This window comes from Arthrobacter sp. SD1074B (genome assembly GCF_056780195.1).
In genome coordinates this window covers 2785904-2899916 of sequence record NZ_JBRAZT010000001.1, presented here as the reverse complement: position 1 = coordinate 2899916, position 114013 = coordinate 2785904, and the positions used below count along the sequence as shown (strand labels likewise).

Annotated in this window: 103 protein-coding genes, 2 tRNA genes and 1 riboswitch (2 of these 106 cut by a window edge); of the genes, 65 read left to right on the top strand and 40 right to left on the bottom strand. The window is 68.3% G+C overall.

Annotated features, from left to right (window positions below; all coding sequences use genetic code 11):
* Together ACUYM2_RS13420 and ACUYM2_RS13415 are read left to right on the top strand one after the other, a co-directional pair.
* Positions 1-1347: the 3' portion of an ABC transporter permease gene (locus ACUYM2_RS13420; protein WP_481600502.1), read on the top strand. It extends 195 nt beyond the left edge of the window; 1347 of the gene's 1542 nt are visible here — the last part of the coding sequence; its start codon lies beyond the left edge, outside the window; it ends in the stop codon at positions 1345-1347.
* Positions 1344-2444 carry an ABC transporter permease gene (locus ACUYM2_RS13415; RefSeq protein WP_481600501.1) on the top strand — a complete coding sequence of 367 codons (1101 nt, stop codon included), beginning with the start codon at positions 1344-1346 and terminating at the stop codon, positions 2442-2444. The genes ACUYM2_RS13420 and ACUYM2_RS13415 overlap by 4 nt, the downstream gene beginning before the upstream one ends.
* 30 nt (positions 2445-2474) lie before the next feature.
* On the opposite strand, the gene ACUYM2_RS13410 is transcribed toward ACUYM2_RS13415, so the two are convergent.
* A complete protein-coding gene (locus ACUYM2_RS13410) occupies positions 2475-3104 on the bottom strand; it encodes a PH domain-containing protein (protein WP_481600500.1) in 630 nt (209 codons plus the stop codon).
* A 79-nt stretch (positions 3105-3183) separates the two neighbouring features.
* Between ACUYM2_RS13410 and ACUYM2_RS13405 the strand changes: the two genes are divergently transcribed.
* From ACUYM2_RS13405 to ACUYM2_RS13385, 5 genes are all read left to right on the top strand, one after another.
* Positions 3184-5022: an ABC transporter ATP-binding protein gene (locus ACUYM2_RS13405; protein WP_481600499.1), complete on the top strand. Its 1839-nt coding sequence runs from the start codon at positions 3184-3186 to the stop codon at positions 5020-5022.
* 280 nt (positions 5023-5302) lie between these two features.
* Entirely contained in the window at positions 5303-6943 is a 1641-nt protein-coding gene (locus ACUYM2_RS13400; RefSeq protein WP_481600498.1) for a peptide ABC transporter substrate-binding protein, read from the top strand.
* 213 nt (positions 6944-7156) lie between these two features.
* Positions 7157-8086 carry an ABC transporter permease gene (locus tag ACUYM2_RS13395; protein WP_481600497.1) on the top strand — a complete coding sequence of 310 codons (930 nt, stop codon included), beginning with the start codon at positions 7157-7159 and terminating at the stop codon, positions 8084-8086.
* Positions 8076-9068 carry an ABC transporter permease gene (locus ACUYM2_RS13390; RefSeq protein ID WP_481600496.1) on the top strand — a complete coding sequence of 331 codons (993 nt, stop codon included), beginning with the start codon at positions 8076-8078 and terminating at the stop codon, positions 9066-9068. The genes ACUYM2_RS13395 and ACUYM2_RS13390 overlap by 11 nt, the downstream gene beginning before the upstream one ends.
* Positions 9069-9079: 11 nt before the next feature.
* Complete coding sequence (locus ACUYM2_RS13385) at positions 9080-10801, top strand: ABC transporter ATP-binding protein (protein ID WP_481600495.1); 1722 nt, start codon at positions 9080-9082, stop codon at positions 10799-10801.
* 130 nt (positions 10802-10931) lie between these two features.
* On the opposite strand, the gene ACUYM2_RS13380 is transcribed toward ACUYM2_RS13385, so the two are convergent.
* Positions 10932-11768, bottom strand: coding sequence for an SGNH/GDSL hydrolase family protein (locus ACUYM2_RS13380; protein ID WP_481600494.1), 837 nt, complete (start codon positions 11766-11768; stop codon positions 10932-10934).
* A 270-nt stretch (positions 11769-12038) separates the two neighbouring features.
* On the opposite strand from ACUYM2_RS13380, the gene typA reads away from it, so the two are divergent.
* From typA to ACUYM2_RS13365, 3 genes are all read left to right on the top strand, one after another.
* Positions 12039-13967, top strand: coding sequence for a translational GTPase TypA (typA, locus tag ACUYM2_RS13375; protein WP_481600493.1), 1929 nt, complete (start codon positions 12039-12041; stop codon positions 13965-13967).
* Positions 13968-13994: 27 nt separating this feature from the next.
* A complete protein-coding gene (locus ACUYM2_RS13370; protein WP_481600492.1) occupies positions 13995-14378 on the top strand; it encodes a hypothetical protein in 384 nt (127 codons plus the stop codon).
* A gap of 192 nt (positions 14379-14570) precedes the next feature.
* Positions 14571-15380, top strand: a complete 810-nt coding sequence (locus ACUYM2_RS13365; protein ID WP_481600491.1) for a type IV toxin-antitoxin system AbiEi family antitoxin domain-containing protein — start codon at positions 14571-14573, stop codon at positions 15378-15380.
* A gap of 246 nt (positions 15381-15626) precedes the next feature.
* Here the strand turns inward: ACUYM2_RS13365 and ACUYM2_RS13360 are convergent, their stop codons facing one another.
* On the bottom strand, positions 15627-15878 hold the full coding sequence (locus ACUYM2_RS13360; protein WP_481600490.1) for a putative acetyltransferase: 252 nt from the start codon (positions 15876-15878) through the stop codon (positions 15627-15629).
* A gap of 152 nt (positions 15879-16030) precedes the next feature.
* On the opposite strand from ACUYM2_RS13360, the gene fdxA reads away from it, so the two are divergent.
* From fdxA to ACUYM2_RS13335, 5 genes are all read left to right on the top strand, one after another.
* Positions 16031-16357: a ferredoxin gene (gene fdxA / locus ACUYM2_RS13355; protein WP_056737938.1), complete on the top strand. Its 327-nt coding sequence runs from the start codon at positions 16031-16033 to the stop codon at positions 16355-16357.
* A gap of 12 nt (positions 16358-16369) precedes the next feature.
* On the top strand, positions 16370-17518 hold the full coding sequence (gene dapC / locus ACUYM2_RS13350) for a succinyldiaminopimelate transaminase (RefSeq protein WP_481600489.1): 1149 nt from the start codon (positions 16370-16372) through the stop codon (positions 17516-17518).
* Positions 17519-17749: 231 nt separating this feature from the next.
* Positions 17750-19033 carry a citrate synthase gene (locus ACUYM2_RS13345; RefSeq protein ID WP_481600488.1) on the top strand — a complete coding sequence of 428 codons (1284 nt, stop codon included), beginning with the start codon at positions 17750-17752 and terminating at the stop codon, positions 19031-19033.
* Positions 19034-19180: 147 nt separating this feature from the next.
* Entirely contained in the window at positions 19181-19819 is a 639-nt protein-coding gene (locus tag ACUYM2_RS13340) for a TetR/AcrR family transcriptional regulator (protein ID WP_481600487.1), read from the top strand.
* 59 nt (positions 19820-19878) lie between these two features.
* Entirely contained in the window at positions 19879-20490 is a 612-nt protein-coding gene (locus ACUYM2_RS13335) for a hypothetical protein (protein WP_481600486.1), read from the top strand.
* A 23-nt stretch (positions 20491-20513) separates the two neighbouring features.
* Here the strand turns inward: ACUYM2_RS13335 and ACUYM2_RS13330 are convergent, their stop codons facing one another.
* Both ACUYM2_RS13330 and dapD read right to left on the bottom strand, forming a co-directional pair.
* A complete protein-coding gene (locus ACUYM2_RS13330; protein WP_481600485.1) occupies positions 20514-21365 on the bottom strand; it encodes a hypothetical protein in 852 nt (283 codons plus the stop codon).
* A gap of 65 nt (positions 21366-21430) precedes the next feature.
* Complete coding sequence (gene dapD, locus ACUYM2_RS13325) at positions 21431-22441, bottom strand: 2,3,4,5-tetrahydropyridine-2,6-dicarboxylate N-succinyltransferase (protein WP_481600484.1); 1011 nt, start codon at positions 22439-22441, stop codon at positions 21431-21433.
* Positions 22442-22597: 156 nt separating this feature from the next.
* Between dapD and dapE the strand changes: the two genes are divergently transcribed.
* On the top strand, positions 22598-23722 hold the full coding sequence (gene dapE, locus ACUYM2_RS13320; protein WP_481600483.1) for a succinyl-diaminopimelate desuccinylase: 1125 nt from the start codon (positions 22598-22600) through the stop codon (positions 23720-23722).
* A 90-nt stretch (positions 23723-23812) separates the two neighbouring features.
* On the opposite strand, the gene ACUYM2_RS13315 is transcribed toward dapE, so the two are convergent.
* The 4 genes from ACUYM2_RS13315 to ACUYM2_RS13300 form a co-directional block, all read right to left on the bottom strand.
* A complete protein-coding gene (locus ACUYM2_RS13315; RefSeq protein WP_481600482.1) occupies positions 23813-24652 on the bottom strand; it encodes an amino acid ABC transporter permease in 840 nt (279 codons plus the stop codon).
* Positions 24649-25299 (bottom strand): amino acid ABC transporter permease, encoded by a 651-nt coding sequence (locus ACUYM2_RS13310; protein ID WP_481601497.1) that lies wholly within the window; start codon positions 25297-25299, stop codon positions 24649-24651. Before ACUYM2_RS13310 ends, ACUYM2_RS13315 begins: the two co-directional genes overlap by 4 nt.
* 89 nt (positions 25300-25388) lie before the next feature.
* Complete coding sequence (locus ACUYM2_RS13305; RefSeq protein WP_481600481.1) at positions 25389-26273, bottom strand: glutamate ABC transporter substrate-binding protein; 885 nt, start codon at positions 26271-26273, stop codon at positions 25389-25391.
* A 58-nt stretch (positions 26274-26331) separates the two neighbouring features.
* The gene (locus ACUYM2_RS13300; protein ID WP_481600480.1) at positions 26332-27087 is read right to left on the bottom strand and encodes an amino acid ABC transporter ATP-binding protein; all 756 of its coding nucleotides are present in this window, start codon (positions 27085-27087) and stop codon (positions 26332-26334) included.
* Between the two features lie 155 nt (positions 27088-27242).
* Between ACUYM2_RS13300 and ACUYM2_RS13295 the strand changes: the two genes are divergently transcribed.
* From ACUYM2_RS13295 to ACUYM2_RS13280, 4 genes are all read left to right on the top strand, one after another.
* Positions 27243-28142: an LOG family protein gene (locus ACUYM2_RS13295; RefSeq protein ID WP_481600479.1), complete on the top strand. Its 900-nt coding sequence runs from the start codon at positions 27243-27245 to the stop codon at positions 28140-28142.
* A 35-nt stretch (positions 28143-28177) separates the two neighbouring features.
* Positions 28178-28588 carry a DivIVA domain-containing protein gene (locus ACUYM2_RS13290; protein ID WP_481600478.1) on the top strand — a complete coding sequence of 137 codons (411 nt, stop codon included), beginning with the start codon at positions 28178-28180 and terminating at the stop codon, positions 28586-28588.
* A 32-nt stretch (positions 28589-28620) separates the two neighbouring features.
* Entirely contained in the window at positions 28621-29874 is a 1254-nt protein-coding gene (locus ACUYM2_RS13285; RefSeq protein ID WP_481601496.1) for a hypothetical protein, read from the top strand.
* 223 nt (positions 29875-30097) lie between these two features.
* On the top strand, positions 30098-30265 hold the full coding sequence (locus ACUYM2_RS13280; protein ID WP_079550332.1) for a DUF3117 domain-containing protein: 168 nt from the start codon (positions 30098-30100) through the stop codon (positions 30263-30265).
* 63 nt (positions 30266-30328) lie between these two features.
* Here ACUYM2_RS13280 and ACUYM2_RS13275 read toward each other — a convergent pair whose 3' ends face one another.
* On the bottom strand, positions 30329-30961 hold the full coding sequence (locus ACUYM2_RS13275; protein ID WP_481600477.1) for an O-methyltransferase: 633 nt from the start codon (positions 30959-30961) through the stop codon (positions 30329-30331).
* A gap of 235 nt (positions 30962-31196) precedes the next feature.
* Between ACUYM2_RS13275 and sigE the strand changes: the two genes are divergently transcribed.
* The 3 genes from sigE to ACUYM2_RS13260 all read left to right on the top strand — a co-directional run bounded on the left by sigE (position 31197) and on the right by ACUYM2_RS13260 (position 33473).
* Positions 31197-31832, top strand: coding sequence for an RNA polymerase sigma factor SigE (gene sigE, locus ACUYM2_RS13270; RefSeq protein ID WP_481600476.1), 636 nt, complete (start codon positions 31197-31199; stop codon positions 31830-31832).
* Positions 31833-31975: 143 nt separating this feature from the next.
* Positions 31976-32992 (top strand): hypothetical protein, encoded by a 1017-nt coding sequence (locus ACUYM2_RS13265; protein WP_481600475.1) that lies wholly within the window; start codon positions 31976-31978, stop codon positions 32990-32992.
* Between the two features lie 103 nt (positions 32993-33095).
* Complete coding sequence (locus tag ACUYM2_RS13260; protein ID WP_481600474.1) at positions 33096-33473, top strand: twin-arginine translocase TatA/TatE family subunit; 378 nt, start codon at positions 33096-33098, stop codon at positions 33471-33473.
* 42 nt (positions 33474-33515) lie between these two features.
* On the opposite strand, the gene ACUYM2_RS13255 is transcribed toward ACUYM2_RS13260, so the two are convergent.
* The 3 genes from ACUYM2_RS13255 to ACUYM2_RS13245 are packed head-to-tail and all read right to left on the bottom strand — an operon-like array spanning position 33516 to position 36670.
* Complete coding sequence (locus tag ACUYM2_RS13255; protein ID WP_481600473.1) at positions 33516-34667, bottom strand: Mrp/NBP35 family ATP-binding protein; 1152 nt, start codon at positions 34665-34667, stop codon at positions 33516-33518.
* A gap of 13 nt (positions 34668-34680) precedes the next feature.
* Positions 34681-35406 (bottom strand): DUF1003 domain-containing protein, encoded by a 726-nt coding sequence (locus ACUYM2_RS13250; protein WP_481600472.1) that lies wholly within the window; start codon positions 35404-35406, stop codon positions 34681-34683.
* The gene (locus tag ACUYM2_RS13245; RefSeq protein WP_479781137.1) at positions 35387-36670 is read right to left on the bottom strand and encodes a magnesium transporter MgtE N-terminal domain-containing protein; all 1284 of its coding nucleotides are present in this window, start codon (positions 36668-36670) and stop codon (positions 35387-35389) included. Before ACUYM2_RS13245 ends, ACUYM2_RS13250 begins: the two co-directional genes overlap by 20 nt.
* A gap of 77 nt (positions 36671-36747) precedes the next feature.
* Here ACUYM2_RS13245 and ACUYM2_RS13240 point away from each other — a divergent pair, with 77 nt between their 5' ends.
* Entirely contained in the window at positions 36748-37629 is an 882-nt protein-coding gene (locus ACUYM2_RS13240; RefSeq protein WP_481600471.1) for a YflT domain-containing protein, read from the top strand.
* A 61-nt stretch (positions 37630-37690) separates the two neighbouring features.
* Here ACUYM2_RS13240 and ACUYM2_RS13235 read toward each other — a convergent pair whose 3' ends face one another.
* From ACUYM2_RS13235 to ACUYM2_RS13225, 3 genes are all read right to left on the bottom strand, one after another.
* The gene (locus tag ACUYM2_RS13235) at positions 37691-38188 is read right to left on the bottom strand and encodes a DUF2975 domain-containing protein (RefSeq protein WP_481600470.1); all 498 of its coding nucleotides are present in this window, start codon (positions 38186-38188) and stop codon (positions 37691-37693) included.
* The gene (locus ACUYM2_RS13230) at positions 38188-38880 is read right to left on the bottom strand and encodes a hypothetical protein (protein ID WP_481600469.1); all 693 of its coding nucleotides are present in this window, start codon (positions 38878-38880) and stop codon (positions 38188-38190) included. The genes ACUYM2_RS13235 and ACUYM2_RS13230 overlap by 1 nt, the downstream gene beginning before the upstream one ends.
* A 218-nt stretch (positions 38881-39098) precedes the next feature.
* Positions 39099-40682, bottom strand: a complete 1584-nt coding sequence (locus ACUYM2_RS13225) for an aminopeptidase P family protein (protein WP_481600468.1) — start codon at positions 40680-40682, stop codon at positions 39099-39101.
* A 71-nt stretch (positions 40683-40753) separates the two neighbouring features.
* Here ACUYM2_RS13225 and ACUYM2_RS13220 point away from each other — a divergent pair, with 71 nt between their 5' ends.
* Together ACUYM2_RS13220 and ACUYM2_RS13215 are read left to right on the top strand one after the other, a co-directional pair.
* Entirely contained in the window at positions 40754-41599 is an 846-nt protein-coding gene (locus ACUYM2_RS13220) for a PHP domain-containing protein (protein WP_481600467.1), read from the top strand.
* 9 nt (positions 41600-41608) lie between these two features.
* Positions 41609-42217, top strand: coding sequence for a MarC family protein (locus tag ACUYM2_RS13215; RefSeq protein ID WP_481601495.1), 609 nt, complete (start codon positions 41609-41611; stop codon positions 42215-42217).
* Between the two features lie 67 nt (positions 42218-42284).
* Here ACUYM2_RS13215 and ACUYM2_RS13210 read toward each other — a convergent pair whose 3' ends face one another.
* From ACUYM2_RS13210 to ACUYM2_RS13200, 3 genes are all read right to left on the bottom strand, one after another.
* The gene (locus ACUYM2_RS13210; RefSeq protein ID WP_481600466.1) at positions 42285-43166 is read right to left on the bottom strand and encodes a DNA-methyltransferase; all 882 of its coding nucleotides are present in this window, start codon (positions 43164-43166) and stop codon (positions 42285-42287) included.
* 8 nt (positions 43167-43174) lie between these two features.
* On the bottom strand, positions 43175-44917 hold the full coding sequence (locus ACUYM2_RS13205) for a DEAD/DEAH box helicase (protein WP_481600465.1): 1743 nt from the start codon (positions 44915-44917) through the stop codon (positions 43175-43177).
* Positions 44918-45237: 320 nt separating this feature from the next.
* Complete coding sequence (locus ACUYM2_RS13200) at positions 45238-46722, bottom strand: RNB domain-containing ribonuclease (RefSeq protein WP_481600464.1); 1485 nt, start codon at positions 46720-46722, stop codon at positions 45238-45240.
* 40 nt (positions 46723-46762) lie between these two features.
* Here ACUYM2_RS13200 and ACUYM2_RS13195 point away from each other — a divergent pair, with 40 nt between their 5' ends.
* Entirely contained in the window at positions 46763-47434 is a 672-nt protein-coding gene (locus tag ACUYM2_RS13195) for a ferritin-like fold-containing protein (protein WP_481600463.1), read from the top strand.
* A gap of 9 nt (positions 47435-47443) precedes the next feature.
* On the opposite strand, the gene thiE is transcribed toward ACUYM2_RS13195, so the two are convergent.
* A complete protein-coding gene (gene thiE / locus ACUYM2_RS13190) occupies positions 47444-48172 on the bottom strand; it encodes a thiamine phosphate synthase (RefSeq protein ID WP_481600462.1) in 729 nt (242 codons plus the stop codon).
* Positions 48173-48198: 26 nt separating this feature from the next.
* A riboswitch (TPP riboswitch) is annotated at positions 48199-48318 on the top strand.
* Between thiE and thiO the strand changes: the two genes are divergently transcribed.
* The 6 genes from thiO to ACUYM2_RS13160 all read left to right on the top strand — a co-directional run bounded on the left by thiO (position 48310) and on the right by ACUYM2_RS13160 (position 53325).
* Positions 48310-49611, top strand: coding sequence for a glycine oxidase ThiO (gene thiO / locus ACUYM2_RS13185; protein WP_481600461.1), 1302 nt, complete (start codon positions 48310-48312; stop codon positions 49609-49611). Its footprint overlaps the riboswitch before it by 9 nt.
* Positions 49608-49844, top strand: coding sequence for a sulfur carrier protein ThiS (gene thiS / locus ACUYM2_RS13180; RefSeq protein WP_481600460.1), 237 nt, complete (start codon positions 49608-49610; stop codon positions 49842-49844). The genes thiO and thiS overlap by 4 nt, the downstream gene beginning before the upstream one ends.
* A gap of 5 nt (positions 49845-49849) precedes the next feature.
* Positions 49850-50659: a thiazole synthase gene (locus ACUYM2_RS13175; protein WP_481600459.1), complete on the top strand. Its 810-nt coding sequence runs from the start codon at positions 49850-49852 to the stop codon at positions 50657-50659.
* A gap of 187 nt (positions 50660-50846) precedes the next feature.
* Positions 50847-51128: a DUF3311 domain-containing protein gene (locus ACUYM2_RS13170; RefSeq protein ID WP_481600458.1), complete on the top strand. Its 282-nt coding sequence runs from the start codon at positions 50847-50849 to the stop codon at positions 51126-51128.
* Positions 51125-52819: a monocarboxylate uptake permease MctP gene (gene mctP / locus ACUYM2_RS13165; RefSeq protein WP_481600457.1), complete on the top strand. Its 1695-nt coding sequence runs from the start codon at positions 51125-51127 to the stop codon at positions 52817-52819. The genes ACUYM2_RS13170 and mctP overlap by 4 nt, the downstream gene beginning before the upstream one ends.
* 182 nt (positions 52820-53001) lie before the next feature.
* A complete protein-coding gene (locus ACUYM2_RS13160; RefSeq protein WP_481601494.1) occupies positions 53002-53325 on the top strand; it encodes a YciI family protein in 324 nt (107 codons plus the stop codon).
* Positions 53326-53463: 138 nt separating this feature from the next.
* Here ACUYM2_RS13160 and ACUYM2_RS13155 read toward each other — a convergent pair whose 3' ends face one another.
* From ACUYM2_RS13155 to ACUYM2_RS13145, 3 genes are all read right to left on the bottom strand, one after another.
* Entirely contained in the window at positions 53464-53766 is a 303-nt protein-coding gene (locus ACUYM2_RS13155) for a hypothetical protein (protein ID WP_481600456.1), read from the bottom strand.
* Positions 53767-53834: 68 nt separating this feature from the next.
* Complete coding sequence (locus ACUYM2_RS13150) at positions 53835-54059, bottom strand: DUF3107 domain-containing protein (RefSeq protein ID WP_307035058.1); 225 nt, start codon at positions 54057-54059, stop codon at positions 53835-53837.
* Positions 54060-54188: 129 nt separating this feature from the next.
* Complete coding sequence (locus tag ACUYM2_RS13145) at positions 54189-54935, bottom strand: TetR/AcrR family transcriptional regulator (protein ID WP_346959581.1); 747 nt, start codon at positions 54933-54935, stop codon at positions 54189-54191.
* A 6-nt stretch (positions 54936-54941) separates the two neighbouring features.
* On the opposite strand from ACUYM2_RS13145, the gene moeB reads away from it, so the two are divergent.
* Both moeB and ACUYM2_RS13135 read left to right on the top strand, forming a co-directional pair.
* A complete protein-coding gene (gene moeB / locus ACUYM2_RS13140; RefSeq protein WP_481600455.1) occupies positions 54942-56153 on the top strand; it encodes a molybdopterin-synthase adenylyltransferase MoeB in 1212 nt (403 codons plus the stop codon).
* 67 nt (positions 56154-56220) lie between these two features.
* On the top strand, positions 56221-57246 hold the full coding sequence (locus ACUYM2_RS13135; RefSeq protein ID WP_481600454.1) for an SDR family NAD(P)-dependent oxidoreductase: 1026 nt from the start codon (positions 56221-56223) through the stop codon (positions 57244-57246).
* Positions 57247-57264: 18 nt separating this feature from the next.
* Here the strand turns inward: ACUYM2_RS13135 and ACUYM2_RS13130 are convergent, their stop codons facing one another.
* On the bottom strand, positions 57265-58614 hold the full coding sequence (locus tag ACUYM2_RS13130; RefSeq protein ID WP_481600453.1) for a glutamyl-tRNA reductase: 1350 nt from the start codon (positions 58612-58614) through the stop codon (positions 57265-57267).
* A gap of 159 nt (positions 58615-58773) precedes the next feature.
* On the opposite strand from ACUYM2_RS13130, the gene hemE reads away from it, so the two are divergent.
* The 10 genes from hemE to hemL all read left to right on the top strand — a co-directional run bounded on the left by hemE (position 58774) and on the right by hemL (position 69767).
* A complete protein-coding gene (hemE, locus tag ACUYM2_RS13125) occupies positions 58774-59907 on the top strand; it encodes a uroporphyrinogen decarboxylase (RefSeq protein WP_481600452.1) in 1134 nt (377 codons plus the stop codon).
* A gap of 6 nt (positions 59908-59913) precedes the next feature.
* Entirely contained in the window at positions 59914-61404 is a 1491-nt protein-coding gene (gene hemG, locus ACUYM2_RS13120) for a protoporphyrinogen oxidase (RefSeq protein ID WP_481600451.1), read from the top strand.
* A 156-nt stretch (positions 61405-61560) separates the two neighbouring features.
* A complete protein-coding gene (locus ACUYM2_RS13115; protein ID WP_481600450.1) occupies positions 61561-62304 on the top strand; it encodes a hypothetical protein in 744 nt (247 codons plus the stop codon).
* A gap of 98 nt (positions 62305-62402) precedes the next feature.
* A complete protein-coding gene (gene hemQ / locus ACUYM2_RS13110; protein WP_481600449.1) occupies positions 62403-63119 on the top strand; it encodes a hydrogen peroxide-dependent heme synthase in 717 nt (238 codons plus the stop codon).
* Positions 63116-64381, top strand: coding sequence for a ferrochelatase (locus ACUYM2_RS13105; protein ID WP_481600448.1), 1266 nt, complete (start codon positions 63116-63118; stop codon positions 64379-64381). Before hemQ ends, ACUYM2_RS13105 begins: the two co-directional genes overlap by 4 nt.
* A complete protein-coding gene (gene hemC / locus ACUYM2_RS13100; RefSeq protein ID WP_481600447.1) occupies positions 64378-65376 on the top strand; it encodes a hydroxymethylbilane synthase in 999 nt (332 codons plus the stop codon). Before ACUYM2_RS13105 ends, hemC begins: the two co-directional genes overlap by 4 nt.
* Before the next feature lie 20 nt (positions 65377-65396).
* Positions 65397-66314 (top strand): uroporphyrinogen-III synthase, encoded by a 918-nt coding sequence (locus ACUYM2_RS13095; protein WP_481600446.1) that lies wholly within the window; start codon positions 65397-65399, stop codon positions 66312-66314.
* A complete protein-coding gene (gene hemB, locus ACUYM2_RS13090; RefSeq protein WP_481600445.1) occupies positions 66311-67294 on the top strand; it encodes a porphobilinogen synthase in 984 nt (327 codons plus the stop codon). The genes ACUYM2_RS13095 and hemB overlap by 4 nt, the downstream gene beginning before the upstream one ends.
* Positions 67291-68412, top strand: a complete 1122-nt coding sequence (locus ACUYM2_RS13085) for an LLM class flavin-dependent oxidoreductase (protein WP_481600444.1) — start codon at positions 67291-67293, stop codon at positions 68410-68412. Before hemB ends, ACUYM2_RS13085 begins: the two co-directional genes overlap by 4 nt.
* 23 nt (positions 68413-68435) lie before the next feature.
* The gene (gene hemL / locus ACUYM2_RS13080) at positions 68436-69767 is read left to right on the top strand and encodes a glutamate-1-semialdehyde 2,1-aminomutase (protein WP_481600443.1); all 1332 of its coding nucleotides are present in this window, start codon (positions 68436-68438) and stop codon (positions 69765-69767) included.
* Between the two features lie 95 nt (positions 69768-69862).
* Here the strand turns inward: hemL and ACUYM2_RS13075 are convergent, their stop codons facing one another.
* The 4 genes from ACUYM2_RS13075 to ACUYM2_RS13060 all read right to left on the bottom strand — a co-directional run bounded on the left by ACUYM2_RS13075 (position 69863) and on the right by ACUYM2_RS13060 (position 73516).
* Positions 69863-70705: a MetQ/NlpA family ABC transporter substrate-binding protein gene (locus ACUYM2_RS13075; RefSeq protein WP_481600442.1), complete on the bottom strand. Its 843-nt coding sequence runs from the start codon at positions 70703-70705 to the stop codon at positions 69863-69865.
* Between the two features lie 106 nt (positions 70706-70811).
* Complete coding sequence (locus ACUYM2_RS13070) at positions 70812-71483, bottom strand: methionine ABC transporter permease (RefSeq protein ID WP_481600441.1); 672 nt, start codon at positions 71481-71483, stop codon at positions 70812-70814.
* Positions 71483-72508, bottom strand: a complete 1026-nt coding sequence (locus ACUYM2_RS13065; RefSeq protein WP_481600440.1) for a methionine ABC transporter ATP-binding protein — start codon at positions 72506-72508, stop codon at positions 71483-71485. The genes ACUYM2_RS13070 and ACUYM2_RS13065 overlap by 1 nt, the downstream gene beginning before the upstream one ends.
* A gap of 297 nt (positions 72509-72805) precedes the next feature.
* Positions 72806-73516: an exonuclease domain-containing protein gene (locus tag ACUYM2_RS13060; protein WP_481600439.1), complete on the bottom strand. Its 711-nt coding sequence runs from the start codon at positions 73514-73516 to the stop codon at positions 72806-72808.
* Positions 73517-73612: 96 nt separating this feature from the next.
* Here ACUYM2_RS13060 and ACUYM2_RS13055 point away from each other — a divergent pair, with 96 nt between their 5' ends.
* From ACUYM2_RS13055 to ACUYM2_RS13045, 3 genes are all read left to right on the top strand, one after another.
* On the top strand, positions 73613-74029 hold the full coding sequence (locus ACUYM2_RS13055) for an MGMT family protein (protein WP_481600438.1): 417 nt from the start codon (positions 73613-73615) through the stop codon (positions 74027-74029).
* A gap of 62 nt (positions 74030-74091) precedes the next feature.
* On the top strand, positions 74092-77328 hold the full coding sequence (locus tag ACUYM2_RS13050) for an ATP-dependent helicase (RefSeq protein WP_481601493.1): 3237 nt from the start codon (positions 74092-74094) through the stop codon (positions 77326-77328).
* 104 nt (positions 77329-77432) lie between these two features.
* A complete protein-coding gene (locus ACUYM2_RS13045) occupies positions 77433-80900 on the top strand; it encodes an ATP-dependent helicase (protein WP_481601492.1) in 3468 nt (1155 codons plus the stop codon).
* Here ACUYM2_RS13045 and ACUYM2_RS13040 read toward each other — a convergent pair.
* Positions 80897-82189 (bottom strand): macrolide 2'-phosphotransferase, encoded by a 1293-nt coding sequence (locus ACUYM2_RS13040; protein ID WP_481600437.1) that lies wholly within the window; start codon positions 82187-82189, stop codon positions 80897-80899. The genes ACUYM2_RS13045 and ACUYM2_RS13040 overlap by 4 nt on opposite strands.
* A 283-nt stretch (positions 82190-82472) precedes the next feature.
* Here ACUYM2_RS13040 and nudC point away from each other — a divergent pair, with 283 nt between their 5' ends.
* From nudC to ACUYM2_RS13025, 3 genes are all read left to right on the top strand, one after another.
* The gene (gene nudC / locus ACUYM2_RS13035; protein WP_481600436.1) at positions 82473-83501 is read left to right on the top strand and encodes an NAD(+) diphosphatase; all 1029 of its coding nucleotides are present in this window, start codon (positions 82473-82475) and stop codon (positions 83499-83501) included.
* Between the two features lie 196 nt (positions 83502-83697).
* Positions 83698-85788, top strand: coding sequence for an ATP-dependent DNA helicase UvrD2 (locus ACUYM2_RS13030; RefSeq protein WP_481601491.1), 2091 nt, complete (start codon positions 83698-83700; stop codon positions 85786-85788).
* Positions 85788-86420: a M48 metallopeptidase family protein gene (locus tag ACUYM2_RS13025; protein WP_481600435.1), complete on the top strand. Its 633-nt coding sequence runs from the start codon at positions 85788-85790 to the stop codon at positions 86418-86420. The genes ACUYM2_RS13030 and ACUYM2_RS13025 overlap by 1 nt, the downstream gene beginning before the upstream one ends.
* A gap of 32 nt (positions 86421-86452) precedes the next feature.
* Here the strand turns inward: ACUYM2_RS13025 and ACUYM2_RS13020 are convergent, their stop codons facing one another.
* Positions 86453-87907, bottom strand: coding sequence for a zinc-dependent metalloprotease (locus ACUYM2_RS13020; protein WP_481600434.1), 1455 nt, complete (start codon positions 87905-87907; stop codon positions 86453-86455).
* 235 nt (positions 87908-88142) lie between these two features.
* Here ACUYM2_RS13020 and ACUYM2_RS13015 point away from each other — a divergent pair, with 235 nt between their 5' ends.
* From ACUYM2_RS13015 to ACUYM2_RS13005, 3 genes are all read left to right on the top strand, one after another.
* Positions 88143-89249, top strand: coding sequence for a YlbL family protein (locus ACUYM2_RS13015; protein WP_481600433.1), 1107 nt, complete (start codon positions 88143-88145; stop codon positions 89247-89249).
* A 127-nt stretch (positions 89250-89376) separates the two neighbouring features.
* Complete coding sequence (locus ACUYM2_RS13010) at positions 89377-92382, top strand: UPF0182 family membrane protein (protein ID WP_481600432.1); 3006 nt, start codon at positions 89377-89379, stop codon at positions 92380-92382.
* Positions 92383-92571: 189 nt separating this feature from the next.
* Positions 92572-92645 (top strand) — tRNA-Met (locus tag ACUYM2_RS13005).
* 69 nt (positions 92646-92714) lie between these two features.
* Here ACUYM2_RS13005 and ACUYM2_RS13000 read toward each other — a convergent pair.
* A complete protein-coding gene (locus ACUYM2_RS13000) occupies positions 92715-94268 on the bottom strand; it encodes an acyltransferase family protein (RefSeq protein ID WP_481600431.1) in 1554 nt (517 codons plus the stop codon).
* Between the two features lie 388 nt (positions 94269-94656).
* Here ACUYM2_RS13000 and ACUYM2_RS12995 point away from each other — a divergent pair.
* Positions 94657-94733, top strand: a tRNA-Met gene (locus tag ACUYM2_RS12995).
* 49 nt (positions 94734-94782) lie between these two features.
* On the opposite strand, the gene ACUYM2_RS12990 is transcribed toward ACUYM2_RS12995, so the two are convergent.
* The 3 genes from ACUYM2_RS12990 to ACUYM2_RS12980 all read right to left on the bottom strand — a co-directional run bounded on the left by ACUYM2_RS12990 (position 94783) and on the right by ACUYM2_RS12980 (position 99241).
* On the bottom strand, positions 94783-96207 hold the full coding sequence (locus ACUYM2_RS12990; protein ID WP_481600430.1) for a cryptochrome/photolyase family protein: 1425 nt from the start codon (positions 96205-96207) through the stop codon (positions 94783-94785).
* A gap of 81 nt (positions 96208-96288) precedes the next feature.
* Positions 96289-97077, bottom strand: coding sequence for a PspA/IM30 family protein (locus ACUYM2_RS12985; RefSeq protein WP_481600429.1), 789 nt, complete (start codon positions 97075-97077; stop codon positions 96289-96291).
* A gap of 115 nt (positions 97078-97192) precedes the next feature.
* The gene (locus ACUYM2_RS12980; protein WP_481600428.1) at positions 97193-99241 is read right to left on the bottom strand and encodes a TPM domain-containing protein; all 2049 of its coding nucleotides are present in this window, start codon (positions 99239-99241) and stop codon (positions 97193-97195) included.
* A gap of 307 nt (positions 99242-99548) precedes the next feature.
* On the opposite strand from ACUYM2_RS12980, the gene ACUYM2_RS12975 reads away from it, so the two are divergent.
* From ACUYM2_RS12975 to ACUYM2_RS12950, 6 genes are all read left to right on the top strand, one after another.
* Complete coding sequence (locus ACUYM2_RS12975) at positions 99549-101147, top strand: S1C family serine protease (RefSeq protein ID WP_481600427.1); 1599 nt, start codon at positions 99549-99551, stop codon at positions 101145-101147.
* A gap of 267 nt (positions 101148-101414) precedes the next feature.
* Positions 101415-102215 carry an electron transfer flavoprotein subunit beta/FixA family protein gene (locus ACUYM2_RS12970; protein WP_481601490.1) on the top strand — a complete coding sequence of 267 codons (801 nt, stop codon included), beginning with the start codon at positions 101415-101417 and terminating at the stop codon, positions 102213-102215.
* A gap of 14 nt (positions 102216-102229) precedes the next feature.
* Positions 102230-103189: an electron transfer flavoprotein subunit alpha/FixB family protein gene (locus ACUYM2_RS12965; RefSeq protein WP_481600426.1), complete on the top strand. Its 960-nt coding sequence runs from the start codon at positions 102230-102232 to the stop codon at positions 103187-103189.
* A 3-nt stretch (positions 103190-103192) separates the two neighbouring features.
* On the top strand, positions 103193-103972 hold the full coding sequence (locus tag ACUYM2_RS12960) for a PIG-L deacetylase family protein (RefSeq protein WP_481600425.1): 780 nt from the start codon (positions 103193-103195) through the stop codon (positions 103970-103972).
* 72 nt (positions 103973-104044) lie between these two features.
* Complete coding sequence (locus tag ACUYM2_RS12955; RefSeq protein WP_346959550.1) at positions 104045-104578, top strand: gluconokinase; 534 nt, start codon at positions 104045-104047, stop codon at positions 104576-104578.
* Between the two features lie 94 nt (positions 104579-104672).
* A complete protein-coding gene (locus ACUYM2_RS12950) occupies positions 104673-106067 on the top strand; it encodes a GntT/GntP/DsdX family permease (protein ID WP_481601489.1) in 1395 nt (464 codons plus the stop codon).
* Positions 106068-106138: 71 nt separating this feature from the next.
* Here the strand turns inward: ACUYM2_RS12950 and ACUYM2_RS12945 are convergent, their stop codons facing one another.
* The 4 genes from ACUYM2_RS12945 to ACUYM2_RS12930 form a co-directional block, all read right to left on the bottom strand.
* On the bottom strand, positions 106139-107011 hold the full coding sequence (locus tag ACUYM2_RS12945) for an anti-sigma factor (protein WP_481601488.1): 873 nt from the start codon (positions 107009-107011) through the stop codon (positions 106139-106141).
* A 10-nt stretch (positions 107012-107021) separates the two neighbouring features.
* Positions 107022-107627, bottom strand: coding sequence for an ECF RNA polymerase sigma factor SigK (gene sigK / locus ACUYM2_RS12940; protein WP_481600424.1), 606 nt, complete (start codon positions 107625-107627; stop codon positions 107022-107024).
* A 250-nt stretch (positions 107628-107877) separates the two neighbouring features.
* Positions 107878-108345 carry a tRNA (cytidine(34)-2'-O)-methyltransferase gene (locus ACUYM2_RS12935; RefSeq protein WP_481600423.1) on the bottom strand — a complete coding sequence of 156 codons (468 nt, stop codon included), beginning with the start codon at positions 108343-108345 and terminating at the stop codon, positions 107878-107880.
* A 28-nt stretch (positions 108346-108373) separates the two neighbouring features.
* On the bottom strand, positions 108374-109345 hold the full coding sequence (locus tag ACUYM2_RS12930) for a J domain-containing protein (protein ID WP_481600422.1): 972 nt from the start codon (positions 109343-109345) through the stop codon (positions 108374-108376).
* 125 nt (positions 109346-109470) lie between these two features.
* Here ACUYM2_RS12930 and ACUYM2_RS12925 point away from each other — a divergent pair, with 125 nt between their 5' ends.
* Together ACUYM2_RS12925 and ACUYM2_RS12920 are read left to right on the top strand one after the other, a co-directional pair.
* Positions 109471-110373 carry a diacylglycerol/lipid kinase family protein gene (locus ACUYM2_RS12925; protein WP_481600421.1) on the top strand — a complete coding sequence of 301 codons (903 nt, stop codon included), beginning with the start codon at positions 109471-109473 and terminating at the stop codon, positions 110371-110373.
* A gap of 17 nt (positions 110374-110390) precedes the next feature.
* On the top strand, positions 110391-111134 hold the full coding sequence (locus ACUYM2_RS12920) for a hypothetical protein (RefSeq protein WP_481600420.1): 744 nt from the start codon (positions 110391-110393) through the stop codon (positions 111132-111134).
* A 40-nt stretch (positions 111135-111174) separates the two neighbouring features.
* On the opposite strand, the gene ACUYM2_RS12915 is transcribed toward ACUYM2_RS12920, so the two are convergent.
* Complete coding sequence (locus ACUYM2_RS12915) at positions 111175-111585, bottom strand: hypothetical protein (protein WP_481600419.1); 411 nt, start codon at positions 111583-111585, stop codon at positions 111175-111177.
* 94 nt (positions 111586-111679) lie between these two features.
* Here ACUYM2_RS12915 and ACUYM2_RS12910 point away from each other — a divergent pair, with 94 nt between their 5' ends.
* Positions 111680-112384 carry a helix-turn-helix transcriptional regulator gene (locus ACUYM2_RS12910; RefSeq protein WP_481600418.1) on the top strand — a complete coding sequence of 235 codons (705 nt, stop codon included), beginning with the start codon at positions 111680-111682 and terminating at the stop codon, positions 112382-112384.
* Here the strand turns inward: ACUYM2_RS12910 and ACUYM2_RS12905 are convergent.
* Positions 112371-113246, bottom strand: a complete 876-nt coding sequence (locus ACUYM2_RS12905; RefSeq protein ID WP_481600417.1) for a DMT family transporter — start codon at positions 113244-113246, stop codon at positions 112371-112373. The two genes, ACUYM2_RS12910 and ACUYM2_RS12905, sit on opposite strands and share 14 nt — an antisense overlap.
* 117 nt (positions 113247-113363) lie before the next feature.
* On the opposite strand from ACUYM2_RS12905, the gene ACUYM2_RS12900 reads away from it, so the two are divergent.
* Positions 113364-114013, top strand: partial view of a cysteine desulfurase family protein gene (locus ACUYM2_RS12900; RefSeq protein WP_481600416.1) — the 5' portion only. The gene runs 580 nt beyond the window's last position; 650 of the gene's 1230 nt are visible here — the first part of the coding sequence; it begins with the start codon at positions 113364-113366; its stop codon lies off the right edge, out of view.

The following is a 114013-nucleotide window of genomic DNA, read 5'->3' as shown; positions in this document are numbered from 1 at the left end:
TACTTCAAGTGGCTCGGCGGTGCGGCCCAGTGCCTCATCCCGTTCGCCAACTCCTGCGACCTCGGCAAGAACATCGTCGGCCAGCCCGTCACCGACGCACTCGGCCACGCCCTCATCCAGACCCTGACCCTGGTCACCGGCGCCACGGTGCTGGCCATCCTGGTCGGCATCACGCTCGGGATCGTCACCGCCCTGCGCCAGTACAGCGCGCTGGATTACGGCGTGACGTTTATGGCGTTCCTGTTCTTCTCGTTGCCGATCTTCTGGGTCGCCGTCCTGCTCAAGGAGTACGGCGCCATCGGCTTCAACAACTTCCTGCGGAACCCTGAGATCCCGATACCGACCGCCATCGCCATCGGCCTTGTCTTTGGCGCGGTGCTCGCGGTGGCCGTGGGCGGAGAGCTCAAACGGCGCCTGCTCACCGGCGGCGTCGTATTCCTCTTTGTCACCGCCATCCTGGTCTACTTCTCCGCCACCGAATGGTTCAAGACCCCGGGTCTGGGACCGGTGATGATCGCCATCGCCGGCGTCGGCCTGGCCTTCGCCGTCACCCTGCTCACCGCCGGCCTGAAAAACCGCAAAGCCCTGCAGTCCGCGCTGATCAGCGTTGGCGTCGGCGTCGTGCTGTACTTCCTGGTCCAGCCCCTGCTGGACCAGGCCACCTTCCTGATGATCGTGCTGCTGGCTATCGCAGCCGTCCTCGTCGGCCTGGGCATCGGCTACCTGGTGGGCGGCTACGACCGCGGCCAGTCGATGCGTGCCGCGGCGATCACCTCGTTCCTGGTGGGCTTCCTGATCCTGTTGGACCGGTTCATGCAGGCATGGCCCACGTACTTCAACAACAGCCGGGTCCGCGGCCGCCCCATCGCCACCATCGGGGCGAACACCCCCAACATTGAAGGTGACTTCTGGGTGTTGGGCTTGGATTCCTTCACCCACCTGATCCTGCCGACCCTGGCCCTGATCCTGATCTCCCTGGCCAGCTACACGCGGTTCACCCGGGCCTCGATGCTGGAAATCATGAACATGGATTACATCCGGACTGCCCGGGCCAAGGGCCTGACGGAACGGACCGTGGTCATGCGCCACGCCTTCCGCAACGCACTGATCCCGATCGCCACCATCGTGGCCTTCGATATCGGCGGCCTGATCGGCGGCGCCGTCATCACCGAATCGGTCTTCTCCGTCCGTGGCATGGGCTTTCTCTTCCTGGACGGCATCCGGCACGTGGATCCTAACCCCGTCATGGGGGTCTTCCTGTGTGTCGCCATCACCGCCATGGCGTTCAACCTCATCGCGGACCTTGCCTACTCCGCACTTGATCCGCGCGTAAGGGTAAAAGCATGAGCCAGCCAAGCCAGCAAGACGAAATCATGGCCGAAGAGGCCGCACTGCAGCCCGCGCCCGCGGCCGGCGTCGAGCCCGTCCTCGAGGCGAAGGGCCTGAGCCAGGGCCAGATTGTCCGGAAGCGGTTCCTGGGCCACTCCGGCGCCATCGTTGGCCTGGTCGTGTTTGCCTTCATCTTCATCCTCGCGTTCACCTCCGTCGGCTACTGGGGCATCCCGGGCTGGTGGAAATACAATCACGAGCAGGTCGCGCCGCTGGTCAACGACGGCGCGCCGACCTCGTCGCTCTGGCCGCTGGCCTGGGGCGAACACCCCTTCGGTCAGGACCGGATTGGCCGGGACCTGTTCGCCATGACCATGCGCGGGGCGCAGCAGTCCATCACAGTGATGGTCGTTATCGGCCTGATTGCCGGCCTGATCGGCGTTGTAGTCGGTGCAGTATCGGGCTACTTCCGCGGCTGGGCCGAAGCCATCCTGATGCGGCTGACCGACGTCATCATCATCGTTCCGGCACTGCTGCTGGCAGCCGTGATGGCACAGATGGCCGGCCGTCGTGACTCAGGCAGTTGGTTCTCCGCCTTCGCCAGCACCAACGGCGTCCTGGCCCTCGGCATCTTTCTCGGCCTGATCAGCTGGGTGAGCCTGGCCCGCCTGATGCGCGGCGAGTTCCTGTCGCTGCGTGAGCGCGAGTTTGTCGACGCGGCCCGTATCTCCGGGGCCAGCAACGCCCGGATCATCTTCAAGCACATCCTGCCCAACGCGGTCGGCGTGCTGATCGTCAACGTCACGCTGACCATGTCCGCGGCGATCCTCACCGAGACAGCCCTGAGCTTCCTCGGCGTCGGCGTCAAGGCTCCGGATACCTCGCTGGGCCTGCTCATCTCGCAGAACCAGCAGGCCTTCTCCACCCGGCCCTGGCTGTTCTGGTTCCCCGGCCTGTTCATCGTGCTGATCTGCCTGAGCATCAACTTCATCGGCGACGGCCTGCGCGACGCGTTCGATCCGCGGCAGAAGAAGTTCAATGCCAAGAAGGTGCAGGAGGTCCGTGCCCCGGAGGCAGCTCCGGTGACCGCGTTCGACGGAGCCAAGGAGCAGTAGATGCGTAGCTCCTTCGCAGCCGGCGGCAAGCTACTGGGCGGCAACCGCCCAGTAGCTTGCCGCGAGCAGCAGCACGACGCCGGTGATCGGCGCCCAGCGAGGCGTGACGGTAGCCGCCGTCGCCTCGGCGTCGGCTGCGGCGAGGGCGCCGCTTTCAACCAGCTCCCGCCAGCGGGTCCGCACCAGGCGTGCGGCCTGGCCGGAGTCGGTGGTCTTGAGGTCGCCCGGCCGGACCGACTGTCCGGGCCCGTAACTGGTGTCCGGCAGCCCGCGCAGGTCCTCGGGGCGGGCATTGCGTCCGCCCCAGATGCCGGGGGCCGGCGCGGCCCACGCGGCGTAGCTCTTGTCCGCCGTCACGAGGGTGAGGGCGTAGCGGGTGTCCACATGTACCAGTGCCGCCCACGGCACCAGTACCGTGCGGAACGGGTTCTCCAGGGTGACCCCGCCGTCGTGCACCACGACGGAGGGCATCCAGAAGAGTTGCCAGCCCAGCAACGCGACCAGCAGCAACGGTGCCGTGGTGGGCAGCGCTGCGGGGCCGGCCGAGGCGACTGTGACCACCAGGCCGACGACCGCCACGGTCCAGGCCAGCCAGGCGAACCACTTATTGGTCCGGGCCTTGAAGATTTCAACGTTTCCGGCAGAGGGCACAGTGCTCATGCCCCCCATATTTCAGTATTCCGAGTTCCAGCACTAATCACCGGTGCGGCGGCGGCTCGGGTGGAAGGAAAAACCCATCATGACTGACTTCATCACCCTGGATCCGGCCCCGGCTCCCGCGCCCGGCAGAGGTGGCATGGTCCTGGAGGTCCGGGACCTCAGCGTCGACTTCGGGGTCGACAAAAAGTGGGTCCCCGCCGCTATCGGCCTGAACTACGAGGTGCGCGCCGGCGAGGTCCTGGCGATCGTGGGGGAGTCCGGCTCCGGCAAGAGCGCCAGCTCTATGGCGCTGCTGGGCCTGCTGCCAAGCAACAGCCGGGTCAGCGGCAGCGTGAAGCTCGCAGGCAAGGAACTGCTCGGCGGCAACGAGGCGAACATCCGCAACGTCCGCGGCAAAGACGTCGCGGTCATCTTCCAGGAGCCCATGACGGCCCTGAACCCGGTCTACACCGTGGGCGCGCAGATCGTGGAGACCATCCGGCTGCACAACGAGATCTCACCGGACCAGGCAAAAGAGCGTGCTCTTCGGATGCTCGAACTAGTGGAGCTGCCGGACCCGGAAAAGGCATTCAAGTCCTACCCGCACCAGCTCTCCGGCGGGCAGCGGCAGCGCGCCATGATCGCCCAGTCACTCTCCTGCGACCCGAAGCTGCTGATCGCGGACGAGCCCACCACCGCCCTCGACGTCACCGTCCAGGCCGAGATCCTCGATCTGATGCGCAACCTGCGCAACAAACTGGATAGCGCGATCGTGCTGATCACCCACGACATGGGCGTCGTCGCGGACCTTGCCGACCGGATCGCGGTCATGCGCCGGGGGCTGATCGTGGAGACGGGCACCGCGGAGGAGATTTTCCACAACCCGCAGCACGAGTACACCAAGGCGCTCCTCGCCGCCGTCCCGCACCTGGGCCAGGGCGGTGCGGCCATCGACGACGACGTCGATGTCACCGCCGCCCTCGCGGCCGCGGCGCACGCCGACATTGAGGCCCTTCCGCGCACAGAACTGCTCCGCCGGGAGCGCGAGAACGCCGCGGCGCTGGCCGCCGCCGCTGCTGTCGATGCGTCGGTGACGCCGCAGGGCGAGCCGGTGCTGGAACTCACCGACGTTGCCATCGAGTACCCCAAGCAGGGGCGGGTGCCGGCCTTCCGCGCCGTGGAGGGTGCAAGCCTCGCGATCTACCCGGGCCAGGTCGTCGGCCTGGTGGGCGAGTCCGGATCCGGAAAGACGACGATCGGCCGGGCCGCCGTCGGCCTGCTGCCCGTCGCCGCAGGCACCATGAAAGTCGTGGGACAGGACATCTCCGCCGCCAAGAAGAACGGCCGACAGCTGCACGAGATGCGCCGGCACGTCGGCATGGTCTTCCAGGACCCGTCATCCTCGCTGAACCCGCGGCTGCCGATCGGTGAAAGCATCGGCGAACCGATGTTCCTCGCAAAGGTGGCCAAGGGAGCCGAGCTCCAGTCGCGGATCGAGGCGCTGCTGGACCAGGTCGAGCTGCCGCGGGACTACCGCAACCGCTACCCGCACGAACTCTCCGGCGGCCAGAAGCAGCGCGTCGGCATTGCCCGGGCGCTTTCACTGAAGCCGAAGCTGATGGTGGCGGACGAGCCCACCTCCGCCCTCGACGTGTCCGTCCAGGCCAAGGTGCTCGAACTCTTCCAAAACCTGCAGAAGGAGCTAGGCTTCGCCTGCCTGTTCGTCACCCACGACCTGGCCGTGGTGGATGTCCTGGCCGACCGCATCTGCGTGATGCAGCGGGGCCGGATCGTCGAGCAGGGTACCCGCGATCAGATCCTCCGGAACCCGCAGGAACAGTACACCCAGCGGCTCCTGGCCGCCGTTCCGCTGCCGGATCCGGAGAAGCAGCGGGAACGGAGGGAGCTGCGCGCCCAGCTCCTCTCCGGCGCCAGCTAGGGGGCCGCTGCGGGAGTTTTCGGTTAACGACACCTAACCGGCACCGGGGTGGGGGCGTATGCTACCAGCCAGTAGTCCGTGACTTGAAATGCGTTGCAATTGACGCTAGCCGTCACACGACTGTCGAGTCACGGTTTGGCAACGGAGTTCCACCATTCGGACTTTTTGCGGTTAGGCTACTTCCATATGTAGGCCACGTCACAGGGATATCCCTGTGCCCGGGCCTGCCGGGAAGCACAAGTCTCTCCCGCACGAACTCCCACAACTCTTAGGAGGCGGAATGCGTTTTTCGCGCACTTCCAAAGCACTGGGCATGGTGGCGATCGCCGCTCTTGCCCTGACCGGTTGCGGCGGCGGCGGTTCCAACACCGCCGGCGGCAGCACCGGTGGCGACACCAGCAAGGTCATCATCGCCGACGGCTCGGAGCCGCAGCGCCCGCTGATGCCGGCCGACACCAACGAGGTTGGTGGCGGCAAGGTCATCGACATGATCTTCGCCGGCCTGGTCAGCTACGACCCCAGCGGCAAGCCCGTGAACGAAATGGCCGAGTCCATTGAGGGCAAGGACGGCCAGAACTTCACCATCAAGATCAAGAAGGACCAGAAGTTCACGAACGGCGAGGCCATCACCGCCAAGACCTTCGTCGATTCCTGGAACTTCGGTGCGGCAGCGAAGAATGCCCAGCTCAGCGGCGGCTTCTTCGAAAGCATCAAGGGTTACGACGAGGCCAGCGCAGAAGGCTCCAAGGTCGAGACCATGTCCGGCCTGAAGGTCGTCGACGACCAGACCTTCACCGTTGAACTGAAGCAGCCGGAGTCCGACTGGCCGCTGCGCCTCGGCTACACCGCCTTCGTGCCGGTTCCTTCCGGTGCACTGAAGGACCCGAAGGGCTTCGGCGAGAAGCCGGTCGGCAACGGCCCGTACAAGCTGGCCGACGGCGGCTGGCAGCACAACGTGCAGATCCAGCTGGTGCCGAACCCGGACTACAGCGGCCCGCGCAAGGCCAAGAACGCCGGCGTAACGTTCAAGATCTACCAGAACGACGACGCCGCGTACCAGGACCTGCTGTCCAACAACCTGGACATCTTGCAGACCATCCCCACGAGCGCCCTGAAAAACTTCAAGTCCGACCTGGGTGACCGCACCATCAACAAGCCGTACGCCGGTAACCAGACCATCGCGATCCCGGAATACCTGCCGGAGTGGAGCGGCGAGGCCGGCAAGCTCCGCCGCCAGGCCATCTCCATGGCCATCAACCGCGACGAAATCACCAAGGTCATCTTCAGCGGCGCCCGCCAGCCGGCCAAGGACTTCACCGCCCCGGTCCTGGACGGCTACAGCGACTCGATCCCGGGTTCCGAGAACCTGAAGTTCGACGCCGAAAAGGCCAAGGCCACCTGGGCCAAGGCTGACGCCATCAAGAAGTGGGACGCGAACAAGACCTTCACCATCGCCTACAACGCCGACAAGGGCGGCCACAAGGCGTGGGTCGAAGCTGTTGTGAACCAGCTCAAGAACACGCTGGGCATCAAGGTCGAAGGCAAGCCGTACGCCACCTTCAAGGAAGTCCGCAACGACGCCACCGCGGGCACCCTGACCGGCGCCATCCGCGCCGGTTGGCAGGCCGACTACCCGTCGCTCTACAACTTCCTCGGACCGATCTACAAGACCGGTGCCGGTTCCAACGATGCACGCTACGCCAACCCGACGTTCGACAAGGCCATCTCTGAAGGTCTTGCCGCTTCCTCGGTCAGCGAAGGCAACAAGGCCATGAACAAGGCACAGGAAATCCTGCTGACCGACCTTCCGGCCATCCCGCTGTGGTACCAGGTCGCCCAGGGTGGCTGGAGCGACAAGGTCACCAACGTTGACTACGGCTGGGACGGCGTTCCGCTGTACTACAACGTCACCGGCAAGTAACAACTAAACGACGGCGGGGGCTGCCAGATTGTGGCCTCCGCCGTTGTTTTGCTTCCACCCATTTCTAAGCACCGGCTGTGGCCGGTGTACTTCGCAGCCGGGCCTGCGTGATCCGCACCGGCGACGGCTGCTTCCTTAGTGAAAAGGTTCTTCGATGAACAACTCCGCCGCATCCTTGGACAGGATGCCTGCTGACGGGGGTGTCGTTCGCTGATGGCGACTTACATCCTCAAGCGTTTTCTGCAGCTGATCCCGGTTTTCCTGGGCGCCACGCTGCTTGTCTACTTCCTGGTCTTCAGTCTGCCCGGCGACCCCATCGTGGCGCTCTTTGGCGACAAGCCGGTCAACGAATCCGTCGCCGCGAAGCTCCGGGAGCAGTACCACCTGGACCAGCCGTTCTGGATCCAATACCTGCTCTACCTCAAGGGGATCTTCACCTTCGACCTGGGCCAGGACTTCTCCGGACGCCCGATCGCCGCGGTGCTGGGCGAGGTCTTCCCCGTCACGGCCCGGCTGGCCGTCATGGCACTGATCTTTGAAGCCGTTTTCGGCATCGTCTTCGGCCTGATCGCGGGGCTGCGCAAGGGCAAGTTCTTTGATGCGACCGTGCTGGTCGCGTCCCTGATCGTCATCGGCATCCCGATCTTCGTGCTCGGTTTCCTGCTGCAGTTCACCATCGGCGTCCAGCTTGGCTGGGCCAAGCCAACCGTCAGTTCGGCCGCCACGGTCCAGGACCTGATCCTGCCGGCCATCGTCCTCGGCTTGGCCTCCTTCGCCTACGTCCTGCGCCTGACCCGGACCAGCGTCATAGAAAACATGAACGCCGATTATGTCCGCACCGCCACGGCGAAGGGGCTGTCCCGGTTCCGCGTCGTCCGCGTGCACATCCTCCGCAACTCGCTGATCCCGGTGATCACCTTCCTCGGCGCCGACCTCGGCGCCCTGATGGGCGGTGCCATCGTCACCGAGGGCATCTTCAACGTGCCCGGTGTCGGCAACCGGCTGTACCGCGCAGTCACGCAGGGGGAGGGTCCCACGGTCGTCTCGATCGTCACGGTGCTTGTGCTGATCTATGTCGTATCCAACCTGCTTGTAGACCTGCTTTACGCCTGGCTTGACCCGAGGATCCGCTATGACGCCTGAGAACATGACCCCAGACACGAGCGTTGCGCCGCCGGTGAAGCGGCACGTCGAACACTACGTCGCCGATTTTGCCGAGACCCCGCTACAGGCAACCGATACCGTCAAGGAAGACCAGGCGCCGCTGAGCCTTTGGGGCGAAGCGTGGAAGAACCTGCGCAAGCAGCCGCTCTTCCTGATCTCCGCCTTCCTGATCCTTGTCGTCGTTGCCGTCTCCCTTTTTCCGTCGCTTTTCTCCGGCATTGACCCGGCGTCGGAGGCGTGCCAGCTGGCCAACTCCGACGCCGGACCGGCGGCCGGGCACCCGCTGGGCTTCACCCAGCAGGGCTGCGACGTGTACGCCCGCGTCATCTTCGGCACCCGTTCCTCGGTGACGGTTGGCCTGTTCACCACGCTTGGCGTGCTGCTGATCGGCGGCGTCATGGGCGCCCTCGCCGGTTACTACGGTGGCTGGGTGGATGCCATCCTGGCCCGCATCAACGACATCTTCTTCGCGCTGCCGCTGATCCTCGGCGCCATCGTGCTGATGCAGCTGCCGGTGTTCCGTGCCAACCGCACGGCCTGGACGCTGGTCATCATCCTGATCACCTTCGGCTGGCCGCAGATCGCCCGCATCACCCGCGGCGCCGTGATCGAGGTCCGCAACGCGGACTTCGTGACGGCTGCCCGGTCCTTGGGCGTTTCCAAGTTCGGTGCGCTCATGCGCCACGTCTTGCCGAACTCGCTCGCGCCGATCATCGTTGTGGCCACCATTTCGCTGGGCACCTTCATCGTCGCGGAATCCACGCTGTCCTTCCTGGGCATCGGCCTGCCGCCCAGCGTCATGTCATGGGGCAACGACATCCAGGCAGCGCAGGCGTCCCTGCGGTCCAACCCGATGCCGCTGCTGTACCCGGCCATCGCGCTGTCCATCACCGTCCTGAGCTTCATCATGCTGGGCGACGCCCTGCGTGACGCGCTCGATCCCAAAGCGCGCAAGCGATGAAAGGGGACGCCATGAACGCCTCTGTCGAAATCCACGAAGCCGGTGCCTCCGCCGGTCGACCGCTCCTTGAAATCAAGGACCTCGCGATCAGCTTCACCACCAGCAACGGCGAGGTCAGCGCGGTCCGCAATGCACACCTCACGGTGATGCCGGGCGAGACCGTTGCCATCGTCGGCGAGTCCGGATCGGGCAAATCGACGACGGCGCTGGCCGCCATCGGCCTGTTGCCCAGCAACGGCCGGGTGGCCGCCGGCCAGGTGATCTTTGACGGCGAGGACATTGCCCACGCCTCGGAGAAGCGCATGATCGAGCTGCGCGGCAACAGCATCGGGATGGTACCGCAGGATCCGATGTCCAACCTCAACCCGGTCTGGAAGATCGGCTACCAGGTGCGGGAAACCCTCAAGGCCAACGGATTGCCCAGCGGGCCGGACGACGTCGCGAAGGTGCTGTCCGAGGCCGGCCTGCCGGACGCTGCCCGCCGCGCCAACCAGTACCCGCACGAGTTCTCCGGCGGTATGCGCCAGCGGGCCCTGATCGCCATCGGCCTGTCCTGCCAGCCGCGCCTGCTCATCGCCGATGAGCCGACGTCGGCCCTGGATGTGACGGTGCAGCGCCAGATCCTGGACCACCTGGACAAGATGACCACCGAACTCGGAACGGCCGTCCTGCTCATCACGCACGACCTGGGCCTGGCCGCCGAACGCGCCGACAAGGTCGTGGTGATGTACCGCGGACAGGTCGTGGAGTCGGGGCCGTCCCTGGAACTGCTGCAAAACCCGCAGCACCCGTACACCCAACGGCTGGTCGCCTCGGCGCCCTCGTTGGCATCGCGGCGGATCCAGGCGGCCAAGGAACTGGGCGTCGGTTCAGGCGATCTGCTGGCGCCCGCCGAGGACGCCGTCGTCGAGACGACCCTGCCCGACGAGGTGCTGCAGATTGAGAACCTGCGCAAGGTCTTCAAACTGCGCTCCGGTTTCGGACGCTCCACCGACTTCACCGCGGTGGACAACGTCTCCTTCAGCGTCAAGCGCGGAACGACGACGGCGATTGTGGGGGAGTCGGGTTCCGGCAAGTCCACGGTGGCGCAGATGGTCCTCAACCTGCTGCCGCCCACCTCAGGCAAAATCGTGTTCGACGGCGTCGACACCTCCACGCTGAACAGCAAGGAGCTCTTCGCCTTCCGCCGCCGCGTGCAGCCGATCTTCCAGGACCCTTACGGTTCCCTCGACCCGATGTACAACATTTTCCGGACCATCGAGGAACCGCTGCGGACCCACAAGATCGGGGACAAGGCCAGCCGCGAGAAGAAAGTGAGGGAACTGCTGGACCAGGTGGCGCTGCCGCAGTCCACCATGCAGCGGTACCCGAACGAGCTCTCCGGCGGTCAGCGCCAGCGCGTGGCTATCGCCCGTGCCCTGGCCCTCGATCCCGAGGTGATCATCTGCGACGAGGCCGTCTCGGCCCTGGATGTGCTGGTCCAGGCGCAGGTGCTGAACCTGCTCGCGGAGCTGCAGTCCCGGCTGGGCCTGACCTATTTGTTCATCACCCATGACCTGGCGGTGGTCCGGCAGATCGCCGACCACGTCTGCGTGATGGAGAGCGGCAAGCTGGTCGAAACCGGCTCCACCGACGAGGTCTTCGACTCGCCGCAGCAGGACTACACCAAGGCTCTGCTGAACGCGATTCCCGGTGCCAAGCTGATGCTTCCGCCCGAGGCGGCAACGGCCTAGCAGCCGACCGCCGCACGGCACCGCCGCGTCGACAGACGAGCCGGCGTCCACCTGCTGGTGGGCGCCGGCTCGTTTTGCCATCCGATGTCCCGCGCTGCGCTTGTTTCTCGCTGCACGCGCCGTCTGCTCCTTAGGTAAGCCCGAGCGCCTCGAGCCGCTTCTCCAGTTCGACCGCCGCCATCTCGTGGCCCTCCGGGTCCAGGTGGCGGTCATCAGCCAGATGTTCTGCGAGGCCGTAGCGGGTCAGCCAGTCGCCCACGCTGACGAATGAGAGTCCGTACTCGATGGCGACCGCGCCGAGCAGCGAGTCCACCTCCGTCCGGCGTCCGCCGCCGGCCTGCGCTCCCCGCGCGAGCGTCCCGACCATCACGACGTCGGCCGAGGGGTAGCGGTGTTCGACGGCCCCGATCAGGCGCTCGGCGTTCTCCGCGATCTCGACATCCGAGGCACCCTTGGACGCATCGTTTCCGCCGCCCTCGATCACCACCACCGGGGGTGAGCCGTAAGGCAGGTGCCAGTCACCGTTCTCCAGCGCGTCGATGTAGTTGCCGCGGACGCCGTTGCTTGCCACAAAGCCGGTACCGCCCCCGCCGCAGAAAACTACGTCGAATCCCAGCCGCTCAAGGGCCAGCCTCGGCCAGCTCCCCGCAGGCTCGGACTGGGAATCTCCGATCAGCACCGCAGTGTGTTCGATGTCCTCGACGATGAGTTCGTCCCTGCCGCTCGCAGGGTTCCGGTACAGCGAGCCGGCGGGCAGGCTGTGCGGGTCGACGACGGTTTTCCTGCGGACGGACCCCGCCGCGGCAGGTTGGCCGGGAGCGGCCGCGGCGGCAGCCGGGACAGCCTTTACCCGGTCGGAGGAGTTGGGCGGTGCCGCCGAGTGAAGGGCCGGTGCGCACCCGCCAAGGGCGAGGGCTGCGGCGAGCACGGGCGGGATGATACGGGCCATCACCGGGGCACTTCGCATGTGGGACTCCCCGCGCGTTCGTAGTTACTTCAGCAATGATGGGGCATCCCTGCCCCGATTGCCAGTGACTTTGGTCACGCATCGGACCGGTGGGCTCACGATTCGGTAACAGGGCGGGGGAGGGGCGCTTCCGGATTTTAGGCCAATAAATGCCCTAGCGTCTAGAATGGATGAAGGTGCCCTGTGCCAAAGGGCCTTGTACGTCGTGCGTTCCGGTTGGAAATGTCGCGATACCACAGCTGACTTCACCACTGAATCGAGCAATAACGCATGTCTGAAACCACCACCAACACTGCGGTAGCCACTGCATCGCGCAGTGACCTGCGCAACGTCGCGATCGTGGCCCACGTTGACCACGGCAAGACCACTCTGGTCGACGCCATGCTCAAGCAGACCAACTCCTTTGCCGAGCACAACCACCTCGAAGACCGCGTCATGGACTCCGGTGACCTGGAACGCGAAAAGGGCATCACCATCCTGGCCAAGAACACCACGGTGGCCTACAACGGTCCGTCCTCGCACGGCGAGACCATCACGATCAACGTCATCGACACCCCCGGCCACGCCGACTTCGGCGGTGAGGTCGAGCGCGGCCTGTCCATGGTCGACGGCGTCGTCCTGCTCGTCGATGCCTCCGAGGGCCCGCTGCCGCAGACCCGCTTCGTGCTGCGCAAGGCTCTCGCCGCGCACCTCCCGGTCATCCTGCTGGTCAACAAGACCGACCGCCCCGACGCCCGGATCGAAGAAGTCGTGCACGAGTCCATGGACCTGCTCCTGGGCCTGGCCTCCGACCTCGCAGACGAAGTTCCGGACCTGGACCTGGACAAGATCCTTAACGTCCCGGTTGTCTACGCCGCCGCCAAGGTCGGCCGCGCTTCCCTTGAGCAGCCCGCCGACGGCACCGCTCCGGAGAACGAGGACCTGGAGCCGCTGTTCCAGACGATCATCGACCACATCCCGGCCCCGACGTACAACCCGAACGGTGTGCTGCAGGCGCACGTCACCAACCTGGACGCTTCGCCGTTCCTCGGCCGTCTGGCCCTGCTGCGGATCTACAACGGCACCCTGCGCAAGGGCCAGACCGTGGCCTGGGCGCGCGCCAACGGCGAGCTCAAGAACGTCAAGATCACCGAACTGCTCGCCACCAAGGCACTGGACCGCGTCCCGGCCGAGTCCGCGGGCCCGGGCGAGATCGTCGCCGTCGCCGGTATCGAGGAAATCACCATTGGTGAGACCCTGACCGACGCCGAGAACCCGCAGCCGCTGCCGCTGATCACGGTGGACGATCCCGCGATCTCCATGACCATCGGTATCAACACTTCGCCGCTGGCCGGCAAGGTCAAGGGCGCGAAGGTGACCGCCCGCCAGGTCAAGGACCGCCTGGACAAGGAACTGATCGGTAACGTCTCCATCAAGGTGCTCCCCACCGAGCGTCCGGATGCCTGGGAAGTCCAGGGCCGTGGCGAACTTGCGCTGGCCATCCTGGTCGAGCAGATGCGCCGCGAAGGCTTCGAGCTGACCGTCGGCAAGCCGCAGGTCGTCACCAAGACCATCGACGGCAAGATCCACGAGCCGATGGAGCACATGACCATCGACGTGCCGGAAGAGTACCTCGGCGCCGTCACGCAGCTCATGGCCGCCCGCAAGGGCCGCATGACCAACATGGCCAACCACGGCACCGGCTGGTGCCGCATGGAGTTCATCGTCCCGGCCCGTGGCCTGATCGGCTTCCGCACCAAGTTCCTCACGGACACCCGTGGCGCCGGCATCGCGGCCTCCATCTCCGAGGGCTACGAGCCGTGGGCCGGCCCGATCGAGTACCGCACCAACGGTTCGATGATCGCCGACCGCGCCGGTGTGGTGACCCCGTTCGCCATGATCAACCTGCAGGAACGTGGATCGTTCTTCGTCAAGCCCACCTCCGAGGTGTACGAGGGCATGATCGTCGGCGAGAACTCCCGGGCCGACGACATGGACGTCAACATCACCAAGGAAAAGAAGCTCACCAACATGCGTGCCGCTTCCTCCGACACCTTCGAGAACCTGACGCCGCCGCGTGACCTGACTCTCGAGGAGTCCCTCGAATTCGCCCGCGAGGACGAGTGCGTCGAGGTGACCCCGGAGTCCATCCGGATCCGCAAGGTCATCCTGGACACCAACGAGCGTGCCAAGGCCAACCGCGCCCGCGCCAAGGTCTGATCCCGGCCTCCGGGCTTCGGCTGAGACGTGACTAAGAGAGCTGCCGTCAGGGCAGGCGGTATTGCCGCCGCCCTGCCGGCAGCTCTCTTTGTTGCCTTGGCCGGCACCGTGCTGCACCGGCAGCGTTTGCCGGTCGGCGGCGTCGAGCTCCCCTGGGGTGCCGTGGCCGCACTGGCGCTGCTGGCGTCGGTGGAGCTGCTGCTAGGTGCGGCGTTCCGGTCCATGCTCGCGACGGCGGTGTGTGGCGCCGGCTGCTACGCGCTCACCGGCTGGTGGTCCACCCTGGACCCGGGAAGGCGGCTGATCCTCGGGGATTTCGCGGGGTACCTCTGGATGTTCGGCATTGCGGCGGTCACCGTGGCCATGCTCGCCTGGTGCCGCCGCTACGCCGGGACAAAGCCCCGGACGTAACCCGCCCGCCGCGGGACATGCTCATTCTTCGCTGCGCAGCGTGGGCATACTGGCACCATGTCCACCACCCAGGCCGGGCACCGGACATGTCCCGTCGTGAGCCATGGGCATGTCCAACCCTGGCCCCGCACTTTTGCACATAGCGCTGGCCCCGGGTGCCCGGAACGGGGGAGGTTTCGGAACATTGGGACCATGGCCAAAGTCAGTGAAGTCCTTGCCAGCTACGACGGCGTGGCCCGCGCCAAGCATCTCGCGGGAGCGGGGGTGTCGGACTTCCAGCTGAGGAAGGCCCTTGCCAGCGGGGCTATCACCCGGGTAGCCCGGGGTGTCTACACGACACCGAATGCGGATCCGCTGCTGGTGGCCATCCGGTCCCTGCCCGCCGAGCCCGCCTGCGTTAGTGCCGCCCAGCTGGCCGGGCTCTGGGTGCTTGGCGCGGCCGAACAACCGCACGTTGCGGTGACCCATAGCCGTAGCTACTCCGGTTACGTCTGCCATCGCGCGGCGGCCCCGCCGACCTTGTTGGACACCGTGGTTCAGAGCCTGCGCTGCCTGCCGGAGCTGGAGGGCCTCGTGATCGCCGAATCCGCCGTTGTTCTCAAGGGCCTTCCACTGTCAGGACTTCGACAACGCCTGGCCGGCAGAAGCGACGCTCGCGAACGGCGAATCGCCGCAGCCATCGTTCCGCAGTCGCAGTCTGCCATCGAATGTGTGGCGCGGTACCTCCTGCGGCGGGCGGGCTTCCACGTCGAGTCGCAGGTGAACATACCGGGGATGGGGCATCTGGACCTCATGGTGGACGGCCGGCTCGGAATCGAAGCCGACGGGGCCGGTTTTCATATGGACCGAGTGAGTTTCGAAGAAGACCGACGACGGTGGAACGTCACCACGCGGCTTGGCGTGCCCACGCTGGTCGTAACCTACGCGCTGCTCAAGTACCGCCCGCACGAATTCGTCGCCATGGTCCGTGAGGCGTTGAGCCGGATATCCGCGGCCGCCTGAGAACGGGTATCGCTGCCCCGGCGTCGATGTCCCTTGGACACGCGCCGTCCCTGCGCTCTCCCAGTGACATGTGCCGGATCCGTAGCCAACGATGGACATGCTCCACTGGCCCGGCCGGGCGCGAGGCGACATGCCCCGCCCGTGCGGCCAAGGATGGGCATAAGGGCATTATGTCCATTGCTCAGGGTGCAAGGAGAGCATGTCCCGTGGGGGCGGGTTAGCGGAGGGCATGTCCCGCGGGCCGGGCTAAGGGAGGGCATGTCCAGGGGAACGGCGCGGCGGGGCGGGCGGCACTTCCTTGGCGGCCACGACGAGCCGCAGCGGGATGACGACGTCGGCGCGCCGGGTGCGGACGGTGCAGCCGCCGTCGGCTCTCCCCACAAGTTCGCCGAGAGCGTCCGTGAGGAGGCCGCCCTCGATCCGGTAGCGCACTACCACGCGGGTGCCCAGCGGCGCGTCGGAGAGGAACTGGTGCGGCTGGGGGATCGGTGAACTCACCAGTTCATAGTAGGGCGCGCGGGCTCTGTGACGCCCGGCTAGGTTCGTGGGATCAGACTGGGAGATAATAGGCTCGGAAGTTAGCAGCCCGGCGCTCAGGCCGGGAGCAAGAACCGGCGGGACGCCGGAACCAACGTGGAGAGGCCAGGGACGTGACGTACGTAATCGCGCAGCCGTGTGTAGATGTCAAAGACAAGGCATGTATTGAAGAGTGCCCCGTCGATTGCATCTACGAAGGTGAACGCTCCCTGTACATCCATCCGGATGAGTGCGTCGATTGCGGCGCCTGCGAGCCCGTCTGCCCGGTGGAAGCCATCTACTACGAGGACGACACCCCCGAGGAATGGGCCGACTACTACAAGGCCAATGTCGAGTTCTTCGACGTGCTCGGTTCCCCGGGCGGCGCAGCCAAGATCGGCAACACCCACACGGACCACCCCATGATCGCTGCGCTGCCGCCGCAGAACCAAGACAACTAGGACGGCGCCCCGGTGACATCTGCGGTGCGCAGCTTCGGACTCAGCCTGCCCGACTACCCGTGGGAGGCCATGGCCCCGTATCTCGCGCGGGCCGCGGAGCACCCCGGGGGAATGGCCAACCTCTCCATCGGCACTCCCGTCGATGACACGCCGGCACTGGTGCAGGAGGCGCTGCGGGCGGCGTCTAACGCCCCCGGCTACCCGACAGTGCACGGCACTCCGGCGCTGCGGGAAGCGATCGCAGCCTGGTTTGCACGCCGCCGCGGCGTCCCCGGCCTGGACCCGCTGAACGTCATGCCCACGGTCGGGTCCAAGGAACTGGTGGCGTGGCTGCCGTTCCTGCTGGGACTCAAAGCCGGCGACGTCGTCGTCCGCCCGACCGTCGCGTACCCCACCTACGACATCGGGGCCACCTTCGCCGGGGCCGAGCACGTCGCGGCGGACGACCTGGACGAGCTCGACGCCGGGACCCGGTCGCGCGTGCGGCTCGTATGGGTTAACTCGCCGGCCAATCCCACCGGCGGCGTCCGCGACGCCGCTTCGCTGCGGCGGATCGTCCGCCAAGCCCGGGAACTCGGTGCGGTCGTCGCCTCGGACGAGTGCTATGCCGAACTCGGCTGGGGCGAATGGGACGTCCAGCGCGGCGGCGCGCCGGTCCCCAGCCTCCTCGACCCACAGGTCGCGGAAGGCTCCCACGACGGCCTGCTGGCGGTCTATTCGCTGAGCAAGCAGTCAAATCTCGCCGGCTACCGGGCCGCATTCGTCGGCGGTGACCCGGCTATCATGGCGAACCTGGTGAACAGCCGCAAACACGCCGGCATGATCGTGCCCTACCCGGTCCAGGAAGCCATGCGCGTGGCACTCGGCGACGATACCCACGTGGCGGCGCAGAAGGACCTCTACCGCGGACGGCGGGAACGGATCGTGCCGGCCCTGGAGCGGTTCGGCCTGACCATCCACGAATCCCGAGCCGGGCTGTACCTGTGGGCCACCGCGGGCGAGGCCACGTGGGACACAGTCGGCAGGCTCGCCGAGCGCGGCATCGTCGTCGGCCCCGGCGTCTTTTACGGCGACGCCGGCAACGGTTTCATACGGGTGGCGCTGACGGCCAGCGACGAGCGGATCGATGCCGCCGTCGAGCGGCTGGCTACGGGACCGTAACAAAGCTGTGATACGGGCCACAAGATGGGGGATTTGGTCGCCCTGGAGACCCTCCGGATTAGTGCCACCCGCGAACTGGCGGTAGTTTTTAACTGACTATCAATGGTGGCTTTCCACAAGAAGGCAGCGCAGCCGTTGGAATCCGTGTCCAGATACAGGTTCCGTGGGCGGCCGCACCAGATGTTGGATCAAGCTTTCAACAGGGGCCCCGATGCCTCATGAGGAGAATCCATGACTGAGACCACCAGCGCAATCCTGCGTCACGCGGGCGGCGAGCTCGAGCTCCCCCGCATCAAGGTTGTTGAGGGAAACGAAGGCTATGACGTTTCCAAGCTGCTGAAGCACACTGGCGCCGTTGCCTTTGACCCCGGTTTCATGAACACCGCGGCCACCACATCGGCCATCACCTACATCGACGGCGACGCCGGCATCCTGCGCTACCGGGGCTACCCGATCGAGCAGCTCGCCGAGCACTCCAGCTTCCTGGAAGTTTCCTACCTGCTGATCTACGGCAACCTGCCGACGCCGACCGAACTGGAGGCTTTCGACCAGCGCATCCGGCACCACACCCTGCTGCACGAAGAGCTCAAGGGCTTCTTCAGCGGCTTCCCCCGCGACGCCCACCCGATGCCGGTGCTGTCCTCGGCCGTGTCGGCCTTGTCGACTTTCTACCAAGACTCGCTGGACCCGTTTAATGCCGAGCAAGTGGAGGTGTCCACCTACCGCCTGCTGGCCAAGATGCCCGTCATCGCCGCGTACGCGCTGAAGAAGTCCGTCGGCCAGCCGATGCTGTACCCGGACAACTCCCACAACCTGGTGGAAAACTTCCTGCGCCTGAGCTTCGGCCTTCCGGCGGAGCAGTACGAGGTGGACCCGGTGGTCGCGAAGGCCCTGGACCTGCTGCTGATCCTGCACGCGGACCACGAGCAGAACTGCTCCACCTCCACGGTCCGGCTGGTCGGCTCCTCCAACGCCAACCTCTTCGCCTCCGTCTCGGCCGGCATCAACGCGCTCTTCGGCCCCGCCCACGGCGGCGCCAACGAGGCCGTGCTCAAGATGCTCCGGCAGATCCAGGCCGACGGCATCAAGCCCGAGGACTACATGGAAAAGGTCAAGAACAAGGAAGACGGCGTCCGCCTGATGGGCTTCGGGCACCGGGTCTATAAGAACTATGACCCGCGTGCCAAGATCGTCAAGGCCACCGCGCACGAGATCCTCAGCAAGCTCGGCGGCAACGACGAGCTGCTGGACATCGCGCTCCGCCTCGAGGACAAGGCCCTGCAGGATGACTACTTCATCGAGCGCAAGCTTTACCCGAACGTTGACTTCTACACCGGACTGATCTATAAGGCGATGGGTTTCCCGGAGAAGATGTTCACCGTGCTGTTCGCGATCGGCCGGCTGCCGGGCTGGATCGCGCAGTGGCGCGAAATGATCAGCGACCCGAACACCAAGATCGGCCGTCCGCGCCAGCTTTACACGGGAGAGCCGGAACGGAACTACCCTTCCGTTTAAGCCAGGACCCGCTAACGACGCCGGCCGCGCACCTCACGCAAGAGGAGTGCGGCCGGCGTCGTTGGTGGGCCCTTCGTGGTGCTGGAGTTGCGGGTGTGACCGGCGTGGAGCGACGGCATGAGGGCACATCCGTGCTAAAAAGGAGCAATGCCCAAATTTGTCGACGCTGCTTTGCGGCGCCAGGAAGTTGTTGAAGCCGTCTTCAGGATCGTCGCGGCAGACGGGCTCGAACGGGCCTCGCTGCGCGAAGTGGCCGACGAAGCTGAGTTGGCGGTGGGCTCGGTGCGGCACTACTTCGCCAGCAGCGACGAACTCCTGGCCCACTCCTTCGGCGTCGTGGTGGACCGGATCGCCGGCCGCCTGGAGACCGCCGAGGCCAGGCTGGCGGGGACGGCCCCGGGGTCGGCCGAGCACCGCCGCGGCGTGTTAACCCTGCTGGGGGAACTGTTGCCGCTGGATGAGGAGCGTGCCGTTGATGCCTGCGTCTGGATGGCCTTCAAGAACGCCGCCCGCACCAGGTCTTTCCTCGCTGCGGAAGCCGACCGCAGCCACCGCGCGGTGGCCGCGGTCGTGGGCCGGTTGATGATGGACCTGGCCGGCAACGGCGGGGCCGCGGACGGCGCCGGGCAGCAGCAACTGATCACCGAGGCCGAGCGGCTGCTGGCCGTGCTGGACGGATTGACCATGCACGCCCTGCTGCAGCCGGAATGGATGACGGCGCAAATGTGCCACGATGTACTGGAAGCCCATCTGGCGAGCCTGGGCCGCCGCAATGCCAGCCATTAACGTGCGCTACCTTCAGGAATAGACTGGAAAAGTACGTCTTGCCAAGGGAGGCAAATCGGATGCACCACACAGGCGGTCCCGGCTGGCGAATCACCATGGACACCTCAGGTCCAATGCTCATAGCGCTCTACGTCCGTGACGCTGCCGGCCTGGACACCGCGGGCCACCCCGCACTTTGCCACGTGGCCCCGAAGATCCGGTCCTCCGACCATTCCCATCTGATTGACGAAGTCGGCGGCATGCCGGCCCTGAAAACCGAGTGGGAGGCGTGGTGGGCGCAACTGCTTAAGGCCCACCCGGAGATGGAGCCCGAGCTGGGACCGCCGGGGTTCCGCGCCTTCGGCAACTCCCCGGCCCTCCGGCGGGTCCTCCAGGCCCACTTCGGCGCCGCCCTCAGCTGGGCGCGGGAACGCCGCGGCGAGTACCTGGCGCTCGAAGCGGAGCGGGATGCCAGCGGGGCCACCCAGCTGCTCGCCGACATGGTGGACGACCGGCTGCTTGAGGTCGGCCGGGCTGCACGCGACTTCGAGCTGACCATCATTGAGCTTCCCCTCGCCGAGCCGCGGGCCTGGTACCTGGAGCCGGACAAAATCATCATGAGCTCGGCGCTGCTGTCCGAGCCGGAGTTGTTCCGCAGCTACGTCCAGCCGGTCGTGGACCTGCTGGTCTGAGGCCCGGGTGCCCGCGCCAGCGGCTAGGGCGCCGGCTTTTCCGCGACGGTGATGCTGACCTGCCCCGCCGGCCCGTCCGCTGGCTGCCAGCCGTCGTGCGAGAGCCGGGACCAGTGCTGACCGTCCACGCGGACCTCGGTGATGGACAGGGCCTTCGCGTTGGCCACGGCCCACTGCGCCACGGCCCACGCCCGGGTGTCCTGGGCCTGGACCGCCACCGTCCGTCCGGCCACCGTTGCCGGGAGGGTGCCGAACGCTGCCATCAGGCGCTGCCGGACCCGGCCGGCGTCCCCGGCGGCCTCCGGCTTGCGCAGCGAGCAATCGAGGCCCGCGGCGGTCTGTCCGGTCAGGGCCGAGGCGAAAGCCCGGGCCATGGCCTCGTGCTGGGCGTACGCACCCGGATACGCAGAACGCTGGACCCGCTGGGCGGCCTCGGTGATGGGAATTACCTCGTAGTCCGGAACTTTTTCGAGCGCATCGTAGAACGCGTTGGTGGCGTGGTACGGGTTCATCACCTGATCCTCGGTGCCCCAGCCCTGTGAGGGCCGCTGCTGGAACAAGCCACGGGAATCCGGGCCCGCCTGGTCGCCGTGGCCGATATTGCGCAACTTCGATTCCTGCATGGATGTGGCCAGGGCGATGCTCGCGGCGCGCGCGGGCAACCCGCGCCGGACCGCCGTCGCGCTGATGAGTGCGGCATTCGCGGCCTGGTCGGTGGCCAGGTCCTCGCCGCCGGCGCCCACCGCGGTGCAGCGCTCGGTGATCAGCGTTTCCGAGCGCTGCAGGAACCCCATCGCTGTGTAGATGCCGCCCGCCACCATGGCCAGGGCCAGTAACAGCACGATCCGACGGCGCCAGCCACCTCTGCGTGCCACGTAACTACTCCCTCGGGCCCGCCAGGGCCGGTCCATGCTTCAGCCGGTCGGTTGTCCGCCGTTGCCTAGTTCGCGTGCAGAGCCTCGTTGAGCTCAACGGTCTGCCCCCGGCGCGGGAGCACTTCCACTTCGCCGGTGGAGGAGTTGCGGCGGAAGAGCAGGTTCGGGACGCCGGATAGTTCGACAGCCTTAACGATCCGGCTGGTGTCCTCGCCGTCGGCGTCTTTCGGCCCGGCCACCCGCACCCGGGTGCCGGCCGTGACGTACAGGCCGGCCTCGACGACGGAGTCGTCGCCGATGCTGATGCCCACGCCGGAGTTGGCGCCGAGCAGGACCCGCTCGCCGAGGGAGATCTTCTCCTTGCCGCCGCCGGAAAGGGTCCCCATGATGGAGGCGCCGCCGCCGACGTCGGAGCCGTCGCCGGCCACTACCCCCGCGGAGATACGGCCCTCGACCATGGACGTGCCGAGCGTGCCGGCGTTGAAGTTCACGAATCCTTCGTGCATGACGGTGGTGCCTTCGGCCAGGTGCGCGCCCAGGCGGACCCGGTCGGCGTCGGCGATCCGGACGCCGGAGGGGATGACGTAGTCGACCATCCGCGGGAACTTGTCCACGCCGTAAACGGTGACGGCGCCGCGCTTGCGCAGCCGGGCACGGGTCAATTCGAAGTCCTCGACGGCGGCGGGGCCGAAGTTGGTCCAGACGACGTTGGGCAGCTTGCCGAAAATGCCGTCCAGGTTGATGCTGTTCGGCTGCACCAGGCGGTGCGAGAGCAGGTGCAGGCGCAGATACGCGTCCGCGGTGTCGGCCGGTGCCTCGTCGAGGTGGATCTGGACGAAAACGACCTTCTGTTCGGTGCCGCGGTCGGCGTCGGTTCCGTGGGCGGCGATGTCCAGCAGCGCCTGGTCCGCGTTGGCGACGTCGCGCAGGTTTTCCGGCGCTGTTCCAAGCGCCGGAGCCGGGAACCAGACGTCCAGCACGGTGGCTTCACCGTTACGGAGGGCGATGGTCGCGACTCCGTATCCGTAGGCGGAGCGGGCGTCGGCGGGCACGGCAGCAGAAGCGGTTTCAGTCATGCGTCAAGTCTATAGAGGGCCCCTGCGCTCCCCGAAACCGGTGACGGCCCAACTGGCTGGCACTGGTTGTCGTAATCACCGCCTGAACCGAAGCGCCCCAAAACGACAACAACTGCGAGTCGGTCGGGTGGGGTAGCGGGCATATACAGTGGAACGGTGACTGAGCACACTGCCCCCGCCCGCCTGGACCTGCGCCAGGACGTTGCCCTGCTGACCGCGGACATCATCGACATTTTCAGCGTCTCGGGGGAGGAGCGCCGGCTGGCCGATGCCGTGGAACACGCGCTCCGTGCCATCCCGCAGCTCGAGCTGACCCGCGACGGCGACGCGCTGATCGCCCGCACTAATCTCGGCCGGAACGAGCGGGTCATCCTTGCCGGGCACCTGGACACCGTCCCGCTGCCGACCACCGACGGCGCGTTGGGCACCTTGCCTTCCTATTGGCCCTCCGGGGCGCCGGGGGAAGGCATCCTCTACGGGCGCGGTGCCACCGACATGAAGGGCGGCGTTGCGGTGCAGCTGGCGCTGGCGGCTGGGCTGTTCGACGGCGGCGCGCAGCCGGACAAGGACGTCACCTTCGTCTTTTATGACCATGAGGAAGTGGAGGGGGTCAAGAGCGGCCTCGGCCGGCTGGTGCGCAACCACGGGGGCCTGCTCGAAGGCGACTTCGCGATCCTCCTGGAACCCACGGACGGGACCGTCGAGGGCGGCTGCAACGGTACCATCCGCTTCGAGGCCACCACAGTGGGCGAGGCGGCCCACTCGGCGCGTGCCTGGATGGGCAGCAACGCCATCCATGCCGCGGCGCCGATCCTCACCAGGCTGGCCGCCTATGAGCCCCGGACCGTCACCGTGGACGGCCTGGACTACCGGGAGAGCCTCAACGCCGTGCGGGTCAACGGCGGAACCGCAGGCAACGTCATCCCGGACCGCTGCGTCGTGGAGATCAACTACCGCTTCGCGCCGGACAAATCCCTGGAACAGGCTGAAGAGCACGTCCGCGAACTGCTGGCCGGGTTCGACCTGGTCCGCACCGACGGTGCGGCCGGGGCCCGCCCAGGCCTGAACCACCCCGCCGCCGCTTCCTTTGTCGCCGCCGTGGGTGCGGAGCCGAAGCCCAAGTACGGCTGGACCGACGTCGCGAGGTTCAGCGAGCTCGGCGTACCTGCCGTGAACTTCGGCCCGGGCGACGCGCTGCTTGCGCACAAGGACGACGAGCACGTGGACGCCGAGGCGATCCGCGAATGCCTGCGGGCGCTGCGGAGCTGGCTGGGCGTGTAGCGCGCCGGGAGCCAAGCGGCCCAGGAAAGCACCAACGCAAGAGGTCCGGAACCCGACGGGGGGTCCCGGACCTCTTGTATTTAGCCGGTGTTAAACGGGAGCGCTGGCTTCGACGCCCACTGGAACGTGGGCGGTGCCGCCGGCGGCCTTCTTGGAGCCGCGCCTCTCGATCCAAATCGCGAGGCGCGAGACTGCCAAGTTGATGAGGATGTAGATGGCAGCAGCGACGAAAAAGATTGGGAACAGGAACTGGGGTCCAAGGAAATCGGCCATCACCTGGACCGCCCTCAGCAGTTCCCCGTACGCGACGATGTAGCCGAGCGAGGTGTCTTTCAAAAGGACCACAAGCTGCGCTACCAGCGAGGGCAGCATCCGGCGGATCGCTTGCGGAAGTTCAATGAAGAGCCGGGACTGGAAACTCGTTAGGCCGATCGCCAGGCCGGCCTCCCGTTGGCCCTTCGGCAGCGACTGGATGCCGGCGCGGATGATTTCCGCGAAGATGGCCGCGTTGTACAGCACCAGACCGGCAACGACGGCGATGTAGGAGCTCGTGCCGAAGACCAGAAGCACGAAGAACATCATGAGCACCACGGGCATGCCGCGCAGGAATTCCAGCACCACCCGGACCGGGATGCGGATGGCCGGTACCAGCGAGATGCGCAGCAGGCTGATGATGAGCCCCAGCGGGAAGGCGATGACTGCTGCCAATGCGGCCGCAGCAAGCGTGGCGCCCAGCCCGTCACCGATCAGCTTCCAGACGTCCGGATTCCCGAAAATTTCCCACCTCCGCGCCTCAAAGATTCCTTGGCCGGCCAGGGTCACGATGGCCAAGGCGAACAGGCCCGCGATGAGGAGCGAGCCGATGATGGAGGCGATCAGGGAAACACGCCGGGCTTTGGGCCCAGGAACATCGTAAAGTACAGACGTCATCGGGCGATCGCCACCTTTCGTTCAACCCGGGCGGCCAGAATACCGAGCGGGACCGTGATGAGCAGGTAGAAGAACGCCACGCCGACCAAGACCCAGAGGACCTTGTCTCCGTTGGCGTTGGCGAGCTGCTTGCCGTAGCCGAAAAGTTCGAGGACAAAGAAGGCGCCGGCAACCGAGGAGTTCTTCACGAGGGCGATCAGAATGTTGATCAACGGCGGAATCACTGTGCGCAGGGCCTGCGGCAGGATGATCAGGGAGAGTACTTGGCTGAACTTCATGCCGATGCTGCGGGCGGCCTCGGCCTGGCCCACGGGGACGCTGTTGACGCCGGAGCGGACGGCCTCCGCGATGAACGCCGACGTGTAGGCGCTCAGGGCGATGATAGCGGCGACTTCGAACTGCTGGAAAGTGACGCCCAGCCGGGGAAGGACTATGGCGGCAAAGAAAAATGCGATGGTCAGCGGGGTGTTACGGACGATTTCGACGTAAAACATGCTGAACCCCCGCAACGCTGCCACGGGCGAGACACGGGCCGCGGCCAGCAGGGTGCCGACGGCCAAGGAGATGATGCCGGAAACTACGGCAAGGAACAGGGTTCTGAGAAAGCCTTCCCAATACAGGGGGAGGTTCTCAATGATGACGTCCATAGGGTCCTTCAGCTGCGTTGAGGGGGTCGAGCGGAAGACGGGAGTGGCGGTCACGGGCCGTGAACGTGGGCCGTGACCGCCACTCCTGGCTAGTAACGGTTGATGGCGGGAAGTTCCGGGGCGGTCTTGATGACCTTGCCGGCGGTTGCCTCCCAGGCCTTCTTGTAGTCGCCGTTCTTAGCGAACTCCTCGAGCTGGTCGTTGATCCAGTTGCGGAACGCGGTGTCGCCCTTCTTCACTCCGATGCCGTAAGGCTCCTTGGTGAAGGTTTCGTCCGAGGCGAGCTTGAAGGCTTCGGGCTCCTTGTCGACGAAGCCGGCCAGGATGACGTTGTCGGTGGTGATGGCTTCAACCTGCTTGTTGCGCAGCGGCTCAAGGCAGGCCGAGTATGTCGCGGCCGGGACCAGGATTGCGCCGTACTTCTGCACGATCGTGTCGGCGGGGGTGGATCCCGTCACGGAGCAGACTTTCTTGCCCTTGACGTCTTCAGGCTTGGTGATGGAGGTGTTGTCCTTGTTCACCATCAGCGCCTGGCCCGCCTCGTAATAGGGGCCAGCGAAGTCGACTTCCTTCTTGCGCTTGTCGTTGATCGTGTAGGTGGCGACGATCATATCCACCTTGCCCTGCTTGAGGAATTCTTCGCGGTTGGCGGATACCGTTTCGACCCACTCGATCTTGTCGGCGGGGATGCCCAGCTTTGCGGCAAGCAGCTTAGCAATCTCCACGTCGAAACCGACAGGCTTGCCGTCGAGGCCCTTCTGACCGAACAGCGGCTGGTCGAACTTGGTGCCCACGGTGATCTTGCCGGCGGAGGCCAGCTTGGCCATCGTCGTATCAGCGGCGAAGCTCGGCTTTTCCGCGACGGGCGGGTTGGTGCCCGTGGAGCTGCCGCCTCCGCAGGCGCTCAAGGACAGGGCCACGGCCGCGGACGCCGCAAGGAGGAGGGACTTCCTCCGGGTCAAAAATGCCTTCATGACATTCCTTTCATTGGAGGACCGCCGTTTGGCGGTCCGGATGCGAAACGGGAAACGGCTAGTGGGTCAGGAGCTTGGACAGGAAGTCCTTGGCCCGGTCGCTCTTCGGGTTGGTGAAGAACTCCTCGGGCGTCGCGTCCTCGACGATTTGGCCGTCGGCCATAAACACCACGCGGTCGGCTGCCTTGCGGGCGAAGCCCATCTCGTGGGTGACGACGATCATCGTCATGCCTTCCTTGGCCAGCTGGATCATGACGTCAAGGACCTCGTTGATCATTTCCGGGTCCAGCGCGGAGGTGGGCTCGTCGAAGAGCATCACCTTCGGCTTCATGGCCAGGGCCCGGGCGATCGCGACACGCTGCTGCTGCCCGCCGGAAAGCTGGGCCGGCAGCTTCGGAGCCTGGTGTCCGACGCCGACGCGCTCCAGCAGTGCCATGGCGTCCTTGTCGGCCTCGGACTTGGACACACCCTTGACCTTGATCGGGCCGAGCGTGACGTTTTCCAGGATCGTCTTGTGCGCGAACAGGTTGAAGGACTGGAACACCATTCCGACGTCGGCGCGCAGCTTTGCCAGTTCCTTGCCCTCTGCGGGAAGTTCCTTGCCGTCGATCGTGATGACGCCGTCGTCGATGGTTTCCAACCGGTTGATGGCGCGGCAGAGCGTTGACTTGCCGGAGCCCGAGGGACCGATGACAACAACGACCTCTCCCTTGCGGACGTTCAGATTGATGTCCTTGAGGACGTGCAACTGGCCGTAATGCTTGTTGACGGCATTCAGGGAGACGAGGGCATCGCCGGGCACTTGAGTAGTCATAAGAAGAATCTAGCGAACATTAGCGGATTATGACCCCAATCACTCGGAGTTGGTCGACATCGTGACCCAAGAGATATCCGCAGGTCAGGGTGCTGCAGCACGGTCCGCCGGGCCCGACGTGCCGCGGAGCCGGACCCGCCGATCCGCGCTAGCCTATGGGCATGAGTACCGAGCCGCAGCCCACCGAAGACCAGAACGCCGCACCGAAGGCAGGTCCCGGGCGGCGGGACGCACCGCCGGCCAACGGCATCCGGCACAAGGGGCCGCTGGAACTGCGCCGCAAGGCGGCCAGGGTCACGATGTCCGACCAGACACTGCTGGACACCAAGGGCCCCGGACAGTTTGTGCACACCGACCCATGGCGGGTCCTGCGGATCCAGAGCGAATTCGTGGAAGGCTTCGGCGCCCTCGCCGACCTCGGGCCGGCAGTCAGTGTTTTCGGCTCCGCCCGGACCGTTCCGGGCAGCCTCAACTACGAGCTCGGCGTCGAGGTGGGCCGCAAACTGGCCGAAGCTGGCCTGGCGGTGATCACCGGCGGCGGTCCCGGGTCCATGGAAGCGGCCAACAAGGGCGCGGTCCAAGGCAACGGGGTATCGGTGGGCCTCGGGATCGAGCTGCCCTTCGAACAAGGCATGAACCAATGGGTGGACCTGGGCATCAACTTCCGTTACTTCTTCGCACGCAAGACCATGTTCGTGAAGTACGCTCAGGGATTCATCGTGCTCCCCGGCGGGCTCGGCACCCTGGATGAGCTCTTCGAGGCCATGGTCCTGGTCCAGACCCGCAAGGTGACTTCGTTCCCGATCGTGCTGATTGGCACCGCCTTCTGGAGCCCGATGCTGGACTGGATCCAGACGACGCTGGTCGCCGAGGGCATGATGGCGGAGGAAGACCTCGACCTGGTGCAGGTGGTCGATGATCCGGCGCTCGCCGTCGAACTTATCGTCGAAGGTGCCGCCCGCCACCGCAACCCGAACGGGACCAACCCCAGCGCTGGAAACGGCAGCGCCGGAAACAACGGCACCGGCGGCGGCGGCAACGGCCCGCGGGGCTGAGCAGTCCGCACGGCCGCGTCTGGCACGATGGAGCTGTGAGTTTCTTCCTGGTCTTCGTGGCGGTCGTGCTGGCCGCCGTCGCCATCCTCGTCGGCACCGACCTGGCCCCGCGGATCTTCCGCCGCCGCGGAGGTGAGCAGCCCTTCAACGACGGCTTCGATGAGCCGGTGGCCTCGCTGCCGGCCGTGCTGCTGCCCGCGGATGCCGCACCCGCCGACGTCGACCGCATCCGGTTCGCCGTTGGCGTGCGCGGCTACCGGATGGACCAGGTGGACCAGGTCCTCGACGAGCTCCGGGACCAGATCGCCCGGAAGGACCGCGAAATTGCCGGCCTCCGTACGGAGCTGGAAAGCACGCTGCGCGAACCCGCGCAGCTCCAACCCGCGCAGTCCGACTCCGCGCAGCCGGAACGGGACGCCGCCCCCGCGCCGGATCCCGCCCCGTGAACGCAACGGCGCAGAACGGCCTTAACTCTGCCGTGTGGAGCCGGATCACCGCAGCCGGCACACACGCTGCCCGCTGGCCGTGGTGGCTGCAGGTCGGCGGCCTTTTCGTGGCCGCCCGACTGGTCAGTGCGTGCATCTTCATGGCGGCCGCCCTGCATCAGGGCGTGAACCCCTGGTTTCCGGCGAAACCGGACTACTGGAACTTCATCAATATCTGGGACGCCCGCTGGTACGGCGAGGCCCTGCGGAACGGCTATCCCACCGAACTACCAACCGACGAGGCGGGCAACGTCCAGGAAAACGCCTGGGCCTTCTACCCGCTTTTCCCCCTGCTGGGCCGCGCGCTCACCGGGCTGAGCGGTATCGCTCCGGCGGCGTCGCTGACGGTCATCGCCATGCTGTCCGGGCTGGCGGCCTCCCTGGTGGTGTACCGTCTCTTCCGGCTCAAGGCCACGCACCGCACCGCGCTCTGGGGCGCGTTGTTCTTCAGCACCTTTCCTGTCGCGGCGGTGCTGCAGGTGCCGTACGCGGAGTCGCTGAACCTGCTGCTGCTGGCCGGCGCCTTGCTGCTGGTGGTTCGCCGGCGGTACCTCCGGGCCATTCCGGTGGTGCTCCTGATGTGCCTGTCCCGGCCCACGGGCGTGCCGTTCGCCGCGATGGCCGGCCTGTTGTTCCTCTCCCGCGTGTACCCGCACCTCGCCGCCCGGTTCCGCGGCCGGTCCGCCCTCGATGTCCAACACGGCCAGCACGGCCCGGCCCGTGGGCAGCAAAGCCCCCACGAGTTGTGGTCCCTGGCCGGCCTGGCGGCCGCCAGTGGCGTCGGCGCGCTGCTGTGGCCCGCCATCGCCTGGGCTACCACCGGCGACGTCCAGGCCTACACCAAGACCGAAACCGTGTGGCGCGGGCACGACCTGGTGCCGTTCAGACCATGGTTCGATACCGGCGTCCAGCTGTTCGGGCCAGTCCTCGGGCTGCTGGCGCCGTTCGTCTTCGTCGCCGCCTTCGTCCTGTTGATGATGTCGAGGCCGGTTGCTGCGCTGGGCACGGAACTGCGGCTCTGGTGCGTTTGTTACGTGGGGTACCTGCTGGTGTTCCTGCACCCGCAAACCAGCACTTTCCGTATGCTCCTGCCGTTGTTCCCGCTGGCCCTCAGTGCGGCCCTGGTCTCGCGTTCGCGCGCCTACCGCGGCACGGTTATTATCATGTTTTTACTGCTACAGATCGTGTGGGTTGTGTGGCTGTGGGCGTGGGCCGAACTGCCCGGCGGCGGCGACTATCCGCCGTGACGCCGGACACCTTTGTGGACCGGGAATGCGGCAATCCTTGGGGCCGGGGAAAGTCCATCGATTAGCTACAAGCGCGTAATTACGGGATAATAGGGCCTAAGCAAGGAAAACTGAGTGTTGAGCCACGGCGGCTGCTCCATCGCCGCCGGGCGGCTTGTTTGACCAAGCGGACACAGCCCGGCCGGGCTGGTAAGTCACGGGACTACTGGAGGGGATATTCCTCATGGCGGCTATGAAACCACGCACCGGCGACGGCCCTATGGAAGTGACCAAAGAGGGCCGCAGCCTGATCATGCGGGTTCCGCTCGAAGGCGGGGGACGGCTTGTGGTCGAACTCAACGCTGCAGAAGCGACAAACCTCAAGGAATGCCTGGTCGGCGTTACCGAATAGCTTCTTCGTCGCGCTCGAAGGGGCCCGCAGCCTGATGGCGGCGGGCCCTTTGCCGCGTCCGGGCTACTTCTTGACAGCCACCAGCAGCCCGTCGCCGGTGGGCAGCATGGCCGAGGCGAGCCGGTCGTCGTCGCGGATGGACTTGCCGATCTGGCGCAGCACAACCGTGGTTGCCTCGCGGGCCGCGGGGTTGGAAACCCGGTCTTTGTCCAGGGCGTCGTTGACGATCAGCAGGCCGCCGGACTTCAGCAGCCGGATGGCCTGCTCGACGTAGCTGGGGTAGCTGGGCTTATCCGCATCGATGAACACCAGGTCGTAGGCGCCGTCCGTCAGGCGCGGCAGCACGTCGCCGGCGCGGCCGGAGATGGTCCGGGTGCGGTTGGCCGGGCTGCCGGCCTCCTGGAAGGACTCCCGTGCGGCGCGCAGGTGCTCGACGTCTACGTCGATCGTGGTCAGGACGGCCTGCGGGCCGAGGCCCCGCAGGATGCAGACGCCGGAGACGCCCGCGCCGGTGCCGATTTCCACCGCGGTCTGCGCCTTCGAGGCGGCGGCGAGGACCGTCAGGACGGCGCCGACGCCGGGCCCGATCGGGGTGACGCCCAGTTCGAAAGACCGTTCGCGCGCGTGCAACAAAACCTCATCCTCGGCAGGCAGATCTTCTGCGTAGGACCAGCTCGTGGACTTATCGGCGCTCATGGGTATCGCTTTCCGGGCAGGAGGGGAGTGTTTCATACAGCGTACTGCGTTCGGCAGGCTCTTCGGCCTTCCGCCGTGGGCGGAAGAACGGGCGACGTCAGGAAATTCCCAGCTTATTTTGAAATGATGGTTATCCGCTCATCCGCGTGGTGATCGGCGCCGAATCTAGGGGTGTAGGAGCTTGCAACAGCAAGTCCCATCCAGGCGTAAGCACCATCCGCGAGGGGAGTGGACAATGTCGGTTCTGGCAGCTGTCCCTGTAACTGATGAGTCCCAGCCCACGGCCGAGGCCGAGTGGGTCAGGCCGACGTGGGAAGAGGTAGTGACCAACCACTCCGCCAAGGTTTACCGCCTGGCGTACCGGCTCACGGGCAACAAATACGACGCCGAGGACCTCACCCAGGAAGTCTTCGTCCGCGTCTTCCGGTCGCTGGAGAACTTCAAGCCCGGCACCCTTGACGGCTGGCTGCACCGCATCACGACCAACCTCTTCCTGGACCAGGCACGGCGCAAGAGCCGGATCCGCTTCGACGCGCTGGCCGAAGACGCCGAATCCCGCATCCCTGGCCGCGAGCCCGGCCCGGAACAAAGCTTTGAATTCAACAACCTGGACCTGGATGTGCAGGCCGCCCTGGAGGAGTTGCCGCCGGATTTCCGCGCCGCCGTGGTGTTGTGCGATCTGGAAGGCTTGTCCTACGACGAGGTCGCCGTGGCGCTGGACGTCAAACTCGGCACCGTCAGGTCCCGTATCCACCGTGGACGGACCATGCTCCGCGAGAAGCTCGCCCACCGCGACCCCAGGCCGCAGCCGGCCGCGAAGCAGTCCCTGAAGCCGCGGATCAAGATGCCGCGCATCGCCGGCCTCCTCTGAACCGGGCAATGGGTCGGCTGAGACATTTCCTGGGTGGCCTTGCGTGCGAATACTTCGGCCGCAGGCTGCGGCGCACCCGGCTCGGTGCGCAACCGGCCGGCAGGGCGCAGCACCGGCAACGGAAACACCTTGAGCGGTGCGCTGTGTGCCGTGAACGGCAGCAGCGCGAACGCCAATACCTCGAACGGCTCCGTGGTGCCGCTGTGCCCGCCGCCAGCGAGGACCTGACCGCCCGCCTGCTGGCCCGCACCGGCGCGCTGGCCGCCGGACAACAGGACGCTGCTGCAGAGGGTGCTCCCGCGCATCCGCGGCCCCCGGGGACCCGGCAGCAGCGCGAGCCGCACCGGGGGAGGCCTTTACGGCTCTCCGCACGGATCGCCGGCGCTCTGGCTGCCGGCGGGGTCCTGATGGGCGGCGCCGCCTACCTGATGGGCGGCGAAACGGCCCTCCCCGCCGATGAAGCGTTCACCTCGGCGTTCGCCGCCCGGAGCGACGCCGGGCCGGCGCTTTCCGCCGAGAGCGTCGCGGGCGCCGCATGGAAGCTCAGCAGCGGACCCGACGTCGCGCCCGCCGGGTCACTGAACGCCGGGCAGCTCGCTCAACTGCGTGCCCGGGGCTGGGCGTGCCCGGAACTGCGGGAGCTGGGCTACCACCTCGTCTGGGCCCGTGGCGGCGTGGCTGACGGCTCGGAGGTCCTGGAGCTTCGCCTCACCGACGGCCGGCACTTCGCCACTGTCCTGGAACAGCATTCCGGCGGCACCGCCGACCACCCGGGCACCGCGGACCCCTCCGGCACGGCGGACGCCCGGCCCGGTGCGGGCCAGCCGGCTACTGCGCCGCCGGTGAACGTGCTGACCGGGCACCCGGCCACCGAGGACGGCTTCGTCGCCGCACCGCTGGGCCCGTCCGCGGCGGACGCCCCCGCCCTGCCGGCCGGGCAGCTCTGGGTCAACCGGCAGGACCCCTTCCGGGCCATCTACCGGACCTCCGCAGCCACCTTCACGTATATCTCCGAACTCCCGGCAGAACAGGCCGACGACGGCGTGGGCGCCTTGGTGCACGCACGTCCCGCCACGGTTCCGGCGGTGCCGGCCTCCGAGGCGGTCCCTGCCCGGCTGGAGCGCGGCTTGGAGCGCATGGTGGAGATGCTCGCCCGATGATGCGGAGCGCCCGCATCGCCGCTTGGCGGGGCCCGCCGACCGGGCCGCAGCGGGGTCTCGGCCGAATCGTCGCGCACCGGAGTGAGAGGGTAATCTTCCTAGAGTGCTTGGAATCAACGGACCGGAGTTCATACTTCTGCTGATCATCGGACTCTTGGTGATCGGTCCCAGCAGACTGCCCGAATACACCCAGAAGCTGGCCAACATCGTCAAGGAAGTCCGACGGATGGCATCCGGCGCCCGGGAGCAGATCAAGGAAGAAGTCGGCATCGACATCGACGATGTGGACTGGAAGAAATACGATCCCCGGCAGTACGACCCCCGGCGGATCATCAAGGAAGCGCTGCTGGAGGACGACACCAAGCCCATGAGCGCCGGTGCACCCGCGGCGGTGGCCACCGCCGAGGAGCGCCGGCCCCCGCGGGTCGTCGAGCGGCTGCCCGAGGGCGAGGCCGCGCCGTTCGACTCCGAGGCCACCTAAGCCCTAAGCGGGAAACCCCGGCAGGAGCGGGTCCGGCGCGCGTCAGCGGGGCTGGAGGCCCAGCGGCATGCCTTTGAGCCCGCGGGGGCTGGAAGCCAGTTTGCCGGCAATGCCCGCCAAGGCCAGCGCAGCCGGCGTTTCGGGGCGACCCAGCACCAGCGGGACCCCGCTGTCCCCGCCTTCGCGAAGCAGGATGTCCAGCGGGATCTGGCCCAGCAGCGGTACCTCGGCGCCGACCGTAGCGGTGAGCCGCTCGGCGAGCACGGCGCCACCGCCGCTGCCGAACAGATCCATCCGGCCGCCGTCGGGCATTTCCAGATACGACATGTTTTCCACCACGCCGGCCACGGACTGCCCGGTCTGGACCGCGATCGCCCCGGCCCGCTCGGCCACGTCAGCGGCCGCGGCCTGCGGAGTGGTGACCACCAGGATCTGCGCCTTGGGCAGCAGTTGGGCCACGGAGATGGCGATGTCGCCAGTGCCGGGCGGCAAATCCAGGAAGAGGGCGTCCAGGTCGCCGAAGTAGACATCGGTGAGGAACTGCTCCAGGGCGCGGTGCAGCATCGGCCCGCGCCAGGCCACCGGCTGGTTGCCCGTGACGAACATGCCGATGGAGATGACTTTGACCCCGTAGGCCACCGGCGGCAGGATCATGTCGTCCACCTGGGTGGGTGCCTGGCGGATGCCCATCAGCGCAGGGACCGAGAAGCCGTACACGTCGGCGTCGACGATGCCCACCCGAAGCCCCTGCGCCGCGAGGGCGCAGGCCAGGTTCACGGTGACCGATGACTTTCCCACCCCGCCCTTGCCGCTCGCCACGGCATACACCTTGGTCAGGGAGCCCGGGGCATTGAACGGGATGCCGCGCGCACCGCCGGGGCCGCGCAGCCGCTCCTTGAGCGCATCGCGCTGGTCTTGGCGCATGACCTTGAGTTCGACGTCGACGGCAGTGACGCCCGGCACGGCGGCCAGCGCCGCCTCGCAGTCCGCGGTGATGGTGCCGCGCAGCGGGCAGCCCGCGATGGTCAGCAGCACGGTGATCGATGCCCGGCCGTCGTCGGAGACGTTCACCGCCTCAACCATGCCGAGCTCGGTGATGGGGCGGCGCAGTTCCGGGTCGATGACGGTGGCAAGTGCCGCGTGCACGGCCTGTTCCAGGGCGGCGGCCGGGGCTGATCCGTGCGGGATGCTCATTGCGGGGTGTGGCTCAGCTTTCGGGGAGGGGGCGTGGGGCGGACGGTTCCGGGTTGTCCGGCCTGCCCTCGGTCCGGACGCGGGGGATCTGCTGGGTGCGGGGGCTGCGCTGCTTGTCGCGGCGTTCCTTGAGTTTTTCCCTGACCTTCTCGCGCGGGGACTCGTGGACGCTGGCGGACGAGTCGTGGCTGCGTAGTTCCTCCTGTGCCTCCAGCATGTCCTCGAGCAGGCTGCGCAGCTCGGCCCGGACGTAGTCGCGGGTGGCGACCTCGCGCAGGGCGATGCGCAGCGAGGCCAGCTCCCGGGTCAGGTACTCGGTGTCGGAGAGGTTCCGTTCGGCGCGCTGGCGGTCCTGCTGCAGCGAGACGCGGTCCCGGTCGTCCTGCCGGTTCTGCGCCAGCAGCAGCAGCGGGGCGGCGTAGGAAGCCTGCAGCGACAGCATCAGGGTCAGCAGCGTGTAGCCGAGGGCCCGCGAGTCGAACTGCCACTCCAGCGGAGCGAAGGTGTTCCATCCCAGCCAGACGACCACGAACACCGTCATGTACACAAGGAACTGTGGCGTGCCCATAAAGCGGGCAAAGCCTTCCGTGGCGTGGCCGAAGGCATCCGGGTTGGGGGAGAACTTCGGCAGGATCCGCTGCCGGCCGCTCAGCGGGGTGTCGAGGCTGCCGGTGGTTCGTGCTCCCGGGCGGACGTTGGAGTTCCGTTGCGTGCTGATATCAGCCAATGCGGCCTCCAAGCTTCCTTATCGGGGCGTCGTCCTCGTGGGCGCGCCAGTCATCGGGCAACAGATGATCAAGCACGTCATCAACAGTCACCGCCCCGACGAGCCGGCCGTCGTCGTTGACCACGGGGAGTGAGTTGAGGTTGTAGGTGGCGAGGGCGCGCGCGACTTCGCTGATGTGGGCCTGGTCCGAGACCGGTTCGAGGTTCTTGTCCACGAGGTTGCCCAGCGGTTCCGGCGGCGGGTAGCGCAGCAGTTGCTGGATGTGCACGACGCCGAGGAAGCGGCCCGTCGGCGTCTCCAGCGGCGGCCGGGCGATGAAGATCGAGGAGGCCAGCGCAGGGGAGAGCTCCTCGCGCCGGACGTGGGCGAGGGCCTCGGCGACGGTCGCTTCCGGGGGCAGGATGACCGGGACAGGGGTCATCAGGCCGCCGGCGGTGTCCTCGTCGTATTCGAGCAGGCGGCGCACATCCTCGGCGCCTTCGGGTTCCATCAGCTGCAGCAGTTCCTCGGCCTGCGCGCTGGGCAGTTCAGCGAGGAGGTCCGCGGCGTCGTCGGGGTCCATTTCCTCCAGCACGTCGGCGGCGCGCTCGACGTCGAGGGCGGAGAGGATTTCCACCTGGTCGCCCTCCGGCATTTCCTGCAGCACGTCGGCGAGGCGTTCGTCCTGGAGTTCGCTGGCCACCTCGAAGCGGCGCTTGTCGCTCATCTCCTGCAGCGCCTCGGCAAAGTCGGCCGGCTTGAGGTCCTCGTGCGTGGCGACGAAAGCGGTGGCGGCCTGGGGCTCCGTGCGGGCGCCCTGCTGGGCATCGGCCCAGTCGATGATCATGGTCTCGTTGCGGCGCAGCCGGCTCAGGGGCGAGAGCGAGTGGCCGCGGCGGACGAAGAGCTTGCTGACGAACCAGTCGCCGGAGCGGTGCCGGTCCATCGCGATGTCCTCGATGGTGGCGTCCCCGCTGCCGTCGGCGAGGGTCACGCGGCGGTCGAACATCTCGGCGACCACGAGCATTTCCGCGCCGCGCTGTTCGAAGCGGCGCAGGTTCACCAGCCCGGTGCAGATGACCTGGGTCTGGTCGATAGAGGTGATGCGGGTCATCGGCACGAACACCCGCTTCTTGCCGGGGACCTCGACGACGATGCCGACCACGTGCGGGGCGCCCCGGTTGCCGCGGGAGAGCACCACCACGTCGCGCAGCCGGCCCAGACGGTCGCCCAGGGGGTCGAAGACGTCCAGTCCGAGGAGGCGCGCGACAAATACCCGCGAAAGAGTTGTGCTCACCCCTACAGGCTACCGAGTCTGCTCTCTTTTAGCTGAATTTGCAGCCGCCGCCCAGCTGGATGGGCGAGAATGGGCGTATGTCAAACATTTTTGGTGGTCCAAAGGCCGGCGCTCCCGGCGGGGCGGACGAGTCCCGCGCTGTCCCCAAGGGAGAGACCGTCGGTTCCTACAACTCCTACCTGGACGCCCAGAAGGCGGTGGACTACCTGGCGGATCAGCAGTTTCCCGTGCAGCTGGTCTCGATCGTCGGCAACGACCTCAAGATGGTGGAGCGTGTCACCGGCCGGCTAACCTACCCCCGCGTGGCGCTCTCCGGCGCGCTGAGCGGCATGTGGTTCGGCCTGTTCGTGGGCGTTATGCTCTCCTTTTTCTCCGAGTCCGGCGGTTACTTCTCGATTGTGACCTCCGTGCTGATGGGTGCGGCGTTCTTCATGCTGTTCGGCATCGTCACCTACGCCATGCAGCGCGGCAAGCGTGACTTCACCTCCACCAGCCAGGTGGTGGCTACGAACTACGACGTAGTGGTGGGCTTCGAAGCCGCCCATGAGGCCCGGCGCCTGCTGCACCAGCTGCCGATGACCCAGCACGATGCCTCCGCCCCGGGCTACCAGCAGCACGACCACCAGCACCAGCCCTTCCAGCAGGGTTCCCAGCAGCCCGGCCCGCAGCAGCCCGGCCAGCCCGGCCAGCCGGAACAAGGCCAGATGCCGCAGCGCCCGGCGGGTTGGAGCGACCCGTACGGCCAGCGGACCTCCGACGCCGGCCAGCAGCCGGCCGCCGACGGGGCCGCCGCACCGGAACCGGAGCCGGTCCGTCCCTCCGGTGTCAGTTACCCGGACCTGCCCGACGGCCGCCCGCAGTACGGTGTCCGGGTCACCGACACCGCCCCGCACCCACAGCAGGGGCCGGCGCAGCACGGGGCAACTCAGCAGGACGAACAGCGCGGCGGACAGCGCTAGGAGCTGCTGAACGCCGGCGCGAGCCGCGGCAAGACAACAGCAACTATGCGGTCCCTCTCGCCTACCGGTTGCAATCGAGGCCTGTGTGTCTCCCAATAATGAAGGTTCCGTCCGCTCTCCGGACGGAACCTTCATTTCCAAGGAGAAGCACCAGCGATCCGAGCGCGGTCAAACCGATGAGGCCTCCGGCGATGAGTGCGAGCATCACGCCTGGGGGCGTGTACCCCATCCCGTTCAGTGCGATGAAGGCTGACGCGACCAGCACGATGAATGCGAGCAGGCAACCCGCCGTCGCGCGTAACCACGCATAGGGAATCGAGTCGTCCCGGTGGCCATGGGCACGACGGACTAGCTGCAATCCGATGACGGCAATGGCTTGCCAGCAGGCGACCGCGCAGACTCCCCATACGATGGCCGGAACGGTGAGAGCCCTGACCTCGCGGAAAAGCGAAACCACCCTCTCTACCGCTGCGGGCAAGGCACATACCTGCACAAAGAGGGACGAGAGCAGGAAGATGAGAAGCGCGGCACCTAGCGCGAACGAGGTTTTACGACTCATCACTTTGCTCCCACCACGTCTTGGCTGCCGGAATCTCTGCGCCAGGAGTTGAGTGCCAAGCTGTAAGACTCGGGGTCTTTTCTTGTCTGATGGGAGACCACCAGATGGCTGTCATTGAGACGATGCGCGAAGTATCCCTTAAGGGGAAGCCCTATGACCGTTGTCAGACCTTCCTTCCATGCAGCAATAAGCGCCGGGGTGCTGTCTCTTTCCGCGTACGAGGGAAAGGCCGGATGGGACAGTACGTCCCAGGCATTGAATGCCATGAGATCAAAGCCCGCCTCGCCGTACTGGGCAGGCCAAAAGGGCGGAACTACTCGATGGAAGCCTTGCCCGGGGGCTGGGATCTCCCGCAATCCGTCCTGCGAGGTCGGCGAAATCTGGGTTTCCCTGGAATCAAACCAGGCCCAACTGCGGTCCCATTCGTGCTTCCACCGTTTTTCCCAGACTTCGCGGCCCGGCTCATTCGGAATCCGCGAAGTTCCGGTGTCCGGCGTAGGGCTCAGTTCCGGAATGGCTATGTCCCGAGCGATGGACCACGCCTGCCGGATGAAGAGCAGCATCTTAATGTTCTGCACATGGTCTTCGACGGTGATACGCATGCCCTGCGGCCGGGCGATCCGCCGCTTCAATCCCATTCCCCACATTTTGCTGCCCCCTGGCGTGCAGTCATCGTCCGGTTCCGCCAGCATTTCACCGGATTCGCCCGCAGTCTATGGCGCAGGGTGGAAGTGAGGTCCCTAGGAGACCGCAACGAAGGGGGCGACGGGCCGAGTGCCGCACAGATGAGGACGATGAGCGGTTAGCTTCAGCCCAGACGCCATGGTTCGTGCCAGCAGGGTTGGCCCCAAGAAGAAAGGGAGGGCCGCCGGATCACTCCGGCAGCCCGCCCTTTCTTCGTCCCCTTTTGCTAGGGGAGCTGGGCTTCGATTTCCTGGTAAATGCCCGCCATCCAGGACTCGACGTCGTCGGCCTTGCGGGGCAGCGCGGCACTCAGGTTGACCGGGCCGTCGGCCGTCATCAGGATGTCGTCCTCGATCCGGACGCCGATCCCGCGGTATTCCGCCGGGATGCCGAGGTCTTCCTCCTTGAAGTACAGCCCGGGTTCGATCGTGAAGACCATGCCCGGCGCCAGGATTCCGTCCAGGTACAGCTCGCGCTTGGCCTGGGCACAGTCGTGCACGTCCAGTCCCAGGTGGTGGCTGGTGCCGTGCGGCATCCAGCGCCGGTGCTGCTGGCCCTCGGTGCTGATGGCTTCCTCGACGGAGACCGGCAGCAAACCCCATGCGGCGAGGCGCTCGGCCAGGACGGTGGTGGCCGCGGTGTGGATGTCGCGGAACTTGGTGCCGGGCTGCGCGGCGGCAAAGCCGGCGTCGGCGGCGTCGAGCACAGCCTCGTAGACCTTGCGCTGGATCTCGGAGAAGGTGCCGTTGGCAGGCAGGGTGCGGGTGACGTCCGCGGTGTACAGGGAGTCGGCCTCGACGCCGGCGTCCAGCAGCAGCAGCTCGCCGGCGTTGACCTTGCCGGTGTTGCGGGTCCAGTGCAGGACGGTGGCGTTGTTGCCGGAAGCGGCAATGGTGTCGTAGCCGAGTTCGTTGCCCTCCTCGCGGGCCCGGGCGAAGAATGCGCCCTCGACCACGCGCTCGCCGCGGCGGTGGGTGAGGGCCCGCGGCAGGGCCTTGACCACCTCGGTGAAGCCCTCCACCGTGGCGGCCACGGCCGTCTTCATCTGCTCGACTTCCCACTCGTCCTTGATCAGGCGCAGCTCGGAGAGGGCCTCGCTGAGCTTTTCGTCGAGGGCATCCAGCACACCAAGGTCCAGGTTCTCCGGGTCCTTGGCGGTGTTGTAGCGGGCGGTGTCCACGAGCGCATCAATGTTCTCGTCCACCTTGCGCACGAGCCGGATGGAGATGCCGCCGATTTCCGGGGCGCCCACGTTCTTGGTGATGGCAAGCTCAAGTTCGCTCAGGTCGGCGGTTTCCAGGCCGAGCTTGGCCTGGAACTCGGCGAGCGTGGGGCGCGCGCCGATCCAGAACTCTCCGGCGCGGGAATCGGCGTAGAACTGCTCGGTGTCGCGGCCGGCCAGCGGACGGAAGTACAGGGTTGCGTGGTGGTGGCCGCCGTCGTCGCCTTTGCCCTCCTCGGCCGGCTCCAGGATCAGCACGGCGTCCGGCTCGTGGTCCAGGCCCAGGCCGGTGAGGTGCGCGAAGCCCGAGTGCGGGCGGAAGCGGTAGTCGCAGTCGTTGGACCGGACCTTCAGCGGACCCGCGGGGATGACCAGGCGTTCACCTTTGAACAACTCTGAGATGGCCCGGCGGCGGGCGGCGGCGTGGCCGGCGACGGCGTCCAGTTCGGGCAGCTGCTGCCGGGACGGGGCCCAGTTGCTGGCCATGAAGGCCTTGAAGGCATCGGAGCTGGGCCGCTGCGAGCGGTTGTTGACGCGCTCGTCGAGGGGCTGGGAAGCGGAGACTTGGGTGTTATCTGCATCGTTCACCGTCCCATCGTCTCACCAGCGCCGCGGCTTAGGCCAACAAGCCGCGGCGGCAGATCTACTAGGCTGGGGAGGTGAGGATAGACCTGCATGCCCACTCGAATGTTTCCGACGGCACCCAAGCGCCCGCGGAGGTGATGGCGTCCGCTGCGGGCGCCGGGCTCGACGTCGTCGCCCTGACCGACCATGACTCCACCGATGGCTGGGCGGAGGCCGCCGCCGCAGCGCGGGAACTCGGCGTCGCCCTGGTCCCCGGCATGGAGATCTCCTGCCGCACCAGCGAGGGCATCAGCGTCCACCTGCTCAGCTACCTCCACGACCCGGCCCACGCCGGGCTGCTGGAGGAAATCACCAAGGCCAAAGACGCCCGCTTCACGCGGGCCGAGCGGATGGTCAGCCTGCTCGCCGAGGACTATCCACTGACCTGGGACGACGTCATCCACCACGTCGCGCCGGGCGCCACGCTGGGCCGGCCGCACATCGCCGACGCCCTCGTGGCCGCAGGTGTGGTCGAGGACCGCAGCGAAGCGTTCGAATCGATCCTGACCTCGCACTCCCGGTACTGGGTGCAGCACTACGCGCCGGAGCCCGCCTACGCCGTCGAACTGGTCCGCGACGCCGGCGGGGTGCCCGTGTTCGCGCACCCCGTGGCGTCCTCCCGCGGACGGATCGTGGGGGACCGCACCTACCGGGAGATGATCGACGCCGGGCTGGCCGGGCTGGAAATCGACCACCGGGACAACCCGGAGGAGGGCCGTGCCTTCCTGCGCCGGCTTGCCGAACGGCACGGCCTGCTGGTGACCGGTTCCTCTGATTACCACGGGACCGGCAAACCGAACCTGCTGGGTGAGAATCTGACCGCCCCCGAGGTCTTTGCGCGGATCGAGGAACTGGGTACCGGAACGTCCGTGGTGCGCTGAATGGAGTGGATCGACCTTCAGCTCCTGGCCTCCGTGATCGTCACGCTGTTTGTGATCATGGATCCGCCCGGGACGGTGCCGATCTTCATGTCGCTGACGGCACAGATGGACGCCAGGGACCGCAACCTGTCCGCGCTGCAGGCGCTGCTTGTCGCCACCGGCGTCATCGTGACCTTCGCGATTTTCGGGCAGTCCATCCTGAACTACATGCACATCTCGCTCGCCGCGCTGCAGGGGGCCGGCGGCCTGCTGCTCGTGCTGATCGCGTTGCAGCTGCTCACCGGCTCTACCGGCGGCGAGGAGAACGCGGCGAAGTACAAGAACGTCGCCTTCGTGCCGCTCGGGACCCCGCTGATGGCGGGCCCGGGCGCGATCGTCGCAGTCATGGTGTTCGTCCAGCGCTCCGGCAGCATGGCGCAATACCTCGCCGTCGGGCTGGGGATTGCCGTCACGCTGGCCTCCCTCTACCTGGCGATGCGCTTCGCCGGTGTCGTGCAGCGCGCCCTGGGCGAGAACGGCGTCGAACTGGTCACCCGGATCGCCGGCCTGCTGCTGTCCGCGATTGCTGTGCAGATGATCGCCGACGCCGTGCACGCGTTCATCAAGAGCTGGAGCTGACCGCGCCGCCCAACTGACTCGCACTAGTTGTCGTTCCGAAGCGCGTCAAAACGACAACTGGTGCGAGCTAGTTGGGTTCTGAACCGGGCAGTGCGGTGAAGTGCGCGTGCGCGGCGAGGCGTTTGGCCATCACGTCGACGGCGGCCTGGTTCTGGTCCACGCAGACGAATTTCCGGTCTAGCTTCGCGGCCACGGCGCCGAGCGTGCCGGAACCGGCGAAGAAGTCCAGGCACCAGTCGCCAGGCCGGCTCGACGCCGCGACCACCCGCCGGATCAGGCCCTCCGGTTTCTGCGTCGGGTAGCCGGTCTTCTCCTTGCCGGTCGGCGAGACGATGGTGTGCCACCAGACGTCCGTGGGCAGTTTGCCGAGCTCGCGCTTGGCCGGCGTGACCAGCCCCGGGGCCATATACGGTTCCCGGTCCACCTCGGCGCTGTCGAAGTGGTATTTCGCCGGGTTCTTGACGTACACGAGGATGTTGTCGTGTTTGGTCGGCCAGCGGAACTTGGCCCGGGCTCCGTAGTCGTACGCCCAGATAATCTCGTTGAGGAAGCACTCGCGGCCGAAGATCGCGTCGAGCATGACCTTGGCGTAGTGCACTTCCCGGTAGTCCAGGTGCAGGTACAGGGTACCGTCGTCGGCGAGCAGCCGCCAGGCCTCGACCAAGCGCGGCTCCAAGAAGGACCAGTAGTCGCTGAAGGCGTCGTCGTAGCTGTGCAGCGCGCCCTTGATCGTGTCGTACGAACGGCCCTTGAAGCCGACCCGGTCGCCCTCGCCGCCGGTGTTGAGCACCATCCTGGTTTCCTGGCGCCGCTGGACCCGGCCGGTGTTGAAGGGCGGATCCACATAAATGAGTGTGAAGGCGCCGTCCGGCAGCGTCGGGAGGAATTCCGCGTTGTCCGCGTGAACCACCAGGTTGCTGCCGTCCGGCGCCCAGACGGTGTCAGCCATGAAGGGGATTAGGCCTCGGCGCTGCGTGCCGGAGCGCCGCCCTGAGCCTCGCCGGCCACCACTTCGCCGTCGCGGCGGCGGGTGCGGGTCCGGCGGCGCGCGCGGGTGGCGCGGTCCACCTCGGTCGGAGCGCTCGCCGTTGCCGGGGCGGCTGCCTCGGCGGGGCCGGTTACGGTTTCCTTCTCGGGCGAACGACGACGGCGCTCACTGGAACGTCCGCTCTCGCGGCCGCCTTCGCGTCCTCCTTCACGGGAGCCGGAGCGTCCGCCTTCGCGTCCTCCTTCACGGGAGCCGGAGCGGCCGGAGTCGCGTCCGCTGCTCCTGGCGCCGTCCCGGGCACCGTCCCGTGCGCTGGGACGGGCGTTCTTCTTGCCGGTCTCGCCGAGGTCCTCGAGGACTTCGGCGTCGACGCCGGCGAGCACCCGCTTGTCGCGGGGGAGGCGGCCCTTGGTGCCCTCGGGGATGTCCAGTTCCTCGAACAGGTGCGGCGAGGACGAGTAGGTCTCAACCGGTTCGGGCACGCTCAGGCCCAGGGCCTTGTTGATCAGGCCCCAGCGCGGCATGTCGTCCCAGTCGACGAAGGTCACGGCGGTGCCCTTGTTCCCCGCACGGCCGGTGCGGCCGACGCGGTGCAGGTAGATCTTCTCGTCTTCGACGCACTGGTAGTTGATCACGTGGGTGACGTCGTCGACGTCGATGCCGCGCGCGGCGACGTCGGTGGCGACGAGGACGTCGACCTTGTTGTTACGGAAGGCGCGCAGCGCCTGCTCGCGGGCACCCTGGCCGAGGTCGCCATGGATGGCGGCCGCAGCAAAGCCGCGGTCCACGAGTTCCTCGGCGACCTTGGCGGCGGTGCGCTTGGTCTTCGTGAAGATGATGGTCCGGCCGCGTCCGCGAGCCTGCAGGATGCGGGCCACCACCTCGATCTTGTCCATGCTGTGGGCACGGTAGATCAGCTGGCGGATGTCGCGCTTGGTGAGGCCCTCATCCTCGGGATCCGCGGCGCGGATATGGGTGGGCTTGGTCATGTAGCGGCGCGCCATCGCGACGACCGGGCCGGGCATGGTGGCGGAGAACAGCAGCGTCTGGCGCACAGCCGGGGTGCCGGCGATGAGGGTCTCGACGTCCGGCAGGAAACCGAGGTCCAGCATCTCGTCGGCCTCGTCGAGGATGACCATCTTGACGTTCTTCAGGACCAGGTGCTTCTGCTTGTAAAGGTCGATCAGGCGGCCGGGGGTGCCAACAACGATTTCGACGCCCTGCTGCAGCGACTCCACCTGTGGCTCGTACGCGCGGCCGCCGTAAATCGTGGTGATGCGGGCGTTGCGCTTGCGGGCCGCGTTCTGCAGGTCGCCGGCGACCTGGACCGCGAGTTCACGGGTCGGCACGATGACGAGGGCCTGCGGTGCGCCGGGGGCCGGGAGGTCTGCGAAGCCCGCGTCGTCGCGTCCGATGACGCGCTGCAGGGCCGGAATGCCGAAGCCAAGGGTCTTGCCGGTGCCGGTCTTGGCCTGGCCGATGATGTCGTGGCCGCCCAGGGCAACCGGCAGCGTCATAGCCTGGATCGGGAACGGGTGGGTGATGCCGGCGTCGGCAAGGGATTCAACGATGTCGGCGCGGACGTTGTAGTCGGCGAACGACTTTTCCGCGATTTCATGCGGAGTTTCGTCCGAGATGATGGTTTCTTCCGGCTCGATCGTTTCCGTGCCGGATTCGTCGGTCAGAAGCTGGTGCGTGTGCAATTCACTCACAGGGGAGTTTCCTTATTCATTTGGGCTGCGCTGCATGCTCAACGGGTCCGGCGCAGGGCCGTTCCGGAGCACGCTCAAGAGGCGCAAGCAAGTCCAGTGGAAGCCGATCGCGGGCTATCTAAATGCTGGCACTGGGACCAGCGGGTGTGTCTCAAGATCGCGTAGGGGCGGGCTTGTTGAATTCGAAAAACATGGAAATCAACGACCGGGCATCCATTACTACCCTTCCAGTCTAGCTGTTCGCCGTTCGGAACCTCGACCGGGGCCGGCGGTGTGGCGCGGCAGCGGCGTGGCTTCGGGGTGCAAACTGGGGCGTGACATCAGCCCACGAGTTCGAGCCGGACTTCCCGCGTCACGATGTCCGAGGATATGACCCGCACCCGGACCTGGGTGCCGGATTCCAGTTCGCCGGGGCACCGCGCCGTTACGGCGGGCTCGGCGATCTGCACGATTCCCGAGGGGCCGTTCCCGTTACCGTTGCCCTTCCCGTTGCCGTTCGTGCTGCCGTTCTTCGCCGGCTTTGAGCCGGAGATGACGACGGCGTCGAATTCCTGCCCGATGTGGTTGCTCAGCAGGGCCGCTTCCACGGTGTCCAGCGACAGCCGCTCCAGCTTGGCGGCCAGTTGGTCCGAGGCCGCCATGATGGCCGGCAGCGAGGGGAGCGCTTCGCGGGCCCAGCCCGGAACTTCGGCGCCGTTGGACAGGGCCTCGCAGATGACCAGGACGAAGCGGTCGATCAGGCGCCGCAGCGGGGCGGTGGAGTGGGCATAGGCCGCGCCGATGGCGGACTGGATGGCGTCCTCCGGGACGGCGCCGTCGAAGTGGGTGTAGCCGGCGCCGCGGAAAAGCATCCCGGCCGAGTGCACGATGGCAAGCTGTCGCGGGTCGGTAGGGTCCAGGGTGCGCAGGTATTCGCCGTAGCTGATTTGGCCGTCCCAGGGCTTGCCGAGCGCGCCGGTCTGGCGCCGGAAGTGCCGCAGTGAACTCTCGTCCGGAGCGGGCATGGTCCGCAGGATGCCGACCTTGCCCTGCAGCATCAGCTCCGCTGCCGCCATGCCGGTCATCAGTGAAATCTGGGCGTTCCAGTCCTCCACCGGCAGCGGCGGCGCGGCGACGATCCGGTAGCCGCCGTCGGGCAGTTGCTCGATTTCCTGTTCCGGCATGTTCAGGCTTGCCCCGCCGCGCAGGCGTTCCAGTTCCACCCGTTTGCTGCCCACTTCCTTGAGCAGCTGCAGTACTGGGTCCGCGGTGCCGCCGTCGAGTGCGGCCTGCACGCCGTGGTAGCTGAGCTTCGCCCGGCTGCGGACCTGCGCCCGGCGCACCAGTACGGAGGCCACCTCGGCGGCGTCGTCGAGTTCGAACTCCCAGACAAAGGCCGCGCAGAGTTGGCCCGCCAGCAGGCTGCCGGCCGCCTCGCTGATGACTTCCGGGTGCAGCGGGATGCGGCCGTCCGGGGTGTAGAACGTTTGGCCGCGGCGCCGGGTCTCGGCGTCCAGCGCCCCGCCGGGTTGGACGAACGACGGGACATCGGCGATGGCGTAGAAGACCTTGTAGCCGTCGCCGGCGCGGTCAATGAACAAGGCCTGGTCCAGGTCCGTTGAGGACGCCGGGTCAATGGTCACGAACTCCACGTGCGTCAGGTCCAGCTCGGGCAGTTCGTGGCCGGCCACGGCCGCCTCGGCTTCCCGGAGCGCCGCTTCAGGGAACGGACCGGGCAGTTCCAGGATGGTGCGCAGTGCATTGAGCGCCTGGGCCAGCTGGTTCTTCTGCTGGCGGACGCTCGGAGTCAGGCGATGATGAGACACGAAATCAGGGTAGCCCGATTTCCGCTACTAGTCTTGAAGCATGAGCACCTCCCCGGCTGAGTCCGCCCGCTACCACCGTTTCCTGAGGGACCTGCTGGGGGTAATGGCCTATGGGGAGCTCTCGGCCTTCGAACGGCTGTCCTCCGACGCCCGGTATTCGCCCACCCTGCATGACCGGGCGGTGCTGGGCCGCCTCGCCGTTATCGAGTTCCAGCACTTCGAACTGGTTTGCGCTCACCTGGCCGGCCTGGGCGTCGACGCGGAGGAAGCCATGCTGCCCTTCCAGCCGTCGGTGGATCACTTCCATGAGCGCACCCGGCCCGCCGATTGGCATGAGTCCCTGATGAAGGCCTACGTGATCGACACGGTCTCCGCCGACTTCTACCGGTCCCTTTCCAGCTACGTCGACGCCGACACCGCCGCACTGATCGAACAGGTCCAGTCCGCCGGGGACGCGACGACGGTGCTGCGGGACCGTCTCAAGGAGGCCCTCGCCGATGACCCCCGGCTGGCCTCCCGGCTGGCGCTGTGGGCCCGGCGGCTGCTCGGTGAGGCACTCACCCAGGCCCAGCGGGTCAGCGTGGAACATGCTTTCCTCGGCGGCCTGACCGGCGCGGATGAGGCCCGGGCCGGCGAACTCGCCCGCGCCCTAACCGCCGAACTTGCCGCCGGCCATTCCCGGCGGATGTCCCAGCTCGGACTCGCCGGCTAGGTTTCCCGGCTAGCTTTCCCCGGCGCCGCTGCGGGCGCCCGCGTCGGCGTGGCTTCCGGCGTCAAGCGCGGCCAGCAGGGCCCGCGCGGCTCCGGCGGGATCAGCGGCCTCGGTAATCGCCCGGACCACCACGATCCGGCGCGCCCCGGCGTCGACGACCTGCTCCACGTTGGCAAGGTCGATGCCGCCGATCGCGAACCACGGCACCACGCCGGAGACCTTTCCGACATCCGCGGCTTCGGCCCGGCCGATCGCCGCGGCGGCGTAGCGCACCAGGTCCAGCCCGACGGCGGCACGGCCCGGCTTCGTCGGGGTGGCCCAGACCGGCCCCACGCAGAAGTAGTCCAGCCCGCTTCGGCCCGGGGCCGCCGCGATGGCGGCGTCGACCTGTTCCGGCGTGTGGGTGGACATGCCGATCACGGTGCCCTTGCCCAGGAACTCCCGGGCCGCGGTGAAGGATATGTCCTTTTGCCCGATGTGGAAGACCGGCGCCCCGGCGAGCGAGGCCACGTCGGCGCGGTCGTTCACGGCCCAGAGCCGGCCGTGCCGCTGCGCGACGGTGTGCAGGACCTCCAGCAACTCCAGCTCCTCGGCCGCCTCCAGCGACTTGTCCCGCAACTGGATGATGTCAACACCGCCGGTAAAGGCGGCATCAACGAAGTCCTCGAAGTCGCCGCGTTCCTTCCGGGCGTCGGTGCACAGGTACAGGCGGGCGGTGGTGTGGACATCCTGGCTCATGCCACAAGCCTAGTTCCTCTAAACTGGGCGCATACCGCGGGAGCCCGCGCAGGCCGTCACCGGCCGCCGGGCTGAGAGGGCGTCAGAGCCGACCGCTTGACCTGATCCGGTTAGTACCGGCGTAGGGAAGGAAGACCATGGACGTATCAGTCCCACCATCCGTCACACCCGCCACCGGAGCGGCGCCGCGGACAGGCGCCGAATATTACGACGTCGCCGTCATCGGCGGGGGAGTGATCGGCCACGGCATCGCCTGGGAGGCGCGCCGTTCCGGCCGCACCGTCGCCCTGCTCGACGACGCCCCCGGCTCCGGCGCCAGCTGGGCCGCCGCCGGCATGCTGGCTCCCGTGAGCGAACTGCATTACCAGGAGGAAGGCCTCCTGACCCTCATGCTGGAAGCGTCGCGGCTCTGGCCGGAGTTCGCGGCTGCCCTGGCCGGCGGCGCCGACGAGGGCGGCACCGGGTATCTCACGACGCCGACCCTCGCCGTCGGCGCGGACGCGGCCGACCGCCGGGCGCTCGCGGACCTGCGGGCGGTGCAGCTGGCCTGCGGCCTGACCGTGGAGCCGCTGACGGTGCGCGAGGCCCGCAGCCGTGAGCCCCTGCTCAGCCCGGGCATTTCCTGCGCCTTCGACATCCCGGCCGACCACCAGGTTGACCCGCGCCGGCTGCTGGCCCGGATCGGCTCGCTGCTGGCCGCCGACAGCCGGTTCACGGCGGTGCGGCGCCGGGCGGCCGGGCTGCTCTGGGACGGCTGCCGTGTGGCCGGGGCCACGCTTGAGGGCGGCGGGGAAATCCGTGCCGGCGAGACGGTCGTGGCGAACGGCCTCGGGGCGGGCAACCTGCAGGGCCTGCCGGCAGGACTGTCCCTGCCGCTGCGGCCGGTCTACGGGGATATCCTCCGGCTCCGGGTCCCGCACCGGCTTCGGCCGCTGCTGCGCTCCACCGTGCGCGGGCTGGTCCGCGGTGTGCCGGTGTACATCGTTCCGCGGGCCGACGGCACGGTGGTGATCGGAGCAACCCAGCGGGAGGACGCGCCATCCGAGTCCGGCGCTGTATCCGCTGGCGGTGTGTACCAGCTCCTGCGCGATGCACAGCAGCTGCTCCCGGCCGTCGCCGAACTGGAACTGCTTGAAGCCACGGCCAGGGCACGGCCCGGGACGCCGGACAACGCCCCGCTGCTGGGCCGCGTCTCCGGCCCCGGCGCGGGGCCGGAGATCGCGGGGCTGATCGTGGCCACCGGCTTTTTCCGGCACGGGGTACTGCTCACCCCGGCGGCCGCCGCCGTCTGCCGGGCACTGCTGGAGGGGCAGCCGGACCCGCGCTGGGCCCAATTCCGGCCGGACCGGTTCTCCGGCCGCCGCCCGGATTCCTCCGCGCACGAACCGCGGGACGTGTCACCCGCAAACGCCTCACCAACAGACAGGACCACAGCATGAACATCAGGCTCAACGGAGCGCAGCACGCCCTCGCCGACGGCGCCACAGTCGGCGCGCTGGTCAGCGGGGTTACCGGCCGGACGCTCGCCGCCGACGGCCAGGCGACGGACGGCCGGAAGCTCGGCGTCGCCGTCGCCCGCAACGCCGAGGTCGTTCCGCGCAGCCAGTGGCACGCGACGGCACTCGACGAGGGCGACGACGTCGAACTCGTTACCGCGGTACAGGGAGGATGAACGACATGGCAGAAACAGCACTCGCCGCAACACAGCAGGCACGCCGGGACCCGCTGACCTTCGACGGCGTGGAACTGGGATCTCGCCTGATCATGGGCACCGGCGGGGCACCGAGCCTGGATGGACTGGGCGCCGCCCTGGTGGCCTCCGGGACGGAACTCACCACGGTCGCCATGCGCCGCTACTCGCCGGCCGAGAGCGGCTCACTCTTCCAGCTGCTGGCGGACAACAACATCCGGGTGCTGCCCAACACCGCCGGCTGCTTCACCGCCAAGGACGCCGTCCTCACCGCCGAGCTGGCCCGCGAGGCGCTTGAGACGGACTGGGTGAAGCTCGAGGTGATCGCGGACGAGCACACCCTGCTGCCGGACGCGCTGGAACTCGTGGAGGCCACCGAGCAGCTGGTGGCCCGCGGCTTTAAGGTCTTCGCCTACACGAACGACGACCCGGTACTGGCCCTTCGGCTGGAAAACCTGGGCGCCACCGCTGTCATGCCGCTGGGCGCCCCGATCGGCACCGGCCTGGGCATCCTCAACCCGCACAACATCGAACTCATTGTCTCGAGGGCGTCTGTGCCGGTGGTGCTCGACGCCGGCATCGGCACGGCCTCCGACGCCGCGCTCGCGATGGAACTGGGCTGCGACGCCGTGCTGCTCGCCACCGCCGTGACCCGCGCCCAGGATCCGGCGGTCATGGGGGAGGCGTTCCGTCATGCCGTCATCGCCGGCAGGTTGGCGCGCAGGGCGGGCCGGATCCCGCGCCGCGAGCATGCCCTGGCCTCGTCCGCCATGGAAGGCCGGGCCGAGTTTCTTTAGTGGCCCCGGCGCGGCTGTCGTCGGGGCCCGTTCGGCTGCTTAGACGGTGAATAAAAGGCACTGTTGAAGATTAAATCCAGTGTCTATTCTGTGTGTTAACGACCGCTGCACTGCAGGGTCCGCCGGCCCCCGGCATGTCCCGGGAAGCCTTCCCGCTCCGGGGGCCCGTCTCGGTGAGGAGGCGTCCATGTCCAGCCCTGATGTGCCGACGCGGGGACCGGCCAAGTCCGGTCCCTACGTCGTGTCCGGAATCCTGTTGCTCATCGCCATTGTGGTTCCGTTGTTTGTGCCCGCTTATTCGCACGATGAGCCGCGTTTGGGCGGAATACCGTTTTTCTACTGGTATCAAATGATGTGGATTCCCGTCACTGCGGCCCTGGTAGGAATCTCCTATTTCTTGGTCACCAAGGAAGACCGCCGCCGGCGCGAAAGCGTCCGCGGCGTGGCTGGTCCGGGGGAGGAGCAATGAGCGGGGCCACCGTGCCGCTGGCCGTCCCGGACCGGCCGGTCAACGGTGTAGCACTCACGATCGTCATTATCCTCTTCTTGCTGGTGGCAGCCCTGGGGTTCGTGGCCGCGCGATGGCGCCGGGAAGAAACGACCGGGCTGCACAGCCTGGACGAGTGGGGCCTCGGGGGCCGGAGTTTCGGGACGTGGGTGACGTGGTTCCTGCTCGGGGGCGACCTCTACACGGCATACACCTTCGTCGCCGTACCGGCAGCCATGTGGGCCACCGGGGCCGTCAGCGGCTTCTTCGCGGTGCCCTACACGATCGTGCTGTACCCGATCGTGTTCCTGCTGATGAGCCGCTTGTGGTCGGTCTCGCACCGGCACGGGTTCGTCACGCCGGCCGACTTCATCGGCGGCCGCTATGGCAGCAGGGCGCTTACGGTCGCCGTAGCCATCACCGGCATCGTCGCGACCATGCCTTACATCGCGCTGCAGCTGGTCGGCATCAAGGCCGTGCTCACCGTGTTGGGCCTGGGCAGCTCGGAGAATGTGCTGCTGACGGACCTGCCGCTGATTGTGGCGTTCGTGGTTTTGGCCGCCTATACCTACACGTCCGGGTTGCGCGCTCCGGCCCTGATCGCTGTGGTCAAAGACCTGCTGATCTATTTGGCCGTGATCGTTGCGGTGATCTACCTGCCGATCAAGTTCGGGGGGTGGGGCACGATGTTTGACGCCGCTGAGGCGAAACTGGGTGCGGTCAATCCTGCGACGGGTAAACCGGTGGGAGTCTTCATCCCGGGTGCGGGCAGTTACTCCGCGTACTGGACGCTGGCCCTCGGCTCGGCGTTGGCCCTGTTCATGTACCCGCACTCGATTACCGGCGTCCTGGCAACCAAGAGCAGAAACACGATCCGCAGGAACGCCGCAGTGCTTCCGCTGTACTCGTTGATGCTGGGATTCCTGGCTCTGCTGGGGTACGCGGCCATTTACGCCGGCACTAAGCCAATCGACTTGAACGGAGCCGTCAACCCGCAACTGGTGGTACCGCAGCTGTTCCTTGACCACTTCCCGGCCTGGTTCGCCGGCATTGCACTGGCCGCCATCGCTATCGGTGCACTGGTCCCCGCTGCGATCATGTCAATCGCCGCGGCGAACCTGTTCACCCGGAACATCTACCGCGACCTGATCCGGCCCGAGGCCACGCCCCGGCAGGAAGCGAAAGTTTCCAAGATCGCATCGCTTGTGGTGAAGTTTGGTGCACTGATTTTCGTCATCGCCATGGATCAGTCGGCGGCCATCAACATGCAGCTCCTCGGCGGTATCTGGATCCTGCAGACCTTCCCGGCGATCGTGGCAGGGCTCTACACCCGGTGGTTCCACCGGTGGGCGCTTTTCGGCGGTTGGGCGGCCGGAATTCTCTACGGCACCATCGCGGCCTACAACGTGGTCAACCCTGCCACGAAAGCCCACTTTGGCGGCTCCATCGCGGCGATCCCCGGGACCGACGTCCAGGTCTACATCGCCGTCGTGGCGTTTGCGATAAACCTCATCGTCGCCGCGGGCCTGTCCCTTCTCTTCCGCGCCGTCAAGCTCCCGGAGGGGAAGGACATCACCCGCACCTCGGACTACGGCGCCGACGAGAACGACCCCAAGGTCGCCCAAATTCGGCGCACCTACCCGCTCACCGAGCCAGGAGGACCCACGTACTGAGGCCCTGGCGCAGAGGAGGGAATGACCGGCGACTTCCGGCGTTCCGCCGTCCACCGGCAATAGACTCTGGGCAGGCGCGGCGGCCGGGCCGACGAAAGATTTTTCCACCGTGTGTCCTTTTGCCGGTCTCTCCGTCGTCGTATTGATGTACCGACCGACAAAGAGGAGACATCGTGGACTACATGCTTTTCATCTGCACCGATCCCACAGCACCGGAATATGTGGCCGCCGAGGACAACATCGAGGAATGGGCGGCCGAGATTGAAGCCAGGGGTATCGCCCGTCACGGTGACAGGCTGCGTCCTGTGGAGGACGCCACCACTGTCACGGTGCGCGCCGGCGAGGTGGTTGTCACGGACGGTCCGTTTGCCGAGACGAAAGAATGGGTCGCGGGCTACGACATCATCGCCTGCGCCGATCTCGATGAGGCGATCGAGGTTGCGTCCAAGCACCCGATGGCAAGATTCGGCAAGATCGAAATCAGGCCTGTGTGGCCGCTCGGATAACGGCGGTCCGCCCGAAGCCGCCGATCTCGAATCAAGGCGGCGTGTGGCAGCGGACCTAACGGCATTTGCGCCGGTTAAACCAGTGTGGCCGCCCACCCGAGGTGAGCGGCCACACTGCATTCAACGTCACGGCACCCGTTAGAGGCGCAGGATGGCGGTCATCCGTGCGGTGTCCTGCCGTGTGCGTGACCTGCCGAGGTAAAGCACTGCCCCGACCGCTGCGGCAACGCCCAGCAGCAGGGGCAGGACCCACGGAATCCAAGTCAGGCCCGGCTGGTAGCCGAAGCCGGCCGCCACGAAAGTGATCCAGCTCAGCATTCCCACGCCGAGTGAGGTCCCCGCCGGCACGGCCATGCCGTATTTGGCGTGCCGCTTGTCGTTGGCCCACACCACGAAACCCGCAGCCACGGCCACCAGGGCCACCACAATCAGGGACAGCATTCAGACTCCTCGGGTTTTTGCGGGTGGACTGCGGGTAGGGCAGTCGACGGGGACGAAGCGGGGGCGGCCTAGAGTGCGCCGAAGCCCACGCGGCGGACCTCTTCGGCGCCGATTTCCACGTAACCCAGGACGTTCGCCGGGATGATGATCTGGCGGCCCTTCTCATCGGTCAGGCGGAGTTCGGTGCCCTTGGAGAGTGCCTCTCCCACCAGCTTCGCCACCGCGTCGGCGTCCTGGTTCGATTCGAGGGCAATTTCGCGTCCGATGTTCTGAATGCCGATCTTTACTTCCACAGCGAGGCCTCCCAGCCAATAAAAGTGTTCAAGGTTTCTCTACGAGGATTCTCGACGAGTTTTCTCTTCAAGCCTTGTCTCAGAGTTCTCTCTTCAAGTCTTCCCTACGAGGGTCTCTCTATTTGTAGTCTAGGACTCCTTGGGGAAGCGGGAGATTCCGCGCCAAGCTAAACGGTAGATCAGGTCGCTGGCCACATCGATGTCCAGGTTCCCGTCGGTTTCCAGCCAGTACCGGGCACTGACCTGCGCCATTCCGGACAGTCCGCGGCCCAGGAGCTGGGCTTCAAGGAGCGGCAGCTTGGTGTCCTCGGCGATGACCTTCGCGATCGCGTCAGCGAACGTCTTGTTGAACGTCTCCAGCCGTGCGCTTACATCCGGGTCGTTGACCAGGTCCGACTCGAAGACGAGCCGGTGCGCCTGGTCATCGTTGGCGATGAAGTGGAAATAGGCGCGCATGACGGCCTGCACGCGCTCATCATTGTCCGTCGTCGAATTCAGGGCGCCCAGCAGCAGTTCGGTCAGAGTCGACAGGTGGCTGTCCAGTAGCGCCAGGTACAGCTCGCGCTTGGACGGGAAGTGCTGGTAGAGCACCGGCTTGCTTACGTGGGCCGTCTCGGCGATTTCGTCCATCGCGGCACCGTGGTAGCCGTTGGCCACAAAAACTTCCTGCGCGGCGGCCAGCAACTGTGCCCGCCGTTCATCGCGCGGCAGCCGGGCCGAGCGCTGCGTTCCGCTGCGCGTCTGGCCCGTCGACGACTTGCCGGTATGTCCCCGCTCAACCGGTGCCTGATGAACCACTGTAGGCCTACTTTCCCTCGCTGTTAGCTCCACTTTACGCGGGGGTAATATGACCTGGCGGCATCTTCGGGCATACATTGAAGTATGGCTTCCCAGATGACCGCAAACGGCACCCCCGCAACGCCGGCACCGGCACCCGGACCGCTGGTTGAACCGGCAGACGGGCTGACGCCGGACGAGGTGGAACGCTACTCGCGCCACCTGATCATTCCCGAGATCGGATCGCTTGGTCAGCGCCGGCTGAAAAACGCGAAGGTCCTGGTGATCGGCGCCGGCGGCCTCGGCTCGCCCGCCCTGCTCTACCTCGCCGCCGCCGGGGTGGGAACCCTGGGGATCATCGACGACGACGCCGTGGACCTGAGCAATCTGCAGCGCCAGGTGATCCACGGCGTGGCCGACGTCGGCCGGCCCAAGACCGAATCCGCCCGCGACGCGATCGCCGCGCTGAACCCCCTGGTCGATGTCCGGCTGCACGACGTCCGGCTGGACGCGGCCAATGCGCTGGAGCTCTTCGCCGGCTACGACCTGATCGTCGACGGCGCCGACAATTTCGCCACGCGCTACCTGGTCAACGACGCTGCCGCCATCCTCGGCAAGCCTTACGTCTGGGGCTCGATCTTCCGTTTTGACGGACAGGTCAGTGTCTTCTGGGAGCAGTACGGGCCCACGTACCGGGACCTGTACCCCGAGGCTCCGCCCGCCGGTTCCGTGCCCTCGTGCGGGGAAGGCGGCGTGTTCGGAATGCTGTGCGCCGCCGTTGGATCACTGATGGTGACCGAAGCGGTCAAGCTGATCACCGGCGTCGGGCGTTCCCTGCTTGGCCGGGTGGCGCTGTTCGACGCGCTCGGCGGCACGTGGCGTGAAATCAAAGTCTCCCGGGACCCCGCGGCCCCTCGCATCACCGAACTCACCGACTACGAGGCCTTTTGCGGGGTCGCCCCCGCCGCGGACGCGGGCACCGAGCACACTGTCACCGCGACCCAGCTCGCCACCATGCTCGCCTCGCGCAAGGCCGGGCTGAAGGACTTCCAGCTGGTGGACGTGCGCGAAAGCGGCGAGTTCGACATCGTCCGGATCGACGGCGCCACGCTGATCCCGCAGGGCAGGATCCTGGCCGGCGACGCGTGGACCGAGCTGCCGCAGGACACGGATATCGTGTTCCATTGCAAGGCCGGCACGCGGTCAGCCGCTGTGCTGGCCGCCGCACGCGCGGCCGGGTACGAACGCGTCAGCCACCTCGAGGGCGGGATCCTCGCCTGGGTGCGCGACGTGGAGCCGGGCAAACCGGTGTACTGACACTGGGCTGAACACCCACTGAGGACGCTGTCCCGGCCCGCCGGGCCGCAACCGGAGAGGCACTGCCATGAGCCAGAACAACAGCCTGACCCCGCAGCACAAGATCGGCTCGGGCTTCGGACCGCGCTCGACGGCGACGGAGGTCATCGCCGGGGTGGACCTGAGCGGGAAGGCCGCCGTCGTCACCGGAGGCTACTCCGGGCTCGGCCTCGAAACGGTGCGGGCGCTGGCCTCCGCCGGCGCCCGCGTGATGGTTCCGGCGCGGCGGGCCGGCCACGCCCGCCACGTCCTGGACGACGCCGGCCTGGCCGAAGTCAGCGTCGCCGGCCTGGATCTGGCCGAACTGGATAGCGTGAGGGAGTTCGCGGCCGGTTTCCTGGCCTCCGATTTCCTCGGCGACAGCGGCAGCCTGGACATCCTGGTCAATAACGCCGCCATCATGGCCAGCCCGGAGCAGCGCGTCGGCCCGGGCTGGGAATCCCAGTTCGCCACCAACCACCTGGGCCACTACGCGCTCACCAACCTGCTGTGGCCGGCGCTGTCCGCGGGGGAGGGTGCGCGGGTGGTGGCCCTGTCCTCCACCGGACACAAGCTGTCGCCCATCCGGTTCGATGACATCAATTTCGACTCCGGCTACGACAAATGGATGGCCTACGGGCAGGCGAAGACCGCGAACGCACTGTTCGCCGTGCAACTGGATGCGCTTGGGAAGGACGCCGGTGTCCGGGCCTTCGCCGTGCACCCGGGCGGGATCATGACCGAGCTGCAGCGCCACCTGCCCCGGGAAGAAATGATCGCCTCGGGCTGGATGGACGCCGACGGCAACCTGAACGAGCGGTTCAAGACGCCTGCCCAAGGTGCGGCGACCCCGGTGTGGGCGGCCACCTCCCCGCAGCTTGCCGGCAAGGGCGGCGTCTACTGCGAGGACTGCGACATTGCCGAGCCGACGGAACCCGGGACGCCGGAGGCACGAATCAGGGGAGTGGACGCCCACGCCGTGGACCGGGTGGACGCCGAACGGCTGTGGAAGCTGTCCGCCGAACTGACCGGCATCAACGCCTTCGCCGCGCAATCGGACCAGCCGCAGGGCTAGCCGCGTCGGACGCCGGGGCTAGGCAGTTTCGCGTGTGTCGTCGGCTGAGGGGCGGGCGCTGTGATCGACCGGGCACGCCGCGTCGGCGCCGGAGGCCGGACGGCGGGCCGCAGGCTGTTCGACGGTAATGCCGTAGACGGCCTCGAGTCCGGCGACGTAGTCGTCCTGCTGGCCGCTCGCGGCCAGCTCCCGGGCTCGGACCGTGGGCACGTGCAGCAGCTGCTTGACCATCCGGCGCAGGGCAAACTCGACTTCCTCGGCCGCAGCGGTGCAGCCGTGGCGGGCCCGCACCTTCTCCATTTCGGCGTCGAGCACGTCCATGGTGTGCCGGCGCAGGGCGACGATGGCCGAGTCGACCGAGCGCGCCTGACGTTCCTGTTCGAAGGCGGTCGCGGCGCCGGCGACGATGCCGCTGGCCTGGTTCAGGGACTCCGCCTGCTCCTGCGGCGCGGCCAGCCGGACGGACTCCAGCGTGAGCAGTTCGACGCCGTCGAGCTCGGCGACAGCGGGGTCAAAGTCGTGGGTGAGGGCCAGATCGATCGCGATCAGCGGCTGCGGCGACGCGGACCGGATCCGGGCCAGCTCCGGGGCCTCGACGCGGTTGTCGGAACCGCTGCAGCCGATCATCACGTCGGCGGCGGCCACGGCGCCCGGCAGGGAGTCACTGTCCAGGGCGGTGCCGCCGCGGGTGGCGACAAAGCCGGCGGCGCGGCCCGAGGAGGAGAAGACGGAGATGTCGGTGCAGCCGCGTTCGCGCAGCAGGGACATGGTGGCCCCCGCGTAGGCGCCGGTGCCGAACACCACAGCCTTTTTGCTGGACCAGTCGGGGTTCTCGGAGAGGTCGGTCGCGAGGTCCAGGGCGACGGAGACGATGGAAAGTCCGCGCGAGCCCAGCGCCGTCTGCGCCCCGACGTCCTTGGCGGTCTTGGAGGCAGCCTGGAAGAGCCGGACGAGGCCGGAGCTGGCGGTGCCATCGTGCTGGGCGGTGATCAGGGCGCGCCGGACCTGGCCGGCGATCTCGCGTTCCCCGACGACCGCGGAATCCAGGCCGGAACTGACCGCAAACAGGTGCCGGCTGACGTCGGGGCCGGTGCGGGTGTTGAAGGCGCGGGAGACGAGCTGTTCGTTGAGTCCGCTGGCGTCGCTGATCTGGGAGACCAGAGCGGCGCGGGCCGCCTCGACGTCGTCAAGCTGCGGCGCTTCGCCGTAGATTTCGAAGCGGTTGCAGGTGGCAAGGACAACGGCACCCGCAACGGCCGGCGATCCGGCGAGAGCGGATGTGGCAAGCCCGGAAGCGCCGGTGCTCAGTTGAGCAACGGTCTCGAGGTCGATGTCGGCGTGTGTAGCCACCAATGAGAAAAGAACCACAGCACGACAATCATAGCTTTTTCGTGTCCCGGTAGAACAACAGGCGGGCGTGGGACTGCCCACCCTTGGCTGTGATTCGCGCCACGGAGGCGCCTGCCGGGGGCGCTCCTGACAGGCTGTCGTTATCTTTTGGGGCCGATTTTCGGCACAATCAAAGGCATGACTCCTAGCGCTGCGGCCGTGAACGGCACTGCAATGAACAGCACTGCAACGAACGGAACTTCGCCCGGCGGGCTCGACGCCGGTCACCCCCTGATGGACGGCCGCACCGCCGACTCCCCGCTGATCACCGCCTACCGCGGCGGCAAGCCCTCGCGGCGCCCGGTCTGGTTCATGCGCCAGGCGGGCCGCTCGCTGCCCGAATACCTCAAGGTGCGCGAAGGAGTGGCCATGCTGGACTCCTGCCTGCGCCCCGAACTCGCCTCGGAGATCACCCTGCAGCCCGTGCGCCGGCACGACGTCGACGCGGCGATCTTCTTCTCCGACATCGTCATCCCGCTCAAGCTGGCCGGCGTCGGTGTGGACATTGTTCCCGGCGTCGGGCCGGTGCTGGAGAAGCCCGTCCGGACCGCCGCCGACGTCGCCGCCCTGCCGCAACTTTCTTGGGAAGCCCTGGAGCCGATCCGCGAGGCGGTACGGCTCACCGTGGCTGAACTCGGCAGCACCCCGCTGATCGGCTTTGCGGGCGCTCCGTTCACCCTCGCCGCATACATGGTGGAGGGCAAGCCGTCCCGCGACCACCTCGGCCCGCGCACCATGATGCATGCGGATCCGGAAACCTGGACCGCCCTGGCCAACTGGGCCGCCGACGCCTCCGGGCTGTTTCTCCGCGCGCAACTGGAGGCAGGCGCCTCCGCCGGGCAGCTCTTCGACTCCTGGGCCGGCTCCCTGGGCCTGGCCGACTACACCCGTTTCGTGGCCCCGGCGTCCGCCCGAGCGCTGGACCATGTCCGGCACCTCGGGGCACCCCTGATCCACTTCGGCACCGGCACCTCGGAGCTGCTCGTCGCGATGCGCGACGTCGGCGTCGACGTCGTGGGCGTCGACTACCGGCTGCCGCTGGACGAAGCCAACCGCCGGCTCGGCGGGACCGTGCCGCTGCAGGGCAACATCGATCCCGCGCTGCTCTCGGCACCGTGGGGGATCCTGGAAGCGCACGTGCGGGACGTCATTGCCGCCGGCGCTTCGGCGCCGGGGCACGTGCTCAACCTGGGCCACGGCGTGCCGCCGGAAACCGACGCCGCGGTCCTGACCCGCGTCGTCGAACTGATCCACTCGATCGCGCCGGAGTAAGCCCCCATGCCCACCGACGCTGATGCGGGTTCACCGGCGCCGACCGCCGTGGTGGTGGGCGGCGGCATCTCCGGCCTGCTCGCCGCACGGGAGCTGGCCCGGGCCGGCGTCCGGACCACGGTGCTGGAAGCCGCCGGCGACTGGGGCGGCTGCGTGGGCAGCCACGTGGTGGCCGGCCTGACCCTGGACAGCGGCGCGGAATCCTTCGCCACCCGGTCCGCCGCGGTGGCTGACCTCGCCGAAGAACTCGGCCTCGGCCCGCAGATCGTTCCGCCCAACCCCGGCGGCGCCTGGGTCCAGCTGCCGGAGGGTCCGCGCGAGCTGCCCAGGACCGGAGTCCTGGGCATCCCGGCCAACCCTTGGGACCCCGAAGTCCGGCGGTCCCTTGGCCTGCTCGGCTCCGTCCGCGCCTCCCTCGATGCCCTCCTGCCGGCCTCCGTGGGGACCGCGGCCCAGGCCACCAGCGTCGCCGCCCTGGTCCGTGCCCGGATGGGCAGGCGCGTGCTGGACCGGCTCGTCTCGCCGGTGGTCGGCGGCGTCCACTCGGCCGACCCCGCCCTGCTGGATGTGGACATGGTGGCCCCCGGGCTGCGCGCCGGGCTCCGCACGCACGGCTCGCTCGCCGCTGCCGTCGCCGCGCAGCGCCGCGCCGCTGCCGGCCGGCCGGCCACGCCGGAGCCCGGCCCTGGGGGCTCGCGCCCGCAGCAGCAGGGGCTGCAGAAGGCGGGCTCCGCCGTCGCCGGCCTCCGCGGCGGGATGCATACCCTCGTCGGTGCCCTGGTCGCTGAGCTGCGCGGGCTGGATGCCACGCTGCTCAGCGGCACCCGAGCCGAGGCAGTGCAGCGCATTCCCGGCGGCTGGCGGGTCACCGCGGACCGGGCCCGTTTCGACGCCGAGCGTCTGGTCGTCGCCGTGGAGGGCCCCGCGGCTGTTGCCCTGCTTGCGGACGCACTGCCGGGGCTGTCAGCCCTCCGCCCGGACGCGGGACCCGACGTGCGGCTGGTGACCCTGGTGCTCGACCGCCCGGCGCTCGACGCCGCACCGCGCGGCACCGGCGTGCTGGTGGCTCCGCAAAGCCCCGGCATCCGCGCCAAGGCGCTCACCCACGCGACCGCCAAATGGGCCTGGCTGGCCGAACGGGCGGCGCCCGGCCGGCACGTCCTCCGGCTCTCCTACGGACGTGGCGACAACATCCCGGACAGCGCGGCCGGCCGTCAGCCCCGCAGCGACGAGGAATTGTTCGACGCCGCCCTGGACGACGCGTCCGCATTGCTCGGCGTTCCCCTCGTCCCGGCCGACGTCGTCGGCTGGGACGTGGTGCGCTGGTCCGGCGCGCTGCCGTTCGCCGCGCTCGGCCACAAGCAGCGCGTCAACCAGGTCCGGCAGCTGTGCGCGGCTGAGGGAAACCTCGCCGTCGTCGGGGGATGGCTGTCCGGAAACGGCCTCGCGGCGATCGTCGCCGACACCCCGAAGCACGTCGCGCCCCTGCTGCCCTGAAGGAAGCCGCCCGCGGGCCCGGGAACCGGGCGCGACGCCCGGCAGCCGGGACCGGCCTGGACGGAACCGGGCTGGACCGGGAGCCCGGCTGCTAGCCCGAAAATCCCCCGTCGGCAAATTTTCCCCGCCGACGTTCTGCCGCTAGGGTCGATGACCATGGTTATGCACAGGTCCGAAGTTCCAGAAACCCCGGCCGGTCACCATGGGGGACTCCGACGCGGCACGGCAGTGGCGGCGCTCGGAGCGGTACTGGCTCTCACCGCAGGGGTTCCCGCCACCCAGGCTGCCAGTCCGACGCCCAGCCCGGACGCGCCGTCCGCCTCGATTTCAGTCGGTATCGATGACCTGATCGGCGGCCTGGTGGAATCCCCGGAACCGACCCCTTCGCCGACATCCGGCACCGGCAGCCCCGCGCCCACTGAAAGCACGGCCCCGCCAAAATCAGCGGAACCGGACCCGTCTGCCGAGCCCGATCCCTGGGAGACGCCGGAGCAGCGGGCCTCCCACAGCGCAAGCGCCCCGCCCGCCGCGCCGGGCAGCTCATCCCCGGCACCGGCCCCCGCAGCCCCGGGTCCGGCTGCCGGCCAGCCGACCGGCAGCCCGAAGGCTCCGGCGCCCGCACCGAAGAGCCCAGCCGCCACGGCCGACGCCGGCAGCGCCGAGGCCGGCAGCGCCGCCGGCACCCCGTCGGCAACCCCGAGCGGCAAGCCGCGGTCCGCAACCACGATGTCCGCCGCCAGGCAGGCATCCCCGACGGCAACACCCGGGTCCGGTGACAGGATGCAGGCAGCGTCCTCCGTGGAGCCGGCCGGCTCCTCCGCCCTGGTGGGCTGGGGAATCTGTCTGGTCGCGGTCTCCCTCGGGGCGGGCGCGGTCGCCCTTCGGATGCGCAGGGTCTAGGGCCGGCTTGACCCTCCCGCTGTGAAATTGAGCACTTCTACGCGTTGTAGAAGTGTTCGGTTTCGACTTAGCTCCGGGGAGGGGGCAGACTGGTATCCATGAGCCACACTTCTGCCGAATCTGTCACTAAAACCGGAAATACAGCAGCCGAAGAATCAGGCGAGCAGTTCTTCACGCTCTGGACGGTCTTCAAGCGCTCCGCCGACGTCCTGCGCAGCGGCGAAGCGGCCGAGGACTTCGAAGCACTGATCGGGCGGCTGGCGGAGGACGGCGTCGTCCACCGGGGCAGCTATGACGTTTCCGCGATGCGGGCGGACGCGGACATCATGGTTTGGCTGCACGGCCCCCGCGCCGAAGCGCTGCAGCGCGCAGTGCGCGATATCCGCCGCAGCAAGCTGTTCACCGGCACCGAGATCGCCTGGTCCGCCATGGGCGTGCACCGCGAGGCGGAGTTTGCCAAGAACCACACGCCGGCGTACTCCCGCGGCGTGGAACCGGCCGAGTGGCTCTGCGTGTACCCGTTCGTGCGCTCCTACGAGTGGTACTTGCTGCCGGACGCCGAGCGCGGCGCGATGCTCCGCGACCACGGCCTGCTCGGCCGCGACTTCCCGCAGGTCATCTCCAACACGGTCTCCTCGTTTGCGCTGGGCGACTGGGAGTGGATCCTGGGCTTGGAAGCCCCGGAACTGGTGGACCTCGTGGACCTGATGCGCCACCTGCGCGCCACCGAGGCCCGCCACCACGTCCGGGAGGAAATCCCCTTCTACACCGGCCGCCGCGTCAGCGCCGCCGAGATTGCCGAGGTCCTTGCATGAGCCCGCGCGATCCGCAGGATGCCGCCGTCACGGCCGTGAATCCCGTCACCGAAGCAGGCCGGATGGCCCCCAAGGCCTACGACGCCGTGCTGCTCGCCTCCTTCGGCGGCCCCGAGGGCCAGGAAGACGTCATCCCGTTCCTGCGCAATGTCACCCGCGGCCGCGGCATCCCGGACGAACGGCTCGAGGAGGTCTCGCACCACTACCGCGCCAACGGCGGCATCAGCCCGATCAACCAGCAGAACCGCGAGCTCAAAGCCGCCATGGAAGCCGAACTGGCCGCCCGCGGCATCAGCCTGCCGGTCTTTTGGGGCAACCGCAACTGGGACCCCTACATCCCGCAGACCCTGCAGGAGATCTACGACGCCGGGCACCGCAAGGTCCTGATGATCACCACCAGCGCCTACTCCTGCTACTCCAGCTGCCGGCAGTACCGCGAGGATATCGGCATGGCGCTGACCGAAACCGGGCTGGACGGCAAACTCGAAGTGGACAAGGTGCGCCAGTACTTTGACCACCCGGGCTTCGTGGAACCCTTCATCGAGGGCACGGCCGCCGGCCTCGCCGACGTCCGCGCCCAGCTGGCCGCCGCCGGCACCCCGGACGCGCCCGTGCACATCCTGTTCGCGACCCACTCCATTCCTACCCGCGACGCCGAAGCGGCCGGCCGCTCCGAGGGCGAACCGCGCCAGTTCGAGCAGGACTCCGCCTACGTGGCCCAGCACCTGGCCACCGGCACCGAGGTCATCCGCCGGGTCGAGGCCGATACCGGCCTGACCGCCCCGTGGTCGCTGGTCTACCAGTCCCGGTCCGGCGCCCCGCACGTGCCGTGGCTCGAACCCGACATCAACGACGCCATCGAGGAACTCGCCGGCCAGGGCGTCAAGGGTGTGGTGATTGTGCCGCTGGGCTTCGTCAGCGACCACATGGAAGTCGTCTGGGACCTTGACACCGAAGCGCTGGAAACCTGCGGCAAGCTGGGCCTCGCCGCCACCCGCGTCCCCACGCCCGGCACGCATCGCAAGTTTGTCGCCGGCATTGTGGACCTGATCATGGAGCGGACCGCGGCGGACACCATTGCCGACCGGCCGCACCTGACCAAGCTCGGCCCCTGGTACGACGTCTGCCGGCCCGGCTGCTGCGCCAACTTCCGCGGCGAGAAACCCACCATCGCGGGAGCAGACACACGGATCGGAACGGGACACGACCCTTATCCGGCAGAGGCACCCGCGGCTGCGGCAGCGGGCCAGGCCGCGCCGTGACCGTGCGGATCGGCACCCGGGCCAGCAAACTTGCCCTCACCCAGACCCAGCAGACCGCGGACCAGCTGGCCGCCGTCGGCGGGTTCCCGGTGGAACTGGTGCACATCCGCACTGACGGCGACGTCCTCACCGGCCCGCTCTCCCAGATGGGCGGCACCGGTGTCTTCGTCGCGGCGCTGCGCGACGCCCTGCTGCGCGACGCGTGCGACGTCGCGGTGCACTCGCTCAAGGACCTGCCCACCGGTGCCGCCGTGGGCCTGAGCCTCGCGGCAACGCCCAAACGGGTTGACGTCCGGGACGTGCTCTGCGCCCGTGACGGACTCAAACTCGCCGAACTGCCGGCCGGCGCAAGCGTCGGCACCGGCTCCCCGCGGCGGGCCGCGCAGCTGCGCGCCGCGCGGCCGGACCTGGACATCCGTGACATCCGCGGCAACGTGGACACCCGCCTTGGCCGCGTCCCAGGGCTGCCCGGCAACAGCGCCGGCGCCGTCGTCGAAGGAAAATCCGGCGACCTCGACGCCGTCGTGCTGGCCGCCGCCGGGCTGCACCGCATCGGCCGGCTCGACGCGGTCAGCGAATACCTCGACACCGGGGTGATGCTCCCGGCCGCCGGGCAGGGGTCACTCGCGATCGAATGCCGCAGCTCTGACGCGCCCCGCAAGGCCGGGTCCACCGAGGGGTCCCAGGGCGTGCTCGCCCAGGCCCTCGCTGCCCTGGACGATCCTGACACCAGGCTGGCCGTCACCGCCGAACGGGCACTCCTGGCCCGGCTGGAGGCAGGATGCGCCGCCCCGGTTGGCGCCTACGCCTACCGCAAGGGCAGCATGCTTCATCTCGAAGCCGTGGTCTGCGCCGTGGACGGCACCGCGACGGTCCGGGACAAGAAGGCCACCGACGGGCTGACCGAGGTCGGCGCCACGCTGCTGGGCATCGAGCTTGCCGAGGCGCTGCTGGCCGCCGGCGCGGCCGACATCGCCGACCTGGCCGCTTCCTGAGCCGGACGGATTCTCGCCTGATGGGACGCCGCAGCGCCAGCCGCCGGCCGGACGGGGACGCCGGGCCCAGGGTGCTTGAGGGCGCCCGGGTCCTGGTCACCCGCAGCCCGGACCGGGCCGGCGCGCTGGTATCCGCGCTCCGGGAGACCGGCGCCGAGCCGCTGCTGCTGCCGCTCATCGACTTTGAGCACGCCTCAGACCAGCACTCGCTGGACGTGGCCTTCGATGCACTAGGCGCCGGCGCCTACACCTGGCTCGTGGTCAGCAGCGTGACCACGGTCCAGGTCCTGGAAGCCAAGGCCGCCGAGCGCGGGTCCGCCCTCAGCGCCTGGCTGCCCGGCAGCCTGCAGGTCGCCGCCGTCGGCCCCGCCACCCGCCGCGTGCTGGAGGCCCTGGACATCCCGGTGGACCTCGCCCCCGCCGGCCAGCAGTCCGGGGCGGGACTGCTCGACATCTGGCCCCGCGGCCACGGCAGCGTGCTGCTGCCGCAGGCCGACATCGCCGGCCCGCGGCTCCGCCGCGGGCTTCAGTCGCGCGGCGCCTCGGTCCAGGCCGTCACCGCCTACCGGACCGTTGATTACCCCGCCGACCCGCGGCGCAGCCTCGGCACTCCCGCGCCCCGGGGAGGCGACGCCCCCGTGCTCAGCCTCGCCGACGCGAAAGCCGCCGTCGACGCCGGAACCCTGCACGCCGTCGTCGCGGCATCATCGAGCGCCGCCCGCCGCGTCCACACCGGGCTGTCGCCGCTGGGCGACTGCCAGCTCGTCGCTATCGGACGTTCGACGGCGGCCGAGGCCTTCGCCCTCGGACTGCCTGTTGCCGCCGTTGCCGAGGAACCCACCGCCTCCGGCCTCGTCGCCGCCGTCATCCGCGCCCTGGACCCGGCGTACCCCGCACCCCACCCCGACCCCGAGCAGACTGTGAAGGACCAGACATGAGCTTCCCGACCCACCGCCCCCGCCGGCTCCGCACCACCCCCGCGATGCGGCGGCTGACGGCCGAACACCGCCTCTCCGCGGCGGAGCTGATCCTGCCCGCCTTCATCCGCGAGGGCCTCTCCGAACCGAATCCGATCGCCTCGATGCCCGGCGTGCAGCAGCACACCACCGACTCGCTCAAGCGCGCCGCTGCCGAGGCCGTGCAGCTGGGCATCGGCGGCATTATGCTCTTCGGCATCCCGGCCGAACGGGACGCGCGCGGCACCGCTTCGCTGGACCCCGAGGGCGTGCTGAACAAAGCCATCCGCGAGGTCAAGGCCGAGGTCGGCGACGAACTGGTCATCATGAGCGATGTCTGCCTCGACGAATTCACCGACCACGGCCACTGCGGCGTCCTGGACGCGCACGGCTACGTCGACAACGACGCAACCCTGGAGATCTACGGGCAGATGGCGGTGGCGCAGGCCGAGGCCGGCGCGCACGTGCTCGGCCCCTCCGGCATGATGGACGGCCAGATCGCCGTGATCCGGCAGGCCCTGGAGGAAGCCGGGCACGCCAACACCGCCGTCGTGGCCTACGCCGCCAAATACGCCTCCGCCTTCTACGGCCCGTTCCGCGAAGCCGTCGATTCGCAGCTCACCGGGGACCGGCGCACCTACCAGATGGACGCCGCCAACCGCCGCGAAGCGATCCTCGAAGTGGAACTGGACCTCGAGGAAGGTGCCGACATGGTGATGGTGAAGCCCGCCATGAGCTACCTCGACATCCTGGCCGACGTCGCCGCGATGAGCCCGGTGCCCGTGGCCGCCTACCAGATTTCCGGCGAATACTCGATGATCGAGGCCGCCGCCGCGAACGGCTGGATCGACCGCCGCGCCGCCATCACCGAGTCCGTGCTCGGCATTAAGCGGGCCGGCGCCAACATGGTCCTGACCTACTGGGCGAGCGAACTCGCCGGCTGGCTGAAGGAAACCCGGTGAGCGGCGCGGGAGTGCCGGACCCGGCGTCGGGAGCCAACCCGACCGCGCCGGTCGGCCCGGACACCATCCTGCTGGGCCTGAACACCTTCGGCGACGTGGGGGTTTTCCCGGACGGGCATCCCGTGCCGCACGCCCAGGTGCTCCGGCAGCTGCTGGAACAGGCTGAACTGGCGGACCAGGTGGGGCTGCACGCGTTCGGGGTGGGGGAGCACCACCGCCGCGACTTCGCCGTCTCCGCGCCCGAGGTTTTCCTCGCCGCCGCAGCTGCGCGGACCAAGAAGATCCGCCTCGGCTCCGCCGTCACCGTCCTCAGCTCCGACGACCCGGTCCGGGTGTTCCAGCGGTTCGCCACCGTCGATGCCATCTCCAACGGCCGGGCCGAGGTCATGCTGGGCCGCGGCTCGTTCGTGGAGTCGTTCCCGCTGTTCGGCCTGGACCTGGCCGACTACGAGGTCCTGTTCGAGGAAAAACTCGAGCTCTTCGACAAGGTCCGGGCGCAGAAACCGGTGAAATGGGAGGGCCGGACACGCCGGCCGATCAACGGGCTCAGCGTCTACCCGCCGCTCGAGCACCACTTGCTGCCGGCCTGGATCGGCGTCGGCGGCACCCCCGAGTCGGTGCTGCGCTGCGCCGAGTACGGCTACCCGATCATCTTCGCCATCATCGGCGGCCAGCCGCGGTCCTTCGGCCCGCTGGCCGGGCTCTACCGGGAGGCCATGGCCAAATACGGCCATCCGATGCAGCAGGTGGCCACGCATTCACCCGGCCACGTGGCGGCCACGGATGAGGAAGCGCGGGAGGAGTTCTTCCCGCACTGGCTGGGCCAGCGCAACCAGATTGGCGCCGAGCGCGGCTGGGGGCCGGGCAACCGCGCCGAATTCGACCACCTGTGCAGCCCCGAAGGTGCGCTCTACGTCGGCTCGCCGGACACGGTCGCGGCAAAAATCGCACTGCTCAAGCAGAACCTGGGCGCGGACCGCTTCGACCTCAAATACAGCAACGGCACGCTCCCGCATGCCGCCATGATGCGCTCCATCGAGCTGTTCGGCACCGAGGTGGCGCCCCGCGTGTCCGCGCTCCTGGCCTCCGCGGTGCCCGCCAGTGACGGGCCCCTGTGAGAACCACTGAAAGAATAGGAACCATGACTTCCAGCCATCCTCGCAACGAGGAACTCTTCGACCGCGCCCGCCGGCTGATGCCGGGCGGCGTCAACTCGCCGGTCCGTGCCTTCGGCTCGGTGGGCGGCACCCCGCGCTTTATGGTCTCCGCCAAGGGCCCGTACCTGACCGACGCCGACGGCGCCGAGTACGTGGACCTGGTCTGCTCCTGGGGGCCGGCGCTGCTGGGCCACGCCCACCCGGAGGTCCTCGCGGCCGTGCACGCCGCCGTGGACCGGGGACTGTCCTTCGGCGCCTCCACCCCGGACGAAGCCAACCTCGCCGCGATTGTCCAAGAGCGCGTCCCGGCTGCCGAGCGCGTCCGGATGGTGTCCACCGGCACCGAGGCGACCATGACCGCCATCCGCCTGGCCCGCGGCTATACCGGACGCAACCTCGTGATCAAGTTCGCCGGTTGCTACCACGGCCACCTCGACGGCCTCCTCGCCGCCGCCGGGTCCGGTCTCGCCACGCTAGCGCTGCCCGGTTCAGCCGGCGTCACCGCCGCCACGGCCGCCGAGACCCTCGTCCTGCCCTACAACGACCTCGCCGCCGTCGAGGCCGCCTTCGCCAAACACGGCGACAGCATTGCCGCCGTCATCACCGAGGCGGCCCCGGCCAACATGGGCGTCGTCACCCCGGCCGAAGGCTTCAACGCCGGGCTGGCCCGGATCACCCGGGAGCACGGCGCCCTGCTGGTCCTCGACGAGGTCCTCACCGGCTTCCGCACCGGCTACTCGGGTTACTGGGGCCTCACCGGCGGGGCGGCCGACGCCGCCGAGCCTTGGGCCCCGGACCTGCTGACCTTCGGCAAAGTCATCGGCGGGGGCATGCCGACGGCGGCGCTCGGCGGCCGCGCCGACGTCATGGACTACCTCGCGCCGGTGGGCCCGGTCTACCAGGCCGGCACCCTTTCGGGTAACCCGGTGGCGATGGCCGCCGGCGTCGCGACCCTCACCCACGCCACCAAGGACGTCTATTCCTTCGTCGACGCCCGTTCGCTGGAACTCTCCAGCGCGCTGTCCTCGGCGCTCGACGCGGCCGGCGTGGACCACTCCATCCAGCGCGCCGGGAACCTGTTCTCCGTGGCCTTCGGCACCTCGGCCCGCGGTGTCCACAACTACGACGACGCCCAGGGCCAGGAGGTCTTCCGCTACGCGCCGTTCTTCCACTCGATGCTGGACTCCGGGGTGTACCTGCCGCCGTCGGTGTTTGAGGCCTGGTTCCTGTCCGCCGCGCACGATGACGCGGCGATGAACCGGATCGTCGACGCCCTGCCGGCCGCCGCCCGGGCCGCCGCCGCGGCGAAGCCTTAACGAACCCACGGCGGCCGCAGCCGCCGTCGTGGTCCTTTAAACACTTTCGGCACCCGCCATGGCGGGTGCCGAAAGTGTTTTAACGCTGTCCGGGACTAGAAGGCCGGGGTGACGTCACCGTTGGGCCATTCCTTCTCGATGAAGGCCTTGACCTCGGGGGAGTGCAGCAGCTCGTCGAGCTTCTTGATCCGCACATCGTCCTTGGAATCTTCACGCCAGGCCAGGAAGTTGGCGTAGGGGTTGTTCTCCACCGACTCCACCGCCAGGGCATTCTTGGTGCTCAGCCCGGCCTTGAGGATGAAGTTGCCGTTGATCAGGGCCAGATCCACGGAGGGGTCCTTGAGGTCATTGATCAGCAGTTCGGGCTGGTTCTCGGAGAACTTCAGCTTCTTGGGGTTCTGCTCGTCGCTGAGCGTCAGCACCGAGGTGTCGTCCTTGATGTCCTTGACCAGGCCGGCGACCTGGAGGACCTTGAGCGCGCGGACCTGGTTTGACGGGTCGTTGGTGATCGCAATCTTGGCGCCGTCCTGAATGTCCTTGATGTCCTTGACCTTCTCGGAGAACGCGGCGTAGGGCTCGATGTGCACGCCTTCGCCGTGGCCGAACTTGTAGCCCTTGGTCTTGACCTGGTCCTCGAACCAGGGCAGGTGCTGGTAGTAGTTGGCGTCCAGCGAACCGTCGCTCAGCGCGGTATTCGGCGTCTGGTAATCCTCGATCTCCTTGATGTCCAGCTTGAGGCCGGCCTTGGGGGCGAGCTCCTGGTTGACGAATTCAAGGATCTTGGCGTGCGGAACCGGGCTGGCGCCCACCTTGAGGGTGGCCGGCTTGGCCGGATCCAGGGTCGTGACCTGGGCGCTGGGGGTGGACGAACCACCGCAAGCCGTCAGCGCCAGGGCAGTGACGATGCCGGTGGCCAGGAGGGAGAGTGACTTACGCATCGGATGCGTTCCTTTCGAAAGAGGCGGAGAACACGACGGCGGCCGTGGTCCGCGCAGATGCAGCGGGCGGCTACCCGCTGCAAGGCTGGGGTGGGTGGTCCGTCGGTCAGCGGTGGTCGAGGCCGCGGGAAATCCGCTCGCCCACGAGCTGGATAACCTGGACGAGGACGACGATCAGGACGATGGTGACGATCATGACCGTGACGTCGAAGCGCTGGAAGCCGTAGTTGTAGGCCAGCTTGCCGAGGCCGCCGCCGCCGACGAGGCCGGCCATCGCGGAGTAGCCCACGAGGGTCACCACCGTAGTGGTGGCGGCCGCGACGAGGGCTGGCAGGGATTCGCGCAGCATCACCTTGCTGATGATCTGCATAGTGGTCGAGCCCATCACCTGGGCTGCGTCGATCTTGCCGTGGTGCACATCGCGCAGGCAAGACTCCACCAGCCGCGCGAAGAAGGGGATCGTGCCGATGGACAGCGACACAGAAGCGGCGATCGGGCCCAGGCTCGTGCCGGTCAGGGCGCGGGCCAGCGGAATGAGCGCCACCATCAGGATGGCGAACGGGATGGAGCGGGTGATGTTGACGATCACGTCGCTGAGGATCCGGTTGATGACCGGCATCGGGCGCAGTCCGCCGGGAGCCGAGACGTGCAGGAAGACGCCCAGTGGTAGGCCGATCAGCACGGTGAAGAAAGCGGAGATGCCGACCATCTGCAGGGTTTCGACGATCGCCTCGGGGAGAGCCCTGGCCAGCACGGGGTTGCTGAAAATGTCGTTCATCAGTTGGCTCCTTCTTCCGCCGGAGCAGCATCGGCGGACACGCGCTTGGCGCTGATGCCGCGCTCGTGCAGGTAGTGCAGGACGGCGTCGAAGTCGGCGTTTTCGGCGAGCTGGACACGCAGGTGCCCGAACTGCTGGCCGCCGAGGGTCTCGACGCTGCCGGCGAGGACGTTGAGGTCCATGTCAAAGTGCCGGGCGACGCCGGTGAGTACCGGTTCCCTGGCGCTCTCGCCGGAGAAGAGGATCTCCAGGACCGGTCCGCGCTGCAGCGCGCCGTGCAGGGGCTCGGACGGCGGCAGCGGCAGCAGGGCGCGGGCCAGCTTGCTGTCCAGTTCCCCGGCCACGTCCTGCAGGGCGCCATGTTCGATGATGCGGCCGCGGGACAGCAGGGAAACCGAGTCGCAGACGCGCTTCACGACGTTCATCTCGTGGGTGATGATCAGCACGGTCAGCTGCAGCCGCCGGGTCAGGTCCTGGATCAGGTCCAGGATTTCCTCGGTGGTGGCAGGGTCCAGGGCCGAGGTGGGCTCATCGCACAGCAGCACCTCGGGGTCCGAGGCGAGGGCCCGGGCGATCCCGACACGCTGGCGCTGGCCGCCGGAGAGCTGGGACGGGTAGGCGTTCTCGAAGCCTTCCAGGCCCACGAGCTTCAGGAGTTCAGCCACCCGGGTCCGGATCTTGTCCTTGGGGGTCTTGACGAGTTCCAGCGGGTGCGCCACGTTGCCAGCCGCGGTCCGGGAGTCCATCAGGTTCGCGTGCTGGAACACCATGCCGATGCGGCGCCGGGCCGCCCGGATTTCCGAGTCCCGCACGGAACTCAGCTCGGTGCCGTCGATGCTGACGGAGCCGGACGTCGGACGGTCCAGCAGGGTCAGGCAGCGCACCAGCGTCGACTTGCCGGCGCCGGAGTGGCCGATGATCCCGTGGATCGAGCCTTTCGGCACGGAGAGTGTGACGCCGTCGAGCGCCACCACCTCCTTTTTTCCCTGCCGGTAGACCTTGCGAAGGTCGGTAACTGTGATCATTTATCCCTTGGCGGTTCGGGTCCGGGCGCGACATAACACACGCCCTGTTCTGAACTAAATTATGTCAGCGGCGCCATAGGGCATCCAGTTGCGCATTTAGTTCGTCACAAAGCGCCAAACGCTGCAGATAATTCCGCTGTGGGGGTTACATAGCGTGAGCGGTGATCGGCAGCCGTTCAGCGGCCAAATTGCGGAGGCGTGCCTGCGGCCGCCCGCAGGGGGAGGGCAGCTGTGATCTCCGTCCCAGCCGCTTGCCAGCATCCTGCCGGGGGTCCCGCTGGTGTCGCGCGTTCCGGGCTAGAAGTCGCCCCGGCTGGCGTCTACCGGCGGCAGCACCGGCCAGTCGCCCTCGATGACGGCAGCGGGCTTGGTCTTGCGCAGGTAACTCTGGAAATCCGCGGCCTGGGCGGAAGCCCATTCGACCTGGAGCTGGTGCAGGTGGCTGGCGGGCATCCGGAGCTTGGGGAACTTCCCGGCCATGGCGTCGAGCATCCGCAGCGTGGCCAGCGCATCGGCCGCGGAGGTGTGCGCATTGTCCAGGCTGACGCCGTACTCCTCGCACAGTGCGGTGAGGGTGCGTTTGCCTTTGCGGTACCGGTCGACCTGTTTGTTCATGATGTAGGGGTCCAGCACGGGGAAGCGGACCAGCTGGGGCACACCGTAGCGGGCCGACTCCGCGGCGAGCACGGTGAAGTCGTAGCTGGCGTTGAAGGCAATGACCGGCACGCCGGTGTCGAACAGCTCCTGCAGGACGGCGGCCAGCTCCTTGGTCACCTCGGCGGCAGGCCGGCCGTCACGGCGGGCCTGCTCGGTGGTGACGCCGTGGACGTCGCTGGCCTCGGTGGGGATCTCCACTCCGGGATCGGCCAGCCATTCGTGCTCCTTGATCACCGAGCCGTCGGCGTCCACCACGGTCACGGAAGCCGTCACGATCCTCGCGGCACGGGAGTTCCGGCCGGTGGTTTCGAGGTCGAAGGCTGCGCGGGGGAGGGTGTGCCAGGTGCTCATACAGCAACGCTACCTGTTGCCGCCGACAGTTTTTCGCAATGCCGTGCCGTGCCCCTGCGACGCCCGGCCGCGGCCCGGGAACGGTAACCTTGGACCATGCGGACGGAGTATGTGGAGGCGGTGCTGGAGCTCGCGGCGATGGTCCCGGCCGGCGCCGCCGTAGCCTACGGTGACGTGGCCGAGCTCCTCGGCGCCGGCGGCCCCCGCCAGGTCGGCTCGGTGATGAGCCACCAAGGCAGTGCCGTTCCCTGGTGGCGGATCCTGAAGGCGAACGGGGATGCACCGCCCGGCCACGAACGCGAGGCCCTAGCCTTCTATCTCGCCGAAGGGACACCGCTGCTGGGCAGCTACGTCGAGTACCAGCGCACCGGCGAGGGCAGGTGGCGGGTTGACCTGATGGCGGCACGCTGGGCGCCCTCCGAGCCTGACTTCGAGCGGATCGACGCCATCGCCGAGCGCCTCGAGCGGGAGCTGCATAAATTGTCCGTCCCCGATGATGAAATGTCTGTGTGAGTAGCCCCAGGACCGCCCCGAATCACGCCGCCCCCAGCAAGACCCTGCCGAACCAGGCCGGACTGCGCCTGCTTCCGCCGCGCACCCGGCACAGTGACGTCCCGGTACTGTCCCCGGACCAGCGGGACGCCGTCGACGTCGCACACGGCTCCGGACCGGTCCTGGTCCCCGGCGCGCCCGGCACCGGCAAATCCACCGTGCTGGTGGAAGCGGCCGTCCACCGCGCGCAGCGCGACGGCCTGGATCCGGAGCGGATGCTGATCCTGGCCCCCGGCCGTCTGGCCGCCGATGCGCTGCGCGACCGGTTCACCGCGCGCCTGGACCGCAGCCTGAGCACGACGCCTGCCCGCACCTGGGCGTCGTACGCCTTCGACCTGATCCGGCGGGCCAAGGCGGAGGGCATCCTGCCGCTGCCGCGGGCGCCGAAACTCCTGTCCGGGCCCGAACAGGACCTGATCATCAAGGAACTCCTGGAAGGCCATGCCCAGCCCGGACTGGAGCTGCCCTGGCCGGAGGACCTGGGCGCCGCCCTGCAGACCCGCGGCTTCCGGCAGGAAGTCCGCCAGCTCTTCGACCGGATCATCGAATCCGGGCGTACCGCGGAGGACCTGGCGGCCCTGGCCCGGCGCTGCGGCCGGCCGGACTGGACCGCAGCGGCCGCCCTGTACTCCGAGTACCGCGACGTCCTGGACCTGCGGATGCCCGAATCATTCGACCCGGCCGGCATTATCACCGCGGCGCGCCAGATCTTCCAAGATGCCCCGGAGTTCCTCGCCGCCGAGCGGGACCGGCTCCAGCTGATCCTGGTGGACGACATCCAGGAGGCCAACCCCGCCGTGTTCGAGCTGCTCGCGGACATCGCCGCCGGCAAGGACGCCCTCGTCACCTCCTCCCCGGACACCGTGGTGCAGGGGTTCCGTGGGGCGCGGCCGGACCTCGTGGCCGAACTGCCCCGGCTGCTCGCCCCGGCCGGCGGCACCGTGCTGGAACGGCCGCTGTGGACGGCGCACCGGCACACGCCCGCCGTCGCGCAGGCCTGGCAGGCCGTGGCGGAGCGGATCTCACTGCGCTCCGGCGGTACGTCGGCGCGCAGGCTCGAACAGACCCGCCCGCACCCGTCCGGGCAGGACGCCGGCGCCGTTGAGGCGCACCTGCTGCCGTCCCCGGTGCACGAGCTGCGCTATGTGGCGCAACGGATCCTGGAGGCCCAGCTGAAGGACGGCCGGGAACTGGGTGACATCGCCGTCATCGTTCGCAACGGCGGCCAGCTCAGCCAGTTGCAGCGCCACCTGGCCGGCCAGGGCATCCCGGTCCGGATCCCAGTAGCTGAATCCGCGGTCCGGGACGAGGTGGCCGTGCGGCCGCTGCTGGACGCGTACGCCGTTGCCCTGGACCCTGCCGCGCTCACCGCCGAAGCCGCCGTCGCGCTGCTCACCTCAAGGATCGGCGGAGCCACGTCGATCGAGCTTCGCCGGCTCCGCCAGTCGCTGCGGCGCGAAGAACTCCTCGGCGGGGGCGGCCGTACCAGCGATGCGCTGCTGGTGGAGGCGCTCCTGGAGCCGGGCGCCCTGGCGACGCTCGGCATCGAGGGGCACTCAGCCCGCCGCGTCGCCCGGATGATCCGGGCCGGCCGGGAAGCCGCCGAAGCGCCGGGCAGCAACGCCGAAACCGTGCTGTGGGCGCTCTGGCACTCGACCGGACTGGCCGGCCGCTGGACCGAGGCCGCGCTGGCCGGCGGCGCAGCCGGAGCCCGCGCAGACCGGGACCTGGACGCCATGATGGCCCTGTTCCACACCGCCGAGCGGTATGTGGACCAGCTCCCCGGTTCCGGCCCGGAACAGTTCCTGGACTACCTGCTCAGCCAGGAGCTGCCGATGGACACGCTGGCGGCCCGGGCACAGCTCGAGGACGCGGTGGAGCTGATGACCCCGGCCAGCGCCGCGGGACGCGAATGGCCGGTCGTGATTGTGCCCGGCCTCCAGGAAGGCGTGTGGCCCAATACCCGGCTCCGCGGCGAACTGCTCGGCAGCACGCTCTTCGCCGACGCCGTCGAACACGGCGTCGAGTACGCCTTGCAGCTCGATCCGCTAAGCCGGCTCCGCGAGATCCGCTACGACGAGCTGCGCAGTTTCTCCACCGCCGTCTCGCGCGCCCGGGAGGAGCTGATCTGCACGGCCGTCTCCTCGGAGGACGAGCAGCCTTCGTCCTTCCTGGACTACGTCTCGCCCCTGCATCCGGACCAGGACCGGCGCGGTTTCACCCCCGTGGAACGGCCGCTGACCCTGCGCGCACTCGTCGCGGAACTGCGCCAGTATGCCCAGCTCGACGGCGGCACCGCCGAGGCGGCCGAGGCAACCGCCGTCCTCGGCGCCCTCGCCGCCGCCCAGCCGACCGTGCCCGGCGCCCACCCCCGCAGCTGGTGGGGACTCGCGCCGCTGTCCTCCACGGACCCCGTGGTGCCGCCGGGCAGCACCGTCTTCGTCTCACCCTCCAAGGTCGAAACCGTCCAGAAATCGCCGCTCGACTGGTTCGTCCAGGCCGCCGGCGGCGAGGCGGCCACGGATTTTGCGCGCAGCCTCGGAACCCTGGTCCATGCGATTGCCCAGGATCTCCCGGACGCCTCGGGCGGCGAGTACGTGGCCGAGCTGGTGAAGCGCTGGCCGGCACTGGGGATGAAGGACAACTGGGAAGGCAAGCTCGATTTCCAGCGGGCCGAAGCGATGGTCCGTAAGCTCGCCCAGTACGTGCTGGTGATGCGGAGCGAGGGGAGGAGCCTGCTTGGCGTGGAACAGGACTTCGAGGTGAAACTTCCCGATGTGGCACCCGAGGCCACGCCCGGCGCGGGGGAATCCTGGCCCGCGCGTCCCGCTGTGCTCCGCGGCCAGGTGGACCGGCTGGAGATCGACGCCGAGGGCCGCCTGGTGGTCGTGGACCTCAAGACCGGCAAACGCCAGCCCGGCAAGGGCGAGCTGGATCGGCATCCCCAGCTGGGCGCCTACCAGGCCGCGGTGCTCGCCGGCGGCTTCGCGGGCCCGGACGACGGCCCGGCCCCGCGGCCCGGCGGCGCTGTGCTGGCCCAGCTCGGCACCGGCACCAAGAGCCCAGGGGTGCAGAGCCAGCCGCCGCTTGATCCGGACGCGAACTGGGCGCTGGAGATGGTCGGCGAAGCCGCCCGGGTGATGTCCGGAAGCACTTTCGAAGCCCGCCACGACCCCGCCAAGGGCGGCCACGGCGGCCACGGCTGCAGGCTTCCGGAAGTCTGCCCGCTGTGCGCTCGAGGAAAGCAGGTCACCGAATGAGCAGCCAGGGTACGACGGCGGCCGGGCCGGGAACCGCCGGGCACGCAGACGCACTGCCGGAACCACTGCCCGAACCACAGTTCAGCCCGGCGGAACTGTCCGCCATGCTGGGGGAGAAGAACAGTCCCACGGCCGAACAGTCGTCGATCATTTCCTCGCCGCTTGCACCCCGGCTTGTCATTGCCGGGGCCGGCTCCGGCAAGACCGCCACCATGGCGGACCGGGTGGTGTGGCTCGTCGCGAACGGCTGGGTCAGGCCGGAGGAAGTCCTCGGCGTGACGTTCACGCGCAAGGCCGCCGGCGAGCTCGCCACCCGGATCCGGGCCAAGCTGGCCGCGCTGGCGCGCATCGCCGCGGCCGATCAGGAGCACAAGGTGTTCCCGGCCGGGCTGCTGAGCACCGACGCGCTGGAACCCAAAGTCTCCACCTACCATTCCTATGCCAGCGGCATCGTCTCCGACTACGGGCTCCGGCTCGGCGTCGAACGGGACGTGGTGCTCCTCGGCGGCGCCCAGTCCTTCCAGCTCGCCAGCGAGGTGGTGGAAGCCTTTGACGGCGACTACCAGCACTTCCGCTCCGCCAAATCCACCCTCGTCAAGGCTGTTATCCAGCTCGCCGGGGAATGCGCGGAGCACCTGCAGGACCCGGCGGAGGTCCGCGGCTGGCTGCTGGACCGGGTGGACGAATTCGAAGCGCTCCCGTATGTCGCGACGGCCAAGAAGAACCCCAGCCAGGCCGCGGGGGACCTCAGCGCCCTGCTCCGGACCCGCGCCAGCGTCGCGGACATGGTGGGCCGCTACGCGGAGGCCAAACGGGCCCGCGGCGCCCTGGACTTCGGTGACCTCGTTGCCCTCGCGGCCCGCGTGGCGAACGAGATCCCGGTGGCCGCGCAGACCGAACGCCAGCGCTATAAGGTGGTGCTGCTGGATGAATTCCAGGACACCTCCCACGCCCAGTTAGTCCTCTTCTCCCGGCTGTTCGGCGACGGGCACGCCGTCACCGCCGTAGGGGACCCCAACCAGTCCATCTACGGCTTCCGCGGCGCGTCCGCGGGCCAGCTCTTCCACTTCGTCCGCGAATTCCCGGTCCGGGTGGAGGACGGTGATACCGGTCAAGCCAGGGGCGCCGGGGGCGCCCCGCCAAGGTTCGCCGTGGCGCCGACGTCGTACCTGACCACTGCCTGGCGCAACGGCCGGAACGTACTCGAAGCCGCCAACGTGATCTCCGCCCCGCTCAGCAAGGCGGCGGCCCACGCCGGCGCCGCGGGCGCGCGGGACAGCGCCGAGACCGTGGAGGTCCCGCCGCTGCAGCCCAGCCCCGCCGCGGTCCAGGGCCGCGTCGTGCTGGGCCGCTTCGGCACCGACGAGGACGAAGCCGCGGCCATCGCCGCCGACGTACTGAAATTCCGGCGGACCGACTTCGACGCCGGCACGGCTGAGGACCCCGAGCCGCCGGCGATGGCCGTACTGTGCCGCCGCCGCGCCCAGATGGAGTGCATCCGCCGCGAATTCGAGCTGCGGGGCATCCCCTACGAAATCGTGGGCCTCGGCGGGCTGCTGGACACCCCCGAGATCGTCGACCTCGTGGCGACACTGCGGGTGCTGGCCGACCCGGGCCGCTCGGACTCGTTGATGCGACTGCTGGCCGGCGCGCGCTGGCGGATCGGTCCCGCGGACCTGATGGCTTTCCACGACTGGTCGAGCTACCTGGCGCGGCGCCGCGGCCGCCCCGGGGACACGGACGCCGATGGCGACACCAACACCGCCGAAGCGGTCATCGAAGGCGACCTTACCGACGCGGCCAGCCTGGTCGAGGCGCTGGACTGGCTGCCCCGCCCCGACTGGACCTCCGCCCACGGCCGCCGGCTCAGCCCCGAGGCACTGGAGCGCCTGCAGCGGCTTTCCGCCGAGCTCCGTCAACTGCGCAGCTTCATGGGCGACGACCTCAGCACGCTCCTGGGCGAGGTGGAGCGCGCCATGCTCCTGGACATCGAAGTCGCCGCCCGGCCGGGCATCAGCATCCATCAGGCCCGCCGCAACCTGGACGCGTTCCAGGATGCGGCCGCCGGGTTCCTGCACACCTCGCAGCGGGTGGACGTGCTCGCGTTCCTGGCGTGGCTGGAAGCGGCCGCTGCCGAGGAAAACGGCCTGGACGCTGCGGCACCGGAAGTCAGTCACGAAGCGGTCCAGCTTCTGACCGTCCATGCCTCCAAGGGGCTGGAATGGGACGTGGTGTTCGTCCCGGGGCTGAACGCCGGGGCATTCCCGTCCAGCCGGGACTCGCGGTGGAGCAGCGGGTCCGCCGCGCTGCCGTGGCCGCTCCGCGGGGACCGCGCCGACTTGCCGCAGTGGGACCTGGACCAGCCGGACCAGAAAGGCTGGCTCGACGCGGAGAAGGACTTCAAGTCCGCCGTCCAGGTCCACGGCGAAGCCGAGGAGCGGAGGCTGGCCTACGTGGCCTACACCCGCGCCAAGCACGTGCTCTGGGTTTCCAGCGCAGCCTGGGTGGGCTCGCGGGCAGGGCTGGCCGGCATGTCGCCGTTCCTGGCCGAACTTGAAGTGCTGAGCGCGGCCGGGGCGGCCGAGATCCATCCGCTCTCCGTCGCCGAGGAATCCCTGCCGGAGGAAAGCCCGCTGACCTCCGAGCTGGAGCTGGCACTATGGCCCTACGATCCTTTGGAGGGGCCCGTCCACCCGCGCACCGGGGCCCGCTTGCGGCTTGTGCCCGGCCGCCGGGCCGCCATGGAAGCCGCCGCTGCGCGGGTCCTTGAACAGTTGGAACGGACCGACGGCGACCCGCTGCCGGCAGCTGTCGGGGCTGGCGGAGCACCGGCAGCTTCGATCCTCGCGCAGCCAGCGTCCGGGCCGCGCCGGATGCGCGGGCCGGCGGCCGGCTGGGCGGAAGAGGCTGCCACCCTGCTGGAGCGGCGCTCCCGGCGGTCCGCACTCCAGGAGGTCCACCTGCCTGGCCACATTTCCGCGTCCACCCTGGTGGACCTGGACGAGGACGCGGCCTCGGTGGTGGCCCGGCTGCGGCGGCCCGTTCCGCGCGAACCGGGGATGTCAGCCCGCAAGGGGACGGCCTTCCATGCCTGGGTGGAGGAGTACTTTGGCACCTCCGGAATGCTGGACCTTGGCGAGGCAGCCGGGTCCGACGATCACATAGACGCTGCCTACGGCCTGGACACCATGGTGGAGACTTTCCGCCAGTCCGAGTGGGCGAACCGGGCGCCGGCACACGTCGAGGTTCCCGTCGAGACGCGGATCGGCGACGTGGTGGTCCGCGGGCGTATCGATGCGGTCTTCCGCGACGCCGACGGCGGCTGGGACCTCGTGGACTGGAAAACCGGACGCCGCCCCTCCGCCAGCCAGCTCAAGACCAAGGCCGTGCAGCTCGCCGTCTACCGGCTGGCGTGGTCGCGGCTCAAAGGAGTCCCACTGGAGGACGTGCGGGCAGCGTTCTACTACGTAGCCGACAACCAGGTGGTCCGTCCGCACGACCTGGGGTCAGCGGAACGGCTGGAGGAGATCGTCGCCGCGGCCCTGGGAGGAAGGCCGGCTGACCGGCCCTAGGACCGCTCTACCGGAACCACGGTGAGTGCCGTGGTGGAGGTGTCCTCCGCGGCGGACGGCTTCGGTGGGACAGGACTGTCGACCGGGGCTTCGCCGTCGTCCGCGCTGCCGGCCGGGGTTGCGCGGTCGTCCGCGCTGCCGGCCGGTGACGTGCGGTCGTCCGCGGGGTCCTCCGCCGCTGCAGCGCCGCTGCCGTCGTTGTCCTCCGAGGCGCGGGGAACCTCATCGCGGGGGATCGGGGTGACATGGACGGCAGCCGACATCCCGCTGGCGGGCTGCGGGATCTGTCCCTGCCCGGAGCCGGGGGCGGCGGGTTCAATCGGCAGCACTGTCACAGCCGGCTGTGGCAGCGGCTCCACGCTGATCGGCTGCCCGCCATGCTCGGCGACGTCCTCGGCCAGTACCGCCAGCATCGATTCCGCCTCGCCGACCATGTCCTCGTCGCCTGCCGCGAGGCCCTTGACGAGGTACTGCGCCAAGGCGAACTCCGCGGACAATGCGGCGCGGCGCAGCAGGTGGGCGTCGGGGGCGTCCCGGCGGCTGGCGGAGTAGTGCGCCAGGACGGCGTCCACAAAGTCCTGGTCGTTGGACGCCACCAGCCAGGCCATGTCGTCGGCCGGGTCCCCAATGCGCAGGTCTGTCCAGCCGGTCACTGCGGTGACCCGGTCGCCGTCGACCAGGAGGTTGTCCTCATGCAGGTCGCCGTGCACCACGCTCGGGTTGAAGCGCCACAGCGATACGTCCTCCAGCGCGTGCTCCCAGCGGCGCAGCAGCAGCGGCGGGATTTTGCCGGTGGTCGCGGCTTGGTCCAATTCGTTGAGCCGCCGCTGGCGGAACTCGTTCGGCGTGTAGCTCGGCAGGTCGGCGTTGCTGACCAGGGAATGCGGAAGGTCGTGGATTGCCGCGAGGGCGGCGCCGAGTTCGCGGGCCAACGCAGCGGTGCCGGCGCTGAGCTCCTCCACCGACTGGGTGGCGCCGGAGAGGTGCGAGTAAACGAAGGTGCTCAGTGTGCCCTGCCGGACGGTGCCGGCCACGGTGGGCATCAGGAAGGGGAGCTCGGCCCGGATGCCGGGGGTGAACGCCCGCAGCACCAGGAACTCGGTTTCGAGCCGCGCGCTTGCCTCGGCGTGCCGCGGCGAGCGTACCCGCCAGCGTTTGCCTTCGGAGTCAAGGAGAAGGGCGGAATCGAAGTCTGCCGGATCGTCCGGCGCGGAAGTCACAGCGGTCGGGGTCAGGCCGGGGACTGCCGCGGTTGCTACAGCTGCCAGTTCGATTGGTTTTCTTCTCACGCTTCCACGGTAGATTGAGCGGCGCCCAAGACGGCGATGCATCACGGCGAGTCCGAAAGATCGGCCCGAAATGAGGCCAATCGGTGCCCCTGGCCGCCGCAGCCCCGAGCCGGGACCGGAACCACCGGGGGAAATGTCAATTGTCGGCGGGGGTCGGTACGGTGGGTACATGAGTCTTGCGGAGTCACCGGAGTCGGGTAGTGGGCAAATGACCGGGCAAAATACTGGACAGAATGATCGCGGACCGGCGCCGGCGGACAGCGCCGGCCCGGCAGGGGAGACGGTGCTTCCGCCGGCCCCGGCGGCGGGCGACAGCCTGCAGGCCAACCACCTGCGGGACACTGTCCTTCCGGTGCGCCCCGCATTGATTGACCGTGGCTCCGCCGCCCGGTTAAGGCCCGGCATGCTGGAGGACCTACTCCGCTCTGACGGTGTGCGCGCGATGGTCCTGTCACGGCGCCAGGCGCTGGTCAGCGGCGAGGGCCTTGTCTTCCTTGATGCAGCAGGCCTCGCCGACCGGCTCAAGGGGACCGCTTACGCGCCGGAACAGGTGATCTACCTCGGCAGCGCGCTGCCCGGGGCCGGCGCGGCGGCGGGGACCCAATACGTGCTGTTCATCCTTCCGGAACAGTTCGAAGTCCATGCCGAGCCGTTCGAACCGCACGTCGAAGGCATTCCGGCCGGCGCGCAGTGGGCGGGATTCCGCGAGGTGGCCGCGCAGCTGGATCCCACCGACACCGCCCTCTTCATCGAAGCCAGCGCCATCGCCAACTGGCACGCCACCCATACCCACTGCCCGCGCTGCGGTGCCGCCACCGCGCCTGAGGCCGGAGGCTGGGTCCGGCGCTGCCCCTCGGACAAGTCCGAGCACTACCCGCGCACCGACCCGGCAATCATCGTCACCGTCGTGGGGCCGGACGACCGGCTGCTGCTGGGCGGCGGCGGACCCCTCGACGCCAGGAACTACTCGACCCTGGCCGGTTTCGTCGAGCCCGGCGAATCCCTCGAGCAGGCCGTGATCCGTGAAATCGGCGAAGAGGTCGGCGTGCGGGTCACCGCATCGCAGTACCTTGGCTCCCAGTCCTGGCCCTTCCCGGCGTCGCTGATGCTCGGCTTCACCGCGACGACGGCGGACACGGAGGCCAGGCCCGACGGCGTTGAGGTCACCCGGGCACGCTGGTTCAGCCGCCGCGAGCTGCAGGACGCTGTGCTGAGCGGTGAGATCGTCATCTCCAGCAGGCTCTCCATCGCGCGCGCCCTGATTGAGCACTGGTACGGGGGCGTTATCCAGGACCTCACGGACAACGCATGAGGCCATCGTGACAACAACCAGCGGCACTCCGGCGGTTCCGACGCCGGGCCGCCACCAACGCATCCCCTCCTACGACTGAGCAGCAGACGTGAACACAGATATCTTCCAGTCCAGTGCCTTGCCGTCCGGGCAGTCCCGCGACGACGGGCAGGCCACCGAACTTCCGGCACCGGACAACCGCTCCCTCGAGGAGCGGATCCTGGGCGGACTCGACGCCGAGCAGCGCGAGGTGGCCAGCACCCTGAACGGGCCGATGTGCGTGCTCGCGGGCGCCGGCACCGGCAAGACCCGCGCCATCACCCACCGCATCGCCTACGGTGTGCACTCGGGCGTGTACAGCCCGCAGCGGCTGTTGGCCGTCACGTTCACCGCACGGGCCGCCGCCGAAATGCGCAGCCGGCTCCGCGACCTCGGCGTCGGCAGCGTGCAGGCCCGCACCTTCCACGCCGCCGCGTTGCGCCAGCTCCAGTTCTTCTGGCCGATGGCTGTGGGAGGCGCCCTGCCGAACCTGCTGGACCACAAGGCGCAGATGATCGCGGAAGCAGCGCGCCGGCTGCGGTTGAGCACCGACCGGGCCTCCATCCGGGATCTTGCCTCCGAGATCGAGTGGGCCAAGGTGTCCATGCTCACCCCGGCCAATTACCTGGAGAAGGCACAGGGCCGCGGCACGCCCGGCGGATTCGACCTGACCGCCGTCGCCCGGGTCTTCCAGTCCTACGAGGACGTTAAGACGGACCGGAACGTGATCGACTTCGAGGACGTCCTGCTGATCACGGTGGGAATCCTGCAGGAGGACCCCAAAGTGGCCGCCACCGTCCGGGAGCAGTACCGGCACTTCGTCGTGGACGAATACCAGGACGTGTCGCCGCTGCAGCAGCGGCTCCTCGAACTGTGGCTGGGCGGCCGGGACGACCTGTGCGTCGTCGGCGACGCCAGCCAGACCATTTACTCCTTCACCGGCGCCTCGCCGAAGCACCTGCTTGGCTTCAAAGCCCAGTACCCCGGCGCCACCGTGGTGAAGTTGATCCGCGACTACCGGTCCACCCCGCAGGTGGTGAAGCTCGCCAACGACCTGCTCGCCGGCCGGCGCAGCGGCGGCCCGGTGGCGGATGCGGCCTGGGCCGCGCCTCTGCAGCTCGTGGCGCAGCGGCCCGCCGGTCCGGTGCCGCAGTTCACCGAGTGCTCCGACGACGAGGCCGAGGCGGCCACGGTGGCCGTCAAGATCCGGGCGTTGCTGGACGGCGGGACGCCCGCGAGCCAGATCGCGGTGCTGTTCCGCACCAATGGCCAGTCGGAGGCCTACGAACAGGCCCTCGCCTCGGCCGGCATCGGCTACCAGCTCCGCGGCGGTGAGCGGTTCTTCGCCCGAAAGGAAGTCCGCGACGCGATCCTGCAGCTGCGCGCCGCCACCCGCGCCATCGCCGAAACAGCGGCGCCGGAGCCCCTGGGCCAGCTGGTCCGCGACATCGTGTCCTCGCTTGGGTACACGGACGCGGCCCCGCATAGCGGTGGCGCGCTGAGGGAACGCTGGGAGTCGCTGGCCGCGCTCGTGGCCCTCGCCGACGAACTCGTGGTCAGCAGGGGAGCGCAGTTCAGCCTTGCGGACTTCGTGAACGAACTGCAGGAACGCTCGCTGGCGCAGCACGCCCCGACCGTCCAGGGCGTGACCTTGGCGTCGCTGCACGCCGCGAAGGGCCTCGAATGGGAGGCCGTGTTCTTGGTCGGATTGAGCGAAGGGCTGATGCCGATTTCGTTCGCGGACACGCCCGAAGCCGTGGACGAGGAGCGCCGCCTGCTTTACGTCGGCATCACCCGCGCCAAGGAGCACCTGCACCTGTCCTGGTCCACGGCCAGGACCCCAGGCGGCCGTGCCAACCGGAAGCCCTCGCGGTTCCTGGACGGGCTACGGCCGGACTCGGTAGCCAGCTCCTCGGTCCGCGGCAAGGGAGCGGCGCCGCGGCGCAAGGCTGCCGTGCCGGCATCGTGCCGGGTCTGCGGAAGCATGCTCTCCAGCGGCGCCGAACGCAAGGTAGGCCGGTGCAGCCAGTGCCCGCCGAGCTACGAGGAGCAGACCTTCGACGCGCTGCGGCAGTGGCGCAAGGAAGTTGCGCTGGAAGCTGACGTCCCCGCCTTCGTGGTTTTCACCGACGCGACCCTGACCGCGATCGCCGAGGCGCGGCCGCAATCCCTCGAGCAGCTGGCCAAGCTGCCCGGAGTCGGCGCGTCCAAACTGGAAAAATACGGGGAAGCCGTGCTGGCGGTCCTGGCGGAAAGCTCCAGCCTCTAATGGCCGGCGCCCGGACCAGCGGAACCCCGTTGACCACCGCCGACGGCGCGCCCGTGGAGGTGCGCCGCTCAGCCCGCCGGCGCCGCACGGTGGCGGCGTTCTGGGAAGACGGCACCGCCGTCGTCGCCATCCCGGCGCACTTCAGCGGTGCCCAGGAACGCGAATGGGTCAACCGGATGCTGGAAAAGCTCCGGCTGCAGGGCACCCGCGGCCGCAAGGCCGCCGGCAGGCGACGGACCGGCAGTGACGTCGAACTGGCGGCCCGTGCAGCCGAACTGTCGGCCAGCTACCTCGGTGGCCGCGCCGTCCCGACGTCCGTCCGCTGGGTGACCAACCAGAACTCCCGCTGGGGCTCGGCGACGCCGTCGGAAGGGACCATCCGGCTTTCCCACAAGCTACAGCCGATGCCGCAGTGGGTCATTGACTACGTGCTGCTGCATGAGCTGGCGCACCTTTTGGTGGCGGCACACAACGCCGCGTTCTGGAGGCTGCTGGCGGCCTACCCGGACACGGAACGCGCCAAGGCGTTCCTGGAAGGCGTGTCTTTTGCCACCTCCCGCGGCCTTCCGGCGGACGGCGGGGACGTTGAGGAGGCCGGTGCCGACGACGTTGACGAGGCCGCCTCCCCCTGACACGAAAAAGCAGCGGTTCGCTGACGCCGCCGCTAGGCCTTGGGGCTGCCGCTTCCGCCGCCGGGCTCCTCGCCGGCATCCCCGGCGTCTCCTGGCTTATCGTCGGTCGTCTCGCCGGCCTGGTCCGCGCCGGGGGCAGCGGTGTCGAACCCGCCGCTCAGCAGTTTTTGCAGGGCGTCGTCAACCTCGGTGTCGCTGGCCTCGGCAAGCTTGCGGCGCTCACTGAAGCCCTTCGGATCGTCCAGGTCCTCCGGTGTGGGGAGCAGGTCGGGGTGCTGCCAGATGGCGTCCCGGCCCTCCACCCCGCGTTCTTCCTTGAGCTGGGCCCACAACGTGGCGGCCTCGCGCAGCCGGCGGGGCCGCAGCTCAAGCCCGACGAGGGAGGAGAATGCGTGCTCCGCGGGCCCGCCGGTCGCGCGGCGGCGCCGGACGGTTTCGCGCAGCGCCGCCGCCGAGGGCAGCAGCTTCCCCGTGGCGGCGGCCGTGAGCTCGTCGACCCAGCCCTCCACCAGGGCGAGGGCGGTCTCAAGCTTTTCGAGCGCCTGGTCCTGGGCGGGGGTCCGCTGCGGCATAAAGACGCCCTGCGACAGGGCCTCCTGGATGCCTTCGGGGTTGCTGGGATCCAGCTCGCGGGCCAGCTCTTCAATCTTGGAAGTGTCGATGTGGATGCCGCGGGCGTAGGCCTCGATCGCGCCGAGCAGGTGCCCGCGCAGCCATGGCACCTGCACGAAAAGCCGCGCGTGGGCGGCCTCGCGGACCGCGAGGAAGAGCCGGATGTCGTTTTCGGGGAGGCTGAGTCCCTCGCCGAACTTCGCCACATTGGCCGGCAGCAGCGCCATTTCCAGGTCGGCGAGTGGGACTCCGATGTCGGTGGAGCTGACCACCTCGGCGGAAAGCGCCCCGATCGCTTGGCCCAGCTGCATGCCGAAGATGGCACCGCCCATGTTCTGCAGCATCGAGGAGGCGCCGCCCATCATGGACTTCATTTCCTCGGGCATCTGTTCGGTCATCGCGGAGGAGAGCGCGTTCGCGATGCTGTTGGCGACAGGTTCCGTCAGCCGCTTCCACGTGCCCAGGGTTTCCTCCACCCACTCGGCGCGGGACCAGGCCCGGCCTATCAGTCCGGTGGCGGGAAGCTCGGTGACCTGGTCCAGCCACAGCTCCGCGAGCCGGAGGGCCTCGTCGACTTCGCGGGACTGCGCGGCGGTGACGGAGGGATCTGATCCGCTGGCGGCCACCCGGCGGGCGTTTTCGTGGGCCAGCTGCCAGTTCACTGGCCCGTCGGAGGATGCGCTCATCATGGCCTGGACCTGCGAAAACATCTGCGCCAGCAGGTTCGGATCGTTGGGCAGTCCGGCGGCCTTGGCGAGCTCCGCCGGATCAATGTCCCCCATGCCCTTGCCGCCCATCAGGTTCTGCAGCATTTCTGCCAGCGGATCCTTGGGTTCGTCGTCCCCGTTGGACGGATTGAGTGGGTTAGAGGTCATGATCCCGCCGATCGTCGGTGTGACTGGTGCTCCTCTTCACGCTACCCGCCGCCCGCGCGGCTGTCTCCCGAAACCCGGCCACGTTCGCTGTCGGCAAAGAGCCCCGGCGGTGCCCAAGCGCGTAGTGTTAGAGGCTGGAATAATTGCAGGCTGCCGAGCCGGTTCCGGCCGCAGCCGCAGCGCCTGGGGTCCGTTCCTGAAACGGCCCGGGGCGCCGGCACGGAGAGGTCCTTCATTGACGTATACCCAGGGCGGTCAGGCCCCCGGCGAACCCGCGCCCCGCGACGGCGGCACGGACAACCGTTCCTCGGCCATGCTCGTCTCCGGCCTGCTGGCGCTGGCCCTCGGCCTCGCCGCAATGAGCCTCCCCGTTCCGTACGTGGTTGAATCACCCGGCCCCACCTTCAATACGCTCGGCACGGACAACGGCAAGCCGGTCATCACCGTCTCCGGCCATGAGACCTTCCCGGCCAAGGGCAGCCTGGACCTCACTACCGTGTACGTCGACGGCGGACCGAACGGCCCGGTCACCGCTTTCGAAGCCCTCAGCGCCTGGCTGACGCCCACCAAGGCCGTCTACCCGGAGGAACTGATCTTCCCCAGCGGCGTCACCAAGGAACAGTCCCAGCAGGAAAGCGCCGTCGCCATGACGACGTCGCAGGAGAACGCCGTCGCCTCCGCCCTCAAGGAACTCGGCATCGCGTTCGAGCAGAAGCTGCAGGTCGCCGGGATCCCGGACGACTCGGCGTCGAAGGGCAAAATCCAGGAAGGCGACGTGCTGGTCTCGATCGACGGCAAACCGATCACCGCCCTGAGCGTTGTCCAGGCGCAGCTCGCGGCGGGCAGCGGCAAACCGGTCACGGTCGTCGTCGACCGCAACGGCAGCCGACTGCCGGTGACGGTGACCCCTAGCAAGTCCCAGACCGGCCGCTACCTGCTTGGCGTGGTGCTGCAGTACAAGTTCACATTCCCCTTCGACGTCAAGATCTCGCTGGACAAGGTCGGCGGCCCCAGTGCGGGCATGATGTTCGCCCTCGGCATCGTGGACACCGTGACGCCCGGTGACCTGACCGGCGGCAAGCACGTCGCCGGCACCGGAACCATCACGCCCGACGGCGTCGTGGGGGCCATCGGCGGGATCGGCCAGAAAATGGTCGGGGCCAGATCCGGCGGCGCCACCATGTTCCTTGCCCCGGCGGCCAACTGCGACGACGTTGTGGGCCACGTTCCTGACGGGCTGCAGGTCGTCAAGGTGGAAAACCTGGCGGAAGCGCGGCACGCCGTCGAACTCGCCGCCAAGGGCAGCGACACATCGGGACTTCCCACCTGCACCAGCAACTAGACTGAGCCCGGAACTAAGCTTCGGTGCCACTCGTGGCACTAAATGACGGCCCATCCGCCGCAGCCAAGCACCAGCTACAGACAACTAAGAACCAGCAGCACCGACGACCAGCTATGAGGTACCGAGTTTGTCCCGTCCCAGCACCGTCCCACCCGGAAGACCACCGCAACGGCGAGGAGCACTGACGCCGACGTTGATTGTCGTCGCCTTGATCGTGGTTGGCTTCATCTTCTTCGCCAATGTCTGGACGGACGTCCTCTGGTATCAGCAGTTGGGCTTCTTCGAAGTTTTCCTGACCGAGAACCTCGCGCGGATCGCCATCTTCCTGGCCGGCTTCGCCATCATGTTCGCCGCGGTGTTCTTCGCGATCCGGATCGCTTACACCTCGCGGCCGGTCTACGCGCCGGACTCGGACGTCCGGGACAACCTCAACCGCTACCAGGCACAGCTTGAGCCGATCCGCCGCGTGGTCATGATCGGCCTGCCGGTGCTGTTCGGCCTGTTCGCCGGCAGCGCGGCCGCGAGCCAGTGGCAGAAGGTGCTGCTCTTCCTCAACCAGGAGCCCTTCGGCCGCAACGACCCGCAGTTCAACCTGGACATCAGCTTTTACCTCATGACGCTGCCGTTCCTGGGCTTCGTCACCGGCTTCCTGATCAGCGTCGCCGTCGTGGCCGGGATCGCCGGCATCCTCACCCATTACCTTTACGGCAGCATCCGGCTGCTGGAGCGCGGCATATTCACCAGCCGGGCTGCCCAGATCCACCTCGCGGTCACCGGCGCGGCGTTCCTGTTGCTGCTCGGCGTCAACTTCTGGCTGGACCGCTACTCCGCCGTGCTGAACAACGGCGGCCGGTGGGCCGGCGCGCTGTACACCGACGTGAACGCGGTCATCCCCACCAAGGCCATCCTCGCCGTCGCCGCGGCGCTCGTGGCTGTGCTGTTCATTGTGGCCGCCGTCATCGGCAAATGGCGGCTGCCGGTCATCGGCACCGCCATGCTGGTCATCACCTCGATCCTGGCCGGCGGCGTCTACCCGTGGGTGATCCAGCAGTTCCAGGTCCGCCCGTCGGAGCAGACCCTCGAGAACGAATACATCAAGCGGAACATCGCCATGACCCGCGCCGCCTACGGCCTGGATAAGATCCAGGAGAAGCGCTACGAGGCGACCACCAAGGCGACCACCGGCGCCCTCGCCCCGGACGCCCAGACCACCGCCAATATCCGCCTGCTGGACCCGAACCTGATCTCGGACGCGTTCTCGCAGCTGGAGCAATACCGGCCGTACTACCAGTTCCCGAGCGCCCTGAACGTGGACCGCTATGAGGTCAACGGCAAGATCCAGGACACCGTCATCGCTGTGCGCGAGCTGAACCCGGGCGGCCTGGCCACCAACCAGCAGTCCTGGCTCAACAAGCACGTGGTCTACACCCACGGCTACGGCGTGGTCGCAGCCAAGGGCAACAAGTTCACCGCGGACGGCAAGCCCGAGTTCCTGCAGTCGGGCATCCCGTCCACGGGCGTGCTGGGGACCGATACGAGCTACCAGCCGCGGATCTACTTCGGCGAAAACTCGCCGGACTACTCGATCGTCGGCGCCCCGGAGGGGGCACCGCACCGCGAGCAGGACCGCCCGGCGGCCAAGGAAGGGGACGCCGGAACGCAGTACACCTTCACCGGCAACGGCGGCCCGAACGTGGGCAGCTTCTTCAACAAGATCCTCTATTCGATCAAGTTCCAGTCCTCGGACCTGCTGCTTTCCGACGGCGTCAACGCCGAGTCGCAGATCCTCTACGACCGGAGCCCCAAGGACCGTGTTGAGAAGGTGGCGCCTTACCTGACCGTCGACGGAAACGCCTACCCCGCCGTCGTCGACGGACGGGTGAAGTGGATCGTGGACGGTTACACCACGAGCCCGTATTTCCCCTACTCGCAGCAGGAGCAGCTCTCGGATGCCACCCGGGACTCGCAAACGTCCGCAGGCCGCACCGCCGCCCTGCCGAGCAACTCCGTCAACTACATCCGCAACTCGGTCAAGGCCACCGTGGACGCCTACGACGGCTCCGTCACGCTCTATGCCTGGGATGACCAGGATCCGGTCCTGAAGGCCTGGCAGAATGTGTTCCCGACGTCGCTGAAACCCTACTCTGAGATGTCCGGCGCGCTGATGAGCCACGTCCGTTACCCGGAGGACCTGTTCAAGGTCCAGCGCGAGCTCCTCGGCCGCTACCATGTGACGAACCCGGACAGCTTCTTCACCAACAACGACGCCTGGAGCGTGCCGAACGATCCGACCGTCAAGGAGGAAGGGGTCAAGCAGCCGCCGTTCTACATGTCGCTGCAGATGCCCGATCAGGAGAAGCCGGCCTTCCAGCTCACCTCCTCGTTTATCCCGCAGGTGGTCAACGGCAATGCCCGCAACGTGCTCTACGGGTTCCTGGCCGCGGACTCGGATGCCGGAAACCAGAAGGGCGTGAAGGCGGAGAGTTACGGCCAGCTGCGGCTGCTGCAGATTCCGCCGGAAGCCAATGTCCCGGGGCCCGGCCAGGCGCAGAACAAGTTCAACTCCGATCCCACGGTGTCGCAGGCCCTGAACCTGTTGCGCCAGGGCGCGTCCGCGGTGCTCAACGGCAACCTCCTGACGCTGCCGGTGGGCGGCGGCCTGCTCTACGTCCAGCCGGTCTATCTGAAGTCGACCGGTGAGACCTCCTACCCGACGCTGCAGCGGGTCCTGGTCGCGTTCGGTGACAAGATCGGTTTCGCGCCGACTCTGGACGAGGCCCTGAACCAGCTCTTCGGCGGCAGGTCAGGTGCCACTGCCGGCGACGCCCCGAACAACGGCAAGACCCCTGCCACTCCCGCGACGGGATCCACGCCGCCGTCCTCTGGTGCGGCGACGGATGCCAAGGCGGAGCTGAAGGCGGCCCTTGATGACGCCAACGGCGCGATCAAGGCGGGCCAGGAGGCGCTGGCCAAGGGCGACTTCGCAGCGTACGGCGAGCAGCAGAAGAAGCTCTCCGCGGCATTGCAGCGGGCGATCGACGCGGAAGCCAAGATCACCACGACGACGCCGGTTCCGTCGCCGGGAGCCAGCGCTTCGCCGTCGGCCACGCCGTCGCCGTCGCCGAGCAAGTAGGCGCCCCCGGCCCGGCAGGCTACTGAAGGCCGGATTCCCTGTTCCGCTGGAGCAGGGAATCCGGCCTTTTGTTTTGCCGTTTCTGCCACACGGCCCGGCCCGGGCAGCACCTACGGACCGGGATGGGATGCACATCACGCCGCCTCGATTTGGCCGCGCGTTCACCGGCGGGTAGAGTTGTTCTTGCGACGCGGGGTGGAGCAGTTCGGTAGCTCGCTGGGCTCATAACCCAGAGGTCACAGGTTCAAATCCTGTCCCCGCAACTGGAAAGAAAGTCCGGAACACTGAAAGGTGTTGCGGACTTTCTGTTTTAAGCGGACCAAGGACCGGAATCAGGGGCGCCGAGAGAGGCCGTCCGCCTGAACAGCCTGACCCCCGGAGAGGTGAACCAGTTCGCTGTGCCGCCCAAAGAAGCCCAGGAAGTCCACCGCTTCGGTCCCGGCGCGTCCGAACGAGTGCGGCACCCGTGGGTCGAAGTCGGCGCTCTCGCCGGCGGCCAGAATCTGCTCCGTTCCCCCGAGTGATAGCCGCAGCCGCCCGTTCAGGACATGGATCGACTCCTCTCCCTCGTGGGCCAGGGGTTCCTGCGGGTCATCGTCGGACCCAGCTTCGATCGTGCACCTGAAAGCACGGACCGGGCCTGCCTGCCGGGACAGTGGGAGGGCCGTCAGTTTTCCCCGTCTGATGGGCACTCCCGTGACCAGTGGCTCGGCCACGGTACGTCCCGATTCACTCCCCACAGCCGGGATCCGTGCCGGGCGGTCCGGCGAACCGCCGGCGGCCGCAGGGCCGCGCTTTTCCCGGGCAGGCTTTCGTGAGCCTGTGGGCCAGAGTTGCGGATGGCGTTTGGCAGCGACGTCTTCAACCCACCCGATCGTGAGGAACAGGACAGCCATGAGGAGCCAGACCCCAATGAACTGGGTCCACTCGGCATCCAGCAGCCAGGGGATGGCTGCGGCGACGGCCTCGATGTCGTATAGCCGGTCAATGATCACCACCGTGATGACCAGCAGCAGGTTGTGCCAGAGATAGATGGTCATGGCCCTGTTGTTCATCAACGTCACGGTCTTGTCCAGGAAACGCAACGGTCCCGGGAGCGATTGCCAGGACGGTGAAATCCGGAAAAGCATCGCGGAAAATCCGAGCGACCACAGGGCTTGTGCGAGCGGAATGTTGTTCAGGTCCATATCGGAACCGTCCGGGTGGGTAAACGCCCAATGTAAACCCAACGCCATGAGCGCCGGCCCTGCGGTGAAAAAGGCCCACCGGGGGATTTTGCGGAGGAGTCCCTGATAGTGGGCGAAGCCGAGGAGCCAGCAGGAGCCATAGGTGGCGAAGTCCGTGATGCCGCTTGCCCCCCACTCCGGCAGCGGGACGGCTGCGACGCCGATGACGGCCATCAGGGCCAGAGGGGCAAGCAACGTGGGCCAGGGAAATCGACGGAACGACGTGAGCAGCAACGGTGAGAGCAGCATGAACCAGAAGTAGGCCCGGATGTACCACAGGATTTCCTCCGCTTGTGATGCCCAGGATGACTCAACCAGGCCCGCGTCGGTTCCGACGGCTTGCGGGAAGGGAGGGTCCCCGACCGGGACGAACCACAGAACGAGTTGGAGCCATGATCCGCCGTCGTCGTCGGGAGTCCAGCCCTCCCACAGCAAAAGCACGAGGACGGTGGCGCTGTACAGCCCCAGGGGAAGGAGTAACCGGCGGGTCCGGCTCTTCAATACTCCCAGGGCCGGACGCTCCAGTGACCGGGCCATCAGGGATCCCGCGAGGGCAAACATCACGCCCATCGACGGGAAGACCATACTCAGCCAGGCTGCGCTGGCGAAGGAGTGGTAGGCGACCACCCGGAACAAGGCGACGGCCCGCAGCAGGTCCAAGTACCGGTCACGGACGGGAGCCCTGGTCGGCGTCGAAGGCTCAACTGCCGCCGTTCTGACGCCGGGCCGCAAAAGAGCCCGATGGTGCTTGCTCCGCGCAGGCGCAGGCGCAGGCGCAGGCGTTGGCGTGGCTGCTTCTGGTCCGATCATGCTGTGTCCTCTGTGTTTCCCTGAGGATCGCCGTCCCTGCGGCGGATTCCGTCCAGCCCGCTGGTGCGGGCTTCGAAGTAAACGGCCCAAACTCTCGGAGGCTCTGGATCCGCGAGCAGATCAGGCGGACGGTCGGTTCTTCGGAGCTTACCTTCACGCAGGTGGCGCGGTCCATGCTCTGCCGAAACCGGGCCGCGGTCGGGGCGGTGCCGAAAATAGGGTAGTCTTGATCAAGCGACGCGGGGTGGAGCAGTTCGGTAGCTCGCTGGGCTCATAACCCAGAGGTCACAGGTTCAAATCCTGTCCCCGCAACCAATGGCACGACGCAAAGGCCCGGATCAACAGATCCGGGCCTTTGCTGTTCCTAGCCGTCCTTGAGCCGCTGGTAGGTCTCCAGAGCCCGGGCCCTGGACTCGGGGAGCCCCACAATGGGGGCCGGGTAGCCCTCGCCGCCGCCGTCGGCCCGCCAGGGTTCATGCACCGCCTTATCGTCGAGGCTGGCAAGCTCGGGGACAAACTGACGCAGGTAGCGGCCGGCCGCGTCGAACTTCTTGCTCTGGGTGACCGGATTGAAGATCCGGAAGTAGGGGGAGGCGTCGGCGCCGGAGCCGGCCACCCACTGCCAGTTGGCCGGGTTGCTCGCGGCGTCGGCGTCCACCAGGGTGTCCCAGAACCAGGCCTCGCCAAGCCGCCAGTCGGCCAGCAGGTTCTTGACCAGGAACGAGGCCGCCGCCATCCGGACGCGGTTGTGCATCCAACCGGTCTGCCAGAGCTGGCGCATGCCGGCGTCCACGAGGGGGTAGCCGGTGCGCCCCTGCTGCCAGGCACGCAGTTCGGCGTCCGACGGCGTCTGCCAGTCAAAGCGGTCAAACTCGGGACGGTAGTTCCGGGTGGCCAGCTGCGGGTTCTCGTAGAGCAGCTGCCAGCAGAATTCCCGCCAGCCGAGTTCGGCGCGGAAGATCCCGACGTCGGCCGGTGCACTGTGCGGGAAGCGTTCCCGGAGGGCGTGCCAGACCCGGAACGGGCTTATTTCGCCGAAACGCAGGTGCGGTGAGAGCCTGCTGGTGCCCTCGACGCCTGGGACGTTCCGGCCCGTGGCGTAGTCTTCGGCCGGCCCGTCCAGGAAGTCCTCCAGCCGGCCGTGCGCGCCTGCCTCGCCCGGCGTCCATTCGGCGGCGAGCCCTGTGCTCCAGTCCGGGTCGTGGGGGAGCAACCCCCAGCTGTGAAGTGCTTCGCTCTCCGGCAGCCCGCCGGAGTCTGCCTTGGGCGGCTCCGGAAGCCGCTGCGGCGCATCCAGGGGCTGCCGGGGCTCTGTCGCGTCGAGGCAGGCCCTCCAGAACGGGGTGAAGACCTTGTAAGGCCCCCCGGAGCCGGTCCGCACCGTCCACGGCTCGAACATCAGGTTGGCTTGGAAGCTCGAGGCGCTGAGCTCCCGGCGTGCCGCCCAATCCTTGAGGCCGGCGTCGATGACGCGTTCCGGGCCGCCGTAGCGGCGGTTCCAGAGCAGCACGGAGGCTCCGGTCTCGTCTGCCAGCCCCCGGATGACCCGGTCGGCCGGGCCGCGCCGCAAGAGCAGGCGGGAGCCTGCCGCCTCGAGGTCGGCGGCGAGTGCCTCGAGCGAATGGTGCAGCCACCATTTCACCGCGCCGCCCAGGGGCCGCACGCCCGGTGACACCTCGTCCAGCACATAGACCACGGTGATCGGGCGGCCCAGCGCGGCCGCTTCCGCCAGGGCCGGGTTGTCATCAAGGCGGAGGTCATCGCGGAGCCAGACAAGGGTCGAGGACATGGCTCCACGCTACTGGATCAGCGTCGCCCCGGGACACAGCAAAGGCCGGGCACGCACTGGTGCCCGGCCCTGCCTCAAGGGTTAGAGCTTGTCGAAGTCGGCTTCCTCCACCGTGGAGCGCGCGGCGGAGCCGTTTCCGGCGCCCAGGGCCGGAGCGGCGCCGCCGGACTTCAGGGCGGCCAGTCTGGCCTCGATTTCGGTCTGTTCGCCGAGGTCCTCCAAGGAGTTGAACTGGGCGTCCAGGCTGGAGGCAGCGAGTTCCTGCTGGCCCCGCACCTTGGCCTCTTCGCGGCGGATCTTCTCTTCGAAGCGGCCCACCTCGGAGGTCGGATCCATGATGTCGATGCTCCTCAGGGCGTCATGCACCTGGGTCTGCGCTGCCGCCGTCTTGGAACGGGCGATCAGTTCGTTGCGCTTGCTGGTGAGCTCGTTGAGTTTGCCCTTCATCTGATCCAGGCCGTGCTTGAGCTTGTCCACCACCTCGGTCTGGGACGCAATGCTCGGCTCCGCCGACTTAGCCTCATTCTCGGAGGAGATCTGGCGCTGAAGGGCCACCTTGGCAAGGTTGTCGAACTTCTCGGCGTCGACTGTGTCGCCCTTGGCGCGGTACTCGTCGGCCTTGCGTGAGGCGGCGAGTGCCTTGTTGCCCCAGTCCTGGGCGTTCTTGACGTCCTCGTTGTAGTCGTCCTGGAGCATGCGCAGATTGCCGATGGTCTGGGCGACCGCCGATTCAGCCTCTGCGATGTTGTTCGTGTAGTCGCGGACCATCTGGTCCAGCATCTTCTGCGGATCCTCCGCCTGGTCCAGCAAGGAATTGATGTTCGCCTTCGCCAGCTGCGCCATGCGGCCGAAAATGGACTGCTTAACCATGGTGTTACCTTTCGTCCTTTCCAGTGGTGGCCACTGGATTCGGTGAACAGTGAATGTACCGCTTCTACCCGCCGGCCGGAACGCGTCCGCCGGCGCCTAGTCTGTAACCGGCGGGCTAGAAACTCCCGGAGTCTCCGCCGCCGAAATCGCCGCCGCCGCCAAAGTCGCCGCCGCCCCAGCCCCCGCCGGAGTCGCCGCCGCCCCAGCCGCCGCCACCGCCGCCCCAGCCGCCGCCACCGCCGCCATGCAGGATGGAGTTGATCAGGATGCCGCCCAGGATGGCGCCGCCAAGGCCTCCGCCTCCGCCGCCGCCGAACATTCCGCCGCGGCCATACCCCTGGTTGGCGTAGCCGCCGAACTGGTCCACGTCCGCCTGGGCCAGCTGCGCGGCCTGGGCGGCAAGGGAATGCGCCTGCTGGGCATACTGCAGGGCCGTGACCGGGTCGGTGCGCGAGATGGACAGCGCGTAATCGAGGTTCCGCTGGGCCTCCGCGAGCCGGGTGCGCGCCTCGGTGCCCACCCCGCCGCGGCGGGCCGTGATGTAGTCCGAAGTGGCGCCGATCTGCGCCTGGGCGGACATGATGCTCTGCTGCAATGAGGCCTGCGCCCGGCGGGCCTGCTCCTGCTGGTCGCGGATGCCGGTAAGGGCCGTGTCGAGGGACTGGTGCGCGTTCTCCACCCGTTCCAGCGTGGCGATGGGGTCAATCTTGCCGCCCTGGATCTCCGCCTTCACCTGGGCCAGCGCAGCCTCCACCCCGGCCACCGGTCCGGCGAGTTCGGGGTGCGCGCCCGACTGGATCATGGCCCGCGCTTGGGCCAGGTCCTGCGAGGTGTCCACAACGGCGGCCTCGAGTCCGCTGCGGGCCTCGTCAAGGTTGCCCGCCACCTTGGTGATGGCCCCGAGCAGCACATTCGTCTGGTGCAGGCTTTCCTCCGCCGCCCGGACGGCGACAGCGGCGAGGCTTCCTTCGCCGGCGTCGAGCTTTTCCCGTGCCGTGGCGGAGGCATTCTGCACAAAGGCCAGCCGTTCCTTGGCTTGGCTGATGTTGTCCGCGACCTGCACCAGCGCGCTCTCCGCGTATTTGGCGCGGAGCCCGGTGAGGGACTCTTCCGCTGCGGCGATCTTCGTCCCGGCTTCCTCGGCACCGGCGCCGACGGCGGCCAGCGCCTGCGGGGCGTTCTTCTCCAGTTCGCGCAGCGAATCGAAGTCCGCCTTCTGCTCCTGGAGGGACGCCAGGGCCGCCTCGGAGCGGCGGATGATTTCTCCGAGCCAGGTACGCTGCTGCTCCTCGGTGTCCGGAATATGGTCATCGAGCTGCTGCTGCAGCTTGAACGACTCGGACATGTGGGCCTTGGCGTCCTGCAGGGCCTTGGTGAAGTTGCCGACAGCGGCGTCGCCGTACTGCGCCTGGGCGAAGCCAAGTTCCTGCTCGCTGGATTTGATGGCGTCATCCGCTTCGATCAGCAGCGAGCCGCTCTTGCGGCGCAGTTCCTCGACGCTCATTCCGGCCAGCGGGTCCAGCTCGGCACCCTGCGGGCCGTAGCCTGCGCCGCTTACCGCGGCGGCTTTCTTCCGGCGGTTGCGGAGGTACAGGTAGGTACCGACGCCGCCGGCGGCCACTACGCCGACGCCGACCAGGACGCCGTTGCCGGCGCCCGCGCCCGAGGGGACCGAGCCGCTGCCGCCACCGGCGGCGTCGCCGACGGCAGCGGCGGTGTCAATCGCCGCCTGGGCGAAGTCGCGCTTTCCGCCGGCCAGGTTCGCGACGATCGCGTTCTGGCTGATGGTGCTGGTCTTGGAGTAAATGGCGCTGGCCGAGTTGGGGGAGAAATAGTACTTACCGTCGTCGGACATGGCCAGGATGACGTCGGCCCGGCCCATGCCCTTGTTTGTCGCCACGGCCTGGGACCAGGCCTTGGGATCGGCAGGGTTCTCAAAAGTCTTCACCGTGACCACGTAAAGGTTGTATTTGTGGTCCTTGAGGAGCTTCTGGATGGCATCCTGGACCTCGCCCTTGCGGTTGCCCAGCACGTTGCCGCTGTCGACGATGTTCTGTCCCGAAGGAATGGTCACCGGATCTTCTGCAAGGGCGGGAGCGGCTGGGAGCGCCAGCAGTCCCGCGACGCCGAGAACGGCGAGGAATCGTTTCATCATTGACCGCATGTGCAACCCTTCAGCACTTCTGTGACCGGATCGGGCCGAGCCGGTCGTCCCAGAACGCAACAGCGCCCCCACGCAGGTGCAAAGCCGCAGGTCGCTGAGGCAATTCCATTTGATTCTATGGTGCACCCCGGAGGGCGTCCACCGCGGGGAATATGCCACCAGCGAAACGCGCTGAAGCCCGAACGATGATGCTTCACCGCCCCGTCCGTCCGGCCGGACGGCGTTCAGGAACCTCCCAGCGAATGTTCGCTCTTGTTCCAGCCAGCGCGGCCATAATTGACTGCAGACGAGGATGAAAGGAAGTCCCATGACTGAGAACCCAATGCAGGGCGCGTCACCGGATCCATCAATCAAGAACCGGGAGCCGGTGGAACCGGGGGAGCGCGCCGCCGCGGCCCAGCACCCCCCGCGTGCGGAGGACTCGGCCCAGGAAAACCCGACCATGAGGCTGGACCGGCCGGCGGATGACGCGCCGCGGCCCGTCTATCCGCAGCGCCCGCCGGCCTACGGCCAGCACCCGGCGCCCGAGACCCAGCAGTTTGGCGCCCCGTCGTCCCAGCCCGGTCACGGCCAGCCCGGCGCGTCCAACACCGGGCCCTACGCCCCGGGCTCCGGACCCTACGCTGGCTACGGCAACCAGCCGCCGGCCGGCCCGGTGTCCCACAGCAACGCCTTCAACCACCCCAGCAATGCGCCCAAGCGCAAGGCCGCCTTCGGCGTACCGACGCTCGTGGCCAGCATCTTGGCGGCCGGCCTGGTGGGCGGCGGTGTCGTAGCCGGCAGCAACGCACTGATCGGGAACCGTCCGCTGGCCTCCACCGGCGGCACCAGCCAGTCCGGCACCGTGATCGTGAACAACAAGGACGATGTCAACGCCATCACCGCCGCGGCCCTGAAGGCCTCGCCCAGCGTCGTGACCATCAAGGCCACCAGTGGCAGCGACGGTGGCACCGGCTCCGGGATCATCCTCGATGGGGAAGGCCACGTCCTCACCAACACCCACGTCGTCACGCTGGACGGCAAGACAGCCAACGCCGCCGTCGAGGTCCGCACCAGCGACGGCAAGGTCTTCAGCGCGAAGATCGTCGGCACCGACCCCCTCTCCGACCTTGCCGTCATCAAGATCAACAACCCCGCCGGCCTGGTCCCGGCCACCCTCGGCGACTCGAGCAAACTCAACGTCGGGGACACGGCCGTCGCCATCGGATCCCCGCTTGGCCTGACCGGAACCGTCACCGACGGCATCGTCTCCACACTGAACCGGACCATTAGCGTGGCATCCTCCGCCGCCCCGAAGGGCGGCGCCGACAATTCCCAGGGCGGCGACCAGGGCTTCCAGTTCGCGCCTCCCGGCGGCGGACAGGCGCCGAGCACCGCCGACCAGGGCAGCATCTCAATCAACGTCATCCAGACCGACGCGGCCATCAACCCCGGCAACTCCGGCGGCGCGCTGGTGAACAGCAAGGGTGAAATCATCGGCGTCAACGTCGCCATCGCCTCCGCCGGCGGGGACGCCAGCGGCAGCAGCAGCGGCAACATCGGCGTCGGCTTCAGCATCCCCATCAACCACGCCAAGCGGGTCGCGCAAGAGATCATCAACACGGGCAAGGCCACCCACGGCCAGCTTGGCGTAAGCGTCAAGTCCAAGGCTGCGGGCTCCTCATCCTCCGGGTTCTCCGTCGGCGCCGACGTGGCCACGGTCGAGCCCGGTTCGGCCGCCGACAAAGCCGGCATCAAGGTCGGCGACGTGATCACCAAGTTCCAAGACCGGACCATTAGCGATCCGAACCAACTGACGGCTGCCGTCCGCGAGCAGGCCGCCGGAGCGACCGTAAAGGTGACGGTCCTCCGGGGCGGCCAGGAGCAGGAACTCGACGTGACCCTCGGGGCCGCCGCCGAGCAGTAACCGGAAGAGCGTAACCGCAAGAGCACGCCGGCCGGCACCCTTGGGGGTGCCGGCCGTCGGTCCGTTCCTGGACCCGGAGCAAGTCTGCATACCGGCACCGGCTGCCTCCGGAAGGCCCTGACACAGGCGTTAACCCAGGCCGCGGCGGGCCCGCGCTATATGGTTAGCTAGGAGCAACCCGGCACCTCCGGGTGTTCCCTGGCCACGACCCCACCCGGCTGGCTGCCCCCCGCATGGAAGGCTGCTGTAGACACAGTGGAAGAGACTTTGAAGATCATCGTGCTGGTCAAGCACGTACCTGATGCGCAGTTCGACCGCCACCTCAGCGCCGGGGACAAGACCACGGACCGCTCCGAAAGCATCCTGTCGGAGCTGGACGAGTACGCCCTCGAGGCGGCCCTGCAGCTGATCGAGGCGCGCGGCGGCGAGGCCGCCGGCAACAAGGTCATCGCCCTTAGCATGGGCCCGGCCGGCGCCGTCAACGCGGTCAAGAAGTCGCTGCAGATCGGCGCCACCGAAGGCGTGCACCTCAGCGACGATGCGCTCGCCGGCTCGGATGCCGCCGCCACGTCGCTTGCGCTGGCCGCGGCGATCAGGCACCTCGGTGCCGACGCCCCCGCGGACCTGATCCTGACCGGCATGGCCTCCACCGACGGCGAGACCTCCCTGGTCCCCGCCCAGCTCGCCGAGCGGCTCGGCCTGCCGCAGGTGACGTTTGCATCCTCCCTCGACCTCGACGGCGGCAAGCTCACGGCCCGCCGCGACGGGGACTCCCACGCCGATACCGTCGAGGCCACCCTGCCGGCCGTCGTGTCCGTCACCGACCAGATCAATGATCCCCGCTACCCGAATTTCAAGGGCATCATGGCGGCGAAGAAGAAGACCATCACCACCCTGACGCTCGCGGACATCGGCGTCGACCCCAAACAGGTGGGGCTGGCCGGATCCTGGACCGTCGTCGAAACCGCGGAGGCCCGGCCGGCGCGGACGGCGGGCACCATCATCACCGACGAAGGCGACGCCGGCATCAAGCTGGTCGAGTTCCTGGCCGCGCAGAAGCTGCTCTAAGGGGAGATCCAGACATGGCAAAAGTTCTCGTATTCATCGACACCCCGGGCCCGGCGCTGAAGAAGTCCAGCCTCGAACTGCTCACCATCGCCGGCTCCCTGGGCGAGACCGCGGTCGCCTTCAACGGCGAACTGCAGGACGACGTCGCCGCGGCCCTGGCAGCCTACGGCGCGGATGAGCTCTACGTCCCCGCGGCCGCGGACCTCAACGACTACCTCGTCGGCCCCAAGGCAGCGTTCCTCGCGGCCGCCGCGGGCACGTCCGGGGCCACGGTCGTACTGGCCGAAAACTCGGCTGAAGGCAAGGAAATCGCGGCCCGGCTGGGCATCAGGCTCGGCGCCGGCGTGATCACCGACGTTGTCGCCGTGGACCCGGACGGAACCGCGCACAAATCGGTGCTCGCCGGTTCGTACACCACCACGGCAAAGGCGACCACCCCGGTGGCCGTGCTCACCGTCAAGGCCAACAGCGTCGTCCCCGAGCCGGCCACGTTGTCCTCCGCCACCGCCCTGCAGCCCGTCACCGTCGAACTGCCGTCCGACGCCACGGCCGGCGCGGCCCGGGTGGTCGCCCGGAGCGAGAAGGCGGCCAGCGGGCGCCCCGAGCTTTCCGAAGCCCGGATCGTCGTTGCCGGCGGCCGCGGCGTGGACGGAAACTTCGGCCCCCTGGAAGACCTCGCGGACGCTCTGGGCGCGGCTCTCGGCGCGTCCCGAGCCGCCACGGACGCCGGCTGGATCGGCCACGACGCGCAGATCGGCCAGACCGGCAAAACCGTCTCCCCGCAGCTCTACATTTCGGCCGGTATCTCCGGAGCCATCCAGCAGAAGGCCGGCATGCAGACCGCCAAGGTGATCGTCGCGGTGAACAAGGACGCCGAATCGCCGGTCTTCGAGATCGCCGACTTCGGCATCGTCGGCGACCTCTTCCAAGTGCTGCCGCAGGCGACCGCAGAAATCAAGAAACGCAAAGGCTGAGCCGTGAGCACCCACGCCCCCGCGGCACAGAGCCCGTTCAATCCGGACCGCAACCGGATCGAGCGGGTGCTTTGTTTCACCGCGCACCCGGACGATATCGACTTCGGCGCGGCCGGCACCATCGCCGCCTGGACCGACGCCGGGGTCCAGGTCAGCTACTGCATCATGACCGACGGCGACGCCGGCGGCTTCGACCCGGAGCAGAGGGATGAAATCGTCCGGCTGCGGACCGAGGAGCAGCAGCGCGCCGCCGCACTCGTCGGCGTCACCGACATCCACTACCTGCACCAGCGCGACGGTTACCTCGAACCCTCGCATGATGTCATCCGGGAGGTGGTCCGTCTGACCCGCCGGCTCCGGCCCGACGTCGTGCTGGCCATGCATCCCGAGCGGAATTGGAAGCGGATCCAGAAGAGCCATCCGGACCACCTGGCGGTGGGGGAAGCGGTGACCCGGGCGGTCTACCCGGCCCTGGAGAACCCCTTCGCCTACCCGGAGCTGGCCGACGCGGGTCTGGAGGCCTACAAGCTGCCCTGGCTCTGGCTCTTCGCCGGCCCGGAGGAACGCGAAAACCACTTCGTCGACGTCACCGGTCACCTCGAGAACAAACTGGCGGCCATCCACATCCACACTAGCCAGCACCCCGACGCCGAGGCGATGGAACGCACCGTCCGCGGTCTTATGCTCGCGGCCGGAGAACGCGGCGGCCTCGCCCCGGGCCGTAGCGCCGAGGCGTTCCACGTAGTTGCCGTCAACGGCCCGTCGACCATCGCCGGCTTCTAGTTGCCCGCGGCTGGCCGCTGCCATATGCTTGCCATTGTTTAAATCATATTTATTGATGGAAGGCAGACTTTAATGGCGAAGACTGCGCAGCACCCCGTTCTGGTCATCATGGGCGTCTCGGGCTCGGGCAAATCCACCGTGGCGGGCCTGCTGGCCGGACGGCTGGGCTGGGATCTCGCGGAGGGAGATGACCTGCACCCCGCGTCCAACGTGGCCAAAATGCATGCCGGCCAGCCGCTGACCGACGAAGACCGCTGGCCCTGGCTGGACAGCATCGCCGCCTGGATCCGGGCGCACACGGCCGCCGGAACGCCGGGCGTCGTCACTTGCTCGGCCCTGAAGAAGCGGTACCGCGACGTGCTCCGCGGAGAAGGCGTGGTGTTTGTCTTCCTGGAGGGCAGCAAGGAGCGGATCTCGGACCGGCTGGCGTCCCGGCACGGCCACTTCATGCCGCCGGCCCTGCTGGAATCCCAGTTCGACGCCCTTGAAGCGCCCACCGGGGACGAAAACTTCATCACCCTCTCCGTGGGCGCAACCCCCGCCGACGAAGCCCAGGAAATCATCGACCGGCTCCATCTCGACGGCGCCGACGCCGCCGCGCGCTGACCGCATACCTACCGCGCACCGACCGCGCACTGACCAGGTGCCGGTCGCCATCCCCCATTCCCGCTAGGAACACGTTTTGAATTCTCTTGCAGCAATGCAGCTTCCCGCTGCCGTCGAGGCCTGGACCGGCCACGACACCCAGCTCCTGGTGGTCGCAGCCCTCGGCATCGCGCTGATCGTGGTGCTGATCGCCAAGTTCAAGCTCCACCCCTTCCTCGCCCTGGTGCTCGGCTCCGCCTTCGTCGGGCTGGCCTCGGGCGTGGAACTGGCCAAGATCATCACCAACTTCGAGGACGGAGTCGGCGGCGTCCTGAAAGAAGTGGGGCTGCTGATCGCCCTCGGCGCCATGTTGGGCAAGCTCCTGGCGGACTCCGGCGGCGCCAACCGGGTGGTGGACACCCTGCTCGCCAAGGCCGGCGGCAACCGGGTGGTCTGGTCCATCACGCTCGTAGCGGTGATCATCGGCCTGCCGATGTTCTTCGAGATCGGCCTGGTGCTGCTGCTCCCGGTGATCGTGCTTGTCACACAGCGCTCCAAGATGCCGCTCATGCGCATTGCCATCCCCGCGCTGGCCGGGCTGTCCGTGTTGCACGGCCTCGTGCCGCCGCACCCGGGGCCCCTGATCGCGATCAGCGCCGTTAAGGCCGAGCTTGGCACGACCCTCGCCCTGGGGCTCCTCGTCGCCATCCCCACCGTCATCATCTGCGGGCCGCTGTTTTCGCGGCTCGCCGCCAGGTGGGTACCGGTGGGCGCCCCCGCCGTCGCCGGCGGTATCGACACCCAGCACGGCGCCGACCTGGAGGGCGTCAAGCGCCAGCCCAGCTTCCCGGTCACGCTGCTGACCATCATCTTCCCGGTGGTGCTGATGCTGCTTAAAGCCGTCGTGGACATCATCTGGCCGGACCCCGCCACCGCACCGTGGATCAGGGTCTTCTTCGACTTCGTGGGCCAGCCGCTCGTGGCGATGACCCTCGCCGTGCTCCTCGCCATCGGCACCTTCGGCTACGCCGTCGGTTTCACCGGCAACAAGATCACCACCAAGATCGGCGCGAGCCTGGGGCCGATCGCCGCGATCCTGCTGATCGTGGGCGCCGGCGGCGGTTTCAAGCAGACCCTGATCGGCGCCGGCGTCGGCGACGCGGTGAAGAAATGGGCCGAAGGCGCCAACATGTCCGTGCTGCTCCTGGGCTTCCTCGTGGCCGTGGCGCTCCGGCTGGCCACCGGCTCCGCCACCGTGGCCACCGTGACCGCGGCCGGCATCGTCGCGCCGCTGGCCAGCTCACTCACTCCGACCCACGCGGCCCTGCTGGCCCTCGCGATCGGGGCCGGCTCGCTCTTCCTTTCGCACGTCAACGACGCCGGCTTCTGGCTGGTGAAGGAACTCTTTGGACTGAGCGTCGGCCAGACCTTCAAAACCTGGTCCGTCATGGAAACCCTGATCTCCGTGGTGGGCTTCGCCTTCGTGATGCTGCTCTCGCTGGTCGTCTAGCGCCGCAGGCAGTCAGAAGCCGCGCGGGCCCCGAACATTCGGGACCCGCGCGGCTTTGTTGTTCCCAGGTGTCAGGCGCCCAGCGGTGCGGCGGCCACGGTCGGCAGAGTGGGTGACTTTGAGCCGCCGGCAGGCTCCACCGTGATGCCCAGGGAGGCAGCGGAACCGATCCCCGTAACAACAGCCGGCTTGGACAGGGCCTCCGCGTCCATCAGGCCCTTGGAGACCGGGGCCGAGCCGTCCTTAGGGATCAGCCACATCTGGTAGACCTTGCCCGTGGGCGGGGCGGGGACGCCGTTCATTTCTACAACAGCGGCGTCCCGGGAAGCGGAGAGGGTCAGCGAGGCGGTGCCGCCGCCGACGACGTCGACGGTCGCGCGGCGCACGTCGCCGGCCTGGCGCACCTGGGCAAGCGGGTCGTTCTGATTGGCGACATACGCGCCGACCCCGACGCCGCCCACGGCGATGGCGGCGGCCGCAGCCACGCCGACCAGCCAGTTGCGCATTCCCTGCGGACGCTTGCGCTCATCGCGGCGCTGGCGCGCGGCACCGAGTTCGTCCGTGACCGGAAGTTCGGAGTGTTCCCGGACGGGCCGGGCCACTACCGGGGGAGCGGCGGGGGCCGGCTGCCCGTCGACGGCCGGTCCGGCCACCTGTGCGGGCAGGGCCGCAACAATACGGTCGAAGAGCCCGGCAGGCGGTGCCTCCTCGGCGCGGAAGCTCATGGTCAGGGTCTCGTGTGCCTGCCGGACCCGCTCCTCAAACTCGGCGCGCTCCGCGGGAGGCGCGTCCGCGAGGTAGCGGTCGACGGCGATGCGTTCCGCGTCGTCGAGGGCGTGGAGCGCGTAAACCTCCGCGAGGTCAACGGCGCGGCCGGAGCTGAGGTCGCTGGCGATGTCGGCGCCAAAGCTGCCGGGCGCGCGTCCGCTGCCCTGTGGATTCATATCGTTCATCTCAACTCACCCCCAAGCAGGTCTTCAGGCGGATCAGTCCGTCGCGGATGCGGGACTTGATGGTGGGAACGGCCGCGTTGAGCTTTTCTGCGACTTCCCGGTAGGTGAGCCCGCCGTAGTAGGCGAGCCGGACGGATTCCTGTTGCGTCTCGGTCAGGGTGTCCAGGCAGCGGACCACGGCTTCGGCCTCGAGCCGGCTGCCGACCTCGTCCGAGACCGAGTCATGGTCGATTTCCTGGCTGCTAGCCCCGTACCTGGCCTCCCGGTCGGTAGAGGACTGCGATGACCGGACCTTGTCCACCGCCCGGCGGTGGGCAATTGTCATCAGCCACGCGAGCGGGCTGCCGGCGTCGGCGTTGAACTTCGCCGCATTCTGCCAGACCTGGAGGAAGACCTCCTGGGTGGTGTCCTCGCTGAGTTCGGCATCGATCAGGACCCGGCGCGCCATGCCGAAAACTCTGCGCGAGGTCAGCTGATAAAACTCGGCAAAGGCGGCCTGGTCCCCGTCGGCGATCTGTCCGAGCAGCACGACCAGCCGGCGGTTTACGTCGGCTGAGGCGCTGGGGGGAGCTGTGGCCTCGCGGTTCGGGGCGTTCGGAGTTTCCATCACCTTCAAGCATAAGGTGCGTGCCGCCGATAGCGGGTCAGGACGGGTGTTGACAGCACTGTGGTTGCCCGCAGCCCAACGGGCCGGGCGTCTATCCGCCTGCATTGTTCTCACCTGCCGCTCCTCGCTCCCTCCGCCGCTCGCCGTGAATGCTCTCTCAGAAGGGATTCGGCGCAGGGGTGGGAGCGGATGGGCCGGACTTCCGGGATAGTGAGAGCCGGCTCTTCCCGGCATCCGGGGCGGGACGGTGCTACAGCTTGGCGCCCGCGAAGCCCTGCTGGCGCCAGGCCTCGTACACGGCGATCGAGGCCGCGTTGGCCAGGTTCAGCGAGCGCAGCGCCGGCAGCATCGGCAGCCGGACGCGGGAGGTCACGTGCGGGTCGTGCTTGATTTCCTCGGAGAGGCCCACGGATTCCCGGCCGAACATCAGCACGTCGCCGGGACGGTAACTGATGTCCGTGTAGGAGGTCTCGCCGTCGGAGGTGAAGGCGAAGACCCGCTCCGGCTGCAGCGCTTCCCACGCGGCGTCGAGGTCCCGGTGCACGGTGACGACGGCGAGGTCGTGGTAGTCCAGGCCGGCCCGGCGCAGCTTGGCATCGGAGAAGTCGAAGCCCAGCGGCTCCACGAGGTGGAGCTCGGCCCCCGTGATGGCGGCCAGCCGGATGGCGTTGCCGGTATTGCCGGGGATTTCAGGGCTGTGGAAGAGGATGCGGAACACGGTCCCATCCTAGCGAGCCGGCTGTCCGCTAGTGCATTCCGCGCAGCAGCCGGGCGAGCACCGGGACATTGACCGTATTCGGGGCCGGCCCCGAACTGAGGAACTGCTTGAGGCCGCGGGCCAGCCCGGCCGCATTGACCACCTGCACGAGTTCGTGGCTGTCGCCGCGGTCCCGGGAGCGTCCGTGCCGGTCAATCACCGGTTCGTGCAGGTTGCCGTCGGTGCTGTGGATGACGGTCCAGCCGGTGACGTTCAGCTCGGGGAAAATGTCCTGCATCCGGCGCACCACGTGGGCCAGTTGCGGCGGAGCGATGGACCGTCCGCCGTGGTTCAGGGTGCTGCCGTTCCAGGCGTAGGCCCCCGGCGGCAGGAGCATCGAACCGATGATGGCCAGCCGGTAGCCGGAGACCAGCACGTGGTCGATATGGCTGTTATCCGCAGGGGACTGCAGGCCGTTGATCAGGCGGGCGGCCGGGATGGCGGGCAGGATCTGCCGGGTGATCAGCTGCACAGTGCGCATTTCGCGCTGGATGCGTGCCTCTGCGCCGAAGATTCCCCGCCGGCGCGGCATACCGTGGACCTGCTGGCGGGCCACCGACTCCGGGATCAGCGGCACCCCGCCGCCTGCCGCCACGTCCTCGAAGGACGGGACGTAGACCGGTGCGTCCGCGGCGGTGTTGCGCGGCGTATTGGGCCGGCGGACATGCGCGGAGGCCCGGCTTCCGGCGGCCGGTGCGTCGAAGTGGGCCCCTTCCTCGGCCGGAGCGGTGCGGCTGGAAAAGGCCGTGCCGCTGCCGTAGGAGCGGTCGTAGTCGGCCCGGCGCTTGGCGTCGATGAGGGTCTCATAGGCGAGCGTCACGCGGCGGAACGTGGCGGCGTCGCCTCCGTGGTCCGGGTGGGCCGTGCGGGCAGCCTTGCGGTAGGCCACCTTGATGTCCTTGTCCGTGGCCGTGACGGGGATCCTGAGGACCTGGTAATGCGAGCTGTTGCCCTGCGTCAAGCACGATTCCTTTGCGTCGTTGGAGCCGGGCCGGCCTGGAGTTCCGGCGTGGCCAGTTTAACCGGCTGGGGGAATAACGAGTGCGCAACCGCGGATGGTTCCCGGTGGCTGGCATAATTCAGCGCATGAAGATCGCCCTCGCCGTCAACCCGCGCGCCTCCTTCGGCCGCGGGCAGCAAGCCGGCCGGGAAGCCGCGGAATGCTTCCGCGCGGCCGGGGCGCAGGTCCAGCTGCTGTGCGAGGACAGCTACGAGAAGCTGGCCCGGGCCGTGGATAAGGCGCTGGCCGACGGGGTGGACGCCCTGGTCGTGGCCGGCGGTGACGGCATGGTGCACCTCGGTGTCAACGCGCTCGCCGGCTCGGGCGCCACGTTCGGCGAGACGCCGCTGGGCATTATTCCGAGCGGAACCGGAAACGACATGGCACGGGCGCTCGGCCTGCCGCGGCACGACATCCCGGCGGCCGCCGAGCGGGTGCTGGCGGCACTGGAGTCGGGCGGGCGCCTGATCGACGCCGGCCGGGTAAGCTCGGGCGGCCGGACGCACTGGTTTGCCGGCGTGGTCTCCGCGGGCTTTGACGCCGCGGTCAACGAGCGCGCCAACGCCTGGCGCCGCCCGCGCGGACAGGCCCGGTACAACCTCGCCATGCTGTGCGAACTGGCCACCTTCCGCGCCATCGAGTACACCGTCACGGCCGACGGCGAACGCTGGCAGCAGGGCGCCATGCTGATCTCGGTGGCCAACGGACAGTCGATCGGCGGTGGCATGAAGGTGGTGCCCGACGCCGTGCTCGACGACGGCTACCTGGACCTGTTTATCGTCCGGCCGCTGTCCCGCGCCGGCTTCCTCGCGGTGTTCCCGAAGGTTTTTTCCGGCCGGCACGTGAGCCACCCGGCCGTGGAGATCCGCCGGGTCCGGCGGGTTGAGCTGGAGGCGCAAGGAGTGGTCGCCTACGCGGACGGGGAGCGGATCGGCCCGCTGCCGCTGAACATCGACGTGGTTCCCGGCGCGATCCGGGTCCTGGCGTAGGCAGAGGAAAACGACACATGGGAGGGAACGAGAGAAACGTGGCAGCGCGGGGCATGGGCAACTGTCAGGACGCGGGCGGGCCGGGCGGGCCGCAGCGGAGGGCCTGGCCGCGGACGCCCGGTGCGCTGCTGGCGCTGCTTCCCCTGCTGGCCGCCTGCAGCGTCGGCGTTCCGGATCCCGCGGCGCCGAAACCGGCAAGCAGCGCCGCCGCCCTCGCCACCCCGACCGTGACGCCGGGGTACGACGCAGAAGCAGTCGCTGCCCGGAACCTGACCCTGGCTGCTGGGGACCGCCTCGCGGCCGGGGTGCCGGTGCGGATTTCCGACGGGCTGCGGGACGCTCCGGGCTGGAAGCCCGGCAAACGGGACGTTGCCGGCGCCAGCGAGTACCGAAAGGCCAACGGCTGCCTGGTCTCCGCCAAGATGCGTGTGAACCAGTGGCCACTGGCCGTCCCGGGTGATGACAAGGCATCCACCGAGGCCCTGTTCCGCTACCTGGACGCCAGCATCCTGCCGTCCTACCTCAAGACCGCCAGCCTGCGCTGGGGCGGCGAGCCGGACAAACCGGGACCGCGCGTCGAGGTGCTTGTGCTTGAGGGCGGCAAACAGGCCGGGAGCCGGTCGACCGCCAACTATGCCCGGCTCTTCGCCAAGGCAGGCTCGTCCGTCTACATCTCCGTGTCCTGCCCGGGCCCTGCGGCGCTCGCAGCCGCGCGCGCCGACGTCGCCGCCCGGCTGGCCGTGCTGCCGCCGTCGTCCTGATCCGCCGCAACGGACCTTGCGACGGCGGCAGCGAACAGGATTACCGGGTCTTCCCGGGCGAGAGCCTGTTCAGGGCCAGCGCCCCGACCAGGAGGCCGAAATCGCGCAAGGCCACGTCGAAGAAGCTGCCCAGGACCAGCAGGTTGATGATGATGCCGAGCAGCCACGCGGCGACCAGCAGCGAGCCGAAACGCGGCCGGACCGCCACCGCGAGGCCCGCGATCACTTCGACGACGCCGACGATGTACATGAACGTCTGTGCCGGCAGGGGAACGACCGCAGTGGCCGCCGGTGCCAGATACATCGTCCAGTCGGTGAGCAGGTTGGTGAACTTGTCCAGGCCGAAAATGACCGGGGCAACGGTGAAGACCGTGCGCAGCAGCAGGAAGGCCTGGCGTTGCGGACCGGCCGCGACCGCCGGGGCCGCCGTAAGTGCTGTTGAAGATTTCATTTCCAGCTCCTGAGTTCTAAAATTAGATATACATATTTTAGAACCGTTCCGGGAGTTAAGCAATGGATCTTGTTTTTAGAGCTAGGCTGGTTTGATGAACCGCTTTCCGTGGAGCCGCAGGGTGGCCGCCGTCGCCTCCCTGGCCGATGAAAACCGCCGCAGGCTCTTCGACTTCGTCGCCGCGGCGGAGCAGGCAGTAGGACGCGACGACGCGGCAGGGGCGCTCGGACTGGCGCGGAGCACGGCGTCGTTCCACCTGGACCGCCTCGTCCACGACGGGTTGCTGGCGGTGGAGTTCCGCAAGCTCGGCGGCCGGGACGGGCCCGGTTCCGGCCGCCCGGCCAAGCTGTACCGCGCGGCCGTCCAGGAGGTCTCGGCGTCCGTTCCGGAGCGCAACTACGACCTGGCCGCCGAACTGCTCGTGAGCGCCATTGAACAGTCGGCGGCCGACGGCGGCTCCGCCCGGGACGCGCTGCTGCGGGGCGCCCGGGCGCGCGGCCGGGCCGCCGCGGAAACTGGCGGCGGGGCCGGCCTCGCCGCGCTGCTCACCGCGGAGGGCTACCGGCCGGCGGAGGACGGCTCCGGCGACGGCGGTTTAGTGTTGCTCAACTGCCCCTTCCACCGGGTGGCCCAGGGCCATGCGGACGTGGTGTGCGCCATGAACGGCGCCTTCCTGGCCGGGGCCGCTGAAGGCTGCGGGGAAGATCCAGACCGGGTGGAAGCGCTCGCCATCGAGGACCTCAGGGCGCAGGGAGCCGCCGCTCCGGCCCAGTGCTGCGCCCGGATCAGGCCGCTTTGAGCCTCGGCTGGCCTTTGATGCCGGTCAGCAGGACCCCGGCAACGACCATGATCCCGCCCGCGACCTGGACGAGCGTGAGGGGTGTGCCAAGCGCGACGGTGATGACGGCCGTGAAGACCACCATCAGGTTCAGGTAGTTCCCCGCGGTGCCCGGCGGGGTGGTCTTGAGCGCCAGGTTCCAGAACAGGTATGCGCCCAGCGAGGGGAAGACCGCAATGTAGGCCAGCGACCAGCCCTCCGCCGGGGTATCCGGGAGCCGCACGTGCAGGGCGAGGGCAAGCGGGGCGAGCGTGACGGTGGCCATGGCGACCTGCACGGCGGTGGCGGCAATGGCGGGTACATCCAGCCGGCGGGCGATGATTGTGTAGCTGCCCCAGACCACGATGGCGCCGATCATCATGAGTTCGCCGGTGTTGATGGAGAGGCTGGCGATCCGCTGCAAATCGCCGCGGGTCAGGACCAGCAGCACCCCCAGCAGCCCCAGGCCGATTCCGGTCCAGCCGAGCCGGGTGGTCTTCTCGCCCAGCAGGAAGATCGCCATCACCACAATCAGGGCCGGGTTGGCCGCCGTGATCAGGGAGGCGTTCATCGCGGAGGTGTAGCCCAGTGCGCTGTACAGCAGCAGGGTGTAGCCGCTCATCCCCAGCGCGCTCAGCAGCAGCAGTACCGGCCAGCGGCGCAGGACCGCCCGCCAGTCGGGCTTTTCCACGAAGTGGGCCAGGGCGACCAGCGGCAGGGCGGCCAGCGTCCAGCGCCAGAAGGTCAGGTCCAGCGGGGACATCGAGGCGACCGCCGCCTGGCCAACGACGAAGTTTCCGGACCAGAACAGGGTGGCCAGGACGAGGTACAGGGACGCTTTCACCGCTTGAATGTACACCAGCGCCCGGGCTGCCCGGGTGCCCTCCCGCGGCGCCACGCGCGGTGCCGCCCAGTGCGCCGTCGCGCGGTGCGGAGCAAGCCGCCACGGTAGAATTGGGCTGTGCCCGTATACCTAGACCACGCCGCCACCACACCGCTCGCCGCGGAGGCGCTGGCTGCCCTGACGCGGGAGCTTGCCCGCACCGGCAACCCGTCCTCGTTGCACGGATCGGGCCGCCGCGCCCGCCGGGCCGTCGAGGATGCCCGCGAGGCCCTGGCCGCCGCGGCCGGGGCACATCCCTCCGAAGTGATCTTCACCTCCGGCGGCACGGAAGCGGACAACCTGGCCGTGAAGGGCCTGTACTGGGCCCGCCGCGCCGAGGATCCGCGGCGGACCCGGATCCTGTGTTCCGCCGTCGAACACCACGCGGTGCTGGACACCGTCGAATGGCTCGAACGGCACGAAGGCGCCGATGTGCGCTGGCTGCCCGTCGACGCCGACGGCGTGCTGGACCTCGCCGCGCTGGCGGCGGAGCTGGCCGACGACCCCGCCTCGATCGCGCTGGTCACCGTCATGTGGGCCAACAACGAGGTTGGCAGCATCCAGCCTGTTGCGGAGATCGTGCGGCTGGCGCATGCCGCCGGCGTGCCCGTCCACTCTGACGCCGTGCAGGCGTTCGGCTCCGTGCCCGTTGACTTCCGCGCAACCGGCCTGGATGCCATGTCCATCTCGGGGCACAAGATCGGCGGCCCGGTCGGCGTGGGTGCCCT

Coding starts and splice junctions, on each gene's coding strand:
- ACUYM2_RS13415 (WP_481600501.1), top strand. CDS start 1,344: ATGAGCCAGCCAAGCCAGCAAGACGAAATCATGGCCGAAGAGGCCGCA.
- ACUYM2_RS13410 (WP_481600500.1), bottom strand. CDS start 3,104: ATGAGCACTGTGCCCTCTGCCGGAAACGTTGAAATCTTCAAGGCCCGG.
- ACUYM2_RS13405 (WP_481600499.1), top strand. CDS start 3,184: ATGACTGACTTCATCACCCTGGATCCGGCCCCGGCTCCCGCGCCCGGC.
- ACUYM2_RS13400 (WP_481600498.1), top strand. CDS start 5,303: ATGCGTTTTTCGCGCACTTCCAAAGCACTGGGCATGGTGGCGATCGCC.
- ACUYM2_RS13395 (WP_481600497.1), top strand. CDS start 7,157: ATGGCGACTTACATCCTCAAGCGTTTTCTGCAGCTGATCCCGGTTTTC.
- ACUYM2_RS13390 (WP_481600496.1), top strand. CDS start 8,076: ATGACGCCTGAGAACATGACCCCAGACACGAGCGTTGCGCCGCCGGTG.
- ACUYM2_RS13385 (WP_481600495.1), top strand. CDS start 9,080: ATGAACGCCTCTGTCGAAATCCACGAAGCCGGTGCCTCCGCCGGTCGA.
- ACUYM2_RS13380 (WP_481600494.1), bottom strand. CDS start 11,768: ATGCGAAGTGCCCCGGTGATGGCCCGTATCATCCCGCCCGTGCTCGCC.
- typA (WP_481600493.1), top strand. CDS start 12,039: ATGTCTGAAACCACCACCAACACTGCGGTAGCCACTGCATCGCGCAGT.
- ACUYM2_RS13365 (WP_481600491.1), top strand. CDS start 14,571: ATGGCCAAAGTCAGTGAAGTCCTTGCCAGCTACGACGGCGTGGCCCGC.
- ACUYM2_RS13345 (WP_481600488.1), top strand. CDS start 17,750: ATGACTGAGACCACCAGCGCAATCCTGCGTCACGCGGGCGGCGAGCTC.
- ACUYM2_RS13340 (WP_481600487.1), top strand. CDS start 19,181: ATGCCCAAATTTGTCGACGCTGCTTTGCGGCGCCAGGAAGTTGTTGAA.
- ACUYM2_RS13335 (WP_481600486.1), top strand. CDS start 19,879: ATGCACCACACAGGCGGTCCCGGCTGGCGAATCACCATGGACACCTCA.
- dapD (WP_481600484.1), bottom strand. CDS start 22,441: ATGACTGAAACCGCTTCTGCTGCCGTGCCCGCCGACGCCCGCTCCGCC.
- ACUYM2_RS13315 (WP_481600482.1), bottom strand. CDS start 24,652: ATGACGTCTGTACTTTACGATGTTCCTGGGCCCAAAGCCCGGCGTGTT.
- ACUYM2_RS13310 (WP_481601497.1), bottom strand. CDS start 25,299: ATGGACGTCATCATTGAGAACCTCCCCCTGTATTGGGAAGGCTTTCTC.
- ACUYM2_RS13305 (WP_481600481.1), bottom strand. CDS start 26,273: ATGAAGGCATTTTTGACCCGGAGGAAGTCCCTCCTCCTTGCGGCGTCC.
- ACUYM2_RS13300 (WP_481600480.1), bottom strand. CDS start 27,087: ATGACTACTCAAGTGCCCGGCGATGCCCTCGTCTCCCTGAATGCCGTC.
- ACUYM2_RS13295 (WP_481600479.1), top strand. CDS start 27,243: ATGGGCATGAGTACCGAGCCGCAGCCCACCGAAGACCAGAACGCCGCA.
- ACUYM2_RS13280 (WP_079550332.1), top strand. CDS start 30,098: ATGGCGGCTATGAAACCACGCACCGGCGACGGCCCTATGGAAGTGACC.
- ACUYM2_RS13275 (WP_481600477.1), bottom strand. CDS start 30,961: ATGAGCGCCGATAAGTCCACGAGCTGGTCCTACGCAGAAGATCTGCCT.
- sigE (WP_481600476.1), top strand. CDS start 31,197: ATGTCGGTTCTGGCAGCTGTCCCTGTAACTGATGAGTCCCAGCCCACG.
- ACUYM2_RS13255 (WP_481600473.1), bottom strand. CDS start 34,667: ATGAGCATCCCGCACGGATCAGCCCCGGCCGCCGCCCTGGAACAGGCC.
- ACUYM2_RS13240 (WP_481600471.1), top strand. CDS start 36,748: ATGTCAAACATTTTTGGTGGTCCAAAGGCCGGCGCTCCCGGCGGGGCG.
- ACUYM2_RS13235 (WP_481600470.1), bottom strand. CDS start 38,188: ATGAGTCGTAAAACCTCGTTCGCGCTAGGTGCCGCGCTTCTCATCTTC.
- ACUYM2_RS13230 (WP_481600469.1), bottom strand. CDS start 38,880: ATGCTGGCGGAACCGGACGATGACTGCACGCCAGGGGGCAGCAAAATG.
- ACUYM2_RS13210 (WP_481600466.1), bottom strand. CDS start 43,166: ATGGCTGACACCGTCTGGGCGCCGGACGGCAGCAACCTGGTGGTTCAC.
- ACUYM2_RS13195 (WP_481600463.1), top strand. CDS start 46,763: ATGAGCACCTCCCCGGCTGAGTCCGCCCGCTACCACCGTTTCCTGAGG.
- thiE (WP_481600462.1), bottom strand. CDS start 48,172: ATGAGCCAGGATGTCCACACCACCGCCCGCCTGTACCTGTGCACCGAC.
- thiO (WP_481600461.1), top strand. CDS start 48,310: ATGGACGTATCAGTCCCACCATCCGTCACACCCGCCACCGGAGCGGCG.
- thiS (WP_481600460.1), top strand. CDS start 49,608: ATGAACATCAGGCTCAACGGAGCGCAGCACGCCCTCGCCGACGGCGCC.
- ACUYM2_RS13175 (WP_481600459.1), top strand. CDS start 49,850: ATGGCAGAAACAGCACTCGCCGCAACACAGCAGGCACGCCGGGACCCG.
- ACUYM2_RS13170 (WP_481600458.1), top strand. CDS start 50,847: ATGTCCAGCCCTGATGTGCCGACGCGGGGACCGGCCAAGTCCGGTCCC.
- mctP (WP_481600457.1), top strand. CDS start 51,125: ATGAGCGGGGCCACCGTGCCGCTGGCCGTCCCGGACCGGCCGGTCAAC.
- ACUYM2_RS13160 (WP_481601494.1), top strand. CDS start 53,002: ATGCTTTTCATCTGCACCGATCCCACAGCACCGGAATATGTGGCCGCC.
- ACUYM2_RS13155 (WP_481600456.1), bottom strand. CDS start 53,766: ATGCTGTCCCTGATTGTGGTGGCCCTGGTGGCCGTGGCTGCGGGTTTC.
- ACUYM2_RS13145 (WP_346959581.1), bottom strand. CDS start 54,935: ATGTATGCCCGAAGATGCCGCCAGGTCATATTACCCCCGCGTAAAGTG.
- moeB (WP_481600455.1), top strand. CDS start 54,942: ATGGCTTCCCAGATGACCGCAAACGGCACCCCCGCAACGCCGGCACCG.
- ACUYM2_RS13135 (WP_481600454.1), top strand. CDS start 56,221: ATGAGCCAGAACAACAGCCTGACCCCGCAGCACAAGATCGGCTCGGGC.
- hemE (WP_481600452.1), top strand. CDS start 58,774: ATGACTCCTAGCGCTGCGGCCGTGAACGGCACTGCAATGAACAGCACT.
- hemG (WP_481600451.1), top strand. CDS start 59,914: ATGCCCACCGACGCTGATGCGGGTTCACCGGCGCCGACCGCCGTGGTG.
- ACUYM2_RS13115 (WP_481600450.1), top strand. CDS start 61,561: ATGGTTATGCACAGGTCCGAAGTTCCAGAAACCCCGGCCGGTCACCAT.
- hemQ (WP_481600449.1), top strand. CDS start 62,403: ATGAGCCACACTTCTGCCGAATCTGTCACTAAAACCGGAAATACAGCA.
- ACUYM2_RS13105 (WP_481600448.1), top strand. CDS start 63,116: ATGAGCCCGCGCGATCCGCAGGATGCCGCCGTCACGGCCGTGAATCCC.
- ACUYM2_RS13095 (WP_481600446.1), top strand. CDS start 65,397: ATGGGACGCCGCAGCGCCAGCCGCCGGCCGGACGGGGACGCCGGGCCC.
- hemB (WP_481600445.1), top strand. CDS start 66,311: ATGAGCTTCCCGACCCACCGCCCCCGCCGGCTCCGCACCACCCCCGCG.
- hemL (WP_481600443.1), top strand. CDS start 68,436: ATGACTTCCAGCCATCCTCGCAACGAGGAACTCTTCGACCGCGCCCGC.
- ACUYM2_RS13075 (WP_481600442.1), bottom strand. CDS start 70,705: ATGCGTAAGTCACTCTCCCTCCTGGCCACCGGCATCGTCACTGCCCTG.
- ACUYM2_RS13070 (WP_481600441.1), bottom strand. CDS start 71,483: ATGAACGACATTTTCAGCAACCCCGTGCTGGCCAGGGCTCTCCCCGAG.
- ACUYM2_RS13065 (WP_481600440.1), bottom strand. CDS start 72,508: ATGATCACAGTTACCGACCTTCGCAAGGTCTACCGGCAGGGAAAAAAG.
- ACUYM2_RS13060 (WP_481600439.1), bottom strand. CDS start 73,516: ATGAGCACCTGGCACACCCTCCCCCGCGCAGCCTTCGACCTCGAAACC.
- ACUYM2_RS13055 (WP_481600438.1), top strand. CDS start 73,613: ATGCGGACGGAGTATGTGGAGGCGGTGCTGGAGCTCGCGGCGATGGTC.
- ACUYM2_RS13045 (WP_481601492.1), top strand. CDS start 77,433: ATGCTGGGGGAGAAGAACAGTCCCACGGCCGAACAGTCGTCGATCATT.
- ACUYM2_RS13025 (WP_481600435.1), top strand. CDS start 85,788: ATGGCCGGCGCCCGGACCAGCGGAACCCCGTTGACCACCGCCGACGGC.
- ACUYM2_RS13020 (WP_481600434.1), bottom strand. CDS start 87,907: ATGACCTCTAACCCACTCAATCCGTCCAACGGGGACGACGAACCCAAG.
- ACUYM2_RS12990 (WP_481600430.1), bottom strand. CDS start 96,207: ATGTCCTCGACCCTTGTCTGGCTCCGCGATGACCTCCGCCTTGATGAC.
- ACUYM2_RS12985 (WP_481600429.1), bottom strand. CDS start 97,077: ATGGTTAAGCAGTCCATTTTCGGCCGCATGGCGCAGCTGGCGAAGGCG.
- ACUYM2_RS12980 (WP_481600428.1), bottom strand. CDS start 99,241: ATGCGGTCAATGATGAAACGATTCCTCGCCGTTCTCGGCGTCGCGGGA.
- ACUYM2_RS12975 (WP_481600427.1), top strand. CDS start 99,549: ATGACTGAGAACCCAATGCAGGGCGCGTCACCGGATCCATCAATCAAG.
- ACUYM2_RS12965 (WP_481600426.1), top strand. CDS start 102,230: ATGGCAAAAGTTCTCGTATTCATCGACACCCCGGGCCCGGCGCTGAAG.
- ACUYM2_RS12955 (WP_346959550.1), top strand. CDS start 104,045: ATGGCGAAGACTGCGCAGCACCCCGTTCTGGTCATCATGGGCGTCTCG.
- ACUYM2_RS12950 (WP_481601489.1), top strand. CDS start 104,673: ATGCAGCTTCCCGCTGCCGTCGAGGCCTGGACCGGCCACGACACCCAG.
- ACUYM2_RS12945 (WP_481601488.1), bottom strand. CDS start 107,011: ATGAATCCACAGGGCAGCGGACGCGCGCCCGGCAGCTTTGGCGCCGAC.
- sigK (WP_481600424.1), bottom strand. CDS start 107,627: ATGGAAACTCCGAACGCCCCGAACCGCGAGGCCACAGCTCCCCCCAGC.
- ACUYM2_RS12925 (WP_481600421.1), top strand. CDS start 109,471: ATGAAGATCGCCCTCGCCGTCAACCCGCGCGCCTCCTTCGGCCGCGGG.
- ACUYM2_RS12920 (WP_481600420.1), top strand. CDS start 110,391: ATGGGAGGGAACGAGAGAAACGTGGCAGCGCGGGGCATGGGCAACTGT.
- ACUYM2_RS12915 (WP_481600419.1), bottom strand. CDS start 111,585: ATGAAATCTTCAACAGCACTTACGGCGGCCCCGGCGGTCGCGGCCGGT.
- ACUYM2_RS12910 (WP_481600418.1), top strand. CDS start 111,680: ATGAACCGCTTTCCGTGGAGCCGCAGGGTGGCCGCCGTCGCCTCCCTG.